General features: G+C 43.4%; 76 protein-coding genes, 2 tRNA genes and 2 pseudogenes (1 of these 80 running past the window's edge). 23 read left to right on the top strand and 57 right to left on the bottom strand.

Annotation, left to right across the window (positions count from 1 at the left end):
* Positions 1–112: the 3' portion of a DUF456 domain-containing protein gene (locus BWI44_RS17575; protein ID WP_044532497.1), read on the top strand. Its footprint begins 380 nt before the window's first position; the window shows 112 of its 492 coding nt (coding positions 381–492); the start codon falls outside the window, past its left edge; its stop codon occupies positions 110–112.
* Here BWI44_RS17575 and BWI44_RS17570 read toward each other — a convergent pair.
* The 12 genes and pseudogenes from BWI44_RS17570 to BWI44_RS17515 form a co-directional block, all read right to left on the bottom strand.
* The gene (locus BWI44_RS17570; RefSeq protein WP_195208798.1) at positions 96–3263 is read right to left on the bottom strand and encodes a DUF4450 domain-containing protein; all 3168 of its coding nucleotides are present in this window, start codon (positions 3261–3263) and stop codon (positions 96–98) included. The two genes, BWI44_RS17575 and BWI44_RS17570, sit on opposite strands and share 17 nt — an antisense overlap.
* 39 nt (positions 3264–3302) lie before the next feature.
* Positions 3303–5453, bottom strand: a complete 2151-nt coding sequence (locus BWI44_RS17565; protein WP_286815220.1) for a hypothetical protein — start codon at positions 5451–5453, stop codon at positions 3303–3305.
* A 46-nt stretch (positions 5454–5499) separates the two neighbouring features.
* A complete protein-coding gene (locus BWI44_RS17560) occupies positions 5500–8400 on the bottom strand; it encodes a glycoside hydrolase family 2 protein (protein ID WP_286815219.1) in 2901 nt (966 codons plus the stop codon).
* A gap of 627 nt (positions 8401–9027) precedes the next feature.
* Positions 9028–9954, bottom strand: coding sequence for a helix-turn-helix domain-containing protein (locus BWI44_RS17555; RefSeq protein WP_278707232.1), 927 nt, complete (start codon positions 9952–9954; stop codon positions 9028–9030).
* A gap of 127 nt (positions 9955–10081) precedes the next feature.
* The gene (locus BWI44_RS17550; RefSeq protein WP_007660389.1) at positions 10082–11380 is read right to left on the bottom strand and encodes a glycoside hydrolase family 88/105 protein; all 1299 of its coding nucleotides are present in this window, start codon (positions 11378–11380) and stop codon (positions 10082–10084) included.
* Between the two features lie 68 nt (positions 11381–11448).
* Entirely contained in the window at positions 11449–12258 is an 810-nt protein-coding gene (rhaD, locus tag BWI44_RS17545) for a rhamnulose-1-phosphate aldolase (protein WP_195208795.1), read from the bottom strand.
* A 92-nt stretch (positions 12259–12350) separates the two neighbouring features.
* Positions 12351–13382 carry an L-rhamnose/proton symporter RhaT gene (gene rhaT, locus BWI44_RS17540; RefSeq protein ID WP_195208794.1) on the bottom strand — a complete coding sequence of 344 codons (1032 nt, stop codon included), beginning with the start codon at positions 13380–13382 and terminating at the stop codon, positions 12351–12353.
* Between the two features lie 36 nt (positions 13383–13418).
* Positions 13419–14672 carry an L-rhamnose isomerase gene (locus BWI44_RS17535; RefSeq protein ID WP_007660398.1) on the bottom strand — a complete coding sequence of 418 codons (1254 nt, stop codon included), beginning with the start codon at positions 14670–14672 and terminating at the stop codon, positions 13419–13421.
* Positions 14673–14738: 66 nt separating this feature from the next.
* Positions 14739–16196 carry a rhamnulokinase gene (locus tag BWI44_RS17530; protein WP_117691844.1) on the bottom strand — a complete coding sequence of 486 codons (1458 nt, stop codon included), beginning with the start codon at positions 16194–16196 and terminating at the stop codon, positions 14739–14741.
* Between the two features lie 177 nt (positions 16197–16373).
* Entirely contained in the window at positions 16374–19202 is a 2829-nt protein-coding gene (locus tag BWI44_RS17525; RefSeq protein WP_195208793.1) for an alpha-L-rhamnosidase, read from the bottom strand.
* A gap of 31 nt (positions 19203–19233) precedes the next feature.
* A pseudogene (locus tag BWI44_RS17520) lies at positions 19234–20361 on the bottom strand (glycoside hydrolase family 88/105 protein); the annotation flags it as partial.
* A gap of 419 nt (positions 20362–20780) precedes the next feature.
* Positions 20781–21005: a hypothetical protein gene (locus BWI44_RS17515; protein WP_044535521.1), complete on the bottom strand. Its 225-nt coding sequence runs from the start codon at positions 21003–21005 to the stop codon at positions 20781–20783.
* A 737-nt stretch (positions 21006–21742) separates the two neighbouring features.
* On the opposite strand from BWI44_RS17515, the gene argR reads away from it, so the two are divergent.
* The 10 genes and pseudogenes from argR (at position 21743) to BWI44_RS17465 (ending at position 30001) form a co-directional block, all read left to right on the top strand.
* Positions 21743–22216 carry an arginine repressor gene (argR, locus tag BWI44_RS17510; RefSeq protein ID WP_044267614.1) on the top strand — a complete coding sequence of 158 codons (474 nt, stop codon included), beginning with the start codon at positions 21743–21745 and terminating at the stop codon, positions 22214–22216.
* Positions 22217–22238: 22 nt separating this feature from the next.
* Positions 22239–22796, top strand: coding sequence for a GNAT family N-acetyltransferase (locus BWI44_RS17505; protein WP_044533478.1), 558 nt, complete (start codon positions 22239–22241; stop codon positions 22794–22796).
* A 12-nt stretch (positions 22797–22808) separates the two neighbouring features.
* Positions 22809–24017 (top strand): annotated as a pseudogene (locus BWI44_RS17500) (argininosuccinate synthase).
* Positions 24018–24019: 2 nt separating this feature from the next.
* Complete coding sequence (locus BWI44_RS17495; RefSeq protein WP_007660424.1) at positions 24020–24232, top strand: PspC domain-containing protein; 213 nt, start codon at positions 24020–24022, stop codon at positions 24230–24232.
* A gap of 20 nt (positions 24233–24252) precedes the next feature.
* Positions 24253–25221, top strand: a complete 969-nt coding sequence (gene argC / locus BWI44_RS17490; RefSeq protein ID WP_044533480.1) for an N-acetyl-gamma-glutamyl-phosphate reductase — start codon at positions 24253–24255, stop codon at positions 25219–25221.
* 33 nt (positions 25222–25254) lie between these two features.
* Positions 25255–26376: an aspartate aminotransferase family protein gene (locus BWI44_RS17485; protein WP_115503111.1), complete on the top strand. Its 1122-nt coding sequence runs from the start codon at positions 25255–25257 to the stop codon at positions 26374–26376.
* Positions 26377–26549: 173 nt separating this feature from the next.
* Positions 26550–27326 (top strand): pyrroline-5-carboxylate reductase, encoded by a 777-nt coding sequence (gene proC / locus BWI44_RS17480; protein ID WP_007660432.1) that lies wholly within the window; start codon positions 26550–26552, stop codon positions 27324–27326.
* Between the two features lie 33 nt (positions 27327–27359).
* Positions 27360–27914, top strand: coding sequence for a helix-turn-helix domain-containing protein (locus BWI44_RS17475; protein ID WP_021968151.1), 555 nt, complete (start codon positions 27360–27362; stop codon positions 27912–27914).
* A 95-nt stretch (positions 27915–28009) separates the two neighbouring features.
* Entirely contained in the window at positions 28010–29665 is a 1656-nt protein-coding gene (locus BWI44_RS17470) for an AMP-binding protein (protein WP_044532233.1), read from the top strand.
* Between the two features lie 138 nt (positions 29666–29803).
* Complete coding sequence (locus BWI44_RS17465) at positions 29804–30001, top strand: DUF2007-related protein (RefSeq protein WP_025834708.1); 198 nt, start codon at positions 29804–29806, stop codon at positions 29999–30001.
* Positions 30002–30069: 68 nt separating this feature from the next.
* On the opposite strand, the gene BWI44_RS17460 is transcribed toward BWI44_RS17465, so the two are convergent.
* From BWI44_RS17460 to prmC, 11 genes are all read right to left on the bottom strand, one after another.
* Positions 30070–30519, bottom strand: coding sequence for a Riean_0653 family protein (locus tag BWI44_RS17460; protein ID WP_007660447.1), 450 nt, complete (start codon positions 30517–30519; stop codon positions 30070–30072).
* 5 nt (positions 30520–30524) lie between these two features.
* Positions 30525–31169, bottom strand: a complete 645-nt coding sequence (locus tag BWI44_RS17455) for a hypothetical protein (RefSeq protein ID WP_115503108.1) — start codon at positions 31167–31169, stop codon at positions 30525–30527.
* A 72-nt stretch (positions 31170–31241) separates the two neighbouring features.
* Entirely contained in the window at positions 31242–32921 is a 1680-nt protein-coding gene (locus BWI44_RS17450; RefSeq protein ID WP_195208791.1) for a beta-N-acetylhexosaminidase, read from the bottom strand.
* Positions 32922–33388: 467 nt separating this feature from the next.
* A tRNA-Leu gene (locus tag BWI44_RS17445) sits at positions 33389–33472 on the bottom strand.
* Positions 33473–33486: 14 nt separating this feature from the next.
* Positions 33487–33559: transfer RNA gene (locus BWI44_RS17440), tRNA-Gly, on the bottom strand.
* Positions 33560–33643: 84 nt separating this feature from the next.
* The gene (locus BWI44_RS17435; protein WP_044532227.1) at positions 33644–34093 is read right to left on the bottom strand and encodes a Rieske (2Fe-2S) protein; all 450 of its coding nucleotides are present in this window, start codon (positions 34091–34093) and stop codon (positions 33644–33646) included.
* A gap of 12 nt (positions 34094–34105) precedes the next feature.
* Positions 34106–35446 (bottom strand): argininosuccinate lyase, encoded by a 1341-nt coding sequence (gene argH, locus BWI44_RS17430; RefSeq protein WP_195208790.1) that lies wholly within the window; start codon positions 35444–35446, stop codon positions 34106–34108.
* 25 nt (positions 35447–35471) lie between these two features.
* On the bottom strand, positions 35472–35882 hold the full coding sequence (locus BWI44_RS17425; protein ID WP_044532225.1) for an SRPBCC family protein: 411 nt from the start codon (positions 35880–35882) through the stop codon (positions 35472–35474).
* Between the two features lie 97 nt (positions 35883–35979).
* Positions 35980–36618, bottom strand: coding sequence for an orotate phosphoribosyltransferase (pyrE, locus tag BWI44_RS17420; protein ID WP_007660454.1), 639 nt, complete (start codon positions 36616–36618; stop codon positions 35980–35982).
* Positions 36619–36699: 81 nt separating this feature from the next.
* Positions 36700–37179, bottom strand: coding sequence for a regulatory protein RecX (locus tag BWI44_RS17415; protein ID WP_007660456.1), 480 nt, complete (start codon positions 37177–37179; stop codon positions 36700–36702).
* Complete coding sequence (prmC, locus tag BWI44_RS17410) at positions 37176–38012, bottom strand: peptide chain release factor N(5)-glutamine methyltransferase (protein WP_044533799.1); 837 nt, start codon at positions 38010–38012, stop codon at positions 37176–37178. Before prmC ends, BWI44_RS17415 begins: the two co-directional genes overlap by 4 nt.
* 235 nt (positions 38013–38247) lie before the next feature.
* Between prmC and ribD the strand changes: the two genes are divergently transcribed.
* The 10 genes from ribD to proB all read left to right on the top strand — a co-directional run bounded on the left by ribD (position 38248) and on the right by proB (position 48702).
* Complete coding sequence (ribD, locus tag BWI44_RS17405; protein WP_044533798.1) at positions 38248–39285, top strand: bifunctional diaminohydroxyphosphoribosylaminopyrimidine deaminase/5-amino-6-(5-phosphoribosylamino)uracil reductase RibD; 1038 nt, start codon at positions 38248–38250, stop codon at positions 39283–39285.
* Positions 39286–39428: 143 nt separating this feature from the next.
* The gene (gene bamI, locus BWI44_RS17400) at positions 39429–40829 is read left to right on the top strand and encodes a BamI family beta-barrel-assembly machinery protein (protein WP_195208789.1); all 1401 of its coding nucleotides are present in this window, start codon (positions 39429–39431) and stop codon (positions 40827–40829) included.
* 54 nt (positions 40830–40883) lie between these two features.
* Positions 40884–41579 carry a type IX secretion system protein PorG gene (porG, locus tag BWI44_RS17395; protein WP_052574788.1) on the top strand — a complete coding sequence of 232 codons (696 nt, stop codon included), beginning with the start codon at positions 40884–40886 and terminating at the stop codon, positions 41577–41579.
* Between the two features lie 6 nt (positions 41580–41585).
* Entirely contained in the window at positions 41586–42320 is a 735-nt protein-coding gene (locus BWI44_RS17390; RefSeq protein WP_195208787.1) for an isoprenyl transferase, read from the top strand.
* 28 nt (positions 42321–42348) lie between these two features.
* Positions 42349–44991 carry an outer membrane protein assembly factor BamA gene (bamA, locus tag BWI44_RS17385; protein ID WP_195208786.1) on the top strand — a complete coding sequence of 881 codons (2643 nt, stop codon included), beginning with the start codon at positions 42349–42351 and terminating at the stop codon, positions 44989–44991.
* A 23-nt stretch (positions 44992–45014) separates the two neighbouring features.
* Positions 45015–45530 (top strand): OmpH/Skp family outer membrane protein, encoded by a 516-nt coding sequence (locus BWI44_RS17380; protein WP_044154681.1) that lies wholly within the window; start codon positions 45015–45017, stop codon positions 45528–45530.
* 133 nt (positions 45531–45663) lie between these two features.
* Positions 45664–46167 (top strand): OmpH/Skp family outer membrane protein, encoded by a 504-nt coding sequence (locus BWI44_RS17375; protein ID WP_115503092.1) that lies wholly within the window; start codon positions 45664–45666, stop codon positions 46165–46167.
* A gap of 169 nt (positions 46168–46336) precedes the next feature.
* Positions 46337–47176: a glutamate racemase gene (gene murI / locus BWI44_RS17370; protein WP_044535033.1), complete on the top strand. Its 840-nt coding sequence runs from the start codon at positions 46337–46339 to the stop codon at positions 47174–47176.
* 159 nt (positions 47177–47335) lie between these two features.
* A complete protein-coding gene (locus tag BWI44_RS17365; RefSeq protein ID WP_021968041.1) occupies positions 47336–47572 on the top strand; it encodes a DUF2007-related protein in 237 nt (78 codons plus the stop codon).
* A 47-nt stretch (positions 47573–47619) separates the two neighbouring features.
* A complete protein-coding gene (gene proB, locus BWI44_RS17360; protein WP_118216672.1) occupies positions 47620–48702 on the top strand; it encodes a glutamate 5-kinase in 1083 nt (360 codons plus the stop codon).
* A gap of 182 nt (positions 48703–48884) precedes the next feature.
* Here proB and BWI44_RS17355 read toward each other — a convergent pair whose 3' ends face one another.
* The 10 genes from BWI44_RS17355 to BWI44_RS17310 all read right to left on the bottom strand — a co-directional run bounded on the left by BWI44_RS17355 (position 48885) and on the right by BWI44_RS17310 (position 64573).
* On the bottom strand, positions 48885–49049 hold the full coding sequence (locus BWI44_RS17355) for a hypothetical protein (protein ID WP_171032066.1): 165 nt from the start codon (positions 49047–49049) through the stop codon (positions 48885–48887).
* 264 nt (positions 49050–49313) lie between these two features.
* Positions 49314–50789, bottom strand: coding sequence for a hypothetical protein (locus BWI44_RS17350; RefSeq protein WP_195208785.1), 1476 nt, complete (start codon positions 50787–50789; stop codon positions 49314–49316).
* Between the two features lie 93 nt (positions 50790–50882).
* A complete protein-coding gene (locus BWI44_RS17345) occupies positions 50883–52163 on the bottom strand; it encodes a hypothetical protein (RefSeq protein ID WP_118448747.1) in 1281 nt (426 codons plus the stop codon).
* An 88-nt stretch (positions 52164–52251) separates the two neighbouring features.
* Complete coding sequence (locus BWI44_RS17340; RefSeq protein WP_212746780.1) at positions 52252–53355, bottom strand: Gfo/Idh/MocA family protein; 1104 nt, start codon at positions 53353–53355, stop codon at positions 52252–52254.
* A gap of 230 nt (positions 53356–53585) precedes the next feature.
* Entirely contained in the window at positions 53586–56804 is a 3219-nt protein-coding gene (locus BWI44_RS17335) for an alpha-mannosidase (RefSeq protein WP_138291003.1), read from the bottom strand.
* Between the two features lie 168 nt (positions 56805–56972).
* Positions 56973–57845, bottom strand: coding sequence for a hypothetical protein (locus BWI44_RS17330; RefSeq protein WP_044533471.1), 873 nt, complete (start codon positions 57843–57845; stop codon positions 56973–56975).
* Between the two features lie 12 nt (positions 57846–57857).
* Complete coding sequence (locus tag BWI44_RS17325) at positions 57858–58217, bottom strand: SGBP N-terminal domain-containing protein (protein ID WP_224320780.1); 360 nt, start codon at positions 58215–58217, stop codon at positions 57858–57860.
* 17 nt (positions 58218–58234) lie between these two features.
* A complete protein-coding gene (locus BWI44_RS17320; protein WP_195208784.1) occupies positions 58235–60040 on the bottom strand; it encodes a RagB/SusD family nutrient uptake outer membrane protein in 1806 nt (601 codons plus the stop codon).
* A 12-nt stretch (positions 60041–60052) separates the two neighbouring features.
* Complete coding sequence (locus BWI44_RS17315; RefSeq protein ID WP_115503082.1) at positions 60053–63100, bottom strand: SusC/RagA family TonB-linked outer membrane protein; 3048 nt, start codon at positions 63098–63100, stop codon at positions 60053–60055.
* 3 nt (positions 63101–63103) lie between these two features.
* Positions 63104–64573 (bottom strand): carbohydrate-binding protein, encoded by a 1470-nt coding sequence (locus BWI44_RS17310; protein WP_195208783.1) that lies wholly within the window; start codon positions 64571–64573, stop codon positions 63104–63106.
* A gap of 743 nt (positions 64574–65316) precedes the next feature.
* Here BWI44_RS17310 and BWI44_RS17305 point away from each other — a divergent pair.
* Positions 65317–65535 carry a transposase gene (locus BWI44_RS17305; protein WP_225663110.1) on the top strand — a complete coding sequence of 73 codons (219 nt, stop codon included), beginning with the start codon at positions 65317–65319 and terminating at the stop codon, positions 65533–65535.
* A 467-nt stretch (positions 65536–66002) separates the two neighbouring features.
* On the opposite strand, the gene BWI44_RS17300 is transcribed toward BWI44_RS17305, so the two are convergent.
* The 22 genes from BWI44_RS17300 to BWI44_RS17195 form a co-directional block, all read right to left on the bottom strand.
* Positions 66003–66647, bottom strand: a complete 645-nt coding sequence (locus BWI44_RS17300) for a hypothetical protein (RefSeq protein WP_195208782.1) — start codon at positions 66645–66647, stop codon at positions 66003–66005.
* Positions 66648–66865: 218 nt separating this feature from the next.
* Positions 66866–68800 carry an SGNH/GDSL hydrolase family protein gene (locus BWI44_RS17295; protein ID WP_195208781.1) on the bottom strand — a complete coding sequence of 645 codons (1935 nt, stop codon included), beginning with the start codon at positions 68798–68800 and terminating at the stop codon, positions 66866–66868.
* Positions 68801–68846: 46 nt separating this feature from the next.
* Positions 68847–70259, bottom strand: coding sequence for a glycoside hydrolase family 30 protein (locus BWI44_RS17290; RefSeq protein ID WP_195208780.1), 1413 nt, complete (start codon positions 70257–70259; stop codon positions 68847–68849).
* An 8-nt stretch (positions 70260–70267) separates the two neighbouring features.
* A complete protein-coding gene (locus BWI44_RS17285; protein WP_195208779.1) occupies positions 70268–71254 on the bottom strand; it encodes a family 43 glycosylhydrolase in 987 nt (328 codons plus the stop codon).
* A gap of 40 nt (positions 71255–71294) precedes the next feature.
* Positions 71295–73667, bottom strand: coding sequence for a glycosyl hydrolase family 95 catalytic domain-containing protein (locus BWI44_RS17280; protein ID WP_286815218.1), 2373 nt, complete (start codon positions 73665–73667; stop codon positions 71295–71297).
* Between the two features lie 11 nt (positions 73668–73678).
* Positions 73679–76471: a glycoside hydrolase family 2 protein gene (locus BWI44_RS17275; protein ID WP_195208777.1), complete on the bottom strand. Its 2793-nt coding sequence runs from the start codon at positions 76469–76471 to the stop codon at positions 73679–73681.
* Positions 76472–76477: 6 nt separating this feature from the next.
* Entirely contained in the window at positions 76478–79072 is a 2595-nt protein-coding gene (locus BWI44_RS17270) for a beta-glucosidase (protein WP_195208776.1), read from the bottom strand.
* Positions 79073–79098: 26 nt separating this feature from the next.
* Positions 79099–81363, bottom strand: coding sequence for a GH92 family glycosyl hydrolase (locus BWI44_RS17265; RefSeq protein WP_117691878.1), 2265 nt, complete (start codon positions 81361–81363; stop codon positions 79099–79101).
* A 120-nt stretch (positions 81364–81483) separates the two neighbouring features.
* A complete protein-coding gene (locus BWI44_RS17260; protein WP_118423529.1) occupies positions 81484–82950 on the bottom strand; it encodes an alpha/beta fold hydrolase in 1467 nt (488 codons plus the stop codon).
* Between the two features lie 233 nt (positions 82951–83183).
* Positions 83184–84833 (bottom strand): family 43 glycosylhydrolase, encoded by a 1650-nt coding sequence (locus BWI44_RS17255; protein ID WP_195208775.1) that lies wholly within the window; start codon positions 84831–84833, stop codon positions 83184–83186.
* 6 nt (positions 84834–84839) lie between these two features.
* Positions 84840–85808: a family 43 glycosylhydrolase gene (locus BWI44_RS17250; protein WP_195208774.1), complete on the bottom strand. Its 969-nt coding sequence runs from the start codon at positions 85806–85808 to the stop codon at positions 84840–84842.
* Positions 85809–85911: 103 nt separating this feature from the next.
* On the bottom strand, positions 85912–87171 hold the full coding sequence (locus BWI44_RS17245; RefSeq protein WP_115503069.1) for a glycoside hydrolase family 99 protein: 1260 nt from the start codon (positions 87169–87171) through the stop codon (positions 85912–85914).
* A gap of 42 nt (positions 87172–87213) precedes the next feature.
* Positions 87214–88449 carry a hypothetical protein gene (locus BWI44_RS17240; protein ID WP_195208773.1) on the bottom strand — a complete coding sequence of 412 codons (1236 nt, stop codon included), beginning with the start codon at positions 88447–88449 and terminating at the stop codon, positions 87214–87216.
* Between the two features lie 18 nt (positions 88450–88467).
* Positions 88468–91689: an alpha-mannosidase gene (locus BWI44_RS17235; RefSeq protein WP_195208772.1), complete on the bottom strand. Its 3222-nt coding sequence runs from the start codon at positions 91687–91689 to the stop codon at positions 88468–88470.
* Positions 91690–91900: 211 nt separating this feature from the next.
* Positions 91901–93415, bottom strand: a complete 1515-nt coding sequence (locus BWI44_RS17230; protein ID WP_229036106.1) for a glycoside hydrolase family 99 protein — start codon at positions 93413–93415, stop codon at positions 91901–91903.
* Positions 93416–93507: 92 nt separating this feature from the next.
* On the bottom strand, positions 93508–94230 hold the full coding sequence (locus BWI44_RS17225) for a DUF3823 domain-containing protein (RefSeq protein WP_021968031.1): 723 nt from the start codon (positions 94228–94230) through the stop codon (positions 93508–93510).
* 27 nt (positions 94231–94257) lie between these two features.
* Entirely contained in the window at positions 94258–96273 is a 2016-nt protein-coding gene (locus BWI44_RS17220) for a RagB/SusD family nutrient uptake outer membrane protein (RefSeq protein WP_007660520.1), read from the bottom strand.
* An 18-nt stretch (positions 96274–96291) separates the two neighbouring features.
* The gene (locus BWI44_RS17215; protein ID WP_115503067.1) at positions 96292–99468 is read right to left on the bottom strand and encodes a SusC/RagA family TonB-linked outer membrane protein; all 3177 of its coding nucleotides are present in this window, start codon (positions 99466–99468) and stop codon (positions 96292–96294) included.
* Positions 99469–99509: 41 nt separating this feature from the next.
* Positions 99510–101213, bottom strand: a complete 1704-nt coding sequence (locus BWI44_RS17210) for a PL29 family lyase N-terminal domain-containing protein (protein WP_115503066.1) — start codon at positions 101211–101213, stop codon at positions 99510–99512.
* A gap of 432 nt (positions 101214–101645) precedes the next feature.
* Complete coding sequence (locus BWI44_RS17205; RefSeq protein WP_138290988.1) at positions 101646–103352, bottom strand: family 43 glycosylhydrolase; 1707 nt, start codon at positions 103350–103352, stop codon at positions 101646–101648.
* The gene (locus BWI44_RS17200) at positions 103349–105673 is read right to left on the bottom strand and encodes a glycoside hydrolase family 31 protein (RefSeq protein WP_195208771.1); all 2325 of its coding nucleotides are present in this window, start codon (positions 105671–105673) and stop codon (positions 103349–103351) included. Before BWI44_RS17200 ends, BWI44_RS17205 begins: the two co-directional genes overlap by 4 nt.
* 10 nt (positions 105674–105683) lie before the next feature.
* Positions 105684–108548, bottom strand: a complete 2865-nt coding sequence (locus BWI44_RS17195) for a glycoside hydrolase family 3 C-terminal domain-containing protein (protein WP_286815217.1) — start codon at positions 108546–108548, stop codon at positions 105684–105686.
* A gap of 212 nt (positions 108549–108760) precedes the next feature.
* Here BWI44_RS17195 and BWI44_RS17190 point away from each other — a divergent pair, with 212 nt between their 5' ends.
* A complete protein-coding gene (locus tag BWI44_RS17190) occupies positions 108761–111358 on the top strand; it encodes a hypothetical protein (RefSeq protein ID WP_195208769.1) in 2598 nt (865 codons plus the stop codon).
* Positions 111359–111448: 90 nt separating this feature from the next.
* Here the strand turns inward: BWI44_RS17190 and BWI44_RS17185 are convergent, their stop codons facing one another.
* Positions 111449–112684, bottom strand: a complete 1236-nt coding sequence (locus BWI44_RS17185) for a glycoside hydrolase family 99 protein (protein ID WP_021967942.1) — start codon at positions 112682–112684, stop codon at positions 111449–111451.
* A 24-nt stretch (positions 112685–112708) separates the two neighbouring features.
* The gene (locus BWI44_RS17180; RefSeq protein ID WP_195208768.1) at positions 112709–115138 is read right to left on the bottom strand and encodes a glycoside hydrolase family 95 protein; all 2430 of its coding nucleotides are present in this window, start codon (positions 115136–115138) and stop codon (positions 112709–112711) included.
* Between the last annotated feature and the right edge of the window lie 205 nt (positions 115139–115343).

Below are 115343 nucleotides of genomic sequence, written 5' to 3'. Positions count from 1 at the left end.
ATCGGGCATCGGGGCACTGATAGGTTTCTTGGTAGGAACAGTATTCAAAGTAGTGATATGCGGGTATTTCGTATGGTGCTTTGCCAAGGGATTACTTACCGTTGCAGCGTAATGCTCATCAACCCGATTACCACATCATTGGAAAGAGTTTCGAGAACAAGGTGAGAAAGCTTCTTACCGGGATCCAAAGGCATTTCAAGCAGTACGGCGGCTCCACCATCCAATTCACGGGAAGCACCGGGGAATCCCAACTCCTCACCGAAATTATTACTGATTTCGCCTGTTTTAAGTCGCAGGCGGTAGAGTGCCGACGTATGGCGATTGAACGCTAAACCATCTTCAAAGAAGATGTGCTCGATAGGAGGCCAGTTATCCGGATTGCGCAAGAACATAACATCACGGGTACCGTCTTTATAATAGATACGGATAACTCCATTATCGATATGACACTGCATATGATTCGTACTGCCCGCCATAAGCAAATAAGCACGGGAAGCTTTTCCTTTGAGAGGAATTTCCAGGCTATCCGGATAATTGTCCCAAAGAGAAGTAAAAGCCACATTATGACCTTCAGCAGGAGTACGGAAAGGTATGCCCAACTCAGTATTCAATATACCATTCTGAACAGAAGAACGAAGCCCGGCATCATTAATATCCACTGTATGTAAAGGATGACACCACTCCCCGATACCCTGTTTGGGTATTTGCAAAGTAGTATAAGGAGAACGGGGAGAAAGATATTCGTTACGGAAAATATCCGTCACAGATGAGTTGAAACGGGTATCCATCACTACCGGCTCACATTTTGCAGAATGAACTTGGGTGAAAGTACTGGGTTCTATCAAACTTTGATTAGCTTCAGAATGAGGTCTGCCAACAGGATACCACCATTTCATTTCATCCTGTTGCATAGGAACAAAGCAGACAGGAGCCTCAGCATATACAACGTTGGCAGGAACTGATGCAGGAGAAGAAAACTCTTCACCACCCCATTCAATACGTACATCTGTCTCTTCACCGGAAGAGGCAGGTACCACGACAGACAGCATTGGACGAGTAATAGATTTCTCAACCAATGTCCACGTGGCAGGTTTCCCATTGATTGTGAGTTTTGCCACCTTAGAACGTTGTGCCGGAAACTGAAGTTCCAGGGTACGGACAGCAGGCAAACGATGAGTTACGACATAAGAGGTAACTCCTTCCTTATCTCCCCGCTGAAAATCGAAATCAATATCCGGTGTATGCAGAGAGGCAGACGGCCATGCGGACGGCAAACCGGGTTTCACTAACAAACGTTCGTTCATTGCATCCGGCAGAATACCATAAAGACCTTGTATCAACACGCGGGAAGCAACACCGATAGGATCACCGAAATCGCGGTAACACTCTCCACGGGCAGCATCATAGAAGCTGATCTGCCCAAAGTTGGCAGGGCTTTCACCTAAATACATACCATCCAGAATGGAACTTTTCAACAATTTGAAACCGGCATCGGTACGACCTGCCTGGAAATAAGCAAGGGCGGTATGCATCACTTCGGCAAAAGCTACATTATTAATACTCCAGGAATAAGGTAGCCAATTGGTAGTGGAAATGGTAGCATATCCTTCATCTTTCAGACCTTCGCCACGAACAGGAATATGAGGAATTTCACGGTCTACATAACTGGTGGCAAGGTATGCCTGGAAAGGATCGGCAATATCGCTGTCGAGCGCATGATAGATGGTCCACACACCGGGAGCGGTATGCAGGCGTTTATGTCCCATGAAGTCCTGGAACTCAGCCCAATGTCCACGTTCGGGCATCCAAAGGCGGGCATTCAGTGCTTTCAATATATTATCAGCTTCCTCGCGGTAAGGTGTGGAATCTTCCCCTATTTTTTCAGCAATCAGAGCAGCAAGGCGATTGGCACGATAGTTATAAGCAGTACTGTGAGTTACGGCACCGCTGTTGTAGTAGAGGGCATCGCTTGCCCAGATACAGGCGTAGGCATCGTAAAGACCGTCATTATCGGGATCATAATTGAGCTTCTCCCAGGCAAGATGACGAGTAAATACAGGCCATATACGACGGGCATATTCCAGATCACCGGTCCAGTTAAGATGCCACAGGAGTTCATCTATATAACAAAGATTCATATCATAATGATGCATCTGATCGTTACGACGCGGATTACGACAAATATATCCGTTACTGTACTGCGGTGTACCCCATTGCTTTACGGAACGAGCCAGAGCAAGGGCAGAATCCTGTGCAGGATGTGGTATCGTATTGGGTACCTCAGTCACCTGGCTGGCAGCATAGGCATCGAAATGCGTACGGGCACGATCGTGCCACCCCAAAGCATCGCCTGTATAAGCTGCACGCCAACCGCTAAGGGGCATACGCCAACCAATGGCACCATGCAACCAGACTTCACCATCCCAAATACCATCGGCAGCTACGGCAAGGGCACCACCCAGGGTATTAAAAAATGGATCGGGAGTTGTAATCCGAATGCGGGAAGCCAGTTCGGCACGGGCTCGCTCTGATTTATCATAGAGAGCAACACCCTCTTCAAAGGAAGGAATCACCAGAGAATAATCACGGACAAGAATATAAATATTCTGTGGAGCAGTGTCCAAAGCTATATCCATAGTCTGCAATTGTTCGGGGTGCTCCGGCGCATCGAAGCAACCGGGGGGATCAGCTCCCATATCACCGTTACGGCTCAGTTTGTCAAGACGGATTTCACTCAGTAAAGAGCGTAAAGTAGCCCCCAGAGGCATATTGATGGGAGTTATCTTCCAGACAGCAGCATCTTCATCGGGTAAGGCGAGAGCGGAGATCTGCAGTTCTGCCTTTTCACCCCAGGCAGGATGCGTCAGGCGATACGAACGGCGACCGGGAGTGTAGCGTGATTCACACCAGGCAGTAGAATCAAGAGCTACAGAACTGCCATCACTCAGCAGAAGACGGAAACTGATATTCTTACTATTACGCTTCTCATAAACGGCAAAAACAGGGCGGTCGCTCGTCTCTAAACGGAAGGCTGTGTGGCTGCCATAGAGAGCGCGGGTATAGCGGTTCTTACCGTTGATGCTTACAAAGTCTTCTCCATCCGGACGATATTGCAAGGTACGGGAAGCACCACGTTTATGATCGTTGAAAGAGGTGGACTCTATGCGATCGCCAGCACCTTGCGGTTTATTGCCAGTGGTATACTGTGCATAAGCGATAGCAGGCAACAGAGAGATAGCGGCATAAAGAAATATTCGTTTCATATAGGGTGATGGATAAGATGTGATAAAGAGTGATAGCACTTACGGCATCGGACTCAGACCTTCCCAACGCACATCCCATGTTCCGTCCTGCGGGAAGCCCGGATTCTTCACCTGACACCCATCCCAACCGGCACACATCAATGCTACGGCAGTCAGCAAACCACCATTACCGGGCAGGTAACAGCGCAGACGGGCATCCTGATAATTATGTCCATTCAACAGGTAGGTATTAGTGCGTTTATCCATCAGTAAAGCGCCTACAGCCTTTTCGGGTTCGCCCAGACGAGTGGCGTTCATTGCAGTCATCGGATAGTCCCACCCCCAGGTTTTCCCCCAATTCCAGTTGTCCCACACCCAGTGCAGGGTATTCTTCATATAGTCGTCACGAATGAGCTTGTTCATCGGAAGGATACCTACGGAACCGAGCACGGCCATGTGGTCGCTGGTAAAACGAATATCTTTGTAAGTATCGACGGCATCTTCGGACGCCAAGTAAAGATGATCCTCATTATAAGCAAGCGGAGAGAGTTTGTCTATCATTTCGTCCCATTCCAGATTGCGCTTTCCACCGGCACGCTCGCGCCACTTCTGGGCTGTCTGCATAGCAAAGTGCCAGTAAGAGAGTTCGAAAGGTGGGTTGATGGTGGTAGCTGCACGCAATGTTTCCTGTGCAGGGATGGCACCTTTCAGGATGAAACGACCGTGGAATTCATCATAAGTTGCGAAAGCATACATGAACTCGGCAGTTTCCTGTACCAGTTTGTTGTACTTTTGAATCACTTCGTCTGAAGGATTGGAACGGTAAACAAGTTCGGCCAGATAAATGAAATGCGGTTGTTGCCAGATCAGGAAAGAACCTACATTGGAAGGCGCTTCCGTACCGCTAGGATCGGTCATCTTCATCCAGCGCACACCGGAAAACCCCTGGCGACGGGCTATTTCACGAGCAACGGGTTCTACGGTTTCATACCAACCCAACGTACGGTCCAGCAGATCAGTATGCCCCCAAAGCGGCTGCCAGGCTTGATGCCACCAAATCATTTCGAGATGGAACTTACCGAACCAGGAATTATAAGTCAGACCTGTCTCCTGCGGAGGTACACTACCGGCAGACTGGATAGCGAGAAGATACTGACTGAGTACCACACGACGTTCCAGCTCCTTTGCACGCGGATCGGTGCAATGTGAGAAATCGACAGCAGCGCCATTCGTCCAGAAGTTCGTCCAATGAGAGGCACTGGCAGCAGCAGTTTCTGCGAAAGAGGGCAATACCTGACCGTCAGCATAGACAGGAGGTTCACTTTCAAATACGGTTCCCTGAAAATTCGGTGTAAAGAGACAGGAGAATGCCAGCATATCTTCATCCGGAGTCAAGACGAAATAGTTCTTGGACTTCTCGGCCAGGTTGGCTTTACCTTCCCAACGCAGGGTTACATAATAAGTGGTTTCATCGAGCACACGCTTCAGCACGGCACTTTGGGCATCCTGACGGACAATGGTTGTAGAATGTTTATCGTTCGCATCCCAATTGCAGGCATCATCAGCATGTGCACCCGTGGGATACGGAAAGCGCAGATTGACACCGGCATGTGCACGGCTGGTGACACTGGCGGAAATCATATCCTGATCGGGATGGCAGACTGTCTGTACATCGAAAGCGTTACCATTCAGTGTGAAGTGGCTGGTGATTTCACCTTTCCACATATTCAGTGTTTGGCGGATATCGGTGATATCAGATGCTTTCACTCCGTCACCCAGTTCCAAGCCAACGATCCCCAAGTGCAAGCGGTGCGGATTGACGCGGAACCAGTCGGAAGCTTCTTTTTGCCGTCCCTCTTCCTTGAACTGGCAGGCGTAGAGTTCTTCGTGTCCACGACCGAAGTCAAAGGCTTTCAGGACTTCTTCAGACTTGTATCCCTGCGGATTGGCAAATGAATGCCAGCCCCACTGGCTCTGTGTCCCCAAAGGTACACCCTTACTATACATAGACGGGAATGTTTGTAAGCCAGTAGCATCTACCGTGAACGCAAATTCACCATTACCCACGCTAAGCGAAGCCAACGAATCGAACGAGGCTACTTGAGGATTGTTACGAGTCACCAATGCTTCACGGTCTATCGGAGCTTGTTTTTCCGAACCACAAGCCGTCAGCACGAAAGCAGCGAAAAGGGAATAAAATACTTTTTTCATGGTATTCTTGATAACAGATAATTAGATTAATAGTATTTGGGGGAAGCTAACGGAAGTCGAACATCAGATTCAGCCGTAGTCCTTCGTCTCCTTTCTTGATGCGGATAATTCCCGGCTGGCTCTGTGGACCATGTTGGCTGATGGGCTTGAAACAACGGATACCCGGAATATCGAGTAAGAAAGAAATATCTCCCGCGGGGAAGTCGGGCATGGTATTGATGCCATCCTGGCGGCCGTGGGGTTCTTCGGGCGTGAATACCCGCAGGAAGATGCCATCACTGGCGGCATACACAGTGAAAGGAACCGTAGGACTTTGCAGGGTAGCCCAATAGAAGTTGGCATGATAGCCCTTGAATTCGGGGTACACAAGGCGGTCGGTGCTTTCACCGGTGATGGTATTGTTATAATCTTTCTGCCAGATGCCATAGTTGGCACCGGGGATACGGTTCTTCCAGACACGGTACGGACCACGCCCCATCCAACGCATGCCGGAGCACTCGGATTCGGGATATGAGAAGGTGAGTCCGAGGTTCAGGACTTCGGTATCGGTAAAGGCATCGTCGAAGCCACCGCCACCGGAAGCACGGTTCAACAGCACGGCATCCATAGAGAGGAGACCAGCTGGGGTAAGACGCCAGACGATGGAATCGGCAGCACCCCGATAGCGTGCACAAAGAACAGCATCACCATTTTCCGTACGAGTGGAGAGATTGGACAGGATCATCTTCATACCCACGGCAACGGGACCATCTTTCAGAGGGATAACCCGACTGTCGGCATTCCTTATCACAGAAGTGATAGTAGCGTCACTCTTCCGGAAAGAGACGGTAACGGCAGGGGAATGCAAAGTAATCAGAGTATCGGTTTCTTCAACACGGCAATTACCCGTAGCCGAAGTTTGTGAAGCGGACGAATGAGCATTTGCCTGCAGTTCACCTTGCAGATAATCTTTCGCATAATGTATCGGGAAGGTACGTGTACAGATACTTTCGCCATCCACTCCATACGCTTCAAGTTCCAGAATGTCCCCCTCAAAAAGCTTGGGAGCAGTGATTCGGGCGAATCCTGTCTCACCGGGAACCAACGAAGGAAGTCGTACCATTCCGCTATCTACTACCTGACGCCAGGTTTGGGCACCTCCATCGGCTACAGATACCGGGTTGCCCACGGCTTCACCTTGCAAAGGCGATGCACAATGGAGTACGCGCCAACGCATGGAACACTTGTCCAGGTTCGTAAACAGGAATCGGTTCGACACCCGGAATTCACCACGGAACGAGGGGGTAATCATCAGAGGTTCCACATAGATAGGTGACCAGACTTCACGGACAGAATAGTAACTGCCCTCCTTTTCGCGATAGGGACCGAGGATACCATCCGGGGCATTGTAATCTTCACTATCCAGTGCTCCGCCACGGTCGGAACGGCGTACAGCTTCGTCGCTGTATGCCCACATGAAACCTCCGGCAAAGAGAGGATGGGCGGTGTAACGTGCCCAGAAATCCTCCAGTCCGGCACCATGTCCCTGGTCGTACTGGCCATGCATGAATTCGGCAGGCATGAAGACTTTATAGCCATTGGTAAAACGGGCCACTCCGGTGAGATAAGCAGGATAGTGGTGTGTATCGAGTTCGTCGAAATCCGCCCAGGGGTGGATGACATGACGTTTTTGCGGGTCGTAAGTACGGAACAGGCTATCAATTGCAGTATTCCATCCACCTTCGTTACCATTACTCCAGAGCACGATACAGGGATGATTCACGTCACGCGTCAACATTTCACGAACAAGACGAGTACCTGTAGGGGTATCATAAGCATCTTGCCAACCAGCCAACTCGTCGATGTAGAGTAAACCAAGGGAGTCGCAGGCATCCAGGAAGTGTTCATCAGGGGGATAGTGAGAACGGACGGCATTCATGTTCATCTCTTTTATGAGCTTGACATCCTGTATGCTGAGTTCTTTATTCGTAGTTCGTCCGCCATCGGGGTGGAAGGTGTGTCGATTGATGCCTTTCATAACAAGCTTGGTACCGTTCAGGTAGAGTCCGTCGCGAGGACGGAAATCAATGGTGCGGAAGCCGATGCGGGTATCCATGGAGTGAATGACATTTCCTTCCTTACCGAGCAGAGAAACTGTAAGCCGATAGAGTACAGGAGACTCAGGAGTCCACGGAGATATACCGTCGAAATGAGCAGTCAGTAACTGAACGGAATCTTTAGTAACTTTCACGGGACGGTGTTCGGCATCCTTGGCAGATATCGGTGCCACTTCCATGGAAAGACTTTCTTCTCCGGTGGTGCCTTGCAAATGTACTTCTACTTTTAGCTCTCCATCCGCACGAGCATCTACGGCGAGGCGTTCGATATGCGTAGCCGGCTTTGCTTCCAGCCATACGGGGCGATATATTCCACCAAAGAGCCACCAGTCAGCCTTGCGCTCGGCAGCGTTGATGGACTTGTTGTCAGAGTGCTTCTTTACACGAACTTCAATTTGATTGTTGCTTCCGAATTTCAGCAGATCGGTGACGTCATAAGAGAAGCGATAGAAGCCTCCCTGATGTACGGGGCCTGCGGATTGGCCATTGACGAAGACTTCGGTATCAGTCATTACGCCACCAAACCAGAGGCGTACATTCTGTCCCTGCCAGTTGCGGGGAACACGGAAAGAGCGCTTATAAGTACCTTCTTCCATCGAAGGATTCTTTACTCCGGGTTTCTTATACCAACGGCCATAGGTATATTCACCGAACCCTTGCAGTTCCCATTGTGAAGGAACTTCGATTTTACTCCAGCGCCCGCTGTTGTGTCCTTCGGATACACGAAACTGCCAGGTTACGGTGTTACCCAACCCTGTGCCGGAAAGATATTGACGTTCTGTTTCCTGAGCTTGTACAACCCAAGCTGTCAGTAAGAAAAGGATAGTACCCAAAAAGTGCTTTCTACTCATAGTATTTAGCTTTATTATTCGATTTTACAAAGAAAGACATTCTCTGGCAAACAATAAATAAGCAGAATGATTTTCTGGCTGTACAAAATGACGGAGAGATAATCTCCGCTTCTTCCCACTTAGATCTTTATATCACAAGAAGTCACTCATTCCGCTTCACTGCAAACAAAAAGCTATCAAAACGATCTTTTTCCCAACAGAACTTTTTCCACAAACAGCTCAAATAGAATCCGGTTGCATAATCCACGGAATATAAATGCAGTATTTTTGTATAAAGCAGGCCGTATATGCAATACTTATGCAAGAAACTATAGATCTTTCACAAACGAACTATGGATCTAACGCAAACAATCTATGGATGGAACGCATCTGATCTATAGATGAAGAACAAACGATCCATGGATCGAACATAAACGGTCCATGGATGGGAAGCAAACTATGTGTTTTCAGTGGACAGACCATCTGTTTTTCTTTTTTCAGAGTTGTACGTATTTCTGTATTCCACTCTCAATCAACAATATGCTGATTTCCGTTCGTTTCTTTTCGTTCTCCCCCTCCGTCGGACGGAAATATCGCATTCTCATTATGCATAAAAAGCAAAGTGTCAAAGTGCTTTCCGCTTTAACTTTACAATAAATCGTCCTCCTCTACATTCGTCTCACGCCCGAAAGACCTGTATTCTAATGGAGTAAATCCTGTACGTTTTTTGAAGAGAGAGAAAAAGTGTTCAGTAGATTTATAATCGAGCATAAACGAAATTTCCTTTACCGATTGGGAAGTGCCAACCAATAACTGTTTTGCCTTACGCAATTTAAGTTCCTGGAAATACTTAGCAGGCGCATATCCTGTATAATCCTTAAAAACCTTGCGAAACCAGGAATAACTGATATTCAATTTCATGGCCAACTCTTCCGGGTCAATATCCTTGAATATATTCTCATTCATAATAATTTTCGCCTGTTCAATCTTTTGATCAACATCACCCATCTCGAATATCTTGTTCTTGGATATGGAAAGAATCATTCCTATCATGTGCAATACAATACCTGAAAGATATTGCTGGGATGAAATCTTATCAGCTTCAGCTATCTCCAATGCACGTGAAAAAAGGGTAACCAGTTCCTCATTCAGACCTACTTCCAGTATTTGATTGTCTTTAGAGAGGAAGCCTCCTCTCAGCATATCATCGATGACCGGCCCCTCAAAACCGATATAATATTCATTCCAACCTGTTTGCTGATATGGATGATACGTATGCCATTGCCCAGGGAAAAGAACCATAAGTCTGCCTTTACAGACTTGTTTCTCCGGAGTAGTATCGGAAGCAAACAAACCTCGTCCTTTAGTTATATAAACCAACTGATATTCACGTAAAACACGCCCCTTCTGGGCATTGAAGAAATAGCCTGAAGGGTGATCCTTCAAGGGATAAGGAGAATTTGGCTGAATGGACTGGAAACCCACGGTATTTACCCACAGACCAAATTTCTGGTCCATATCATTCACTATCAAATATTTGAATTCAACCCCTAAATCATTATAGTTCTTAGTCATAACACGTGTTTTACATAATAGATATGTGGCAAAAATAGAAATTATTTATGAATAAAAAAATGTCCGTTCCGGCTTTATTCTAAAATATACCGGAGCGGACTAATAAAAACGAGTAATAGGGGAAAGATTATTTTTTTACAACAATTTTATCATATTGTTCTTCGGCCTTTATTTCTGTGTACTTGGGTGCATCTATCATTTCAACCAATGCACGGAGTACAGGGCCTTCGCCCATAGGATCATTTTCCTGTGTAGGACGGTTATAATAATATACCAACGAAGGCATGATACCTGTTCCTACACAAATAGAAGTAACATCTCCATTATCAGAAATCTTTTTCATCATACCTTTCAATCCCTGCTCAGCTACGTAAATGAAATCAGGATGTAGCCATCCTTCTTTCACACCACGGGCAATACCAAAAACAAACATTGCTGTTCCTGTGATTTCTTCATAAGAATCTTCTTTATCCAACAACTGATGCCAAAGTCCATTCTTACCTTGATAACGGGCTACACCACTTGCTTGTTGGCGGAAATTTTCGATAACAGCTTCACGCATCGGATGATCTTTCGGCATCATACTAAGCAGATCAGCCTGTGCCATAAATACCCATCCGTTAGCACGGCTCCAGTGAGCTACTCCATGCTCCTTGTTGTCCGTATGATAACAATGATAATAAATCTGTTTTTCAGGACACCAAAGATAACGGGTATAGTTTAGCACCTGATTGGCAGCATCATTAAAATACTTCTCATCACCGGTCATCTTACCCATGCGTGCCAGAAAAGAAATTGCCATAAAGGCATCATCTGCCCAAATCGTATTGACATGCGGCCATATACGGGCAATAGTTCCATCCACCAAACGAGGTTCACCGTAATTCAGGTGTTCGGCTGTTTCGTTAACATAATCCAGAAAAGATTGATTAGGATATCTCATCTGCAGTTCAATCAGACTGGCTCCCATCGGACCATTATCATCCAGACGCTTGCCACGGAAGATCATGTGCCAACTCAATTTTCGTACGGCATTCCAACCATCTTGTTTAAAGGCCTCATCGTACTGTTTGCGAAAGAATTCAAGATTACCTTCATTGAACACAAAATTCATGTTCTTCAAAACATATTTCTCATACTTCTTGTCAGCAAGTTTATCCCCCAGTTCCATGAGAGCCATATTGGTTACACCATTCGTATAATGCCAGTTATTGTACTTGCATGCTACCTTCACATTCATGTCAAGAGGTAATTTCTTGACGGACTTATAAGTTTCACCAGTCTTCGTATTCTTAAACTCGTATGTGGTACTGGCAAGAATGCGGTCTGCAATCTTTACAGCAGCTTCTCTTGCCGTCATATTGGTCTGGGCGGCGAGAGTTGTTACTGCCAGCAGCAGAGCGAGAGAAAAGAATATTCGCTTCATATTATACTTTTAAAGAATTAGTAAAGTAGATAGCAGTCAATAAGAAATGCCTGCCATCTACTTAAGAATCATTTAGGCAGATTAAATGCACGAGTCATTTCCTGCATTTGTTCTTGGCTCATACCGTCAGGTTCAAAGCCCATATTTTTGGCTGCAATATAAATCAGGGCAGACTTATTCAGTACATCCACCTGATCGAAAGCCGACATGATATCCACATCCACTGCAAATACACCATGCTTTTCCCACATAGCCACATCATAATCTTCCAATTGTTCGATGGTAGCCTCTGCCAATTTTACGGAGCTTGGCAATTCATAAGGAATAATACCCAAACCACGCGGACAGAAAGCCTTAGTTTCGGGAATCATACTCCAAAGCAAATTGGTAGCAACATCTTTTTCAAGGAATTTCTTACAATGAGTCATAGCAATCAATTCAATGGGATGAGTATGCAACGAAGCTTTATAAGGCGAACCTTTCTCAATCAGACGATTGTGTACACTGAGATGGGCAGGTAATTCAGAAGTAGGCATCACAGGATGATCCGCAATAATCACATAACTGGCACAGTCATCCAGGATACGAATTACAGAACCATGTTCCATCGGCCAACGAGCCAAATCGCGCATACGCTTATTAGTTCCTTTGCAATAGAAATAGCAACCTTTCAGATAAGGTAAAGTAGCACCGATCTGCTTTACATCGCTAATAGCAGGCAACGACTTTATCTCATCGTCTACAAATTCAGTAATATTCAGTGTGATGTTGCCGCCATTACGTTCAGCCCATCCCTTTTGCCAGAGATATCCGGCAACTTCTGCCACTTGATTGACTGCATAAGTCAATGCCTGGCGATTTTCGAGAATTGATTTCATTATAATAAATTAAGTTACGAGTTATAAGCTACGAGTTGCTGCGCTATCATACCGAAAAGTACTTGTAGCTCGTAACTCGTAGCTATACACTATTATACCTGTGCCATTGCCACTACTATGATGGAAGAGATCAGAACCACCAAGCCTAAAATAAGAACGGCAATCGTAGTATTGCTGACACCTTTCCACTCTTTCAGCAAAATACCCCAAACATTACTGAACGTAACATTCAGTGACATCAGGATACTCCAAGAGAAAGCAAGAAGTATAGGACTGTCTGTCAGGAAACTCTTACCCATTTCAAGACCAAAGAACTGTGAATACCACAGTACACCGGCAAGAGCACAAAATAAGAGATTATTCGTCAATGTCGTACCTTTTACAGAGAAATATTCCTTACCGGTTTTATTCTTGATATTCTGCCAAATACAATAAACAGCATTTGTACAGAAACCACCGAGAGTAACTAGGAAAATTACAGGTAAACCAGCATAAAGAGCTTCTACTCCACCTGCCAAAGCAGCTCCTTTGATAGGTGTTCCGGCATCCAACCCAAGAGCAAAACACGCACTCATCACACCTGCCAGCAATGCCACGAGCAAACCTTTCGTCAGGGCAAAGTCCTTAACAGCTGCCCATTTTTCTTCTTCCGTCATATTCTTGGAGCGAAGACTACCGGCATATCCGATGATAGCAATACCAGCCAGCGTTATGCAGACGCCAATAAGTAGCATCAGTCCTTCACCATGCAGCAAATCTTTTCCGGCAAACAAAGCAGGGAAGAGTGTTCCGAATCCGGCGCATGTACCGAGGGCTATACTTTGTCCAAGTGCTACACCCAGATAACGCATACTTAACCCAAAGGTCAATCCACCTACGCCCCACAGAACACCATAAACCATAGCAGGCAAAGCACCGCCTGCCCCCCAAAGTTCAATCAGCGAACTTCCCGCCGGAATGGCAAGCAATGCCCCCAACAACGGGAAAACAAGCCATGCAAAGATTCCCTGTACAAGCCAGAAACTCTCCCACGACCAGTTTTTCACCTTGTTAATGGGTACATACGAACTACTCTGCCCGAAGCTCCCGATAGCTATAATCAACAATCCTATCAGTGTATTCATGATAATAACGTTTAGTAATCACTAACCATTAATCACTTAATTACGTTTCGACGTAACGTCTGCTTCGTATTTCTGTATCTCAGTAATGAATTCTTCACCTACAGGTACACCGTTCTTTAAGCAGAACATATCCCAAACTGCATTCCAAGGTAAAGATTTTCCTTCTTCGAGCAAAGCAAGACGCTCAAATAGCTGATCATTTGCTTCATACTTGCGCAAAGTATCCAGCGGTTCCAACAGAGCTTGCAACACACATTTCTGTGTAGCACGGCTACCTATAACATACGCACCGATACGGTTAATAGAAGCATCAAAATAATCCAGACCGATATGTACACGATCCAAAGCATTACAACGTACAATTTCTTTGCAGAGATCCATTGTTTCATCATTCATAATCGTCACGTGGTCAGAATCCCAACGTACCGGACGGCTCACATGCAACATGATTTCCGGAATGAATAACAATAAAGAAGACAGTTTGTCCGCAACGCTTTCAGTCGGATGGAAGTGTCCTGTATCCAGGGTAACAATCTTATTACGGCTCACACCATAACCAATATAGAAGTCATTGGAACCTACCGTATAACTTTCCAGACCGATACCAAATACTTTAGACTCTACACAGTCTTTCATATTCTTGTATTCCACTTCGAAAATGCGATCCAGAGAATCCTTCAGTAATTCACGATACAACATACGGTTCACAGTGATATCCTTGCTGCCATCATGTACCCACAGATTCATGATACAAGGATCACCCTGGCGCTTACCCATCTCTTCTGCAATAGCACGGCAACGCTTTGTATGCTCTACCCAGAAGTCACGAATACCTTTATCAGGATTAGAAAGGGAAAGATTACCACTCTTCGGATGAGAGAAAGAAGTGGAATTGAAATCCAACTTCATATTATTTTCAGCTGCCCACTGTATCCAACTTTCGAAGTGAGCCGGTTCTACTTGGTCACGGTCAACAAATTTGCCACCGAAGTCACCATAGATTTCATGAAGATTCAAGCGGTGAGTTCCAGGAATATAGCTGGCTGCTTTCAATACGTCTTGTCTCAGTTCTTCCATATTACGAGCCTTGCCAGGATAGTTTCCGGTAGCCTGAATGCCTCCGGTCAATGCACCCTGTGCTTCAAATCCGGCTACATCATCTGCCTGCCAGCAATGCAGGGAGAGGGAAATCTTTTGCAAGGTGTCCATTGCTTTCTCTACATCTACGCCGATAGCTGCGTAACGTTCTTTTGCCACTTCATAGGCTTTTTGAATCAATTCTTCTTTCATGATGGTACTAGTTTTTTAGTTATTAGTTATAATTTATTAGTTATACGTTATCACTGACAAGTAATATTAGGCTAACTGCAAGAAATGCAGATAAGCGGTATTCCAAACTTCAACGTTCTCCGGAGTAAAAGTCTTCAATGGAATAGAACGATTGATAAGTTGGCGCATGGAAACAATGTCACTTGCTGCACCTGCTGTGAGAGCTTGTATCATTACGTTGCCGATAGCGGTCGCCTCCGACGGTCCGGCAACAACAGGAATACCTACCGCATTGGCAGTCCACTGATTCAGCAAATCATTACGGCTTCCTCCTCCAATAACGTGCAGTACTTCTACAGGACGGGGAGAAAGGCTGCACAGGTTCTCCAAAACTTGGCGATAGCGCAGTGACAGGCTTTCAAAAATACAACGTACAATTTGTCCACGTGTCTCCGGTATCGGTTGATGATGGTCAGCGCAATAAGTACGAATAGCCTGTTCCATATTCATCGGGTTGGCAAACAGAACATCATCCGGATTTATCAGACTACGGAAAGGTTCGCATGCCTCTGCTTCAGCAATCAGCTCAGGATAAGATATTTCTTCCCAATCGCAACGGCAGCGTTCCAACAACCACATGCCACAAATATTCTTCAGTAAACGAATCGTCCCCGCAACACCTCCTTCATTTGTGAAGTTCAGTGCTTCTGTTTCTTCATTAATAACCGGTGCATCTGTCTCCACTCCCATCAATGACCATGTGCCACTGCTCAGATAAGCAAAGTTACGGTCCAATGCTGGTACGGCAGCCACAGCGGAAGCCGTGTCATGTCCGGCAACTGCAATCACAGGTATTGCTCCCAGTCCGGTAATCGTTTGTATTTCTTTGGTCAATACGCCTATTTTCTCACCCGGATATACAAAACGCCCGAAGTTATCTTCCGTTAATCCAAGCTCTTTCAGCAATGCCGGTTCCAGACGACGCGTTTCAGCATTTACCAATTGAGCCGTACTGGCAATGGTATATTCAGTCACCATCTCTCCGGTCAGTAAATAACTAAGTGCATCCGGCATGAAAAGGATCTTATCAGCCATTTCCAGTGCACTATCCTTATTCCGGCGTAAAGTATCCAACTGGAAAAGCGAATTGAAATTCATGATCTGAATACCTGTCCATCCATATACCTGCTTGCGGGGAACGCGGGCAAAAAAAGCCTCAGGAGCTCCCATCGTATGCGGATCACGATAAGAATAGGGCTGACGAAGCAAACCACCATCTTTACCCACACATACAAAATCGACTCCCCAGGTATCAATTCCAATAGAGGTTATCTGCACATCATCCATCCGGGCAGCCAGTTTCAAACCTTCCAGAATATGACGGTACAATTCGTAGATATCCCAGTAGTAATGTCCTCCAACTTCAATCAGATGGTTAGGGAAGCGGTTCACATCTTGTAGTTCTAATCCTTGCGGAGTGAATGTTCCCAGTATGGTACGGCCGCTGGTAGCACCCAAATCAACCGCAAAAAAGCAATGTTTCATGATATTAAATAGATTTTTGACGATACAAAAATAGGGGATTACTCCCCTATACTCTGTATTAGTTTTGATTGAAAAGATGTTATTTCTGATATTCTTACCACAAAGGATACTGTATATGCAAACGCTCAAAAGATAATATGGTACATAAATGATAATTTAGCGCAGAACGCTAAATTATCATTTTATACTCTGCATCGGAATCAAGCGCACAGGCCCCAACAAACCACTTGGCACCGATTCCCACTTTCCATAATTATCCTTCTTATAATGGATATTCACAATATTGGCATCTTTATAGATACGCCAAGGCACATTACGACGATCCATATCCGCAATACGGTTGGCAGGCAGATTCGTTACTTCCACTTCAAGTGTATTCACACCCGGACGAAGATATTTACCCACTAAACAACGGTAAGGAACAGCTATAAGCGTAGCTACCTCTTGTCCATTAATGCGTACACGTGCGCTCTCGCGAACATCGCCAAGATCAAGCATCCATTCTCCAGCCTCAGCAGGAGTTTTCAAAGTGAATGTGGTGGTATAACAAGCTGTCCCCATTGTATTTTTCACACCTTCGGCAGCTATTTCCGTCCACGAACCAAGAGAAACACTATCCGGTACATTACTTACCACAGGCATTGCTTCTACGAAACTAAATCCCCATTTACCGGCAAAAGAACAAGCACCCGGAAGTATCTTTGCCGCTTCATCCTGGGGCATAGATGTCCAATACCCATATTCCGGTACGGCAACATCGTGATCTGTAAATGTTTTCAGAATAATAGACTCACCGGATGCCAATTGCAGGAAGACTTCTGTCCTGCCATTATTCTGACGCAACCGCGCCTTACCGGATGTACCATTCATCGGATTATAAAGCATTGCAGAACGTGCCTGTACAGCCAATGGTATCCAACTTTCAGTGTCTTCTGTCTTTAAAGCTGAGATAAAATAGTGGTATCCTTCGGAATGTGAGCGGCGGATGCTACTCAATCCAAAAGCAGTCTTCATTTCTTCGGGAACGGTGGCAGTGGCAGCCAGTGTGCGGGCATAATCTGTTCCGAAAAGGACATGCCCTTTTCCTTCCCGTTCCTTTATTTGTGCCAAAGCTTTATTAAACTCTGCACGACGTTGACCCAAATCATTCAATCCCGGTACATCTTCCGGATACTGTTCCAGGAAAACAATCGTAGCTCCCTCATCCGCCAGGCGAAGTAATTTCTCCATCACATCAGCAGGCATCAAGCGCGCACCGGGAACTACCAATGCTTTATAAGAAGCTCCACCGGAAGTCAATATCTTACCGTCCTGACACATAGCGTTACGGATAAAGTTATCGGAAATATAATCCATATCATATCCTGCACCATAAATGCGATGCACTGCCTCTATAAACCGAGGAGCACGTTTCGCCATCTTATGAATATCGAAAAGCAGCAGACGACCGTCCTGATCGTCCCACATATCATAAACAGGCAGATAAACCAGGAAGTCATTATCCGGTTGTCCCATTTGCAGGAAACTCTGGCAACGGGTGACATAATCAAAGAATGCCGGAGCATCCCGCCAGATATTATTTGTAGGGCTCATATCAATAGAAGCATAAAACTTCCATCCCGGCCATGCGGCCTCAACCGGCGAGTAAGTCGTTCCATGGAAATACATGTGATTCACACCGGAAACGAACATCAAATCCATATCGGGCTTACACTGCGATAGTGAAGTACGGAAATGCTCTGTCAACCAAGTGAATGTCTCCGAAGTCGTATAAGGCTTTCCTGCGATATGTGCCGCCGAAGAAGCATATTTCAGCATGGAGAGATCAGAGTCGTTAGGACGAGTCAACGAGTCTTTACGTAGTCCGCGGATACCGAAGTCCGACAGTCCAAAGCCCTCACATTCGGGAACATCGACCGTTGCATAAAGATCTATAAGATTACCGGGTGAGCCGTGTGCCTGATTACGGGTACGTGAACCATGTTTGTGCGCCCAGTCCGTCCACTGACGGGTAAAGTTCTCCTGAAGCAGTTCTGCAAGAGTCTCACGATAATCGGAAATAACACGGCGGGTAGTCTCTGTACGCTCTTCTGAAAGGAAATCGGGCAAGAACTCCTCCAATTTATATCCACGACGAAGAGCAAATTGCTCGAACAGGTCACCTGTCCAGTCAGCACCGTAAACCTCATAAGAATCATTAAAGAAATTATGCGGATACTCAGTTGGAGTCCCGGCTGTTCCATTAGCTGTCTTTCCTGAGAAAGCCTGTTCAAAACGATTCAAGTAATTGGACACAGCTTTTGCCGAGAAGTGATTCATCACATATCCTTCACCGCCGGGTGCAGCACGTTTTACCTTCTGAAATGTTTTTCCTATGAAAGCGGCAATCAAACGCCACTCTCCTTTCGGAGCTTTCCATACCAGCTTTCCGTTTTCTATCTTCGATGTCAGGTCATAGCAGCGCACAGCTTTTTGTTCTTTCGGAGTAGAAGTGTCTGTCAGAACCCTAAAAGCCATCAGCCGACACAATTTGGCATACGGACGTTGTTTTTCATCCGTCACTTCTATGGTTGTATTCAAGCGTTCGCCGCCTTTCAATGTATATTCTTCAATCAATAATTTACAGGCAGCATCTTCTATACCTACTTCCGGACCACCAAAAGGCCATCCCGTACCCGTATTCATATCAATCTTCATGCCCAGACGCGCAGCCTCACTTTCCGTATGGCGCAACATCCGCATCCACTCGGGCGTAAGGAACTGAATTTCGTTTGCGTCATTGCCCTGCACTCCATAAATAGGAGTAACTTCCATCGTCCCCATTCCGGCTTTGGAGTATGCTTCCAGATTACGAGTCAGATTAGCCGCATCTACTGCACTCCCCATCCACCACCAACGGGCACCGGGTTTAGCTTCCGTGGTTACCTCAGGCCACGAGATGTTCTGTGCAGAAATGGTTCCGGCACAGAAAGAAGCAAAAATTATTGCTAATAAATTCTTTTTCATGATATATATTATTTATAAAAGCGACAGTTTGTCACTTTCCCAGCTCAATGCACCCCATAATAAACGGTCCTGTTGCTTTCGCATCATTATCCCGCATCTTTTCACCTATATAATATTCAAAGCTGCCATCGCGATACGGATGTCCACCCAAGCCGCCTACCTGACAGCAGCGTGTCAATGTCAATGTACCATCCTGGCACTCTACTATCAATTTGCTCTTCAAACCATTGAAAGCCTTCTCCGCCACAGCACGATACTTTTCATCAATATATCCCTTGTTCACAGCCTTTGCATAAGCATACATGAATTGCGTCGTCACAGATGCCTCCGGGAAGTTTCCTTTCCGTTTCGGCTGATCAAGCACCTGATACCACAAACCATTCTTATCCTGATATGCAGGTAACACCTCAGCCAACCCTTGTATCCACCCGATCATCCGGGCACGGCCTTCATGGTCTTCCGGAATATAATCCAATGCATCCACCATCGCCATAAACCACCAGCCGATACTGCGTCCCCAGAAATTAGGGGAATGCCCGGTTTCCGGATCAGCCCAACGCTGGCTCTTACTTTCATCCCAAGCATGATGATAAAGCCCGGTCTTGGCATCATAGGTATGTTTCTGACAAAGCGTGAATTGTTTCACTGCCTCATCAATCCATTCGGGTTTATTGAATTCTGCACCATACTGGGCAAGGAAAGGGGAAGCCATATACAAGCCGTCCAGCCAGATCTGGTGTTGATAAACCAACTTATGCCAGTAAGCACCTTCCAATGTACGCGGATGATTTTTCAACTGTCTGACAAGGGCATCCATTGCCGTCTTATATTTCTCCTTACCAGTTTCACGATACAAGTCGAACAGAACCTTACCTGAATTTATATAGTCAAGATTGTATGTTTCCACACGATACAGATGGATTTCCCCTTTGTCATCGATCAATGAGTCTGCCCACTGCTCCACATAGTCAAAGTAACGGCGTTCTCCCGTCTTCTTCCACATTTGCAACATCGCACAGCAGCCTACCCCTTGTGCATATCCAAAGAAAAGACGCTTTCCATGATCCAGCTGGTACGCCTGCGGAAAACGTACCATCTCCGAATCAGCAAACCAACGGGCATACGAATCCGGTTGCCATGTATCTGTACGGAAAGGATTGGTCATTGCATCCGGGTTTTTCAGTTTTAATGTCCATTTACCGTTGGCAGCTGCTTTTGCTGTTACTACTTTGTCTGCCCACGATGCTTTAACAGTTACTTTTTCTCCGGGCGTAGCCTTGCCCCACACATTCACTTGTGCATTTTGTCGCAATACCATGTTATCTGAGAAAATGGCAGGGAGCGTCACCTTTGCTTCTGTGGTGAGAGAAGCAAATAAACCTAATACAAGGAATATTGAAAATCTAAGAAGCTCTTTCATGTGCCTTTAATAGTTTATAGATTCACATAGATTATTTTATAGAACATGCCAATACCTGACGGCACAAAAATAGGGGTTTCCACCGAAACCCCTTCTTTATATTTTGATAGTTTTCTTATTGCTTTTGTTGTTTCCATAAATAATAGAATCAACATTATCTATTCCTTTATCTTCAGCCAGCCCCAAATCATTTTCTTTCGGGAAATGGCAATTAAAGCAGTCCCCATTAGACAGCAGGCACAGCGTAGTTCCTTATTGGAAAGTTTATTCAGATTATCAACAATACCGGGTAAGGGGTAATTCTCTTTAAAAAAGGAAAATACATCGGCTGAGTTTTCTAAGTCGGTTTTCATTTGGCAGGAGCAAGTAAAGGGTTCATCCATCGTGTTATAAGTTTTAAAGGTTGATGTTGTCCCTATGCCCTTCTAATAAAATGGCATGGGAACTATTGACATATTATCAACTCCAAGGCTCTGGTAAACCCGCAAACAATAATAAGCAATAGCCCCACGCCAGAGTATATATAACAAAGTTATATGTAATCCAGACGTGGAGACTTTCACCTATTATTCGCGTTTTTAAAAATTTACCAGACTTTTAGAGTTACGAATAATAAAATGATCTCCAAATCACAAAACACATCTCTTCACTATTGAAGAAATATGCAACAAAGATACACAAAAAATTGAAATAGATATCATAAGATAGGATTTTAAGAAAAAGGTACAACCTTATGGCAAATAACATTATTAGTTTTGATGTAGAAGACCGTTCGTTTTCCGTAAAAACATTATATGTTTAAGACCAGAAAAAACATCAAACTGAATAATTCCTCATATCCGCTTCGGACTTGAGCCACACCTGAAGCATACTTGCACCATACATTCTCCGTCCAGAGGTACTTCTGACCAAAGAAATCCCGGATTTGGTACGGAGCAGGTGTGTCTCAGATACGGGTCAATCAGTTCCCCATCTTCTTTTTCGATTGCATATATTCACCGATTTATGCATAAAACATAGCATTCATAGTATAAAAAGTATAAAAATTCTCTCTTTAATGCATATTCTTTCCAAAATTATCCCTACTTTTGCGCCATTCTTAGAATAATTATACAGAAAAATGAAGAAAAAAGCCAATCGGTTAGACGCCATCAAGATGATTATCTCAAGCAAAGATGTCAGTTCTCAGGAAGAACTGCTGCAAGCTTTGAGTAAGGAAGGCTTTGAACTGACACAAGCCACGCTCTCCCGCGACTTGAAACAACTGAAAGTTGCCAAGGCAGCAAACATGAATGGGAAATATGTATATGTATTGCCCAATAACATCATGTATAAGCGTTCCAACGACCAGAGTGCCAGCGAAATGCTGATGACCAGCGGTTTTGTTTCCCTGCAATTCTCCGGTAACATTGCCGTTATTCGCACACGACCCGGCTACGCCAGCAGTATGGCCTATGACATCGACAACCGCGAATGTCCCGCCATCTTGGGCACCATCGCCGGTGACGACACCATCATGCTGGTAGTGCATGAAGCTGCTTCGCACAGCGAGGTACGCGAATTCCTGTCACAAATCATTCCGAACATTAAATAAATAAAGAACGAATTAATAAGAAATGGATACCAAAAAAGTGGACGTGATGGTGGCTGACGCCTCTCACGAAATTTATGTGGATAAGATTTTGGATACCATCAGAGAAGCGGCCAAAGTACGTGGAACGGGCATCGCAGAACGCACACACGAGTATGTGGCGACAAAAATGAAAGAAGGAAAAGCCATCATCGCCTTATACGGAGACGTGTTTGCAGGTTTCAGCTACATCGAAAGCTGGGGAAACAAACAATACGTCGCTACTTCCGGTTTGATTGTACATCCCGACTTTCGCGGCATAGGATTGGCTAAGCGTATCAAAATGGCATCTTTCCGCCTGGCACGCTTGCGATGGCCCAACGCCAAAGTATTCAGCCTCACCAGCGGAGCTGCCGTCATGAAAATGAATACGGAACTGGGATATGTCCCTGTTACTTTCAATGAACTGACAGACGATGAATCCTTCTGGAAAGGCTGCGAAGGTTGCATCAACCACGATATATTAGTAGCCAAGAACCGCAAGTTCTGCATCTGCACCGCAATGCTCTACGACCCGGAACTGCATGAAGATGATAAAATTTAAAAAACAAAGGATATGGAAGATAAGAAAAAAGTAGTAGTCGCATTCAGCGGCGGTCTTGATACTTCATTTACGGTAATGTACCTTGCCAAAGAAAAGGGGTACGAAGTGTATGCAGCTTGTGCAAACACCGGTGGCTTCAGTCCTGAACAACTGAAAACGAACGAAGAAAACGCCTATAAACTGGGCGCAAAAGAATATGTTACGATCGACGTAACTCAGGAATATTACGAAAAGAGCTTGAAATACATGGTGTTCGGCAATGTGCTGCGTAATGGCACCTATCCTATTTCCGTAAGTTCCGAGCGTATCTTCCAGGCACTTGCCATTGCACGTTATGCCAACGAGATTGGAGCAGACGCTATCGCTCACGGTTCTACAGGGGCAGGTAACGACCAGATTCGTTTCGACATGACTTTCCTCGTACATGGCTCCGGGCGTGGAAATCATCACGCTGACACGCGACATGGCACTGAGCCGTCAGGAAGAGATTGATTATCTGAACAAACACGGCTTTGCTCAGCCGACTTCACCAAACTAAAATATTCCTATAACGTAGGTTTGTGGGGCACTTCCATTTGTGGTGGCGAGATTCTGGATTCCGCGCAAGGGTTGCCCGAAAGCGCCTATCTGAAACACTGTGTAAAGGAAGGCAGCGAACAACTGCGTCTTACTTTTGAGAAAGGTGAGTTGAAAGCAGTAAACGACGAAAAATTCGACGATCCCATCAAAGCCATCCAGAAAGTGGAAGAAATTGGTGCTGCTTACGGCATTGGTCGTGATATGCACGTGGGTGATACCATTATCGGCATCAAAGGCCGTGTAGGTTTCGAAGCTGCTGCCCCGATGTTGATTATCGGTGCACATAAATTCCTGGAAAAATATACGCTGAGTAAATGGCAACAATACTGGAAAGACCAGGTTGCTAATTGGTACGGTATGTTCCTGCACGAAAGTCAGTACCTGGAACCGGTAATGCGTGACATCGAAGCAATGTTGCAGGAGAGCCAGCGCAACGTAAACGGTACAGCTATATTGGAACTCCGCCCGTTGTCATTCTCTACAGTAGGTGTAGAGTCGGAAGACGACCTTGTAAAAACCAAGTTCGGTGAATACGGCGAAATGCAAAAGGGTTGGACAGCAGAAGATGCAAAAGGCTTTATCAAGGTTACTTCTACTCCGCTGAGAGTATATTATAACAACCATAAAGACGAGGAAATCTAAGCATGGATACTAATAACAAGAAACTCACTCGCTCACGTAGTGACAGAATGCTTGCCGGAGTTTGCGGAGGTTTAGCCGCCTATTTCGGACTCGATCCATCACTCGTACGTATCGGTTATGCATTATTGACGTTTTTCACCGTATTTGCTGGTATACCTGTATACCTTATAATGTGGCTTATCGTTCCCGAAGAAAGAAACTTATATAACAGATAAAGAACATAGTATAAACTAACATGATTAAAGTAGGAATCATCGGCGGAGCCGGATATACGGCAGGTGAGTTAATTCGTTTGCTGGTCAATCATCCGGAAGCGGAAATCGTATTCATCAACAGCTCAAGTAACGCCGGAAACAAAATTACCGACGTACACGAAGGATTGTACGGCGAAACGGATCTTGTCTTCACCGACGAGTTACCTTTGGATGAAATTGATGTATTATTCTTCTGTACCGCTCACGGCGATACGAAGAAATTCATAGAGAGTCACAACATTCCTGAGGAGTTGAAAATCATCGACCTCTCTATGGACTACCGCATTGCTTCTCCGGAACATGACTTTATTTACGGTCTGCCGGAGTTGAACCGTCGCGCTACCTGCAAAGCAAAGCACGTGGCCAATCCGGGCTGTTTTGCCACTTGTATCCAATTGGGCTTGCTGCCCCTTGCCAAGCACCTGATGCTGAACAACGACATCATGGTGAATGCTATCACCGGTTCTACCGGAGCTGGCGTGAAACCGGGATCAACCAGTCACTTCAGCTGGCGAAATAATAACCTGAGTGTTTATAAAGCATTCGATCACCAGCATGTACCCGAAATCAAGCAATCCCTAAAGCAATTGCAGAACAGTTTTGATGCGGATATTGACTTTATCCCTTACCGCGGTGATTTCGCACGTGGTATTTTTGCTACCATCGTAGTAAAAACCAAAGTTGCATTGGATGAAATCGTCCGCATGTACGAAGAATATTATGCAAAAGACTCTTTCGTACACATTGTAGAGAAGAACATCGACCTGAAGCAAGTGGTAAACACCAATAAGTGTCTGCTACATCTGGAGAAGCATGGTGATAAGTTGCTTATCATCTCCTGCATCGACAACTTGCTGAAAGGTGCCAGTGGACAGGCAGTACATAACATGAACTTGATGTTCAATTTAGAAGAAACCGTCGGCTTGCGACTGAAGCCCAGCGCCTTCTAAGTAATTTGTATCTCGTAATTTATAATTAAAGAAATGAATTTATTCGACGTATATCCTCTTTTTGACATCAATATTGTCAAGGGAAAAGGCTGCCACGTATGGGACGAAAAGGGTACTGAGTACCTCGATCTCTACGGCGGACACGCTGTTATCTCCATCGGTCATGCGCATCCGCACTACGTGGAGATGATAAGCAAGCAAGTTGCCACGTTGGGATTTTATTCCAACTCTGTCATCAACAAGTTGCAGGAACAGGTTGCTGAACGCTTAGGAAAAGTTTGTGGTTATGATGACTACTCCTTATTCCTGATTAACAGCGGTGCAGAAGCCAACGAGAATGCCTTGAAACTCGCTTCGTTCTACAATGGACGTACACGTGTGGTTTCTTTTAACAAAGCATTTCACGGACGCACTTCACTGGCTGTAGAAGTAACCAACAACCCGAAAATCATAGCTCCCATCAACGATTGCGGACATGTCACTTATCTCCCGCTGAACGATATCGAAGTTATGAAAGCCGAACTGGCGAAGGGGGATGTTTGCGCAGTAATTATTGAAGGTATTCAGGGTGTAGGTGGTATCCAACTGCCGACAGATGAATTCATGCAAGCTCTGCGCGAAGTTTGTACCGCTCATAACACTGTACTGGTTTTAGATGAAATCCAAAGTGGTTATGGCCGCAGCGGTAAATTCTTTGCTCACCAACACAACGGTATCAAGGCAGATATTATCACTGTAGCCAAAGGCATCGGCAATGGTTTCCCGATGGCTGGTGTAATCATCAGTCCGATGTTTACTCCGGTTTACGGACAGCTGGGTACTACCTTTGGTGGTAATCATCTGGCATGTAGCGCAGCGTTGGCAGTACTGGATGTCATAAGTCAGGAAAATCTGGTTGAAAATGCAGCTAAAGTAGGTGAATACTTAATGACGGAACTGAAGAAATTCCCACAGATCAAGGAAGTTCGTGGACGTGGTCTAATGATCGGTCTTGAATTTGAAGAGCCAATAAAGGAACTTCGCCTGAAACTTCTGAAAGAGCAACATGTATTTACAGGTGTCAGTGGTACAAACGTACTCCGTTTGCTTCCGCCCCTCTGTCTCAGCATGGAAGAAGCCGATCTCTTCCTCGAACGTTTCAGAAAAGTACTTTAAAGTATATTTGACTATATAATCAGCAATAGACAGGCAGCCTTTCGGACGTTTCAACGTATCTTAAGGCTGTTTTTTGTTCTAGTACACAAGTACTTTTTTACATCAATTTGCTTATAAAGGTGGAAAAAATATCTACCTTTGCCCATCGACAACCCTTTTAATAACAGAATGATATGAAAACAGCAATTATCGGAGCAGGAAACATGGGCGGTTCTATAGCCCGTGGATTGGCAAAGGGAAGCATTATCCCCGCCTCGGATATCATAGTCTCTAATCCCTCGCAAGGAAAGTTGGATGAACTGAAAGTAGAGTTTCCCGCTTTACAGATTACGCATGACAATCAGGAAGCCATCATCGGTGCCGAATTTATCATACTTGCTGTGAAACCGTGGCTTATCAAAAGCGTACTGCGTGAATTGAAACTGAAAAGCAAGCAAATCATTATTTCTGTCGCCGCAGGCATCAACTTCGAAGAACTGGCTCACTACGTACCGGAACCGGAAATGACCATGTTCCGCATCATTCCCAATACTGCCATCAGCGAAATGGAAAGTATGACTTTGATTGCCAGCCGCAATGCTACCAAAGAACAGGAGCAACTGATGCTGGATATCTTCAACCAAATGGGACTCGCCATGCTTATCCCTGAAGAAAAATTCGCAGCTTGCACTTCCATGGCTTCCTGCGGCATTGCCTATGTACTGAAATATATTCAAGCTGCCATGCAAGCCGGCATAGAAATGGGAGTTTACCCCAAGGATGCCATGAGGATGGTGGCCCAATCCGTAAAAGGAGCAGCCGAACTGATACTGAACAATGACACACACCCCAGTGTAGAAATAGACAAAGTATGTACCCCTGGCGGTATCACCATCAAAGGCATTAATGAGTTGGAACATGACGGTTACTCTTCTGCCATCATCAATGCCATTAAAGCCAGCAAACAATAAGACGAACAATTAATTCATTAAATAAACAACCACATGGACGAACAAATTAAGCAAATAGCAGAACGCCTCCGCGGGCTTCGCGATGTACTGGAGCTGACAGCCGAAGACATTGCACGCGAATGTGATATTTCTGCCGAAGAATACCGTCTCGCAGAGTCGGGAGAATTTGATATTTCCGTCAGCATGCTGCAAAAGATAGCACGCAGATACGGAGTTTCGTTGGATGCACTGATGTTTGGCGAAGAGCCGAAAATGAGTTCCTATTTCCTGACTCGTGCCGGTAAAGGAACCAGCATTGAACGTACTAAAGCCTACAAATACCAATCGCTTGCCGCAGGCTTCATGAATCGTAGCGCCGATCCGTTCGTCGTGACTGTAGAACCGAAACCGGATAGCGAACCGATACATTACAACAGTCATGCCGGACAAGAATTCACCCTTGTACTCGAAGGGCGCATGATGATAAGCATCGATGGCAAAGAGCTTATACTAAACGAAGGAGACAGCCTGTACTTCAATTCCAAATTGCCGCATGGCATGAAAGCACTGGACGGAAAAACGGTACGATTCCTGGCAATAATAATGTAATCATTAAATGAAGAATGAAAAATAAAGAATGAAGAATTGCCATGCGGTATACTTGCACGGCGCAGCAAAATTCTTCATTCTTAATTCCTAAAATCATGGTAGAAAGATTTTTATCGCAAACCTCTTTCACTACACAAGAGGATTTTATCAAAAATTTCAAAATAAACGTACCGGAAAACTTCAACTTCGGATACGATGTAGTAGACGCCTGGGCTACCGAACAACCTGACAAACCTGCATTGTTATGGACTAATGATAAGGGTGAACACCACCAGTTTACGTTTGCCGACATGAAACGCTATACGGACATGACAGCTTCGTATTTCCAAAGCCTCGGCATCGGTCATGGTGACATGGTAATGTTGATATTGAAACGTCGTTTTGAATTCTGGTTCAGCATTATAGCTTTGCATAAACTCGGTGCTGTCGTTATTCCTGCCACTCACTTGCTGACCAAAAAAGATATTGTATATCGCTGCAATGCCGCGGATATCAAAATGATTGTTTGTGCCGGCGAATCGGTTATCACGGAGCATATCACAGCTGCCATGCCAGATTCACCCAGCGTGAAGAAACTCGTCAGCGTAGGACCTGAAGTAGCTGAAGGATTCGATGATTTCCACAAAGGCATCGAGAATGCTGCACCTTTCGTGAAACCGGAACATCCGAATACGAATGAAGACATTTCGTTGATGTACTTCACCAGCGGAACCACAGGTGAGCCGAAAATGGTTGCCCATGACTTCACTTATCCACTGGGACACATTGTCACCGGTAGTTTCTGGCACAATCTGACGGAAAATAGCCTGCACCTTACCATTGCCGATACCGGCTGGGGAAAGGCTGTATGGGGCAAACTTTACGGACAATGGATTGCCGGAGCAAATATATTCGTATATGATCACGAAAAGTTTACTCCTGCCGCCATTCTGGAGAAGATACAAGATTATCATGTAACCTCTCTTTGTGCCCCTCCCACCATCTTCCGTTTCCTCATTCACGAAGACCTGACGAAGTACAACCTCTCGTCCCTGCAATATTGTACAATTGCCGGTGAAGCACTGAACCCTGCTGTATTCGAAACCTTCAAGAAACTGACTGGTATCAAACTGATGGAAGGATTCGGACAAACAGAAACCACCCTGACCATCGCCACTATGCCTTGGATGGAACCGAAACCAGGTAGCATGGGATTGCCCAATCCGCAATATGATGTAGACCTGATAGACAACGACGGTCGTTCTGTGGAAGCCGGCGAACAGGGACAAATCGTAATTCGTACGGATAAAGGCAAGCCGTTGGGATTGTTTAAAGAGTACTACCGTGATCCGGAACGTACACACGAAGCTTGGAATAATGGTATCTACTATACGGGAGACGTTGCCTGGAAAGATGAAGACGGTTATCTTTGGTTTGTAGGCCGTGCAGACGATGTGATCAAGAGCTCCGGTTATCGTATCGGCCCATTCGAAGTGGAAAGTGCCTTGATGACGCATCCCGCTGTAATAGAATGTGCCATCACAGGCGTACCCGATGAAATCCGCGGTCAGGTAGTGAAAGCTACCATCGTACTGGCTAAAGAATATAAAGGGAAAGAGGGTGAAGAGCTTATCAAGGAATTGCAAAATCATGTAAAAAAAGTGACGGCTCCTTACAAGTACCCACGTGTGATTGAATTTGTAGACGAACTACCGAAAACCATCAGTGGAAAGATCCGTCGTGTGGAAATCCGGAAGAACGATACAAAATAAAGGAAAAAATAGAAGGAATAGGCTACTTCTAAATCGTTTGCACCTTTTATGTTACTTTTTGATCAATTTGAGTTATTCTGTTTCCCGCAAACCGCTTACATTTGCGACCGGAAAGTACAACTAAAAGATTTAAAGCACATGATTACAAGTAGAAAGATTTCTCAGATTAACGTTTTCGCAGGTAGTCCCTGGGAAGTGGAAAGCGTGAAGCAGCTGTTAAAGTCAGCTTACATCAACGCTTCAACTGAAGACAAAGGCAACGGCATTCATGTGTCTGTTCCCTGTCAACAGTACACCGCTGCTGTACGGGTTATCAGCAACCGAAAGGCTTTATAAGACTTGAGAGAAGACGAAGTGAAAAAGACTGCCCCTTGGAAGAAATTCCTTCAGGGGCAGTTTTTATATCAATATACCGCTTCTCCACCTTCGGGTTTCTCACGATATTTTATATCAAAACGCCCCTCTTTGATACTCCCACCACTAAATGTGCCACTGATAATGGTTCCATCCATACGAGTAATATAGGCTTCACCATCTTCCAAATCTTCTCTATCAAAAACAGCATCTATGTAAGTACAACTAGCTCCTTGTCGGGGATTCACAATCACCAGATGCAAACCACTAAAGATACCGACTTCCGCATCAATTGCAACATAATGATTTTCCTCATCATCATAAAAACGAGCAGATGGTATTCCATACCGCCCACTGGTATATACCCAACCGTCTATCAGACAACCCAATGTATTTTCACCTGTAGTTGTAGCTTCCGGCATCAATGTCGGGTCTACACTTCTATCTTCTTCACAGGCACAGCAACAAATCAGCAGGAACAGAAATAACAACTTTTTCATAGCGCTCAAAAATGATAGTTTAAACCGAAGACTAAAGATAACTGACCGAAATAACCGGTACCGGTTTTCGGATTTTCCACATTCCACTTCTCATCGTGATACTTCACCGAATAAGTTTCTGTGCTGGATGCCAGCCAGTTCAGGCGAGCCGAAGCTCCCCAGTGGCTCGTCAGGAAATACTCGCCCGAGAGGGTCAGGTTACCTGCAAGTTTATCCATCGAAACATCCCGCGGCTTGCCATACACCTTACTTTTATCCTTATAGAACTGATAGCCTATTCCACCTGCCAACTGAAGTTGATAATGTTTCTTCACCATCGTCAAAGATACCTGCGGCGCCATGTAGTGCATCAGAATCTTATCCGCCCCGGTGTCGTGCGTATTTTTATAGGAACTTCCCTGATACAGCACTCCCACCCCGAACTTCAACTTCCGACCGGCAACTTGTGCCAGATAGCTGACATCCCAAGCCACTCCTTTTCGTAAATCACTGCGATAGGCATCCGATCTGTCGGTGATTCCCATCAATTGTCCCAAATACCATGACGGTCCGGCATGAACAGAAAAAGAGGACCTTTTATCACCTGCACTTTGGGCGTACAGAGAGGTAGTTAATAACACCCCTACAAGGAAACAAAGCAAGTACTTCATAATGATTTGTATAGCGTTTTTTCTATTAAATGCAAAAAAAAGAAAAGTACTGCATACCGACAGCTTTTTCTGTTATCTTTTTCGTTCCACGTCTTGCGTACGGAAGAATGCTTCGGAATAGCGCGCCCCCCAAAGTTCATAACGTTCATACTGCGTCTCTACTTTACGGGAGAAGTTCTCCCAGTTCTTCTTCTCCAAAGGCGACCAGACATTTTCCGCCAGTGCCGACATACGTGGGAAAACGGCAAACTCTGCTTTCCAGGTAGTAGGGATGTATTCAGTCCACAAGCACCCCTGTGCTCCCCAGACAAGTTTTTGTTGTTGCGCAGTCAGCGAATCGGGCACAATCTGAAAACCATATACTTTCTCCAGAGGCAACGGACCACGCGGACCGATTTCCGCTTGGGTACGGCTCTCTTTCAGATTGAAGTACGACCAGGCAGAGCAAGTGAATATTGTGCGGTGATTCGTCTTCAACGCCTTCTTTCCAAATTCCGGACGGCGCCAGTTCATCACGATGCAATCTTCCGAAATACCTCCTTCAAGGATTTCATCCCAACCGATAAGCGTCTTTCCTTTACCGTTCACCACATCTTGCACATAATGAACGAAGTAACTTTGCAATGTCTTCTCATCTTTCAGTCCATGTTCACGCATGAATTGCTGTGTTTCTTCCGACTCCTGCCACCAACGCTTGGCACATTCGTCCCCGCCCACATGGATATATTGGCCGGGGAACAAGTCACACAATTCAGAAAACACATCTTTCAGAAAGTCGAAAACTTCCGGTTTGGGCGCCAGCACGTTATTGAATTTATTAAAGATACCCCACGTCAGTGCCGCTTTCTTCGGCTCATCCGGCGTAGTACTGAATTGCGGATAGGTGGCAAGGACAGCCATGCAGTGACCGGGAATATCTATTTCGGGTATCACCGTGATATGACGTTCGGCAGCATAGCGCACTATCTCGCGCACATCTTCATGGGTATAATATCCGCCATAAGGCAACGGTTGGTATTTTCCCGGATAAAGTCCGAGGATTTCCCCTTCACGGACGGAACCTTTCTCTGTCAGTTCCGGTCGGCATTTCATTTCAACACGCCAGGCTTGGTCGTCTGTCAGATGCCAGTGGAAATAGTTGAGTTTATGCAATGCAAGATAATCGATATACTTCTTAATGAATGATACCGGAAAGAAATGGCGCACCACATCGAGATGCATGCCCCGATAGGTAAAGCGGGGATAGTCATTCACCTTCACAGCCGGAAGGATAGGCAACACTCCGGCACGGGTAGGCAGCAATTGTATCAGTGTCTGCACACCATAGAAAACACCTGCTTCGTCATTTCCTTCAATGCGTATGCCCTCCGCCGGAATAATCTCCAACTGATAACCACCGGAAACCTCTCCGTTCTTCCGGTTAATTAGAACGATACAAGCTGGTTCACCAGGTTTCAGAGTGATTGCTTCTACCGCAGGATTCCCTTTCCTCCGGGATTTACCCGTCTTAGGAATTTCCGTTTGCAGCGGTATGCCGAGATAACGGTCCATATAATCCGCCAGATACATAGCCGAGGATGCCAATGCAGGCTCCGACACACGAATCATCGTATTACGTTGGATTTGAAACTCTCCCTGTCCGGTCACGGTAATTTCCACCGGTTCGGGAATGATGTTGAAAGGTTTCTCCTGTGCCTGCCCGGCAAGCGCAGTAAGGGCAAGGGTTGCAGCCATAATTTTCTTTAAGTACATAGATGATGATGATTTATACTGCAAATATAAGGCTTTTACGGAAAGCTGCTTAATCATTCGCCCAGAATAAAGGGAAAAATGAAGTAATGCCCAAGGCAAAACATGCTTTGGCCTGATGCATTTTCCCATTTTGGTACCGACAAATCTTTGTCCTTCAATTGCAGGCCCGACAGTTTCCATGTGGGGGCCCGGCAGCCCGCAGTTGGAAAACGGACAGCCCGCAATTGGAAAATAAAGTTTTGAACCGGGCATCCGGGCATTTTCCTTTAAGCAAATCAACAAAAAGAATAGGGTAAATGCAAGTTTATCTGCCTTCTACGCCTCGCATTGCTGCCCATACCACCCGGAAGTACCTATCAATAAAGAGTTTAAAGCATAGCGGTGTGGAATGTAAAGAGTAGAGAAACAAGAAGATGCCTAAAAAAATAAAACTCCATAAATCAATGATTCATGGAGCTCTAATCAAGTACTCGAAGCGGGACTTGAACCCGCACAGCCGCAATGGCCAAAGGATTTTAAGTCCTTCGTGTCTACCATTCCACCATTCGAGCATCCTATAAAGGAGAGCGGAAAACGAGACTCGAACTCGCGACCCTAACCTTGGCAAGGTTATGCTCTACCAACTGAGCTATTTCCGCAGGTCTTTTTTGTAGAACGGGTGCAAAGATAAGGAGTTTCCCCGTTACAGCCAAATTTTTTACATAGAAAAAGTTGCTATTTTATCAGTTACGGACTTGCAAAGTAGTACCGGATACAGAGACTTTATAATGTTTCAGGTATTCCGTACCTTCTCCTGTGGGGAATCCACCACTGCTTAAATTATATCTAGTGTGGCATTTAGGACATTCAGCAGTGCCCAATCCATCTTCTACCAACTCGACTGAAACGCTACGATTGGCCTCCACCGGACAGGCGGCATCATAAGCGACATAGGTATTGCCATCCGAATATACGCTTTGTCCTATTATTAATCCTGCATAGCCTACAGGTAAGCCATTCACATTCTTATCTACCTTCAAGAATTGGCCGGGGGTCGTAATCTTATAATAAGGAGACTGTGAAAGGCTGCATGAGAAATTAAAACTAATAGAAGGAATGCTTGACTCGTATGAATCACCGCAACCGACAACACACAGCCAAAGCATCCCTATAATTATACAGAATTTCCGCATACAATGTTATACTTATCGTCCAAGCAAGACTTTTTCAGCCACTTCCATCCCATGAAAATTAAAACCATCTACCACTTCTTGCATCAGTGCAGAGATTTCATCGTTACAGAGATTACCAATACTTCCTTCATGCGTATGATGCACTCGCTTGCAATGCGAGAAGTTCCCGGCTTCAATATCCAGTCCCACTTTCTTATAAGCATCCCGGAAAGGCATACCTTCACGTGCCAGACGATTTACCTCCTCCACACTGAAAATAAGCAGATACTTGTCATCATCAAGAATATGTTCATTCACTTTGATTTCATTCATGATATAAGTCGTCATCTGCAAACAATCTTTCAGTTCCTGGAAAGCAGGCAAGAATACCTCTTTAATAATCTGCAAATCACGGAAATATCCGGAAGGCAGATTATTAGCAATCATCATGATCTGTTGTGGCAATGACTGCAACTTATTACATTTAGCACGTGTCAGTTCAAAAACATCAGGATTCTTCTTATGAGGCATAATGCTGGAACCGGTCGTGCAATCATCAGGCAACTTCACGAAACCAAAATTCTGGCTATTGAACATACAAGCATCAAAAGCCAGTTTAGAAATAGTACTGGCAATGCTTGCCAAGGCAAAAGCTACATTACGTTCCATCTTGCCACGCCCCATCTGTGCATAAACAACATTATAGTTTAAGGAGTCAAATCCCAATAAACTTGTTGTCATTGTACGGTTCAGTGGGAATGAAGAACCATATCCGGCAGCTGATCCCAAAGGATTCCGATTACACATTTTAAATGCTGCCTGCAGGAAAAGCATATCATCTACCAGACTTTCAGCATAAGCACCAAACCACAAACCGAAAGAAGATGGCATTGCTATTTGCAGATGAGTATAGCCAGGCATAAGCACATCCTTGAAACGCTCGCTCTGGCATATCAGCACATGGAATAGTTGCTCCACCGCCTCGGCAATATCCTTGATCTGTTCACGCGTGAAAAGTTTCAGGTCGAGCAGTACCTGGTCATTCCGAGAACGGCCACTGTGTATCTTCTTACCGACATCCCCTAATTTACGCGTCAGCATTAACTCCACTTGCGAGTGTACATCCTCTACTCCCTCTTCTATCACAAACTCGCCTTTTTCAGCAGCTGCATAGATATTCTTCAATTCATCAAGCAGGAGACCCAATTCTTCGTTTGTCAACAGACCGATACTTTCGAGCATTGTAATATGGGCCATAGAGCCTATCACATCATGCTTTGCCAAGTAAAGATCCATTTCACGGTCACGCCCCACTGTAAAACGTTCTATATCCTTATTTACCTGAACGGATTTCTCCCAAAGTTTCTGAGCCATTTATTTAGTGATTAATGATTAGTGATTAATACGGTATAATCGAAAGCATATCCGCCATTTTCTCTAATCCTTCCTGCAAAGGTTTCTGAACCATACCTTTCATAAAAGGATTCAATTCCATGCCGATGGTTAGCTTCATTTTACATTCAGTCTCTGTTACCGGCACAATCTGTATCCACAGATTAAACGGCAACGGTGAAGTGGTCGTGGCAAACTTGATACATTTACACGGGTCTTTCTCTACTATACTTAACGCGATCTTACCCACAGGAGCAACTTCTATCATCATACTCTCCGAATCAAAGCTCAAGTTCTTCACTTTATCCTCCGGCAAGCTGTCTTTAAACTTTTCCAGATTATTCAAATCAGATAATTTCTCATAAACAGCTTCCTGCGAGGCAGGTATTATCTTCACACCACTTTCAAATTTTGTCATATTTTGAATCTCTTTAAAAGACAAAAAGAACTATCCGGACAGAATCTATCCGAATGGCCCTTTCGTCATATTATTTATTTTATAGAATAAACTGCTGTTACTTTCCAGCATCCCAATGTGCAGGGTCCTTACGCCATTCGTTCAGCGTTGCTATATCTTCTTCTTCTATATAACCCGTACGAAGTGCAACATCCAACACAGCCTCATAATTTGTCAGCGTTACCAAAGGAACTTTGGCATCTTTGAATGCTTTTTCCGCAATAGGAAAACCGTAAGTATATGCAGCTACCATACCGATAACTTCACATCCATCACGGCGTATAGCCTCTACAGCCTTCAGACTGCTTCCACCTGTAGAAATCAAATCTTCGACCACAACAACCTTCATACCCGGACGAAGTTCTCCTTCAATCAGGTTTTCCAGACCATGGTCTTTCGGGGTAGAACGTACGTACACAAACGGCAAGTTCAGCGCATCGGCAACCAAAGCTCCTTGAGGAATGGCACCTGTTGCTACACCGGCAATTGCATCCACCTGCCCGAAACGTTCCAATATCAAACGGGTAATTTCAATCTTTACAAAATTACGCAAGGAAGGATAGGAAAGAGTTTTGCGGTTATCACAGTAAAAAGGAGATTTCCATCCGGAAGCCCAAGTAAAGGGATTAGCCGGTTGTAGTTTAATCGCTTTTATCTTCAGCAACTTCTCTGCGAATAGTTTTTCTAAAGTTCTCATAACCAAATTAGCTATTTATAGTAAATATGGCACAAAAATACGGAAACTGAATGAGAATAAAAAAAAGAATAAAGAGATTTTTCACTCAAAGTCATCATTTTCATCAGAAAGCTGTATACAATGACGAATATCTTTCATTTCGAACCCACGGCTCAGCGCAAAACGCATTAACTTTCCATTCAACTCATATTCATTCTCCGCATGTACACTTTTACGTTTTGCAGCCAACAGGCCATCTAAAACAGATAGGTATTCTTCCTCATCTATCTCATTCAAAAAACGCCGGCATACATTATAAGAAACCTTTTTCATCTGGAGTGCCTGGGCTATTTTCACTTTTCCCCATTTCGCAAAGCGATACTTGTCATTGACAAAAGCCCGGCAAAATCGTTCTTCATCAATATACTTCTCATCTTCCAGCCGTTTAAGGATACGATCAATGGCATCGTACGGCAATCCCCAACGTTGTAGTTTCTCGGAAATCTCGGCACGGCAATGCTCTGCTGTAGAGCAATAGCCTGCAACTTTACTTAAAGCCTCTGTTTCAGTAATATTTGTCATTTTTGCGCTATTACAAATCGATCATTATGGGAAATATCCTTTTGAAGACGAACAAAGCGATATCCTAATTCACGCATCATAAGCACGATATCTTCTCCAAAAGTACGGTTAATTTCAAAATAAAGTTTTCCGTCAGGTTCAAGCATTTCAAGCCCAAGCACGGATATGCGACGATAGAAACGCAAAGGATCTGCATCAGGCACAAACAGCGCCAAAGAGGGTTCCCAATCCAGCACATTCCGTTCCATATCTTGTTTCTCTGCTTCAGTAACATAAGGCGGATTGCTCACTATCACATCATAACGTTCTGTTACACCGGGAATATAAGTCAGTACATCACGCTGTTCAAAACAGACAGGCACTTGTAAAGCCAGACTGTTAGCAGCAGCAATAGCCAAAGCTTCTTCAGACACATCCCAGGCAGTAACCTGTGCTCCGGGCAATTCCTTTGCCAACGTGGCAGCAATACAACCACTGCCTGTTCCAATATCTAAAACACGAGAAGTAGAAGAAATCTCTTTCAACATTATTTCCACCAGTTCTTCCGTTTCAGGACGTGGAATAAGGACACCGGAAGCTACCTGAAATGTTCTCCCCAGAAAACGTGCTTCTCCTAAAATATATTGTATTGGTTCAAAATTCCGTAAACGCCTGAGAAGGCTTTGCAATTCCTGTTCTGCTTTTGCAGATAAAGTTATATCTTTGCCCAAATAATAATCCACAACCGGCTGCCCCAGAATCTCGCAACAGATAAGTCTGGACAAATTTCCGGCTTCCTGCGGTGTATAATAATCCTGCAGTTCACGGCGGATATAAGAGGCGGTAATATTCATAAATGGATATTTTGGGGATTCTTCGTCAGTTCTATTACCGGACCAAGATGAGACCAAGTCCGTGTCAAGTCCGTACCAACTCCGTACCAAGTCCAAGCGTATAGATACGGAGATGGTACGGACTTGGTAAGTACCGGACAGATATCGGGTATATCACCGAAAAACCTGTATTCCGAACGACGAAGAATCTATTTCGGAGTGCAAAAGTAAGAATTATCATAGAAAGATAACACACATGGAAGAAGAAAAATACATGCGTCGCTGTATACAACTGGCACAGAACGGATTTTGCAATGCCGCCCCTAACCCAATGGTAGGAGCAGTCATCGTATGCGATGGGAAAATTATCGGAGAAGGATATCATGTACGCTGCGGAGAAGCGCATGCTGAAGTGAATGCCATTCGTTCCGTAAAAGACACTTCATTATTGAAACGCTCAACAATTTACGTCAGTCTTGAGCCTTGTTCTCATCATGGAAAAACGCCGCCTTGCGCCGATTTGATTATTGAAAAACAAATTCCCCGCATTGTTATCGGTTGCCAGGACCCTTTTTCCAAAGTTGCCGGACGAGGTATACAAAAGCTGAAAGATGCCGGACGAGAAGTAACCGTAGGAGTATTGGAAAATGAATGCCGACACCTCATCAGACGTTTCATCACTTTCCATACCTTACGCCGCCCGTATATCACCCTGAAATGGGCAGAATCTGCGGATGGTTTCATTGATTTACACAGGAACGGAGGCAGCCCTGTCATCCTATCCACTCCGTTGACTTCCATGATGGTACATAAAAAGCGTGCAGAGCATGCTGCCATACTTGTAGGTACACGTACCGCCGAACTGGACAATCCTTCCCTTAATGTACGCAACTGGTATGGGCGTTCTCCCGTACGCCTTGTCATCGACCGGAGACTGAGCCTGTCACCGACGCTCCACTTGTTTGATGGCAACGTGCCTACACTCGTATTTACCGAACATCCCCATAATTCCCTTCCCGGCGTAGAATATCTTCCGATAAACTTCGGACAAGATATATTGCCCCAGATCATGCAAGTTCTGTACGAACGCAATCTCCAATCCCTTTTAGTAGAAGGCGGGAGTACCTTACTGCAATCTTTCATTGATGCCAGCCTCTGGGATGAAGCATTTGTCGAAGAGAGTCCCATTCATCTGACATCCGGTGTTAATGCACCTAAAATGAACGATAAAAATAGTTATGTCAACGAACAATATTTCGGTAGAAGTATACGGCATTACACTGCGACAAAATAGTGCGAATCACCTCATTTTGATGCTTTTTTATCGAGAAAAACGGGCATATTATCTATAATTTTATATAAAACTTGCCTGTTATGCTGTTTATCGAGAAAAATGTTCCTATTTTTGCAACTTGTAAATAAACACTATCTTTAGAAATGAGAATAAAGTTTTTATCCGTAATCATGAGTTTTCTTCTTATGTCGATTGCCATAAGTTCGTGCCTTAACTCAGATGATAATTATGAATACAGTTCCGACGCAACGATACGTGCCTTTGGTCTTGACACCATAAAAAAAGGTATATATTATAAGTTTACGATTGATCAACTGAAAAGAGAAATTTATAATGTTGACTCACTTCCTGTTGGATCAGACACTATCATAGACAAGATATTGATTGACACACTCAATGTTACAGGCTGGGTTACATCCGGTTTACAAGATACACTATTCAACAACCTTACTGACTCCGTTGACCTGAGAGAACCGATCACGCTGAAAGTACATGCAGCCGACGGAGTTACTACCCGTGAATATAAAATCACAGTAAATGTCCACAAGCAAGATCCAGATTCGCTAATCTGGAGAGAAATGTCATCATTGCCAACTTCCCCTGCCGCCAACAAGCAGAAATCAGTAATTCTTAAAAATGATGCCGAAGAAGAAAATCTATTTGTCTATACTTCTACAACATCAGCATACCGCAGTTCATTAGGAAACCCAGCCTATTTATCTTGGAATGCCATCGAAGTTACGGGCATGCCGGCCAATGTCGACTTGGGATCTATTGTAAGCTTCAAAAACCAACTTTTTGTAGCAGCCCCAAATGGAGATATATTCTGCTCCAATAATGGAAGCACATGGGTAAATGTCGGTATACAGGAAGTGAAGGAGAACAAGGAAGTACAAAACATGCAAATGAGCACACTGGTTGCTACACTTGAAGCTGATGCACTAACAGGCATATCAGAGGAAACCTTAATCGGTATTCTTCTGGATGGAGGCCAGAAATATTTCTGCATAAGTACTGATGGTAAAAACTGGACCAGAAGCAAAGAAACAGTATCCAATGATTTCCCAGTAAAAGACATATATGCTACTGTATTTACGAATGCAAGCGGCATCAAGCAAACAGTAGTAGTGGGTAAAACAGAAACATCAGCCAAAGCAGTAGTTCCTTGGTTCACAATGGATGGGCTGACATGGGCTGACATGAGTACTCCAAGCGATTTCTACTGTCCGGCTATGGAGAACCCGGCTATCATGTATTATGGAGGCCTGTTTCACATGATGGGTGGAAAATTTGAAACCATCTATTCTTCACGAGTAGGTATTGCCTGGAATGAATCTGCTGAGAAGTTCAAGTATCCAATGAAAAAGATAGTAACTCCGGGAGAAGATGAAGACGATGAAGAAGAAGTTACATACGAAAGCCTCTTCAAGGACAAAGGAGATTATTCTTTGACTATCGATAAGAATCATTATATTTGGATTGTATGGAACGACGGTAGTATATGGCGAGGTCGTCTAAACAAACTGGGTTTCAAGATACAATAATAAAATAGTCTATTTTCCGTTTCCCTAATAAATAAGGAACATAAAGAGAACGGTATGACTATTGCAAGGAATATAAAGATAGTGTTTTTTCTGCTCATGTTTCCCTTCTGTTGCGCCATTGCGCAAGAGGAATATACTTGGGAACTGGGAGGAGCCATTGGAGGAAGTTTTTATATGGGAGATGCGAATAGCAGTACCCTGTTTAAGAACACAGAAATAGCGGGAGGTTTCATTGCCCGATACTTACTGAATCCACACATGGCTATAAAAGGTAACCTGACAGCCGGCAGGATTTCCGGCGACACGAGAGATTTCAAAAATGCGTATCCCAATGAAGAGTATGCCACCTTCAAACGGACTATATTCGATTTAGGAGCGCAATTTGAATATAACTTTTTGGGATATGGTATCGGTAACACGTACCGGGGAGACCGTCGGTTTACACCTTATATATTAGGTGGATTAGGTTTTACGTTTGCACCAAAACCTGTAAAGACGATCTTTACAATGAACATTCCTATTGGAGTGGGAGTAAAATACAAAGCAACCCCGCGCATCAATATAGGATGTGAGTTTACGATGCGGTTCAGTCTTAGCGATCAGTTGGATGTTACCCAACGGGAAGGCTTGCAACTGGAAGACCCGTACCAGATAAAAGGAAAAGGCTGGAAGAATAAAGATAGTTACGCATTTACTGTCTTTTTCATCACTTACGACCTCTTTCCAAGATGTAAGGAATGTAACAACTAAAAAGAGATGCAATATAAAGAACAAATTGATTTGAGCCGGATACCCCAGCATGTGGCGATTATCATGGACGGCAACGGACGATGGGCGAAGCAGCGTGGACACGAACGCAGCTACGGACATCAGGTCGGTGCAGAAACCGTTCATGTGATAGCCGAAGAAGCCGCCAGGCTGGGCATCAGATATCTGACCCTATATACGTTCTCAACCGAAAACTGGAACCGTCCTACAGACGAAGTTGCTGCTCTGATGAGTCTTCTTTTCGATTCCATCGAAGAAGATACGTTCATGAAGAACAACATTAGCTTCCGGATTATTGGAGATATAGAAAAGTTACCCGCAAATGTACAAACCCGTTTATACAATTGCGTAGAAAATACATCTAAGAATACAGGCATGTGCCTGATACTTGCCCTTAGTTACTCTTCACGTTGGGAAATAACAGAAGCCAGCCGGCAAATAGCTGTCTTGGTACAGAAAGGAGAATTGACACCCGAACAAATCAACTGCGATTTAATGTCAAGACACCTGACAACCGGCTTCATGCCTGACCCCGACTTGCTGATACGCACCGGTGGAGAAATCCGCCTGAGCAATTACCTACTTTGGCAATGCGCGTATTCGGAACTTTACTTTTGCGAAACCTATTGGCCCGATTTTCGGGAAGAAGAACTTCGTAAAGCCATTTGCGACTACCAGAGACGGGAACGCAGATTCGGCAAAATCAGTGAACAAATCAGTTAAACTCAAACATATTTAATCCAAAACATAAATGCACTATCGTATTTTCTCTATACTCACAGCGTTTATCTGCCTCTTTGGTTGTGTATTGACAAGCGCGGCTCAAGATGCCAATGGCACCGATGACGATGCAGCAAAACCGGTTATTCTCTACTCGGGAGCACCCAAAAAGTATGAAATTGCAGAAATTAAAGTAGAAGGAGTAAAGAACTATGAGGACTATGTACTCATCGGACTATCCGGTTTGTCTGTAGGACAAACGATTACAATACCGGGTGAAGAAGTCACTCAGGCTTGTAAGCGTTACTGGAAGCATGGTTTATTCTCCAACGTCCAAATCACCGCAGACAAGATAGAAGGTGACAAGATTTGGTTAACAATCCATCTGACTCAACGCCCTCGTGTCTCTGAAATTCGTTACCACGGAGTGAAGAAATCAGAGCGTGAAGATATCGAGAGTCGGATCGGTATGATCAAGGGCGGACAGGTGACACCCAATGTCATCGACCGTGCCAAGACTCTTATCAAACGTTATTTTGACGATAAGGGTTTTAAGAACGCAGAAGTTATCATCTCACAGAAAGACGATGTATCCAACGAAAACCAAGTAATCGTGGATATTAACATCGACAAAAAAGAGAAGGTAAAAGTGCATGAAATCACCATCGTTGGTAATGAAGCGATCGCAACCAAGAAGTTGAAACGCATCATGAAGAAAACCAACGAAAAGAATAAATTGCTCAATCTGTTCCGTACCAAGAAGTTCGTAGAAGAAAACTTCGAGGCAGACAAACAGTTGATCATCGACAAGTACAACGAGTTGGGTTATCGCGATGCTATGATCGTAGAAGACAGTATCAAGCCGTATGATGACCGCACCGTGGATATCTTCATGAAGATTGATGAAGGAGAGAAATATTATCTGCGTAATGTAACATGGGTAGGTAATACTCTGTATCCTTCCGAACAGTTGAACTTTATGCTTCGTATGAAGAAAGGTGACGTATACAACCAGAAGTTGCTAGAAGAACGTACCATGTCAGACGAAGACGCTATCGGTAATCTCTACTATAACAACGGTTATTTGTTCTACAGCCTCGAACCCGTAGAAGTGAATATCGTAGGAGACTCTATCGACCTCGAAATGCGTATTTTCGAAGGTCGTCAGGCTACCATCAATAAGGTCAGCATCAATGGTAACGACCGTTTGTACGAAAACGTTGTTCGTCGTGAACTCCGTACCCGTCCGGGCGACCTTTTCAGCCGTGAAGACTTGATGCGTTCTATGCGTGAAATCCAGCAGATGGGACATTTCGACCCGGAACAAATCAAACCGGATATCCAACCAAGACCGGAAGACGGAACAGTGGATATAGGTTACGATCTGGTATCCAAAGCTAACGACCAGGTAGAATTCTCTGCCGGTTGGGGACAAACCGGTATCATCGGTAAGCTGAGTTTGAAGTTCACCAACTTCTCACTTGCCAACTTACTGCATCCGGGTGAAAATTATCGTGGTATCCTGCCACAGGGTGATGGTCAGACTTTGACCGTCAGCGGACAAACCAATGCCAAGTATTATCAATCCTATAGCATTTCATTCTACGATCCATGGTTTGGAGGCAAACGTCCGAATGCATTCTCTCTGTCAGCATTCTATTCTGTACAGACAGACATCAGTAGCCGTTACTACAACTCAGCATACATGAACAGCTACTACAACAGTATGTATAGTGGTATGTATGGTTACGGTATGTACAACTACGGCAACTACAATAGTTATGAAAACTATTATGACCCTGATAAGTCTATCAAGATGTTCGGTGTAGCCGCTATGTTCGGTAAGCGTTTGAAATGGCCGGATGACTACTTCCAGTTCACTGCTGAGTTATCCTACCAACGCTATATCCTGAGCGACTGGCAATACTTCCCTGTTACAAATGGTAAGTGTAATAACCTCAGCATTAACCTGACTTTGTCTCGTAGTTCTATTGATAACCCGATTTATCCTCGTTCAGGTTCTGAATTCTCATTGTCTGTACAGTTGACTCCGCCGTACTCACTGTTCGATGGAACTGACTACAGCAAATACAGTACCAGCAATCAGGATGATATGAACAAGATGCACAAATGGATTGAATACCACAAATGGAAATTCAAATCCAAAGTGTACATCCCGTTGATGGATCCGATAGCAGTTAAACGTACTCCGGTATTGATGGGGCGTGTTGAATTCGGTTTGTTAGGACATTACAACAAGTATAAGAAGTCTCCGTTCGAAACATTCGACGTGGGTGGTGACGGCATGACCGGCTACTCCAGCTACGCTACGGAAAGTATCGCTCTTCGTGGTTATGAAAACAGTTCATTAACCCCTTACGGCTACGAAGGTTATGCTTATACCCGTCTCGGACTTGAGTTAAGATATCCGCTGATGCTGGAAACAAGTACCAGTATTTATGCGTTAGGTTTTGTAGAAGCCGGTAATGCATGGCACGATGTAAAGAACTTCAATCCGTTCGATTTGAAACGTTCTGCAGGTGTTGGTGTCCGTATCTTCCTGCCGATGATCGGTATGATGGGTATTGACTGGGCTTATGGTTTCGATAAAATACGTGGTTCGAAAGATTACGGTGGCAGTCAGTTCCACTTTATCTTAGGACAGGAATTCTAATTGTATCACAAAAACCAAACGTTATGAGAAAGTCTGTTTTATTAATGATCTTGCTGTTTGCCGTAGGCATGACAGCCAGTGCACAAAAGTTTGCCTTGATTGACATGGAGTATATTCTGAAAAATATTCCGGCATACGAACGTGCTAACGAACAGTTGAACCAAGCTTCCAAGAAGTGGCAAAGTGAAGTAGAGAAAGTTGCCGAGGAAGCCAAAACGTTGTACAAGAACTATCAATCGGAAGCCGTCTTCCTTTCTGAAGAACAAAAGGGAAAGAAAGAGGAAGCGATTGTCGCTAAGGAGAAAGAAGCCGCTGAACTTCGCCGCACTTATTTCGGACCTGAAGGGGAATTATTCAAGAAACGGGAAAGTCTGATGCAACCCATTCAAGATGAGATTTATAATGCGGTTAAAGAAATATCGGAGCAGAAAGGATATTCGGTAGTTGTAGATCGGGCATCCGCAACAAGCATTATTTTTGCTTCTCCGCGTATTGACATCAGTAATGAAGTGCTTGAGAAGTTAGGATATTCAAATTAATTTCATACATTTGCTAGTCGAATATAGGCGGTATCTCAATATTAAAAATAAGCTGACTTATTTTGTTTTACATTTGCTTTGCACTATATTTGCACCAAACAATGACTAATTATTAAAATAAACAATAAACATTATGCTTAAAAAAATCGCACTACTCGTAGTACTATTCGCTCTTCCGTTAGGAGCGATGGCACAAAAATTTGCTCACATGAACTCTCAGGAGGTTATTATTGCTATGCCGGAATATACTAAAGCACAAGCTGACCTTGAAGCTATGTCAAAACAGTATCAGGAAGAAATGCAGCGCTCTCAGGCTGAATTCAACAAGAAAGTTCAGGAATTCCAGCAACAAGCAGACTCTCTGCCGAAGAATATTGCAGAAAGACGCCAAAAAGAATTGCAGGACATGGCTCAAAGACAAGAAGAGTTCCAGCAAGAGGCTTATCAAAATATGCAGAAAGCAAATCAAGATGCTTTAGTGCCTATTTACAAAAAATTGGATGAAGCTATTCAAGCTGTAGGTAAAGCAGAAGGCGTAATCTATATCTTCGACCTGGCTCGTACACCGATACCTTATGTAAGTTCAGAAAGTGTAGATGTTACAGCTAAAGTAAAAACCCAGTTGGGCATCAAATAAGAAAGACTAATCGTTTAAAGATAGAAAAAGGCGTGGACTGTATACAGTTTACGCCTTTTTCTATCTTTAAAGAAGATAAGCTGCATCTCAGCAGAACTTTTTCATGCAAGCATGAAAGTTCTGCATCCGATTTGCATTATCTTTGCAATGTGTACAAAACTTTTCCAGTATGAAACAAAATTTACCGACTATTCCCGGCCCTATCGGTGTATTCGATTCCGGATACGGCGGACTCACCATTCTGAGTAAGATACGTGAAGCCTTACCCCAATATGACTATATCTATTTAGGAGATAATGCACGTACTCCCTATGGCACACGGTCTTTCGAAATCGTATATGAATTCACCCTACAGGCAGTCACTAAACTGTTTGAAATGGGATGTCATCTTGTTATTCTAGCTTGCAATACGGCATCTGCCAAAGCATTACGCAGCATACAGATAAATGATTTGCCCCAAATGGATCCGGCACGTCGTGTATTGGGTGTCATCCGTCCTACCGTTGAGTGTATAGGTAATATTACACAGAGCCGCCATGTCGGTGTTCTTGCCACAGCAGGAACCATTAAATCAGAATCCTATCCATTAGAAATCCATAAGCTTTTTCCGGATATTCAGGTAGCAGGTGAAGCCTGTCCACTATGGGTATCTCTCGTAGAAAACAACGAAGCGGAAGGAGACGGTACAGATTATTTTGTTCGTAAATATATCAACGAACTTCTGGCGAAAGATACACAAATTGATACTGTGATTCTTGGTTGTACTCATTACCCCTTACTTCTACCTAAAATTAAGAAATACATGCCGAACAGAATTACCACCGTGGCACAAGGCGAACTGGTAGCTGACAGCTTGAAAGACTACTTCAGTCGACATCCGGAAATGGACGCCAAATGTACAAAAGGTGGAAACTGCACTTACTACACCACAGAAGCAGAAGAGAAGTTCATTGAATCGGCATCCACCTTCCTGAAAGAGGCGGTAACCGTACAACGAATAGAACTATAATCATCAATATTTACCGAAAAACAAACCTTTTCTCCGAAATACTTGTTATATTTGAAGAAGATAAGCTGCATCTCAGCATAACTTTTTCATGTAAACATGGAAGTTATGCATTCGATTTGCATTATCTTTGTAATATTAAACCTATTAATACTTACCATTATGAAATCAACAGACTATAGCCGCACAGTTGAAGTGTTCAAAGGATCACCGTGGGAAGCAGAACTTGTAAAAGGTCTACTCGAAAACAATGGTATAGCAACTATTATCAAGGACGGGCTTATGAGCACCATCGCTCCTTATATAGCACCGGATGTAACCATTCTCGTCAGTGAGGAAAGATACGAAGATGCCATGGAGATAATCCGTGAGCGCGACAAAGGAAAAGATGAAGAATAACCCTTTCACCCTCCTACCCAAAACCACATAAGAACGATATACAACACATGGTACAACAATTTTCGAGAATAGCTGTAAAAGTAGGCAGCAATGTCCTGACGCGCCGTGACGGTACTCTGGACGTAACACGTATGTCTGCCTTAGTCGATCAGATAGCCGAACTGCATAAAACAGGAGTAGAAATTATACTTGTGTCATCCGGAGCCGTAGCTTCCGGACGTAGTGAAGTGCATTCTGCCAAGAAATTGGACAGTGTAGATCAGCGTCAGCTTTTCTCTGCCGTCGGGCAAGCTAAACTTATCAACCGTTATTACGAACTCTTTCGGGAGCATGGCATTGCTGTAGGACAAGTGCTGACTATGAAAGAGAATTTTGCAACACGCAGGCATTACCTCAATCAAAAGAACTGTATGACGGTAATGCTGGAAAATGGGGTCATACCTATTGTCAACGAAAACGATACAATCTCTGTAAGTGAACTGATGTTTACGGACAATGATGAGTTGTCCGGCTTGATAGCATCCATGATGGGTGCGCAGGCATTGATTATTCTCAGTAACATCGACGGTATTTATAACGGTTCTCCTGCCGATCCCACTTCTGAGGTCATCCGGGAAATCGGCCAGGGGAAAGATCTCTCTTCTTATATACAGACTTCCAAATCCAGCTTCGGCCGTGGCGGAATGCTTACCAAAACCAATATCGCCCGTAAAGTAGCCGACGAAGGTATTACTGTTATCATCGCCAATGGTAAACGGGATAATATTCTTGTCGATTTGATTCAACACCCTGAAAGTACTCTCTGCACTCGCTTTATACCTTCGGCCGAGCCTGTATCAAGTGTCAAGAAATGGATTGCCCACAGCGAGGGTTTTGCCAAAGGCGAGTTGCACATCAATTATTGTGCTACGGAACTGCTTTTTTCGGATAAGGCAGTCAGCATTCTGCCTGTAGGCATTACCGACGTCATCGGCGAATTTGAGAAGGATGATATTGTGCGGATTGTTGACTTCGGAGGTAAACCCATTGGTGTGGGCAAAGCAAACTGCGACTCCACACAGGCCAGAGAAGCAATGGGAAAGCATGGCAAGAAACCGGTAGTACATTACGATTATCTATATATAGAATAGAAGAAAGGCACTATACACAATATTTTGTATAGTGCCCTGCCACTGTAAAGGAAAACATAATAAAACAAATCATCCTTTGCCTTTTGTACACTTCTATTTTCTAATCACATCATTTTCAATGACATAAAAATAAAAAGTGTACAATTTACGTATTCGTATTTTTTAACTATTCATTCTATTTCTTACAATCCATATTTCTTTTTTTCCCTTTCTCTTTTTCTTCTTTCTTCCCCTTCCATGTAATCCAAGAGAAGCTTGGTGAGAGTCTTCAGAATACGTCTTACTATTCTGGCCCCTTCCTCGCTTAATAACTTTTTTTTCGCCAGAACAGCACAGAAAGTATCCATACTCCTCAGCTCTTTTAACTCAGCAATATTAATTTTAAGTCGCTCTTCCAAAACTTAATCAGTCTATCCTGTTGCTACATTTTATTTCAGTTTGCATCAGGTTAAGCTCGGGATATCCACAAAGGATAGACAGGGGAAAGACCTGTAGTATACACAATGGCTACTTATGCACAGAGAAAATTATATATTATCAATTACAGCAATTCTTATGATTTTGTATGAATTACTATAGTTAAAATAATTAATTTGCAAAAGTAATAAAATTTAGTTTCCTAACACACTTATTTGCTTACTCTCTGCAGGCAATTTATAATAAAAGCCTACACTAAAGTTATATAACGGATATTTCTTTCCATAAATCACTTTTCCTTTTCGGTCTTTCGGCTCATAATCAGGACGAAGTCTTGTCTCAAAGCTATCGCGTGGATGTATAAAAGTACCATTTTTCTGCACCCCATCCAAATCTTCATATTTAAAGAAAGCCTTGTACGGATCACTATCACGTAAATTCCCATGTCCTTGCAGTCCATCTTTCCCCTTCGGGCGGTCTTCTATAAATGAACGGGTACCGGCATACACCACAATGACATCTCCAACTAAGGGTTGCTCACAGGTCAATACCACATCATCACCGTCTATCTCTACCTGCTTTATGATTTGTCTGTTTTCCTGACGGTAATCACGCAAGTATATTTCAAAACCGTAATCCTTGATTTGGGGTACCAAATTAACATCGAATACCAACGGACGAACCGGTACATGATACTTGATACGTATTTGGGTAGGCAGTGTTTCTCTCGCAATTACCGTCGGTTGCAACGGCTGGAATGGCTTGCCCTGTACTTGAGATTGATAATACACTTTTCCCAGCATCTCACCAAACCAGCGATATCCATTACTGTCAAGATGTCCGCCTCGATCGGTCATCGGGTAAATGGGACCCGCACAGATAATGTCATCATATTCGTTGGCCGCTTCCAGTTGAGCCATTGAGATTGATAATGTATCCCGCATATATTGCGCACCCGTCTGATAAGTGATAAACACCGGTTTATCGGTCTGACCATACTGTCGCTGTATGTCTTTCTGCATATTATTCTTTATATTCACAAGCAGCTTCTTATACTCCCGTTTTTCAGTTGTATTGGGCACATTAGCGCGTAGTCCCTTTTCCGGATTCGGATCATAGTTGAACTCTCCTTGCATCCAGAAAATTGCAGGGCAAATAATTTTCGCATCCGTTTGTGCGGCTATTCGGGCTACCGATTGCAATGAGTTTACAAACTCTTTATATGCCGTACGCGTCTCCGATTCTTTGGAAAGTTCTTCTACGCTTGCTCCGCTCACTCCTACCGAAGTGGCTAGAATACGGGGCATCTTGGGTTGTTTTAACCGGAGGTGATTGACGGCACCCAGTAAAGGACATTCGGCTATAGTGCCAGCTCGCCTGCTCTTGAAATGCTTCTCATGGGCAAAAGCCTCGGAAACAGTTCCCACCAATGGTTCAAACTTAAGTTCTCCTGTATTTCCATAATTTATCCACACTTGGTTGCCCAGCATATAATTACCTTTGAAATGTTCCGTTGAGATAACCGGATAGGACTGATGTCCCGTTGACAGGCTCTGCCCATTCATAATGAAGTGTATGAAAGTTCTATCTTTATCTTTCTCAGAAGCAACCAAAGAGGTGCAGCAAAATAAGATACTGCACAACTCAATTACAAATATTGTAGTTCTCATTTCTTATATATACCATAATATGGTAAGAATAGATAATCTGTAGAGTATCTATTCTTACCAATCATCTATTTTCTTTATTTCATTATACCTACTTTATTTAAGGTGTATACTCGCACGCTGATCATTGAGTATATACAAACTCTCTAAATGCTTGTTGATGATGGCTTCGCCACCTCCTACTTGTATACGGTTGCCACCTTCGGCACCAAAACCTCCCAATGCCGCTGAGCGTACATCGGCTACATAGCCGGGTGAGCGTCCCTTCACATACGTATAGCCAAAGAAGAGAGGAGTCACATCGGCCAGTCTGGCTTTTGCCTTCCATTCCAATTGAAGTTGTACGAACATTTCACCAGGGCAAACGGCTATTGCAAAGTCATTAATGAGGAATGTAGCGATATGGACATTTACCTTACGGTTTTTGTCCGCGCGAGTAGAGAATTGCAACGAGTCTGTACGCATTTTGAAAGAGGTGTTATCACCGGAAGCATGTAATGCATTGGCAAGTTTAATTACCTCGATTCCGAGCAATTCTCCTGTGCGCTGAATGGGCTTGTAGTCTGTTTTGATAGGATCATTGGGACCTGAGCGTCGCCGGCTAATCATCAGCCCTTCCACATTACCACCGCCACCTGCTACAAAGAGGCAGATAGCTTTGTTATCGAACGCTTCTTCCACCTTCCTACAAGCATATCCGGGATAGTCGGCCGAAATTTCATAGCTGAAACAGCCAAGGTCTGCATGCATGGCATAACTCATAACGATGGCACGTGCATTACCTTGCATATCTTCTACCTTAATTACGCCTACTTCGGGGTCAACCGGGCCGAAAGGTATCCGTTCAGGGTTTTCTACATTGTAGTGTTCATCGCCTATCCACGATTCGCGAGCCTTACCGTCTTTACGGATAATGAGGCGATTGAAACCCAATTGCGGAAACGTACGCGTGCCGGCCGAAATACGTGCGGGGAACATATTGCCGATTGCTTCGCCCACTACCTTAACGATGCACTCTTCAAAGAACGGAGTGTGGTCAGGTTTCTTTTCACGAGGTCTGGCATCAGCCATGTTGGGATCTTCGTGAGTATGCGAAGCACAGATCAACAACTGCGTGATGCCGTATTTTTCTTTGCAGACATCAGCCACGCGGTCGCTATAAAAATTAACCAAGTCGACAGACACCTGTGCTACACGCATATCGCCTACCTCCATCACCAAAGCACGTGCATACACAGAGTCGTGTAGGGGGATGTTTTGTTTGGGAGTAATGTTTATTTTAGCCGTTCCGGCCATTAGCTGTCCTTCGGCAGCCTTGAGTGTGCCCGATAGAGCCAGACATCCACAGAGCAGGATGAAAAGGAATACTTTTTTCATGATTAAAATGTTATTATTCAGTTAATACTTTGATATGACCTTGCAGATTGAGCATCTATCATGCCCCCCCAAAGTCTCATAATTCGGCTTAAAATCTGACGGGTTTACCGCTTTTAGCACTTTTGATTGCAGATTCTAATATTTCTACAACGATCAGGTTATTTTCCAATGAAGACAAATCATAAGGCTGTACCTGAATTTCCTTCCTAACAGCAGCTTTCAGGTAATAGAAAGAATCATTATAAGGCTCTTTAAGCTTGGGAGGCAATGTCGTTTTTTCTTTTCGATGGGTATAAACACGCATAGAACCCGGAGTATCCTGATAGATATATCCTTCGCTACCATAAATATGCATATCTTTCCGTCCCTTCGGCCAATTCCATGAACCCATAATTTGTACGGTTGCAGAGGGGTACTCGACTAAAATTGTAGCATCGTCATCCACTTTCGGATATTTGTCCGGCTTAAGTTGTTTCAGAATGGCGTATACACTTTTAGGTCTTTCACCGTTCATCAGCCAGGTTACCAAGTTTGCGCCATAGCAGCCAAAGTCTATTACGGCTCCACCTCCATTCAACTTCGGATCGGTCAGCCAGTCGGTAAACTCTTTTCCGCAACCTATTTCAATAGGACCTTCATGCCCGTCGTACACTTCAATACGATTTATCTTGCCTATTGCGTTTTCATTCTTTATTAACCGATAGGCTTCATGATTCGTATCATACCAAGTCGTTTCGTAGTTTGTCAGTAGCAGCGTATTGTTTTCACGTGCCAACCGAGCCATTCGATTCGCATGATTCATGTTGACTGCCAGAGGCTTTTCCACCATTACATGTATACCGCGCGGTGCGCAGGCTTCTACAATAGCCAGATGATCGTAGATAGATCCGTAAGCGACAACCGCCTCCGGTTTAGTCTTATCCAGCATTTCCTCCAAATCGGCATAGAAAAGAGAACTATCCACCTTTTTGCACAACGGGTTATTGACTCTTAACTGTTCATCGGGTTCTGCCACTCCTACAATTTCGAAATCACCTCTTTCCAGCCGAATCAGCACTTCATGGAGATGTCCGTGTGACACTCCCGCTACACCCAGACGGAGTGGTGTCAATTCTTGAGCATTCAGTGTAAAAGACAGACTAATAACAGACAAGCATAAGAAAAATGTCTTAAAGATGTTTTTTGTATTCATACCACATTATAAAGATAAAAGGTTTTTATTTACAGCAACAATAATACGTGAGGAGTATTAATAAAATCATTAATTTCCTATTAACTCAAAAAGAAATTATCATTTTTTGTATGAACTAACCATCTACGGCAGACATTATATTGAACGTACATTAAAAACACAAGCCGCTCATAACAAGATGTTACCAGCAGCTTGCAAATATCTCAGATTCCGACATTCCCTCAGTCCTCTCAACGGCGACGGGAAGCAGCCACAGGTTCAGTCGTATATTCCACTTTTACAGTTTCATGAGGCAAGGCACGCATCTCTGTTGCAGGCTTTGTATCATCGTTCGAATTATCGGAAAGAGTTACTGCAAAAAGGGCTACTCCCGCATCCTTCGGCAAAGTCAGAGCCTTGGCATCCGGAGCAATATCAAGGCAGATTTTATACAAATAAGTATAAATATAGGACTCATTACCCCCCACCCGGCTACTGTGGCGATGCGTTCCGATATAAGCTATCGAAGCATCCTTCATATAGCCTTCACTTTCACCCGTCCATCCCCACTGACCTATAAATCCTGAGTAAAAGGGTACATTGACACTATAATCTTTCCCATCTACCTGGAACGAAGCTTTGCGGTCACCGTGTGACGAAGTCACCAGCAGGTAACATTTCGTATATCCGTGCTTCTCAGGAAGGGGTATTGTTTGCCCGTCGCAACGGATATAGTTATAGTCGGCAGGATTGTTTTCCATCCGGAACGTTACCCCCTCGGCTTCTACTACATCCGGCATCAGTTCGGCAGCAAAAGAATTGTCTTCTCCATCAAAATTCCCCGACATACTGAATTCGTCCACTGTAAGAGCAGTCGCGTTACATTCAATATCTATAGAATGATTTTCTGGAATCGCGAGGCATGCATTTTCCTTAAGTCTCACACTGAAAGTGCGTGGTTGGAAAGCTGTCCCGCTAAAAACAATTTTGTCACCCTCATATTTTGTCTCGCCGACATACTCCTCGATACCGTTCACCTCACAAGCGCTCTCCACTGCACTTGCAAAAATGATTTCTGCATTTTCAAAATCTTTTCCATAAATTTCGTTCACCCTTACGATGTAGCTCTTACCGTCTTCCGCTTTCTTAACAGCCTTTATCGCTATGCCGGGCAAATTGGTCTTGACGAACGATAACTTGCGTCCCAACGTTCCGGCATGTTTCGGAGTAGTGAAAGAAAGTAAGGGCTGATTGAATGCTTCAGCTTTCCATGCAGTCCCCGCTTCTGCAATATCGGACTTATGACCATATATGGAATAGCTAAAAGCATGATGCCCCATGTCCAGATGTTCCTGATGAGCCATATTGGGATCCTTGCCTACCGCCGGAGTATTCAAGAGAGTAAGCCTCAACGTATGGTTGTCCGGTTTATCCCATCCGTATTTGCTGTCGTTCATCACAGAAATGCCGTAACCACCATCAGCAGACGTAATGTCGGCCCATTGCTGGGCTACCACCTCATACTTGTTATCAGTATTGCTGCCGCGTTCGATATAACCTATACCAAGATCGTATGTAGCTATTTCATTCGACACATTCATTGGAAACTCGGCTTTAAGGAGGGTATTCCTTTCGTTCCAGTCTATCTCGTTACGAATATCTATCCGGTCATCTTGTCCTCCTTCCGTAAGAGTTATATACTGTACGAAGTTGGAAGTGCCGTAAGTACGTTTCACTTTGAGTGAAGCACGTACCGGTCCGTTTTCCACCACGGAAATCTCAACATTACCATTTACCGGCAACGGTGTCTGGTCAATCGTTTTCTTGAACAGCTCCCATGCCGGCCATGTGCGTGACTCGCTAGGGGTGAAAAGCGCAAGGCGAAAAGCCTTACCTGGTTCCACCAACTCACGTCCGTTGCGTTTATCAGTTATCGAAGCGATGTCTCCGTTCTTGTCCAGTACAACTTTATAAATCGAATTCTCCAAAATATTACTTTCAGCTTTCAACTGCTTAGTACCGGATATTTTTCCGCTACGCACGTCGTAAACCGAAAAACTTACCGGATCCATATCCACCGGAAAAAGTACGGTAGCCTTACCGTTCTGCCATGAAAGAAGTTGCCCGGAAACCTTTTTCCCATTGGGGGCAACGGCTACTATGTCTTTCGGTTGCGAAGTCATATCCACTGTGGCTGTAACTATATCGCAACGGCTTTGGGCAACAGGATTATAAACCACAACCGAAATTCCTCTTGTCCGCGTATCAAGTGCCCTACTTACCGCACCGACCGCACCTGTAGTGATTTCTGCAAATTCCGACTGGGCAATAAGTTCATCATTCCATGAGAAAGTATAAACTGCCGGAATGCTTGTACCCGTCAGGTCATCGTGGAATTGATGCCACAAAAACCTTTGCCACGATTCACGCAACGGCTCTTCGGGGTATGCCGCCCCTCCCAGCCATTCAGCCACCACTGAAGCTCTCTCAGCAGCATCGGCCAACAGTTCGTTGCGACGGTTGAAAAGTTTCATGGCTGCTTGAGATGTATAACAGCCTGTCGCATGTACATCCATAAGTAATTCCCCTTTGAAAACAGGCAGTTCCGGATGCTTTTCAAAAGGATAATAATCATCAAACAACTGCCCCGAACGTGCACTTATTATCTGCACCGGTCCCTCACCCTTCATTCCTGTTTCAACCGATCTTACGGAAGCAATTGTAGGCGAACCTCCACGGTCTCCGGCTCCATAATAATGGTAGACGGTATTATTAAGACCGTTTTTAGCTAAATCCACCAGTTTACCATTGTTACTCAACTCTTGTCCATCAAATCTAGAAACGTAGTCTTGGGCATGCGGCACCGCCATAATGCGCGCCCCGTCTATACCTTCCCACAACCCGAACATGAACGGTAGTTTGTGGTCACCATAAAACGGCAACTTGCGATGCTGGAGCTTCTGTGTGGAAAAACCAATGATACCAGAATGGGCAGCTATCGTGGGCAGGGTGTATCCGAAACCAAAACAGTCCGGAAGAAAAATATCATTTGATTTTTTACCAAATTCTTTCTTAAAGAATTCCTGTCCGTAAAGAAGATTACGGAAAAATGATTCCGGTGAAGGTATATTGGGATCAGTAGAATCCCATGAGCTCCCTGAAATATTCCAACGACCTGCCTTTATATAATTTTTCAGCCGTTCATACTCGGTTGGATAATACTCTTTGGCCCATTGGTAACGAACCGCTCCTTCGAAATTGAAGATATAACCGGGATAATGGTCGATCAGCCAGAAATTCTGAGTGAGTGTACGGTATAAATAATGGTCAATGGTTGTCTGTACAGTCCACAGCCACTGTGTATCAAGATGGGTATTGGAAACCATGTATGCTTTATATGGTTTCTGCGCATCAACATGGGTACTTATACCCAACACAAACAACAGGGGAAAAATCAGTTTTTTCATCATATCAAATTTAATAGTACATGGCAGTTGAACTCTCCTTGCATATCTTCTGCTTTTTAGTGTTCATCGGTCACATCTGATTTCTGTTGATATAAACGAGCCCAGCCATAAGCCGAGTGTTAATCGGACTTATGGCAGGGCAACTATTAGTGACCTATGTTCTGTCGCATTTTATCTCATCATTTTAATGGTCAATGTAACATCTCCACCCATCCCTGTCGTTAATGATTCAACAAACATCATACCTCGTACAGAATTATCTTCATTCTTAAACAGGTAGGCCATGCCTTCATTCACCGTAGCCGTACTAAAAGTAGCGTATTCAATCATATTGAGATTGCGCATCAATGCATCATTCGTCATATTATCAAACACACTTTTAGTGATGGGTTTTCCCTTTACAGCTGACACACTTACAAAACTGGTAATGTAGTCTGCTTTGTAATCGGGCAAAATATTCTGCAGAATCAAGTCCGACGGAGAAACGAATAGAATCTCTTTTTTACCTATGTTATAGCCGAAACAGAATCCTTTTGGGTTCTTCATTGCTTTCATCTCAGACACAGTATACACTTTTTTGTCCTCGAATGAGAAGAAAAAGCCCAAATAAGGATTATATTGCGCACCCAAAGTCACAGTATAAGTATCAATAGGTTTAGCTATAAAATAGTGAAACGGAGTAGACACTGTATTACCTGCCTGATCGGTTACCATAAAAGGAACGTCAAAATCCTCCGTCTTACCTTTGAGCGGCACAGCTAACTTGAATATCCGAGAGATACTATCTCCTAAAATATCAGATGTCATCACAGAATCTCCCATGGTAAAGGACCGGAATTTTTGCTGGGCATATATTCTACCAACAATGGTATCCACCTTCGCTTCCGGATCATCGGTCAGAGAGAAATCACTCGGATCTATCACATACGTATTTACATCATTATTGAAAAAAATGTATGGAGGCATCGGTGGAAGCGGACCTTCTTCTTCGCATGCAATCAATAACAACGGCAAAAAGAATAGTGCTATAAAATATTTTTTCATATTGCTTACTCTTTAATAATTTACTGTAACTGTATAGACGTTGGTTGTCTCACCATTTGGAGACACAACTGTATATTCAACCGGATTGGTAAAATCTTGCATTGCGCCCGATGCCGGTGTTACTACCGCTCCTTCCGACACAATAATCTCGGGGCGAATAGTCGTTTTATCAATTCCTTCCGGAATGGTAAGTGACACTGTGTGAGCTTCCTGATCGATAGTCGCATCAAAATAAATATTCTGATTCTGATACACTCGGAAGCGGGTTAAATTGGCATTTATGCTTGGTGGAATTACCAATCCGTCTTCGGGTCTTGTGCAACTGCTCATTATGCATACAAGCATAATAAACAGATAGATATATTTTTTCATATTTCTCATTCTATTTATTAATTAGCTGCTGTTGATAACTTAGGCCAGTTCGGATTTTGTTGAAGTGCAGGGTTCATCAAAATTTCTGATGTACCAAGCGGGAATAGATAATCTTTCTTCTGGAAGATCAACGGCCTTTTTACATTCACAATATTATAAAAACCTCCGTCTTGCGGTTTGGGGACATCATATCCTTGGATGTATTTACCATTCATCACTTCTTCTGCTATTCTCCAACGACGGATGTCGAAGAATCGGAAATCTTCAAAAGCCAACTCTACACGACGCTCATGCCAAATCTTTTTGCGCATCTCATCTTGAGTCAGTCCAGTAGGCAAATCAGGCATACCTACGCGGTTGCGAATCTGGTTGACTGCATCATAAACGGCTTGAGAAGGAGTAGCATCAAGTTCATTCTGTGCTTCCGCAAAATTCAACAATAGTTCATTCAAAGCGAAAATACGGGTAAAATTTCTGCGGCAGTTACCACGACCGCCATTGTTTGGATCTGAATCCGAGAACATAGGATCGATGTACTTCTGTAAACAAATTCCAGTGAGAACAGCTTCCGCCCAACCGTGATTATTCGAATCCGAACCGCCAGCCCATGGCTGATAAGTATATTTATCATACTTGGCACCAGGGAATGCGAGAGTAGCCTTGAAACGAGGATCACGATCTTCACCCTGCTTGGCGTTAGTAAAGTCGTAACCACTTTCCGGATCTGAAGGCATCAATCCGCTGGGATACATCTCAAATTCCATAGCCAACTGATAACTACCGTTCATCCAGTGGAAACCATTTTCTGTACGATTTCTCCACTGTGCATTGACTCCTTCCCAACGGCCGTCAATAGTAGGATGAGAAAGCCAAATGATTTCCGGCGTATATTTAAACTGCCTATCAACAAATTTGCGATAATAATATTCCCAAGTACCTGGTTCCAACTCCGGATCGTCAGGTTCAGACTGTGGAGACTCCAAAGAATAGGTGGGATCATCCATAACCTTTTTACAAGCCTCAACAACTTTTCTCCATCTTGATTTGTCATAATTCATATAACACTGGATATCAGTATACTCGGATGATACAGGAGAATCTGTATTAAACAACGGACTGGCAGCCTGAAGACGTAAACGGGCTATACAAGCATAACAAGCTGCACTGGTAGCCATACCCACCTTATTAGGAGTGGCCGCAACATTCGAAGGAAGATCCCTGGCTGCTGTTTCCAATTCGTTACATACCCATTCCACTGACTCTTCAAACGTGTTACGAGGCTGATTGGTCAGCTCTGTATAGTTGTTAGGATCCACAGAATGATCTAAGATAATAACTCCTCCAAAACGTCTGATAAGTTCCTCATAGAAGAATGCGCGTAAAAATCTGACTTGCGCTTTCATCAGAACTTTATCCTCTTCTGATCCCTGCGCTCTATCTATGTTTTCCAAGAACAAATTAGCCTTACGAACTCTCGCATAGGTATTTTTCCAGAAACCGATAGTAGGGATGGAGCCTTCCTCACCATCGCCACCACCGTCATCCGGCGTCCACATACCAAACTGGACTTTGTCCGTCCACAAGGGGGCGTAACCACCGATTCCATCATCTGCAGCACAGTCATATATCACTCCGCGAGCAGTCACATTATAGGCGTTACCATACATTTCAGAGTAGATATCATTCATCACTTTTTTCGCCTCTATCACTGTTGCAAAGGCTTTATCGATATCCATATCATTACTTGCAGGTTTATCCAGATAATCCTGACATGAACATAAGAGCATTGTAAGCCCTAACAATAAATAATTTTTCTTTTTCATTTCATCACTTTTTTAGAATGACACTTTAACTCCGACATTGATCACTTTCATCAAAGGATAGCTGGCATTTGTGTTTTCCGGGTCATATACCGGAACTTTATCCCAAGTCACCAAGTTTATTCCATTGACATAAAGACGAGCATCAGTTCCTCTAATGGCTTTCATCCAACTATCAGGAAGTGTATAACCGATCTCTATATTCTTCAAACGGATGTAGTTACCGTTTTTCAACCAGAAGGTACTGCTTCTATTTCCATCGTTACCTGTCGATCCTATCGCAGGGATAAGACGAGGCAAGCTCGCGTCACGATTCTCCGGTGTCCAGCGATCTAACCATTCAACGATAGGTGTACTGTTTTCGTTATTGAACGGCATATTGGCACCGGTTCTGAAATCATAGTTCACATTGGCTGCTCCCTGGAATAGACAGCTAAAGTCAAAGTTCTTGTACTTGAAGCCCATTTTCACACTGTACATTATTTCAGGAACATTGGTAAATCCTATCGGATGCTGGTCATTATCGTCTATGACACCATCACCGTTGATATCCGCATACTTGATATTACCCGGATAAAGAGGTCCGAACTGAGCGGGACTTCTCAAAATTTCTTCTTCCGACTGGAACAATCCTTCAGCGATAAACCCTCTAGCCTGACCTACGCGGTATCCTACCTGCTGCAAGTATGGATAAGCTCTCGGAGTTTCCGGTCTTTCGAGTATTTTATTGCGGGCAAAAGAGAACATACCACCTACAAAATAATCAAAGTTTTTGTTTAACCTTTCGTGCCATGTTCCGTCCAGCTCAATACCTTTATTTTCTACCTTTCCTGCATTGGCTGTAATCGCAGGTCCTCCATAGGTGGCCGGAACAATATCTATATTGGTAAGGATATTGGTTCTTTTTTCATAGAACACATCAGTGGTCCACTCGAAGCGATTATTAAACCAACGGGAGTCAAAGCCGAAATTGAACTTATGAGCGGTTTCCCACGTCAAGCCAGGATTTCCGTTACGGACTTCTTTCAATCCACCGCCGTTTCCTGTTCCGCCTTTATTGATACCGAATTTAGCATCGCCACCGCCACCCCAACGACTTTCGTAGAAGAAGCGTTCGCCACCAATATTATCATTACCTACCATACCATAACTGGCTCTCAGTTTCATGTAATCCAGCACCTTGTTTGATTTGAACCAATCTTCTTCCGTAAATACCCATCCAACGGAAGCGGAAGGAAAGAAACCGAATCTGTTACCCGGAGCAAAGTTCTCGGAACCATTGTAACCGGCGTTCACTTCAGCCAAATATTTGTCTCTGTAACCATAAGTCACACGCCCTACTATTCCTAAACGGCGATAAGCAACTTCCTGATCGCGTACGGTATTCTCTTGTGCATTCATCAATATCAAACCGGAAACGGCATGCTGTTTGTCACTACCAAACGTATTGTTATAGCGGATAGAGGGCTCAATTACGTATCTGGTATTGTAGGAATTAATATTTCCTCCAAATCCTAACGGGCTGCCGATTACCATATGAGGATAGGTTTCAACATTAGGACCAAAAGTAAACATATCATCATTCTTATTATGATTATATGTATATAAATTGTCGAAGTCGAAAGAGAAGTCAACATTTACGCTCAATCCCTTTACCCATTCCGACAAGTCGGCGGAAGCACCCAATGTAGCAGTAATAGCCGATTCTGCTTCCTTAGAATATCCATGAGATACCAAATGGGCAAGCACATTGTGATTAGTTGTAGGAGGAGCTCCCCATGTACCATCAGGATTACGAATAGGTGTCACATTGGGACTGGCTACACGGGCACGTTCAAAAATGGCATTCACGCCAGATGATGGACGACGCTTGTCGCCAATTACACCTGCCAAAGTCAATTTGGCTGAGATGACATTATTCAACTGGAAGTCAAGGTTACTTCTGAAGTTATACTTGGTATAGCTTACATTGGTACTATAATTATCATTGTAAGCACCACGACGGAATATACCTTCCTGCCTCAACACATTAGCAGCCACAAAATATTGCATTTTCTCCGATCCGCCTGTAATGCTGGCATTATACTGTTGCATATAAGCATTTTTCTTCAGCACTTCATCATACCAATTGACATCAGGATACAAGAAAGGATTTCCTCCACCATTCTTATATATATTCAACTGATCCTGCGAATATTTAGGAGATTGACCATTGTTCACCAAAGCTTCATTTGTCAACACGGCCATATCATACGCACCTACCAATTCGGGCATGGAAGAGGGCGATTGCAAACCAAAGTCAACTGAGAAGGAGATGACAGGTTTACCCACCGTACCACGCCTGGTGGTAACAAGTACCACACCATTCGCACCACGTACACCATACACAGCTGTAGCCGAGGCATCTTTCAAGATACTGATATTTTCAATTTCCGAAGATTCCATCATAGCAAGTCCTTCCTTACCACGGTCAATACCATCAATCAAAATGAGTGGGTCTTGCCCAGAACCGAATGTACTGATACCGCGAATATATAAGGTCGCCTGATCTGCACCCGGTTCACCGGAACGTTGTACGGTAATCAAGCCCGGTAATCGTCCGGCTAAGGCATTGGACACATTGGACACCGGACTTTGTTTAAGTTCCTTTACTGAAACCGTTGCAATAGCACCTACCACAGAAGCTTTCTTCTGTTGTCCATATCCTACTACCACTACTTCTTCCAGTTGTGTCTCATCCGGAGACAAGGAAATACGGAAGAAATTATCGCTTGCTTTAACTACCTGCAGATAATCTTGATAACCTATATAAGATACTCTTAATGTATCTCCCGTTCGTACATTATCCAACTTAAATAATCCATCCACATCAGTGATTCCACCATTCATCGTACTGGTAGTTACTCGGACTGTGGCACCAATTAATGGCTGATTACTTTCATCCAACACCAAGCCCTGGATTGATTTGGTCTGCTGTGCATGAACAACGCCAGCTATAAGCAGTAATGCGCTTATGCCCACAAATCGTCCAATTTTTCTTTTTATATTTGTTAGTGCTCCCATAGCTTATTTCTTCTTAAAAATAATTTTCTGACAATTCCAACCACCGGGGGTGATATCCACACGTAATTCATGTTGTCCCTTTGTAAGAGAGAGAGTGACAGGGGTTGACGGTCCATAAGAGTCCCAGTTACCAGTACCTACTCCTCCTATTCCGGTTTTGCCCTCTACTTTTTCACCTCCATCTACCGAAAGCCAGAAGGGTTTGTTTGCCTCGTTAGAATAGAACATAAATGCATCATAATCGCCATCTTCAAGCACATTGATAGTATATGTACACCATACTTCGGGACCATCGTTATTACCGAGTAAACTGGTATAAAGATTCCCATCATTGTTACGTTTGATAGCTCCACCATTGCCGCGGTTTTCATTATTGATAAAGTCCGCAGTCGTTAACTGTAACGTACCAGGTACATTGTTGTAAGTCAAATAATCATATCTGGAGATTTCTTTACCACCGGACATGATTCCAATCTGCACAGGGACAAGCCAATAACCATCTGTTTTAGCATCGTTGTTTACCCAAAGGCGTTTCCCTTGTTGCATAGGCATCGCCAACGTTTCCACTTCAGCCGGCACTTCACTGGTAGTTTTGGTCACTTCAGCTCCATCGTAATATAGTACATAACCGTCGATGCCTGTAATAACCGGATCTTTGTGAATTCGAATATATTCAGTAGTTTTATCCGGAATATTATTACTGTTGATCGGTGGATTCAATCCTACAAAGTCTGCTCCATCATCATATCCGTCAATAGTTACTATAGGTGCATTAGCCAATGTTTCTGCTGCTGCAGAAAAATTTCCGGAATAGTCTATAGCATACACTCTCAATGGTTGAGTTATATCACCCATAATAGAAGCAGAAGTCGTTTCTGCATCTACAGTTGTGGATGAAGTACCCAATTCAATCCTAAACTCTTTCACATCATTATCTTCAGGACTTTTCCATACAGCAAAAGCTGTTTCGTCTCCCATTTTATAGCCAGTCAAATCAATTACCGTACCGGGACTCACATTATCATGCACCCATGGTTTGGCGCTAATGGTAACACCATAAGCAAGTTGGCCATTCTTATTCTCCGTTTTAACCATAAATGTGTACTTCTCATAGTTAGTCAATCCGATAAAGACAACTTCTGTATCAGTACCTCCTACTACTTGTTCTTGACCTGTGTTCTGGTTAGTCACATGGATTGCTTTCAACGAGTCTGATAAGGCTACATTCCATGTCAATTTGATTTGTCCGTCAGCTCCCTCAGCAGCCAACTTGTCTACATCACTGGGCGGAATAAATTCAAACTGCCCCGGCACATCGGTCACTGGAAACTTGTACTCCTCACAGGCACAGAGCCCGAATACAAAACATACCAGTGTCGCCACTATCCGATAGCGGCACTGTAGCTTCTGAACACACGGAAAACTCCGAACTCGTTCTTTCTCGCATTTGTTTTTTAAAAGGTGTTTTTTCATAATACACTTTTCGTTTTTTTGTGATTTAATAAACGATTTCTCTTGCTATTAATTAATAACTAGGGGCAAAATTAGAGACAACTCATTAATGAATGATATAAAAATCACATAAAAGAACAATTAATATTACATTAATTTGGGATATTCTAATGTATTTAGTATGAACTTCTACAGCCTTAAAGTAATCAATTCACAAAATTGCAAAGATGGCTTATTTAACGCTTGTATTGTTATCAATGTGATAACATCGGATTCTGAAAGTGGAATACTTAATCCATAAAGATATTGTATCAGGAAGCCATTAATAAACACTCTGAAGTAGCCTACATATAAATCATTCTCAACAATGCGCACTATTACTCTAGACAAGGGACTAAGTAAGTGTATAAAAAGAAGAGTAAAATTAAATCCTGATTTCTGCCATCTTATTTACTAAATCTCAATTAGGTTGAAAGATTCCGGAAGTTTTTTTAAGAAATAATTCATTAATATGAAACCTTACAGAACAAAGGAATAATTTCGAAGGGCAATAAAATCCCCTTCATATTTAACCCTGCATTCTTTTATTGAACAACATAGCATTAATAAAAGAAATACAGGGCTAAAAGACTCTTTATATATTAATTATCACTAGTGAGCACTTTAAATTAAACATCGTTCTTTGAAGTCTTCGATAATCATACAGTTATGCATTTTTCGAGCGTAACGATTTGAATTGATTCATTGTATAATGTAAGACTTCCATGCTGACAATCGTACTGGTAACCAATACTAAAGTACATGACATAAACATGCTGAACGAATTGAGCTATGAAAAGAGAAGCTTCTATATCATGGATAAAGGATACGTTGACTTCACCCGTTTGGATAAGCTTCACGCCAGCGATGCTTACTTCGTTACACGCACAAAGAGTAATATGAGATTTCGCAGGACGTATTCGCCGATAAAACAACCGGAATAAAATGTGGTCAGATTGAAATGCTTGAAATGTATAAATCGATCAAAGCATATCCAGACAAACTCAGGCAAATTAAATTCTATAATAAAGAACTGGAGAGAATTTGTCTTCATCACTAACAATATGGAATCCTCAGCAGAGAAAATTGCTTGGTTATACAAGAACCGTTGACGGGTGCAACTATTTTTCAAATGGACAAAGCAACATCTGAGAATATTTTTTTGAGAGGTACCACAATGAATGCAGTCAAAACGCAAGTGTATTGTGAGATCACAACACACTGTCTGGTTGCCATTGTCATTTACAAATTGAAAGCCAGCCGCCTTTCTTTACGATATTGTACAAATACAAAAACCGTCTTCCAAATGAAACATTTGTAATATAAGCACTTAGCCGCCATAATTACAAAGCACCAAAAAGTTAAATTATAAACAATTAAAAGTCAGCTGGGACTAAGTGCCCAGCAATGACTAATTATATATTTGAGGTTCTTTTGAAGACTTAACCAAATAATCTTCTATATTAATATTAAGATATGCTGTTCTTTCACCGGGAGCAGGATTCGACGGGTGGACATCATCTTTATGAGGATATGCTACAATATCAATCTTTTTCACGTTTTCTCCCAATTTTGGAAACAATAGGCTGACATAGATAGCCTTTCCATTACAATTTTGAATGATCATAAGTTTATCTAGTTTTCCTCCCCCATCATATCCGCGTACCTTATACTTATCTCCTGTTAGCCTATCTACAATAGTGTAACCTTTGCCATAGTTGAGCCATTGCCAATCCCAGTATATGGGTTGCAAAAAAGTAACTTTTGTATCGTTTTCTCTTATTTCTATCGAATGCAAGGAAATATTTGTACCAACAGTCCGGTTATATGGCCATTCGGCTATTTTCAGGCTATCCGTAGGAGCTATATAGGCTACTTTATACAATTTTTGATTTACACTATCTTTACGGAATAAAATTTCTTCAGATAGCGTCTTATTCACGCTGTCTCTCATGGCTTCCAATTCATACAAACTCATAGTTCTCAATGCAGAATTTTGACCAAAAACAATCAATGGGAACATAACAATACATAGGGCAAGTGTGTATTTTTTCATGATATAATTTATTTAGGGTACTTCTAAAAAACATTTCATTCTTTCTTTATTGATCCTTTGCACCAATCCGAAGTGCATTAAAACTCAATGAAGAATCATATTAAAGTTCAAAATATTACTCAGATAAATAATTTTTCTATCTGAAATACAGATCTATCTATTTTATTATTTCAATATATCGAATTAAAGTTGAGCTCTTAACAGATCACATAAAATTCTTATTTATTAACCACAAAGTTCCTTATCTGACATTCCGTACCCAATGAACGGGGATTCTTGTCGGACGAGATACGCAGGCGCAAGGTATGCTCAGTATCCTCCAACTCTGTCTCTAACATGTATACCCATGGAATATACAAGGCTGAGCTCCATGCCGTATAAGTATCCAGTTTCTTGAACGGAGCATTATCCACACTATATTCCAGTATGCCTGCCGACGGTCCGCAGACACAAAAAATCCCGATAGCCCTTCCTTTGAAAGAGAGTGTCAACCGATCACCCGGACGTGCAGCTTCCAACATAGGAACATGCACAAATCCTTTCCGCTTTTCATATTTGTTATCCGGATTCCAATCGTCTGTAATCTTCCATCCACGACCGATACGCGCACGACTGAGAAGGATGAAATGCCCTTTGGTATAACTGTATGGATCGAGTTGCGTAGCAGGAATCTCATGCGGTCGGCGTGTACTTTCAGCATTTATTTCTCGCTGCATCTCATCCAGCAGATTACTAATGGCAGCAGTATAAACAGATTGCCCATAAGGATGGGGATGTGCGTATCCAAACTCTTTCCAAGTAAACTGTCCGTCCTGCAACCGTTCTGAAATCTCTTGTGCCAGGTTGACTGACGACACCCGATAATGATTGGCTACCCGCTCGTGATTTAGAATAGCATCCGGCATCTGCCGTCTGGCGATGATAGGCAGGAAACCGTCCGTTGCAAAATGAGTCAGCACAATATCGGTTTCCGGATTAACTTCCAAAGCATGACGGATTTCCCCCTCCACTCCCCGTACCTGCTCCTCGGGCGTAAAACCATTTGTCATATCGTTTGCAGATCCATCAATGAACAGCAAATCTATTTTACCTTTCGACAATACATCGTTATCCAACCGGAAAGCTCCGGGTGTACTTCCTGTAGAACTGATACCGGCTTCTACAAACTCAAAAGTTGTAAAAGGGAAACGCTGTTGCAACTGTTGTTCCATCATGTCTTTCCACCCCACCATCTCTGTGATGGATCCACCGATAAAAGCTACCCTTCCCCGACGTTCCCGTTCAAACTTAATGAACGAATTGTTCAGACTGCCACGAATGGTGTAGTGCTGAAACTTCTTATGTTCAGGCTGTTGGCGCATAATAAAATCGACCACAGGTTGAGGATCTTCAAGACTATGCGGATGGTGATCGCATCCCGGTTTTATTATCAATTCCACATTTCCACCCAATGCCAGGTAACGTTTACGCATCACCATCATGTTCTCCTCAATCGGTACACTCCGGTCGCTGTCTCCACAAACACTGATAATGGGCACACCCGCTTTGGCCAAAGGCTCCAAATTATCTATGGGATTGCCGTCAAAACGATCAATGGTTTCTTCTGTCAGGTTCCATTCTTTCAACAAAGTTTTCCATGCTGCCTTATGCAATCTCTTCAGGCAAGTGAACACATCACTAAGTGGTGCATCAAGATAAAGGCAAGCAACGTTATCCGGGTTTCGGGAAGCCCAGATGACCGAATAGAGTCCTCCGCGGCTAAACCCTTCCATTACTACTTTAGAAGAAAGCCCGTAATTCTCCACCATTTCCTTGTAGAAACGGTTACCCAATTCAATAGCCCACGGACTGGCATAATCATTTGTAACATCCAGATAAGCCACGTGGAAACCTCTTTCCAACAGGGCTTTATCCACAGCAGGAAACGCATCGAAGAAAGCCGGACGCCATATCCACGGATTACCGGCAGCAGCTTTTTGAGGCACAACAACAATAGCGTCCCGTCCCTGGAATTTAAATTCATAACGGTCTCCTTCATGCCATTTGCTTTTAGAAATACCGTTTTCAATTTTCCCTTGAACGGGAGTTGAGTTAAAGGATATTGCCAGCACCCAAAGCAGGCAAAAGAAATAAGGAAAACTTTTTATGTTCATAGCATTCTCATATACAGGTTATTAAAGAGAAAGCCGGAGGAAGAGATTATTTCTTCCAGCTTACTGTATGGAAAGAGTGAGGTGGCAGAGTCAATGTAACTTTCTGTCCCCCTATTTCAATACTCATCGTCTCTTCTGTATCAGTCACATTGGCAACAATCACACTGACCGTACCATCCGGATTTACGAAAGCCAACATATTTTTATCTGACGGTGTTTCCAGTCTATAAGCACCTGTCTGCACAAAATGCCCTAAATGCTTCATCAGATAAAATTCCGGATTGTACTTCACGGTTTGTTGCTTCTTGTCAATAGATACCATAGAATTCTGATTCCATCCCCAAGGACTGATGCCCGGAGTAGGAAGAATCATATTCCAATAGTGATAAGAATTGATACCATTACTGAAATAGTGCTTCATCAGGTTCCATGTATATTCGGCATAATCCCATGAATTTGCTCCGTTACCACATTCAGTCTCGGTTTGCATCAAGTTCAAATTAGGATATTCACGATGGATAGTCGGAATAGCCTTCTTACCATCCCACTGGAAACCAACGCCTTTAATGTACTTAGCTGCCTGTTCATCCCGCAAAGCAGTGCGCACATAATCCGGATTGGACGTATTGATAGTTCCAAAATAAATATCAGTTTTGATATTTTCCCGCTCGAAAGTCGGTCCCAGATAATGCCCCAAGAAAAAAGTCAGATCTTCCGTGCGCCATTTGCAACTGGGAAAGACCTGGTTGGAACAAGGCTCATTCTGAACATGGATACATTCCAGCGGCAATCCTTCGGCTTCATAAGCTTTGATAAAACGTGCAAAGTAATCGGCATACGTTTTCAAATAACCCTCTTCCATCCGGAAACCAGTACTGAATTCTGCTATAGCTTCACGTGGTAGCAATCCATTCACGTCTTTCTCTCCGGACGGATGAACCGCAGAAGCATAATGATTATTCGTCTTCATCCAAGCCGGAGGACACCAGGGAGAAGCCCAAACACGCAAGTCAGGATTTATCTGACGGGCAGCTTTAATATAAGGAATCAGAATATACCTGTCACGGTCGATATTGAAATTCACCAGGTTAAAGTCTCCTGCAATATCCGCAAAAGAGTAGAAACTCATGGCAAAGTCATTGGCCCCCATCGGAAGACGGCAATAGTCGAAGCAAGCTCCATCTTTGCCAAAGATTGCTTGAAGAACAGCTTCACGATCTTCAGCCGACAAAGCATTCAGCGCATCCCACCCTATTTCATTGAAGCAGCCACCTATACCCGTAATCAACTGTAAGCGTTGAGTCGGGTCAAGCACGATCTCTGCTCTGGTAGTTGCACGTTCCGGCTTTACCTTCTGTTTCACCCACGGAGAAGTCTGAGTGGTAGTATACCACTCGACTTTCTGTGCTGAAACAGTTCCACTCAACAGGAACAATAAAATCAGACTTATTAACCTCATAATCTATCTTATTTTCTTTGTTTCACCATCTGGATAGTTCCATCTTCATTGTAATAAAGTTTATCCACACAAATAGAACGTAGCCAATCATGATTGGATAAAGCACTGTTGTGGTAAAATGCAAACCACTGGCCTTTATATTCTACGATAGAGCCATGATTGGTATAGCTATCCGTAGGTTCCATATAGATACCCATAGATTTCCAGGGACCGAGCGGGTTATCACTGATAGCATAACGCATACGGTTGTCGCCTTTCACGCCGTCGTTCCAGTTTTCATCGTGGTTATCGGAATAAGAGAGATAGTATTTTCCATTATATTTATGAACCCATGTAGCTTCGTGGAAGTCTTCCAGACCTTCCATTTCCTTCATTTCTCCATCCAGTTCCACCATATTATCTTTCAGTTTGCCACCTTTGCAAATCTGACCGCCACCGTTATAGATATAAGCCTGACCGTCATCATCCACAAATACACAAGGGTCGATCAACGGGTCCATTCCTTCGATATATCCCTGCACAGTAAAGTTAGCAGCAGGTTCTTTGCTAGTAGCTACGCCAATCTTCCAACTATTATTCCATTTCGTGTCACTGGGATGCGGGAAATAGAAATAGTACGTACCATCTTTGTAAGCACAGTCGGGAGCCCACATAAATCCGCCTTCTTTGCGCCCCCAGGGAACTTGTGATGAATTCAAAATTTCACCATGATCTGTCCAATTCACCATATCATCTGTAGAGAATACATGGTAACGGTCCATCAAATCGCAACCACGCGGAGGATCGATATCATGCGAAGCATATACATACAAACGTCCATCCGCCCATACATGTGCCGAAGGATCGGCTGTGTACATGTGCGTGATAAATGGATTGGGAGCCATACTGTCAATACCGGCTACTGCTTCTTTAGCCGAATTGCTTTTAGGTGACTGACAAGAGAACATAGTTCCTACCAGGAATAATGCAAAAATAGAATAAAAATGTTTTTTCATAAGTAATGTGTTTTATATTAGTAATTAATAGCAACCGTTGCTATTGATAATCGATTGTAGCTTTATAAGTTTTCCCTTTCTTCAACTGAATAGTACGATCATACGTCTGACCGGCTTTCATTCTTATTTTCCGGTCTTTCGCTGAATATAAATGTACAGACACCTTATTCTGCGAAAGATCCCACGAAAGATGTTCGATGGTAACTCCGCAACGAGTCTTTATTCCGCTGATACAACCTTGCCGGATACCATCTACCAAAGCTGGCAATAAATCAATACCTTCTTCATTGGAGCCAACCAGCATTTCTATCAGTACCCCGGGTACGGAATGACAAACATCAGTACAGAAAGTACCATGGTTCGGATAATGTGCGGTAGACAAACTGTTATAATAGAAATCCTTCTGAGTAAGCGTCATCATTTTCTTCTTTAGCGAAGAGGCATCATGCAGTCCGGCAGCAATCAAGGCAGCGTGAAGATAGCCGTGACCGGCATTCTCGTAATTGTATTGATCACGCATTTGCAGCGCCCTGTGAGCAGCCTTGTAAAGTTCCGGTGTCTCATCTTCCGAGAATTCCCGATAGGGCCATACCATCATCAAATGACTGGAATGACGATGATTATAGCTCTCTTCAAGTCCCGGCCAGCCCCACTCTTTGATGGCGCCATCCTTATTAATCCGATAGGGAGGCAATTCATTCAACAAGCGTCGCCAACGGACTTTACCACCATTTATACCCTGTTCTTCACCCAATAAATCGCATACCTTAACCAATGTAGACAGCAGGAAACGGGCTCCGGAAAGATCAAAAGCGGAATTATTAAGCAAAGATACCCGCAAATTGGACGGTTGGTTTTCCGGTGAAACAGATCCTGCAATAATGTAGTGTCCTTCCTCATCTTTGTACTTCAGGAAGTCTTCATAAAAATCTCCCATACACTTCAGCAAAGGGAACAAACGATTTTTCAGGAAGCCTTGATCTTCCGTTATCAAATAGTGTTCCCAGAAAGGATAAAGTAACCAGGCTTCTTCACCTGTCGCATAATGGTAAGGGTAGAAATCATTGATAGAGGCCATCAGTCCTGAAGAAAGTCCGGGTGTGTTTCCACAGGCCAACATACCCCGACAACCCAATAGTTTGGCAGCATTGGTTTCAAAGTCTTTCCGCCAAACCTCATTCAGATGGAAATAGCCTTCCATCACTTCAGGCATGGCACCCGTATTGCCACCACTGACTTGCAGATTCAAATTGGCATCCAAATGATAGTAACCACCCCATCCGGCATTACAGTCACCAGTCCAGATTCCTAACAAATCAGGAGGAGTCAGTTCGTTTCCGGAAGATAGGAAATGATACCTTCCGGCATCAAAGATACGCTCCCACAAAGCCAGTACAGGCTGGTTGGTATTCTTTTGCTTCTCCAACAGCTCTTCGTTAGATAGTGAGCGTTCCTGAGAAGCCGCGCCCAAATCAATCCACACCCGGTTATAAATAGAGGTGTGGAGAGCTTTATGAGCTTTCAATAATCCATTATAATTGGCACGAACCGCATCAAGCTCTTTTTTCAGAAGTCCTTTATTCCATTCAGCCTCGCAATTCTCCGGATACTTTTGAGTTCGGGACAGCAGAAGGATTTCCGAGGCATCCTTTATGTATAAGGTATCGTTACGCAAAAAAGAAGAGCCCCCTTTCTGTTTCACGCGAATACCTCCTTCATAGCCTATAGTATCCATAGGTGCGGCATAGTTCACACGGATATTCAGATAGTCTTTCGTATGCAGACATTTTGTTTTCAGTCCTTTCGGGAAATTCATCTCTGCGGGCATTTGCAAACTGATGGCACAATTCAGTTTACCAGCAGAAGGTGCCTGTAGTTCGAAGACTGCAACATCGGCATCTCTTGAAACAAACGCCCGACGCTTCCATGCTCCACGTTCATCACTCCACCGGACAGTAATTTCACCGGTTTCATAATTACAAATACGGCGATAATCTCTTACCGCTCCGGAAGCATCCATATCTATTTTAAGTGCAAAGCCCGGATGTCTTCCACCCTCTCCCCCGTCTTGCCAATGCGAGGTACGGACAGCCAAATCATTCGCTTCTTTAAACTTCCCGGTTGCGCAGTATTTCTTTATCAAATCGAGCGTATCACGGGGAACCTCCGCAAACGTACGTGGGTTCTGCCGTGGAAAGTTGAAAGAGCGATCATTGAATACCACCGTTTCATGCAAAGGATTTCCAAAAACCATGATACCCATCTTACCGTTACCTGCCAGCAGAGCTTCCTGCCACTTCGCATAAGTTTCAGGAAAATGAATGGAATATCCTTGACGGACAGCCGGCTGAGCGCATACTCCCAGCGATGCTATACCGATTAATATGGAGTATAGTATCTTTTTGTTCCACATAATGACCTTATTTATTTCAGTGTGAGTAATCTGCTACGCTTTAAATTATACCCTTCAGCAGAAATGGCGACTTTTCCCCGAGATACATATTCCACCGTTACCGTTCTCTTCTCTCCCGGTAACAGGTTAAAATAGCCGTCGGAAGCATAAGCCGGCAAAATACGCTTATCTGTATCCACCTCACGGACATTGAGTTTCAGAGCGAGGGCAGGCATTGCTCCGGTGTTCTGTAATTCTATTTGTATCTGACTCTCCTTTTGCCGGATTAGTTTACAGTTTATGGAGGCTTCTTCCAAAGCATTGAATCCCTGGAAATTACCCTCACCGTTATCTTGCCAATAATCATTGATCGAAATAACCTTGCCACGCTTATCCTGAAGTATCAAACGTTCCATATATACTCCGGATGCAGAAATTGGTTTATCTTGTACGAAGCACTCGGTCAATCCATTAGCCAATACATTCAACTTGGAAGTGCGTTTAAACAATGACTTACCTTCAAGGGAATAAACTTCATATATAACTTTAGCCCCCTTTATCTCTTTCAAAGAAGTATTGACAACCACTACTTTCTGATCATCCAGATTCTTCTGGATATGAATCGGCTCACACGCCTTACGGCATCCATAGAAAGAACCGAAAGTTTCATAATCCCAGGAATAAATCTGCCAAACCATACTGGGCCAAGCCGGGTGACTCATCCACAACAACAGCCCACTTGTGCTATTCCACATTTTACTGTTCCAAGCTTCCATCATGGCACGGTGACTGTCGTAATTGACAATCTGTGCTTTCCGGCTAAAATCTTTCAGGTCCGTCGGCTTTCCATATTTCTGGTCTATCGCCTCCATAAATTCTCTTTGCCCACCATGTAAATCATGGTAATACCACACATCACTGATGGGCCAGGCATCTTTCACATCCATCATAGCCAGGATGGATTCTTCCGTAGGAATGGAAGTTGAACCTTGTTCTGTATTGAACCCATGTGCCCGATCGCGATAGTAATCCACCGGATTCTTATGATAGTTCCATGGTCCGCTTGGTCTCAGGTTGCAATGGGTAGAATTCGGACTGTAATAACGGGTACCGTCTTTCTCGGCAATCATCTTTGCCAGATGTTCTTCGATATAAGCAGGCGCAAAGCCCTCATTCCGGGGATTCCAAACAGCAATGGAAGGATGGTTACGGAAACGTACCACTACATCTTCTGCATTCCGCAAGAATAGGTTATCATCATTTACCGGCATATTGTAGCCTTGCGTACTCAGCCAGAAGTCATTGAAAACCAGCATACCATATTCATCACACAATTCATAGAAGCTCTCTTCCGTACTCTCGCCCGTCCAGTTGCGGATCATATTAAAGTTCGCTTCCTTGTGCAACCGGAAATAAGGTTCAAGATGTTCACGCGAAACGCGCTTCATGGCATCATCCATTCCCCAGTTTCCTCCTTTACAGAAGATACGCTTGCCGTTGACTTTTATCACCATATAATGCTGCATGGCTTTGTCGGGTGCCGGCACAAGAATATCAGAAGAAACATTCTTTTTCAGACGAGGCATACACATGCCTCCTTCTATATACTTGCGGTTTATATTATCAAAGATAGGTTCGCCCTGCTCCATAACCGTCGGACGATATTCCACCCGGCGGATAGAGTCATCGGGGAAACAAACTGCCAATTCATAAGAAATCTCACGGACTCCGAAACGAACTTTCTTAGAATCAGAGGATACGCCTTTTTCCGCTACAACCACATCCATCGTATAAAGCTCCTGACGACCGTAATTATTTGGCCACCACAAACGAGGAGATTTCAGTTCCAATGCCTTGTGAGTATCCGGAGTAAAGACAACCGTTTTCCGCTCCTTCGGTGCAAGGTTTACTTCCTGAGTCACCTTTTTTCCTTCAAGATTCAGGTCAACGGATACTTGTCTGGCTATCGGTTGCAGGTTCTCCACTTCCGTACGTACGGTAACTTCAGCGACCGTAGTATCCGGTAATGCCAGATGAGTAACTACCTGCGTATCATGCAAACGGATACCGTTCGTGAAACGTAAATGTACATCCTGCCAGATTCCTATATTCCGGTCACGGATACCCGGCACCCAGTCCCAACCCTCTGAAGAAATAAAGGTAGGCCCGTCCAGGCACAATTGTCCGCCATTCATACCGTTTCCGGCGGATGGAGATTGTTCGTGAGGAATTCCCGGGTTAGGCGGTGGAAGAATACGAACAACCAACGTATTCTTGCCATCCACCAAATGATCCGTTGCGTTAAACTCACCCCGGATAAAAGCACCTTTCATTGTACCCAGGCATACATCGTTCAGCCATATCTCGGCTTGATAATTGATACCTTTGAAAACCAGCCAGGCTTCCCGGCCTTCTGTAGGAACAGGTGAATTGAATTCCAAACGATACCACCAATCCATCCTGCACAGAGTGTCGGGAATTGCCAGATTATTCAGTCCATAATAAGGATCGGGATACACCCCCTGATCCACTAAAGTAGTCAATACAGTACCCGGGACGGTTGCATTATACCATCCATTTTTGCCATCTGTCAGTTTCCAGCCCCGGTTCAACAGGTAATCACTCTCACCAACCTTCTCTACCACCGCTTCCACCGGTGTCTGCGCTTTCGGGGTGGGCATCATGATTTGCGCTTTCGACTTCGGTAACGTCTCTTTCGGCTGAGGATGAGTCAATCCCCAATTCGCCACATTCTGCGCTACTAATGAAGTAGCACAACCCAATAAGAGACAAAATATCCACTGAAATTTGGCATTCCGTTCCATACTTATTTATTTTTCCGGGTGAGACATTGGATAATTATCTTTCTGTAATACCGAAACCACTTTCTGCAAACGAATATCAGCAGAAGAAGCACCTACCATGATCGTATAATCACCGGAAGGATAGACAAACTTACCTTTCGCTTCGTCCCAATAACGTAGCAGGTCTTTACGTAATTTCAAAGTCACTTTCTTGTTTTCACCACTCTTCAATGCGACACGCTCAAAACCTTTCAGCTCTTTGATAGGCATTACTTCATCCCGCTCAGGTAATTTCACGTATACTTGAGCAACCTCATCACCTGCATATTTACCTGCATTCTTCAGTTGGAAGGAAACATTTATTTCCTCTTCACCATCTGCCACTTGCAGGTTGGAATACTTGAATGTGGTATAACTTAAACCATAACCGAAAGGATACAGGACATCCCCTTTGAAGTATTTATAAGTACGTCCCTTAGTTATATCATAATCATCGAACGGAGGGAGTTCATCCAGACTTCTGTAATAGGTCAAGGGCAGACGGCCACCCGGATTATAATCACCGAACAGGACTTCCGCTACAGCTTTACCTCCGCTTTCACCGGGATACCAAGCATTTACAATAGCTGGAACATGTTCATCCATCCAGTTGACAGCCAACGAACTGCCGGCAACCAATACAACAACGATATTCGGATTTACTTTGTAAATTTCCTGCAAGAACTCCATCTGGTCTGCCGGAAGCTGAATATCATATCTATCTTGTCCTTCACGTTCTATCGACTTATTGATTCCTAATACGGCAACTACCGTCTCACACTCGCGCACCGCTTTTCCTGCTTCACCATACAAATCCAAGCGAGTGACTTTGCCAACCTGGGGAACCCGCCATTGCAGTCTCGCTACAGCATAATCACGATTGTCATAGTACTCTGCTTTCAACTGGTAATCTTTTCCGGCTTCCAGATAAATAGTAGCGGTATCAGTCCGGACGGCATGTCCCCGCCATGCATCAATCAGCATTTTTCCATCAATGCTCAAGCGACAACCATCATCCGATGTGAAACTAAGTGTATATTGTCCGGTAACCGTAGGACGAAATTTTCCCGTCCAGCGAACTGACAAAGGAGATTTAGGTAAGAAAGGATCGGGTGCCTGGTTGGCTGGCTCAAAGTTAATCCATTCTTCTTTGCGCACTTTAGGAGTCCCCTGTAACTTGGTATTGTCAAAATACTCGGCCTTCAATCCTTCCGGGAAATTGACTCCCTGTATGAGTTCCATACCGTCTACAGCTGATTTCCAAGGAGCATATACCACTTTCACACCATCGCCTACTCTATCTTTGATACCCTGCAACACTGAGATCGGAGCAATCACTGGCGAACCACTATAATCTCCAAACTCACAATTACCGGCATTGATGCCTACCACAGCTATTGATTTCACCTTTTTGGCATTAAGCGGCAACATTTTCTTCTGATTCTTAAGCAATACAATACATTCACGTGCTGCATTCAAAGCTACTTCCTGATGCTTTGCCGACCCTATCACAGCCGGAGATATTTTCGTATAAGGATTCTTTTCTCCGCTATCGAAAAACCCCAACTGCATACGTGCCCGTAACACACGATAGGCAGCCGAATCTATATCAGCATTCGTAACCATATATTGACGGTAAGCACTCAACAAAGGCTCATCAAATACATCATCACCACATTCCAAGTCTAAGCCTGCTTTTATGGAAAGGGTAGCCGCAGCCTCTTTAGTCTTCACATATTTATGTGCATTCACCAACAAGGAAGGTCCACCGCAATCGGAAACCACATATCCTTTGAATCCCCAGTCCTCACGAAGTACTTTCGTCAATAACCAGGCGTTCAAGGTACAAGGCACATCATTCAGCGCATTATACGCTGACATGATGGAAGCTGATTTACCATCCTTCACGCACGCTTCAAAAGCCGGAAGGTAATATTCACGTAACTGTTTTTCTGAAATCTGCGGATTACATACAAAACGATTATGTTCTTCATTATTGGCTGCGAAATGCTTAGGAGTCGACACAATCTTCAGATAACGGTCATCATCGCCTTGCAGGCCTTTCACAAAAGCAGTACCCATGACACCACTTAAATAGGGGTCTTCTCCGTAAGTTTCCGGAGTACGTCCCCAGCGTGGGTCACGCGCCATATTCACTGTAGGAGACCAGAAGGTCAACAAGTCACTAAACTGATTTTTTTGTTCCCGTCCTTGCTCCAGCTCATTCCAACGGGCACGGGCCTCATCAGAAATAACCGTAGCTACCTGCAATTGCAATTCCGGGTTCCAGGTTGCCGCCAGTCCGATAGCCTGCGGGAAAACGGTAAAGCGTCCCGGACGAACCACTCCGTGAAGCGCTTCGTTACCGTGGTAATATTTGGGAATATCCAAACGGGGAATACCCGGAGAGGTTGCACGCAACAGGCTGATTTTTTCTTCAACCGTCAAGCGTGATAATAGATCCATGATACGCTCATGCATCGGCGCTTTCTCATCTTTATATAGCTCTTGAGCCTGTGCCACTCCGGCACAGGCAATTAGAGCGAATAATCCTGTAAATACAATCTTTTTTAGTGTTCTCATGGTTTTTCCTATTGACTTATTATACCTTATTGTTTTTCTGCAGATGGAGGTACTGCATCGCCTGCGCTACCCCATGTTTTATTAGGCCTGCTGCCCATCACCAATACCAATTTTCCACCTTCTTTTATGTCGTCATGACTAAACCAGGGTTTATTCCATTCTTTTCCGTTCAATGTTGCAGACTGAATGTATTTGTTTTCATCCGATGCACCTTGTGCCTCTATCTCAAATACCTTTCCATTGCTCAACATTACCTTAGCCTTAGTAAACAAAGGGCTGCCGATGTTATAAGACGGAGAACCCGGAGTTACCGGATAGAAACCTAAAGAAGAGAAAACTACAAATGCTGACATACCGCCACCGTCTTCATCACCCGGTAATCCCATCAAGTCATTACGGAACCAAGTCTTCAGCAACTGACGAATACGTTTCTGTGTCTTCCAAGGCTGACCCGCATAATTATACAGATAAGGAATATGCAGAGAGGGTTCATTGGCCATTGAGAATTGTCCCACATTTCCGGTATGGTCCGGTATCTGTGCATAGAAAGCATATTTACCACGTCCCAACGGTTCACGGAAGGTCTGATCCAAGTTCGCAATAAACTGTTGGTTACCTCCCATCAGATCAATCAGATCAGCTACATTGTGAGGAACATCCCAACGATAAACCCAACCATTATTCTCACCATAATATTCACGGGCACCCATACCTCCGGAGAAACGATAATCGAATGGTTCGATCCATTTACCATTCTTATCCTTCGGATGGAAGAAAGCTGTTTCTGCATTATACACATTACGGTAATTATGAGCACATTGTAGATAATGAGCAGCATCTTCTTTTTTTCCCAACATATCGGCTATGCGCGACAAACACCACTGGTCATAGGAAGTTCCCAACGTTACTGCAATTGGCTGACGCTTTTCGAAATGATGTACATTCGGGTCTGTTTCTTTTTCTCCTTCCTGAAGTGCAGGGATATATCCGTTCTTCTTATAGAAATCATCAATCCAACCGGCAGCAGCACCCGACCACGGAGCCAATGTTTTTTCTTCAATACCTTTACGGCAAGCTTCATAGGCTTTAGCCAAATCGAATTGTAAGCCTTTAGCAGCCGCATCCGCTACGGTTGCCACAGCATGATTAGAGTTCATACGACGAGAGTCACCTGTAATCTCAGGAAAAGTAGGCATCCACATATCTCCCATCTGTTCCGCCATGCGCAAATAAGAGTCAATCACATTCTTTTCTGTTCCTTCATCAATCAAAAGACGCAAAGGATGGGCAGCACGGTAAGTATCCCAAATCCAATCGTCTGTGTAGAACGGCTCACCATTATCTTCGTGTATCTTTCCGTCGAATGCACTGAAATAACGACCGCCTTCGCTGATACAAACCGGACGTTCGAATACACGGTAAAGCGATGTATAAAGAACCTGTTTATCTGTCTCACTGCCACCTTCTACCTGAATATCGCTCAATGCTTTATCCCAGATCTGACGTCCCTTTTCTGCTAAAGCCTGCAGATTATAATCAGGCAATTCACGTTGCAGGTTTTTCTTGGCTTGTTCTTCACTTATAAATGAAATTCCATAGCGCAAGTTGACTGTTTTTGTTCCGTCTGCAAAGTGCATTACAGCACAGGCATTACGCCCTTCTGCTTCTTTCTTGTCTGCATCTATTTTACCATCAGCCAGAATACCTGTTTCTATAGGGGTAACGTCCGATTCTATATACAGGTAAACCCGCGTATTATTCTCCAGTTGTTGATAACCGCTCACAAAACCGTCACCTGCCTTGATAGCACCGTTACGCGAATTGATCATCATGTATACAGGCTTATCCTGCTGACTATAATCTATCTGATAAAGAGCCGACTGATGAGAAGGTGCATACTTCACTTTAATTTCCTCGTCATCGAGAACCACCTCATAATAATAAGGTTTCAACTTCTCATCATCATAGCTATAAGCTATAACCGGACGAAGTTTATCTCCCTGATACGGACTCAGATTGAAAGCAGAACTACCACGATGACTAGTCACAATCAAAGGAAGACCTTTCAACTGATCTGTTGTATAATCCGCCCGTTCGGGATAGACACGAAGCATACTATTCGGCAGGTGAATAGTCGGGAAAGTAGGCACCAGCAAGTGACTGATATTTCCCATGTAAGGATTCACATAGTCCACCGGGCCTTTCACGGCGGCTACTTGGTTTTGTACTCCACTACAAGCGCCCAACATGGAAACTAAAGCTACAGAAGCCAGGCAATGTGTAATTTTCATAATATAACAGTTTTAGTTTATATTTATTCTCGAAAGCAAATGTAAGGCTCAGCACTTTCCCTTTCAATTAAAAAAGACTTAATCGCTAATTAAATTTGAATAAAGTGGCTAATTTGTCTACTATTTAATCATCTTTTCAATCAATTCTACTAATTTCTTCGGGTTTTCAGGAGTAATCGGATAATGCCCACGTCCTGTATCAATGATTACTGTCATCTTGCCTGCATAGCGTTTTTTAGCTTCACCAGTCTGAGTCTTCAAATTAGGATCAAGACTTCCGCAAGCGTGCAGAATAGGAACCTTCGCCTCGGCAAGCGGTTTCAGATTATCCAATGGCTGAATCTTCGCTAAAGAAGAACGCAAAATAGGATTTTCCCCATAGATTCCGGCTATCTTATCAGGGTTCTCAATAGCCCAAGCATAAACTTCCCCTGTCGCACCTCCACGACCAGCTACAACCGGATGTGCTGCAAATCCCTTACTCACAAGATAATTGTATGCAATGCTCCACTGGTCAAATAAAGGACCATCAGCATTATAAGCAATGGGAGCAACCACTATGTGAAAACCACGTGCAAGCAATCCCAAATCTACAGCAGAATTACCATCCGGCTGATCGCAACGGAAAATCCAAGGATTTCCGGCAGCAGGTTTCTCAGGAGCGATAACCGTAACCAGTCCTTCCACACCTTCCAATGAGAACATATATTTATTATAATTACCTGTAAAATAAGGTCCCCATGAGGTAATCCAGAGTTTATCATATTCAGCATACGAATAAATAGGATCTGTACTGTAGAAATTACTTTTTTTGTATTTATCGGGCAGAAATGCAGGCTTCTCAGCCGGTTTTTCCTTATAAGCCTGTTCGACAAAATCCGCAATAATATTCGGATCCTGCAAGCTGTGCGGATGATGTGCCGTACCGTCTTTGATCAAAACCGACATACGCCCACCATTACCTTGATAAACACCTTGAATGGCATAAGTATTATTGAGTATAGGGTCGATGCTACCACAGATATTCAAGATAGGGACATCCTGTCTGGCAAGTTTATCCATTCCCATCAAACTTTTTTGTGAAAGTCCGGGATTATCGGCACAAATAGCCAAAACTTTATCAGGATGTTCTGTCCCCCAAGTAAAAGAATTGGCTCCGCCGCGACTCATACCAATAAACGCAGGTTTAGGAAAAAAGCCGTGCTCATTCACCAGAAAATTATACCATACTTCCCATGTCTGATCAGGATCGGTAGTGATGTAAACAATATGAAAGCCACGCTTCAATAACTCAATTTCCGCTTGTGGCTGATGATCCCAATAGCAACCACGCCATGACCATGGATTACCTTCAGCAGCCTGTTTCGGAACAACTACAATGCATCTACGCATTCCTTTTTCCGGCCCCGCAACACCTGCTCCTTCACGTTGTGTTGCCTTGATAGGTTTAATTTGGAATGTTGTTTCACTCATTACAAAATCGTAGCGGTCGAAGCCGTGCCAATCCGTCTTCTCACCGGTAAAAGACTGAGCCCTTACGGACATCGCTACAAGAGAAAAAAGGAAGAGAAAAAATAAGTTCTTCATCGTATTATTCTTTAAATTCAAGTTAATCAATTAAGTCTGACAGACTTTCATTGTATGAGGTTGTGTCGAAACTCTGATAAGCGTATCATTTCGTCATCCTGAGCTTGTCGAAGGATCTCTTCTCTGCGCTTCAGGGGAGTAGATCCTTCACTATGTTCAGGATGACAGAGCAAAATGATAGTAATTCTTACTTTTGACACAACCTCACATTTTTTATCCTGCCAATCTAACTTCTATTTGTTTCCGCGGGTCTGCTTTACGACCTGTATGGTTCCATCCGAATTATAGAACAACTTATCTACACAAACCGAACGTAGATTTCCCTGTCCTGAAAAATCAGAAGTGTGATAGAAGGCATACCATTGACCTTTATACTTTACAATAGAACCATGACTTGTGTCACAAGTGGTCGGTTCCAGATAAATCCCCTCATACTTCCATGGACCTAACGGAGAATCGCTTGTTGCATACCTCAAACGATTGGCACCCGGGTTATTATCCGCATACGATAGATAGTACTTACCATTGTATTTATGTATCCAGGTCGCTTCATGGAAATCACTCAAGCCAGTCATCGGTTTAACCTCTCCGTCCAGTTTCGTCCAGTCATCTTTCCGTAACTTACCACCATAGCATTTACCTCCACCTCCATTATAAATGTAAGGTTGCCCATCCTCATCTATAAATACGCAAGGGTCAATTTCCGGAGGCATACCCTCGATATAACCTCTTACACGGAATTCCTTATTCGGATACTTACTGGTAGCTACTCCCACCCGCCAGGTACTATTCCAATTAGCAGCATTGGCCGGGTGCGGAAAGTAGAAATAATAGGTTTGATTCTCCGGATTATAAGCACAATCGGGAGCCCACATGAAGCCATCACACCCCCAACCATTATGTTTTCGCACTGTGGCTGCATTCATTATCTCCCCATGATCGGTCCAATTCACCATATCTTCCGTAGAAAAAACATGATAGCGATCCATGCGGTCGCATCCAAGTGCAGGCTCCATATCATGCGAAGCATACACATAAAGTACTTCTTTCCCATCAATGTTCCATACATGCGCAGAAGCATCAGCTGTGTAAAGGAGTCCCTTTATCCAACTATTGTACATCGGTGACTCCCACTCTACAAACAGGGGATTACTCATTGCTTTCGTAACAGGGTAAGTGAAAGAATTAGAAATATCTTCCAACTTACCTGTACGCGTTAAAACGAACTTATCGATGTTTCCCGGTGTATTGGCACAATACTTCAGTACATGTTTCCCTTTAGTCAGCTGGATTCCATTAGCTTTCACTTTATGGCTAAAATCCGTCCATCCCCCAAGAGGCATATCTATACTGCGGCTTGCACCCCGACCATCTACCTCAAAGTAAAAACTTCCCTCCGATCCGTCCCCTTTCACACAGAATGTTTCAATGGCATAGGCACCATCCTCATCTACCTCAATCGTATAACACATCCATTCACCTGGCTGTACATCACCGATATAATAACCTCCGGAAGCCTTACTTTCTGCACGAACATCAACGGCGTGGGAACCTCTGTACCCCACATCAGCCAGTTTAGAGTCGCTCTCATGATAGACCACATTCTGTGCTCCTTCATCAAAGTCTTCCGCTTCTACAGTGCCGGGCACGCGGTGCGGACCTTTATAGGCCGTTCCTTTATAAGCTTTCAGATATTCTTCCGAATCATAGTCCATATCATAATCGTACTCATACGGCCCATCAGGAACCGGAGGATCTACCTCTGGCACTTCAGGGGGAACTTCTGGAGGTATTTCCCCCGGCGTATCTTTATCGCTGCAAGCTGTAAGAGCAAGTGCAGCAATAAAGAAACCCAACTTCAACAGATGAATAAATAGACGCATACAAATTTATTTTGTTTGTTCTACTACTTTGATAGTTCCATCCGGATTATAGTATAGCTTGTCTACACAAATAGAGCGAAGGTTTCCCCTTCCGGAAATAGAACAGTTATGATAGAAAGCATACCATTCACCGTTATATTCAGCTATAGATCCATGACTTGTATCGCAACCTGTCGGTTCCAGATAAACACCCTGATATGTCCACGGTCCTAGCGGTGAATTACTAGTTGCATAATTTAAACGATTAGCCCCTTTGCCATTCTCCGCATGGTTATCAGCATAGGACAAATAGTACACACCGTCTTTTTTATGTACCCAAGCAGCCTCATGAAAATCTTTCAGCCCCTCCATAGCACGCAGCGGTTCTGCCAGTTCCATCATATTATCCTTCATTTTGGCACCCACACAACGACCTCCACCGCCATAGTAGAAGTAAGCCTGATCATCATCATCCACAAAAGCGCAGGGATCTATCATGGCAAAGCAATCGTCTTCCATTCCTATCATGTCAATATACTTGTCCTGTACAGTGAAGTCTTTGGCAGGATGTTTACTGGTAGCTATACCCACTCTCCAGGTATTGTTCCAGTCATCACCACTCGGGTGCGGAAAGTAAAAATAATAAGTACCATTCCTATATGCACAATCGGGTGCCCACATGAAGCCACCATCTTTACGTCCCCAAGACACTTGCGAAGAGTTCAATATTTCACCATGATCCGTCCAGTTCACCATGTCATTCGTAGAGAATACATGATAGCGGTCCATTAAATCGCATCCACGCGGAGGATCAATATCATGAGAAGCATAAACATACAGACGTCCGTCTTCCCATACATGGGCAGAAGGATCAGCTGTATACATGTGAGTAATGAAAGGATTCGGACCTAAAGTAACCGTTTTAGCTTGCTTTTGGTTGTTGCAACTCATCAATGTCAACGACAAAGCAGCCAAGGTAATCAAATAATTTTTCATACGCTTTTTTTATAATTTTTATAGTTAATATGAGCAAAATTAGAGTTGCATGATTAACAAAGCTCTTAATTTCAACTTAATAATTCGCAGTTTTTTCAATTTTCTATTTTGTATCCCTCCGGGGCATCTCAAAGCTCAGCGGTTTCTCACGACGAAGCATCTTTGCCGCCTCACCCGTCAGCCACAGGTAATGATCGGACGGCATCCCATCCATACCCACAAACTTGACTTCTTTTCCCACCGGAGGATTATCTGTACACTTGAAAATGGCAGTACCTTCATTCACTTCATCGAACATAGCTACATACAGCATCGTAGCCCCTGCATTGATTGCCGTAGAAATCTGTTGCCAATAGAAGCGTCCGCCCTGACGGGGAATAGAACCGGAAGGTTTCACATCATCCTTGAATGCATGGCGACTTAGATTGTGCCAACTGAATCCAGGAGTCACACAAGGCACATAACCGATATTATTCTCTTTGCACCAAGCTATATCATCGAGAATAACATCCCGATAACGATCCATATCATTGTGGAGCAACGGAGTAAAGCGCTGCACCATCCATGGCAGAACAATATCCGCCTGTCTGATAAGCTCGTGCAAGTAAGGATCATGTACGCAATCGGCATTCAGGTCTCTCCAGAAAGTAGGTACTCCCAACATTACGCTACAGCCTCCGTATTCCGGATCATTTTTGAGGAAATCGATAAAACGTTCCAAACCGATATTACGAATATCATACGGACGATCAGGAAAACCGACACCCCAGATAGTAACCAACGGTTTGCCGTTATAAAAGACATAAGTCTGTTCACCTGTCTGATTAGTTACACGCAGCGAATCAACCAGATATTTCCAGTCGTCAATCAACATGGAGCAATCTTCACCTTTAGCTGCCAGGCCGGACAAATCATACATAACCCCAATAGCACGTCCATATTTTGAAGCCGCCTTCATGGCATGCTCCAGCACTGTGCTCCGCCTGCGTGCTTCCGGACGGGCAGCCCCGAAGAAACGTTGCATGAATACACCATCCAACCCATACTCCTTCATCCACTTGAAATGCAGATCTACCGTGCTCTCATCTGTAGAACAGAAAAAGCGGGCAGTAGAGCCATCTGCCAATTTCTGTCCCGTCGGATATGTTTTCTCATACTCACTCACATCCGGCCACATATCTATGCGGACACTGTTCTCATCCGGGTACATTACCCCTTTCCTCGGTTGGTGAAACCAACCTTGATACCCAGCCATAACCAAACCTTTGTAAGATGGATATTTAGTATTCTTAGAATGTTTGGGTGCTGCATTCAGACTCCCGAACAAGAAAAAAACGAGCAATAGTAAAAAGCATTTCTTCATGGTAGCAATAATTTAATTAGGTATTTAATATTTCAGTTGTTATTATTTGTTCCAAAGTTCTTTGATTGTTTCTTCCTGAGAGTATCCAAAGGGACATGCTTCACTTCTCATATTGGCACGATAGTTACCTTCGGTTTGATTCGGACAGGTTATCATCCGGCAACCGGGCATTTCCAGATGCCCATTCGGGTCGGTACGATGTATCCAATGATACGCATACGTCAACCACTCATTCCGGTAATCTTCCGGTTGCAGGGACAGCCAGGAAATTTCGTCCCATCCCCATACAAAATGGGAGTTCAGATCCGCCACATTCGCTTCTTTCCCCCTGCCATAATTATCAAACTCCACGAGATATGGCAGATGCTCGCATTTCCATCCGCTAGGGGAAATGCACCCTTTGCTCTTTTTATAAAGAGCATCCAGATGATTCACAGCAAGTTCAGCTTTATAGGGTTCAGAAGGAATTTCCTTGATGCGAAGCGGGAAAGAATTGAAGTCGAGCAAGCTCACCCCATTCCTTACCATTCCTCCATAAGGAGTATGGGCATCCAGCAACACCCAGTGACGGCGGGCATGAGTACGCGCATACTCACGTATTTTAGTAATGACACGAGCCCAGGAATCCCGTTCCGGATCATTCATTCCAATCAACTCAATCTGCCCAAGATGAAAAGCCTCGCAACCGACATTGATGTAAGAACAAGCAAGATAATAGAACCAAAGCTGAGTTTCCTGTCGACTAATATCCGGTACACTACTGCCTTTACGCCAATGATCGACCAGAAGCCCTTCTTTATTCAGCATATCAACATAAGAAAAGTTACGTGATTCAACCGGCAATCCATACCCCTTAAACACCCAATCGGGTATCTTCACCTGATTCACCTCCTCTGTAACGATCTCAAACAGGCACCCCTGAAGGATTATATCAGGGTCATAGGCGTGCAATTCACCAGCAAATGCTTTCGCTTTACTCCAGAATTCAGGTTTGTTCAACAAGCTTTCGCCTCCCCACCGGTAAATGGAACGACCGATAAACTTTGCTCCGATATCCTTGACCATACGCATATCATCGGCATGATAAGAATACACTCTACGTCCTTCCGGTTTATCTGGCATCAACAGATAGACCATTGTAATGGAACGGTCCAGATAATTTTCCAACACCTGCCGAGAAATGCCTCTCTCATCGAAACTGTACTCCTTCCCCTGTCCCCACATGGAACAAGGGCAAAAGAGAATCAATATAATAAAACTATATATAATATTTTTCATAATAGCCAGTTAATAGGTTTACCAAGCACTCCGTTCCCGATAGAAGGGTACCGGTTCGGATGTATACTCTATTTGTTTGGTCAGGTAAGGCAACACACGCATTTCCGTAATCGGTTCGGTATCATAGTTCTGATTACCGGTCAGCGTTGCAGCGAATAAAGCGATACCTGCATCTTTGGGCAGAACCAGCATTCGGGCATTTGCCGGAATATCTAAACATACCTTGTACAGATAAGCAAAGTTATAAGAGTCATTTCCTTTGTGTGCACTATGTTTATGATTGGCAATATAACCGATAGAAGCATCTTTGATATATCCCTCACTTTCGCCTTTCCATCCCCACTGTCCATAGAAACCGGAATAATAAGGCACATTTACCTGATAAGGCTTATCATCCACCAGGAAAGTAGCCCGACGGTCATCCTTTACAGAAGTCACCAGAAGAAATAGTTTATCCATGCCATGATGCTCAGGCAAAAGAATGGTATCCCCATTCGCCCGGACGTAATTGAAAATAGCAGGATCATTCTGTATACTGAATTCAACCCCATCCGAAAGGATCTTTTCGGGCATCAGTTCGGCTGCCAGTGAATTACCTTGCCGGTCGAAATTACCAGCACGATTAAACTCATCAGTTGTTAAGGCTACCGCATTATAGGGCAGTTCCAATGGTTGGCATTCAGGAACCGTCAGCAAAGGCTTTTGTTTGAATGTAACCCTAAATGTGCGGGGTTGAAAAGCTTTACCACTGACGATCAGCCTATTACCAGAGAAAGTAACTTCACCTTTTCCTTCCTCTATTCCGTTTACTTCTTTGGCATTTTCAATATCAGATGCAAACTCTATATAAGCTTGGTCGTAAGAACTGCCATAGATCTCATTGATACGAACAATATATCCGCGTCCATCTTCCGCTTTTTTAATAGCTTTCACAGCAACCTGAGGACGGTCTGTACGGGCAAATGAATAAGAACGCCCCAATTTACCCGCATGCTTAGTAGTGGTAAAAGCCAACAGGGGCTGATTGAAATTCTCCGCCTTCCAGGCAATGCCTGCTTGAGCAGCATCCTCTTTATGTCCCACAATGGCATAACGGAAAGCATGATGTCCATGATCCTGATGATCCTGATATGTATAATGCTTACCGGGTTGAGGAGTATGAAGCAATGTCAGACGGATGGTATTATTATCAGGCTTATCCCATCCATATTTAGATTCATTCAAAATGGATATGCCATAAGACGCATCATCGGCAGTCAAGTCGGCCCACTGATGTCCCAGTACCTCAAAAGAGTTCTCGATATTGTTGCCGCGCTTCACATAACCTAAACCCAAGTCATAAGTAGCTTTTTCATTGGAGATTGTGGTTGGAAACTCTGCTTTCAGCAAAGCTTTCTTTCCTTGCCAGTCAAATTCGTTACTGATCTCAATTCTATCATCCTCGGCTCCATCCGTTAACGTGATATATTGTACAAACCTAGAGTCTTCATGAGTACGTTCCACACGTAAAGATGCTCTCAACGGTCCATTCTCTGCCACGGTAATTTTAACATTGTCCGTGATGGAAATACTCGGCCCATCCAGAACTTTCTTGTAAATTTCCCAAGCCGGATAATCAGTAGAAAGATTTTCCGTAAACATCATCAGACGGAACGGCTTACCGGTTTGCACCAGTTCACGATTATTCTTTTTATCAAAAATGGAAGCTATGTCACCCTGTTCATTCAATGCTATCTTATAAATAGTGTTTTCAAGAGTTCCGTTCTTTGCCAGCAGTTTTCCGGAAGATGAAGTTCTTCCCGGTTGAATGCTATATACTGAGAAGCTAAGTGGATCTACTTGCGCTACAAACAAAACCTCGGCTATTCCATTCTCCCAAGAAATCAACTGTGCAGGCATATTTTCCCCTTTCTGAGAGGTTACTTTAATTCCTGACGGTCGTTTATCCATCTTAACCGTAGCCTTCACCACATCTCTCCGACTGGAAGCTACAGGATTATAAACCACAACCGGCATCCCTTTTACTTTGGTATCCAAAGCACGACTCACTGCCCCCACTGCTGTAGTAATGGTTTCTGCAAAACGTGTCTGAGCTATCAGTTCATCATTCCAGGAGAAAGTGTATGATTGCGGAATACTGGTTCCCGTCAGGTCATCGTGAAATTGATGCCACAGGAAACGCTGCCAGTTTTCACGCAAAGCATCGGAAGGATATTCCAAACCTCCCAATGTTTCCGCCACTACAGATGCTCTTTCGGCTGCATCCGCCAAGTGTTCGTTCCGTCGGTTGAAATGTTTCATTGCAGCCTGCGAAGTGTAGCACCCCACTCCATGCACATCCATCAGCAGTTCTCCGTCATAAACGGGTAGTTCGGGATGCTTTTCAAAAGGATAATAATCTTCATATATTTGTCCGGCTTTGGCACTGATAATTTCTAACGGGCCATCTGCCTTCAAACTTTTTTCTAATGAATAGACGGAAGGAAGCGTTGGCGATCCGCCACGGTCTCCTACACCATAATAACTATAAGCCGTATTATCAGGTCCTAGTTTAGCTCTTTCCAGAATGCGGCGATTGATACTGATATCATCGTAGTAATACGATGTACCGTATCCTCCGGCATCCAGTACTGCCATGATCCGCGCACCATCCAGACCTTGCCAAAGCCCTATCTTGAACGGCATTTTTTCTTTTTCTCCAAAATATGGATTTTTCCGCCACTGGAGTTTTTGGGTAGAGAATCCTATCAATCCGCAGTGTGCGGCGATGGTAGGCAATGTGTAACCGAAACCGAAACAGTCCGGCAGATAAATATCGTTTGATTTTACACCAAACTCTTTTTTATAGAATTCCTGCCCTAACAGGACATTCCTGAAAAAGGATTCGGAGGAAGGAATATTAGGGTCTGTCGCTTCCCATACACTTCCCACTACATTCCAGCGTCCTGCCTTGATGTACTTCTTTACAAGCTCATACTCGTGCGGATAATACTCCTTCATCCACGCATATTTCTGAGCACTCTCAAAGTTAAAGATATAATTGGGGAAACGCTCGAAGAGCCAAAAGTTCTGTACCATTGTACGGTGCAGATAATCATCAATAGATTCGCGTACATCCCAGTTCCACTGCGTATCAAAATGGGCTGTTGCTACCAGATACGCCTTATACTCTTTTTGCTGGCTGTACAATATCTGTACGAAGCAAAACAGTGACAGAATGCAACATAGTATTTTTTTCATCTTTCACTTTTTTAGTTAGAGAAAGTTTTCGTAATAGATTATGGTATCTTTTAGAAATAAGAAGAGTATACCCGAACCGTATCTGAGCCCTACCTGAGCCCTACTTGCTCCGTACATTCTCCAGCCAGAAGTACCTCTGAGTGGAGAATCCCCGGAGATGGTACGGAGCAAGTAAGGCTCAGGTACGGTTCGGATATATAATTATCTACTTTTATCTGGCAGGCCAGGCATTCTTCAAAGGCACTTCGCCACGAAGCATCTTACGAGCCTGCCCCGTAAGCCACAAGTAGTGGTCGGTGGGCAGATCATCTTCAACCCCTTGAAACACGATGTTCAGTTCACTGGCCTTCTTGCACCAGCCACCTTCAAGCTGACTTTCGTCCTTAGGCGAGGAACCATGCCCATAACTGCCTTTCGCCTTATTATACCACACATAGTAATCCGTTTCAGGCACATTGCTCGGTACATCGCTTTTATTAAGGCATTTGAAGATGGCAGTGCCCTCGTCTATTTCATCAAACATTGCGACGTAAATCATTTCTGCTCCCAACTTGATGCCACCGTAGATCTGCTCCCAGAAGAATCTTCCACCCAGACGCTCCATCACACTATTATTCGGATGCATATTCAGGTCAGCTCCACCAGGGAAACAGTGGGGAGCATAGTGTACGCCATTTTTCTTGCACCATTGAATGTCCGCATCAATGATAGGCTTGCGATGGTTATTATAAACCTCTATCGAACCATAACGACCTACAAACCAAGGGAAGATGACATTGGCACTCTTCACAATATCAGTATATTTGGCACGCGGCCATTTAGATGAGCTATGCGTACGCCAATCATCGTTCACACCCAGCATGATGCTCCAACCCTGCTCTTTCAATGCAGCTATAAGGCTGGCTATCTGGTCTGCATCGAAAGGCTTTTCATCAAACCCCACACCCCAAAGAGCAAGCAACGGTTTGCCATCCTCATAGAGATAGTATTTCTGTTGGTTGCGGTCTAACAATTGATACGTATCCATAATGGCCTTCGCATCGGCAAGCAACGCACTTTCATCACGGTTTCCTTCCATAAACCCACCTAAATCATACATCACGCTGATGGCTCGCTGAAATTGGTTACTTCCTTTCATCGCGTGCTTCAACACCATATCGAAATGATCTTTTCCATCAGGATTATTGATTACCTCACCTACAAAGCGTTGCATAAAGACACCATCAATGCCATATTCCTTCATCCATTTGAAATGAAGCAACACACTCGACTCATCGTAAGCACTGTACACCTGAGCTGCTTCACCATTGGGCAATATAAATTTAGAAGAACGACCTTTAGGTCCATCTACACCCGGAGTGTATCTCTTTTCATATTCAGACATATCGGGCCACATATCAATAGAGTTCTGCAAAACTCCCGGCTTGAACACTTCACTTTCACGATAGTGATACCAAGCCGTGTTATCAGAATTGCTATGCCTGCATCCGTCACCCGGCGCACCAAACCATCCTTGATAGCCTGCCATCACCAAGCCACGATAGGTATCGAACGGTTTGCCGTCTTCATGGAGTTCAAAATCCGGCTTATTATAAACATCTTCTGCAGGAGGTGTTTCTGGCTCTTCTATTGCCGGTGGAATATAGTCACCTTTGTCATCACCACAGGCTACTAATCCCAGGAAAAGGGTACCCAACAGCCAATAATTTATCTTATTTTGTTTCATTATTTCCATTTTTTCAGTTAAAATAAAGGCCGGAAGAACAAACATACGTCTCCCTTCCGGCCATTGTCACAATCTTACTACCTCTGCTCCAACTACTCGTTGGGAACTTCTATCTTTACAATTTCTGTATAATTGTACTTTTCAAATTTATCCTTTACTTTGGCACCCATACGGACAAAGTAAATGTATCCGGGCTTTACCTGCAAAGACACTTCATACGCTATACTCTTGCCATCGTCCTCTTTAGGAATCTTATCCCAAGTTTTCATAACGTTAATCTTGCCGGGCTTATCGTAATAACCAATATGATTGGAAGCACCGCAGAAATGATTCAAACTGAGAAACGGACAAACATCCATAACTTGTGGGAGCCCTTCAGTAATCGGAGCATCCAAACGGCAGGACATGGTGAGTGTGGTTCCCTCAAGTTTCGTTTTGAAGTCAAACAACTTCAAATAAGGCGTCACCTCAAAATTTTGAGTAGTCTTGCTACCGATACCCATACGGATAGTATCAGAAGGCCACCAAGACCCTTCCGGTACCATATCATACGTTCCGGCAAAGAGTTTGGTATTATTGAACGTACCGTCTTCTTTGATGGCAAGATCCTGACTTCCGGGATTAACTTTATAACTCACCTCCCAGATGCGAATATGGCAATCTCCTCGATCAGAAACAATGCCTTCTCCGGTAGTGGAATCTATAATCTTCCCATAGAAATGGCAATCGGGAGCATCGAAGTTATCTACCCCCATGCAGGATACCACCAGCAATGCTGAAGCAGCACATATTAAACTATATATTAACTTTTTCATATCAATACTTTTCTATATAATTATTCATTAATGGCCATCATTACGAACCAGTAACGGATTCTTATTGATTTCACCACCCGGTATTTGATCGTAATAATCTTTCTTATTAAAATTCACCCTACGGCCTTCACGTTCCACTTCAGGCAAGAATATCCACATATATTTTTTATCAGGATCATCTCCCTCCTTCCAATCGGGATTGATTTCATCCAAAACCTGATAAGCCAGCAGTCCATGAGTATACACACCATCCATGAACATAATGTCGGCCACTCTCCAGCGACGAATATCGAACACACGGTGATTTTCAAAGACAAGCTCACGGGCACGTTCATCACGGATATATTGCAGGTTCTCGTCAATCGGGAAACCATAGATTTCGGAACCTATATCAGCCGGATTGGTAACCATTGCATGAGGATGGGCACCTGCACGATCACGGATTTCATTGATATGCTCAAAAGCTTCTGCCTTCAAATCATCACTACCGGTAATCAATCCCAGTTCGTAAGCTGCTTCCGCCCAGTTCAGTAAAATTTCACCATAACGGAATACTTTCCAAGGTTGAGAATTGGTAAAGAACACACGGGCATTAGTACCTTCAGCCTGTACATACTTACGAATACAAGCACCCATACGAGAATAGCCTTCATCGCCCGTACCTTCCGCCAAACCATGAATACCGTTAATCTTCACATTGGCATGACCACCGACATCTTTGCGTGTACCGGGCTGAGCAGCTCTCACACGGAACTGAGCAGTATAGTCATTTACACTTCCTTGAGTTTCGGCAGTACCATCAGCTACAGTACCCGGATAGCTAGTATAGACACCAGCCTGAAAATCAAGTTCCGTACCGGACATGCTTTCTTTCATTCCGGTAAAGTAGTAATTGGCACGACATCTAGGTTCCATTTCACCGTTGTTCCAGAGTTCAGTCACACTTTTGAAACGAATGGGGTTCCCAGTTTCCGGATCGATAATGGCAGGCATCTCATACAACCCCATGATTTCCCATGCAGGCTGAAGCGCAACGCCTACGTCACCGGAGAGTCCTACACCCTTAGGCAATACCATACAGTCCCAGCAGTGGAACAAGTTGGTATCGAACGGCGTGCTGGTGTTGGGACCATACTGTTTTACCATGATATCTTCTACCGTATTCGGATTAAGGAATACTTCCGTATAAGCTTTCTCCTTATCAGCACCTGTATGAAGTCTGAATCCAGCATCTTTCAGGAACTTACAGGCATCGTATGCATATTGGAAGAATTCCTGTGCGTGATCTGCAGTCATGCACATCAGACCAGCATTTACAGCTGGACCGGTGACAGCCAAATACTGATTGTATTTGGCAACAGACCCAGCATATAACATGGCACGTGACATCAAAGCCGCAGCTGCATAACGATTGGCACGCCCCACCTCGTCTTTGGAGGCAGTAGCATTCTCCATAGCAAACTTCAAATCTTCATAGATGAACTTCCAGCAATCATACTCAGTATTACGCGGTTGCTGAAGTTCCTCCAATGGAGCCTTTGGGTCAAGTACCTTCTCTACAATAGGCACACCGCCATAGCGTTTCACCATTCCAAAATAGTAGAATGCACGCAAGAAACGCGCCTCACCTAAATAAGAATTATAAACATCTTCCGTAAAATTGCTTTGATACTCAGGCAATTTTTCCAACATATTGTTAAGTTCACGGATACGATCATAAGGCCAATAGTCAAAGCCGCCATAAGAAGTTGCACGACCTGCCGCCTCAGCAGCACAGGATGCTGCACTAGATTTCTGAGCCTGCCACTGATTTCCACCTTTGCTTGAAGTAGCATAACCTTTCTGGTCTCCATTCTGACCATAGTTAAAATCCTCAATGGGCAGATCATGATACGCCGAAGCAAGATACTTCTTGATGCCATTGTCTGATTGAAACAGCACATTCTCGTAAACAAGCCCTTTCGGCTCCAAATCCAAATCATAACAGGAAGTTGCCGTAAGTCCCAATGCAGCTGCTACAAATATATATTTTAATGTTTTCATATTCTATTCTTTTTATCTTTAGAATTTGATGGTTGCACCAATATTAAACGTACGGTTCACAGGGTAGTTATAGAACAAAATTCCAGAATCAGCATTATTGTTCGCACCGCCCTGACGTCCCGGACGTTCCGGGTCTATATTATCCAGACCTGTAAATGTCAAGAGGTTATAGGCATTGAAATAGATACGAAGATTCTGAATTCCTGCTTTGGCTATCCAAGTTTTAGGCAATGTATAGCCAACTTCCAGCGTTTTCAAGCGCAGATAAGATGTATTCTTGATACCCGTTCCGGCATTGCTAAAACTATGACCTGTGGCCGGATAGAGACCGGATACCCACTTCGTGTTCGGATTGAATGGGTCATCACTCGGATTAACCGTATGCCAGCGATCTAGATAAATATCCAATACCGCACCACCATTGAACGGACCTACCTCTGTGAAGACCTCATCGTATGAATTGTAAACACCTGCTGCGCCTTGCCAGTTCATAGATACATCAATGCCTTTCCAATCGGCTCCCATTACAAAACCATAGTTGAATACCGGCAAGTTGTAAGATGCCATCGGATGATTGTCCTCACCATTTATGATACCATCACCGTTCCAGTCCTTGTAATAATAGTCACCAGGTAAAGTTCCCTGCCCATATCCACCACCAGTAAGGTCGTGATAGCGAATTTGTTCATAGCTGCTGAAACGTCCTCCTTCTTCATAAGAGAACCAGATATCTTTGTTACGTCCAGATACATCGCGACGCCTCCATGCATCCATAGAGTTGCTGGCCTGACTATCCAAACGATAATCCCAACGATTCTTTGTGGCAGAAATTTGTCCGCCTACCCAATAGTTCACATCACCCACACGATTCCGGTGATTCAAACTGATCTCCCAACCGAAAGTCTGGTCAGCATTTAAGTTCTCTTGAGGTAAATTTGCACCAACTGTACCCGGAACAACCGTTGAAGCTGTAGCAAGCAAACCTTCACGCTTACGCTTAAAGAATTCGACCGTACCACTCAATTTTTGATTCCAAAGGTCGAAATCTAAACCCAAATTCACCGTTTTTGAAGTATACCAAGTCTTATCTGGATTCGGAATGGCAGTTGGCTCTACACCAGTCATCAAAATGCCGTTATAAAACCAAGCGATCCTGTCTTTATTAATATTATAAGCCACCGCTGTTTCAGGATAAGTACCTGCAGCACCATCATCACCCATCTTTCCCCAAGAACCGCGAAGTTTCAAGTTGGTAAGGAAAGGGACTAACTCTTTCACAAATGGTTCTTCACTAATACGCCAACCGGCAGATACACCCGGGAAAAATCCCCATCGGCCATCTTTCGGATAGCGAGACGAACCATCTTCACGGAAAGAGAAATCTACCATATAGCGACCTTTGTAGTCATAGGTCAGTTTACCGACATAGGCCTGTCGGGTTACGTCACCTGCACCACCCATAGAACCAATCTGGCCTTCTTCTTCACCATAAATCAAGTATTCACCTACCAACTGCATGACACGTTGTGCATAGAAACTATCCCAATTGTTATACTGCTCTTCAAACAATACCATGGCACTCACATTATGATCACCGAACTTACGGGCATAATTCAAAGAGAGTTGCATTGTTGTTGCGTATCCCGGATCAGTGCTACGGCGCAAATTGCTGTCAGGATTACGTTCAAAGCTTTCCAAAGTACCATCTTCTCTCCTGTTATACAATTTATACGGACGTTTGTATTGTGTATTATTGGTAGAAGAATAATCATAGCTATAAAAAGCTTTTGCATTCAAACCCTTTACGCCTGGAATGTCGTAAGTCAATGTCAAGGAACCATTAAAGTTAACACGTTTCTCACGGCGATAACCGGTGAGATCACTATTGATAGCAGCTACAGGGTTTTCAGGTTCGCCCATTTCACTATCCCAGGCAGGATAGTTATGATCACCGTCTACATAAGCTTCTGAAGTCGGACGGTAAGTCCAAGCTTTCTTATATACGCTCCAAATATCGGTAAACGGTTGGTTCTTTTCATCCATATAACCACTAGCCTGTACAGAAGCCTTCAAACGGTTAGTAATTTTTGCATCAATATTGCTACGGAAATTCCAACGATCGTAATTCAAAGAACCACTTTTATAAGAACCTTCCTGTTTCAAATAACCGAGATTAAAGAAGTAGTTCACTTTTTCCGAACCACCGTTCACACTGATATTGTACTGTTGCTGCGGAACATTATCATCGAATAATTCTTTTGTCCAGTTCGTACTTTTCTTCTTTCCGGTACTATACTCCATCATTTGTTCCCAAGTATATTTAGCAGGAGTACGGTTAGGATAAGTATTGTCGCCGAAAGCATTATAGTATTTTTCATTGATAAGCAGCATGTGGTCTGCGGCACTTGCAGTCTGTGGCACATAAAGGAACTGTTGCCAACCATAATTAGCAGAGAACGTAATGTCGAACTTACCATTAGAAGCTTCACCACGTTTAGTAGTAACCAAAATGACACCATTAGCAGCACGCACACCATAGATAGCTGCAGAAGCATCTTTCAATACAGATACATTATCAATTTCATTGGCATCCATACGAGAGAAATAAGCCTTGTCACGAGGAACGCCATCAACCACAATCAGCGGTTCACCCATACCACGAATATCAAGGGCATTGTCAAATTCACCAGGCTGCGAACTCTTTTGGAAAATACGCACACCAGGAATCTTACCTGAAAGCATATTTACCACATTCTCATTCTTGGTAATAGCAATTTCCTTATTATTAATGGCAGAAACCGCACCTGTCAATGTAGCTTTCTTCTGTGTACCATAACCTACAACCACGACTTCGTCCAAAGCTTGACTATCTTCTTGTAGTGTAATCTTCAAAGTGGTCTTATTTGCCGTAACCACAGCATCCACATAGCCGATAAAAGATACTGTCAATTTTTCATTAGCATCGGCAGCTATCTCAAATTCACCATTAATATCGGTTATGACACCTCGAGTGGTCCCATTGACCCGAACATTAGCTCCAATGACAGTCTCACCCGTCTGATCGACCACAGTACCGCGAACGATGCGGTTCTGTGCCGACATAGGTAATGCTGTCAAGAGACATAAAAGTGCAACCATCATCGCTTTCCATGAAAGGGATGCACTTTTCTCTATATTAGATATTTGATGTTTCATATTTAGATTTTCTATTTATTAAAGAAATCCTCATTTACAGTTTATTCCGGTATTGTTGTACCTTCCGGCATCACACGACGGTTAAAGAAGAAGAAACCAAACTGATCGGCTTTGTGAAGTTTCTTCCAGCCATAAGCATACTCATAAACTGCAGCAATGGCAAAACGGAAGCCATAACCTGTATAAGTATCATTGAGCGTAATCTTACCAGTCTTTTGATCCATTGTCACGCCACCATATTTTGCAAATCCAGCTTCGTATACTTCAGGATCCTCTCTATGTGCATCATTAAAGCCACCTACAATTTCATCTCCTCCATTAACTTCCTTACCTGTAGCCGGATTCATCCATTTGCCATATGCTTCCGGTACCAAAATAGAGATACCACGGAAATACCAGTATATACCACGAGAGAATTGTGCATACTTCTTTGCAATATCATCCATTACCAGTGTGTTTCCATCGCAGAAAAGAACAGTTTCACCATCAGCTGTTTGCACCTGATAATTAGCATTAGCCCAATTCTCCAAGAAACTCTTTCCCCGGTGAGTGATTTCAGCATAGTCTTCTTCCCAATTTGTAAATGTGTTCTGAATATCAATCACCTGAGCACCTAAAGCCAAGCTCTTTGTACGTCCACCCCACTCGCCTTCATACTCTTCGTTAAATGTACTGGCAAAATCAACGTCAGCCAATTCATCGTTTATGCAAACATAAATTTTAGCCTTCACTACATCGTCAGCCAAAACATTAATCAAGAAGCCTTTACGGTCTGCATTCTCATTAAAACTGGTTCCCGGTCTTTCACTAAATGCCCATGTACCATCTTTTTTCAAACTCTTACTAAGAAGTTCCTGTTTTTCCTGCGCTTGTCCTCCTGGTTGTTTGCCACTACTTGCAACTACAAATTCTGCATTAGCTGGAAGCTCACTGAACAAATCTTTGAAATTAAGAGCAACCAAAAGATCAGAACCTTTAATTGTCATTTCCTTAAAACCATCCGCAAGATCTTGGGGACTATAATCCGCTTTAATCGTAACACCTCCTAAATCTTCGGCTATGGAAGAAAAGTCATCAGACACTTTCACAGTAAAGTAATTAGAGCCAATAATCGTTCCTTTTAAATTCAACTGAAGAGATACAGCATAAGTTTTTCCAGCTTCCGCTTCACCAAGAGCCTTAATAGGTACTTTTATGAAATCACCTTCCAATGTCACATCTCCGCTCACTTTAAACTGTTCACCATCAGCTGCACGAGTAAGCACATGAGATTCAGCAATTGTAAATTCGGCACCATCCAAGCTTTTGAGAGCCGGTCTTGCCAAGAAATTCACTGTGGTAGCAGTATTACCGATCTCTACAATACCATCTATTGTCTCCGGACTATAAATCAAAGAATTTACCAAAGAACCTAATGGAAGGATATATTCTTCACCTTCTATTGTAATGATAGCCTCCGTATCAGTAACTACTATAGAGATATTTCCTCCACCCGGCTTAATTACAATCTTTTGCCCATCACTCAACGTTAATGTATACGTACCATTACTTTCATCTACCTTCGTAATGCTCGCACCAGTCATCAAAGCTTTACTTAATTGAGTTTTGATGTCATCAATTGCTACTTCAATTACTGACACTCTTGACTTCAGATCATCAACATCATCATTGTCACATGAAACAAAAGTTCCTGTTGAAAGAACCACTGCTCCCAAAAGGAGCGCATTAAAAAATCGTTTGTTCATAATAATTAAATTAAAAGTTGGTAAATATATAAGTTAGGTCACTAAAAACCTTTATCTTTCTATTGTCATAAGGTAGATTATCCACAGGTGGATGCTTTACGTATACTTGTGCATTTTTCATATTTATTAATTTAGTGTTTTAAAATTCTATGAGGGCAAAAGTATGGTACGAACGTTAAAATAGTCCTTAAAAAGACATTAATCGAAGTAGTTTTTTCAAAGAAAAACAAGGGTTTCAGAGCATTTTAACTCTTTCACATTAAAGAATCATATATAAATGGATTAATCGAAGAAAAATAGACCTCAGATAAAGGTTATTCTTGGATTATGTATTATAATTAAGCCTTTCATAAAAACGAAACTTGTGGCTATATAACCCATAAATCAGTTATATAACCACAAGCTTTAATTAAAGATTTCTGTATTGATCAGTTATTTGCCTACACCATTCTCATTAAAAGCACTCATTGAGAAGTAATATTCAGAATCCCTATTGAAATAACGAGCCTCATATTGATTTTCGTAAACCACCATAGAGTGAGTCAATTTCTCTTTTTGTGTTCCCCAACGTAAAATATACCCTGTTACATTTTCCTGCGGATTCCATGTAAAACGGTAGATACGTTTATCATTATTATCACGTGAAGCCTGGAATCCTGTAACTTCGGCAGGCACCTTACCACCACCTTGACCAAAGACGCGCAAATCGAACAGAGAAAAACTACCTTCCATATCTTTAGTGTTACAGATTTTCAGATATTGCACTTTCGCAGGAACATTCAAAGTATGCAGTTTATGAGGAGCATCCTGCAGATTCTTTTCTTCATCCACCAGCCGAGTCCAGTCTTTGCCATTTGTAGAACCTTCTATATAATATTGATAAACCACAGGATCATGGGGCGCATGTACATTGAAATTATAATCTGCGAAATTCACCTGAATAGCATTCACTTCCATTGTTTTTCCAAGATCAATTTGCAGCCATTCACCGGCATTGCCTGTTTGAGCAGCCCACCAGGTTTCCACTTGTTCATCATTAGCCAATTCCGGTTCATAGCCTTCAAGGTATGAAGACGAGGATATTTTTTTCTTATATGAAAGCAAGTTCCATCCCATACTAATATCTTCCTTTTCAAAATCGACCTTCCGATCAGGAATCCAGAAAGGATAATCCGCAAAAGTTGTCAACGCATACATGCCATATTTCTCAGAAACAACAACCGGGAATAAACCTAAACGGCGTTCAAACCAATGACGAACAGAAAGAGTCATAGATGCCACATGCCAGTAATTACCATATTTATCTTTGAATGTATGTCCATGACCAGCACCACCGATGAAACCTCCGGGCTTAAAAGAGAATGGATTGTCTTCCACATATTCAAACGGACCTAACGGATTATCACCAACATAATTTCCATCACCATAAATACGGTATTGAGTACCAGGAGCCGCATATTGCAAATAATAGCGACCATTATGTTTCAGTACACACGGACCTTCATTCCAACCTTGACGTGGTTCTTCATTGTTCTTACCAGGAACTTCCCAACCATATTTATCACAATTATGTTGAATCAAAGCTTTAGGCTCCCCAATAGCTCGGAAGCCATCTTTTGGATCCACCTCTACTCCCATTATCGGATCCACATCCGAACATCCCCAATAAAAATACACCCTTTCATCATCATCTTTAAAGAATGCCGGATCATGTTGAGGATACTCAAACTTTGTATCTACTTCTTCCCAAGTGTCCTTTTCAGGATGAGCGTTTTTATAAATACGGGTGTTTCCACTAGATGCCGTAAAATAAAGAGTATCACCATAAACAAGGATGGTCGGAGCATAATCTTCCATTGTTGGAATGGTTGTACAAGGGATATATTCCCATTTTGCCAAGTCTTCAGAGCGCCAGTATCCACCGGATTTAGAGGCAAACATATAATAGTATCCTTTAAAATATTCCAGTACAGGATCAGCCGCTTCACGCCGTGACTCATCATTAGGTTGGAAACGATAGTTCAGATCAATAGGATTGGTTACAATTCTATCATTCTTAACCGAAACTTGCTCGGAAGTACAACTACTTATCAGTCCTGAGACTAAAGCTATACTCACTAATTTCGCTAATTTTTTCATGGCAGTTTTATATTTATTTTTTTCCCTTGGTATTCCACATTTACAGTATATGACTCATTATCCAACCCTAATCCGTCTTGTCCATTTACAAGAACAATATGAAATTTACGTTCTTGTAACATACCATTATAGCTACCTTGACGAGGATGGATAGTCAGTTTTCGCTCCTTATCATTCCACGTCATACGGATAGTGGAGTATTTACCTTTTTCATAATTATAATTATCATCCTCATCTTCATACAAAGTAAATTCTCCATCAGCTCCCGGATAAATACGAAGCTGTAAATCGTCCCATGGTTTCTCTGTTGCAAACTGAACAGCAGGACCAACAGGAATGATAGCACCAGCTTTCACATACAATGGAATAATATCAACAGGTGTTTCACGGGTGATTTTACGTCCACCATTTTGAACTTCTCCAGTCCAGAAATCAATCCACTGGGTTCCTGCCGGCAAATATAAAGAGCGACTTCTGGTCTCGCTGGTAACCGGAGCTACTAATATAGATTTTCCGAAAAGATATTCATCACCCAAATCCAGCACATTCTTATCTTCAGGGAAATCTGAGAATAAAGCACGCATCAAGCTTCCACCTTCAGAAGTAATCTTCCATGAAGTTGAATAAATATAAGGCAACAGGCGATAACGGAGATTGATCATTTTCTCTTGTGCATCGAAAGCCCAATATCCACGTTCACCAAACATGAAGATTTCACGAGGCGTGTTTGTACCATGCGAACGCATCATTCCAGTAAAAGTAGCAAATTGCATCCAGCGTACATACAATTCATGGAATGCCGGATCCTTTACACCTTCCGGAAATTTGTTGGCAGAGAAGAAACCACCAATATCCGAGTTCCAATAAGGAATACCTGTCAAAGAGATATTTAGTGCTGCAGGTATCTGATTACGTAGCACTCCCCAATCAGAAACCACATCACCCGACCACGCTTGTGCAGCATAACGTTGTTGACCGGCAAAAGCAGAACGAGTCAGAATGAAAACACGCTTATCAGAAGTTTCCTGTCTTTGATGATCATATACACCTCCCACGCTCACAATCGGAAAAGCATTACGAACTTTGCGGAAAGAACCCAGATAAGTCTGAAAGTCCAAATCACCCTCTTTTATCGGACCATGTTCCGGTTCGGTTGCATCCAGCCACCAGCCATCCATTCCGATGCTGAACATATTCTTATTCATATATTTCCAGTAGATATCTCTTGCTACCGGATCATAGGTATCATATACTTTCACTCCATTATTCTGTGGAAAAGTCTCATGCACCATCAACTTATTCTGTGATTTCAATTCTGCATAAATCCCGGTTTCCGGACCAAAAGAAGGCCATACTGAAATAATAGCATGAGCATTCAAACAATGTACTTCTTCCATCATCTTTTTAGGATCAGAGAACTTCGGATTACGGAACTCAACTACATTCCAGTCTTTATGATCCTCACCCCAGTAACGCCAGTCCTGAATGATACCATCCAAGGGAATTTTTAAATCACGATACTTCCTGACCACGCCTACCAACTCATCCTGACTAACATAGCGTTCTCTTGATTGCCAAAAGCCATAAGTCCAAAGTGGGAACATAGGAGCTTGTCCGGTTAGTTCACGCAATCCAGCCACAACTCCATCCGCTCCACCACCATAAACAAAGTAATAATCACACAAATCACCCACTGCCGAATCAAAGGTCATACCCTCTGCATTATCAGTGAAAGTTGTGGGAGAATAATTATCCCAGAATAAAGCATAACCTTTGATAGAATGAACCAAAGGAATACAGATTTCCGTATTGGCTTGCTGCAAAAATAAAGTTTGGTTACGCTGGTTCATCCGCCCCTGCTGGTGTTGTCCCAAACCATAAATAGCCTCATCACTATCCAACACGAAAGTCTGGCGAACCTGATAGGTAGAATTTCCCGCATCATTGAATGGAGTAAAACCAATAGAAGAAGGCTTCTCAGCTAACAAGACCTTACCATCTTTATCAGTAAAACGAACTTGTTTTTGGGCAATATCCATAATTGCTACTAATTCGGAAGTAGCAAGAATCACTTCACCTTTTGTCTCTTGCAATTTGTATTTTACCTTTTCTGGTTGCATAGTGACAGACAATGATTGCTTATCAGGTGTCTTTCCGACTGGATATTTCTTCACGCGGATGATAGAAGAAGAGAAACATTCCAACTCCATACAAGTCGTTCCGGTCTCTACTTTTACCCCATTTGGAGTACGCAGAACAGATTGCCCCCATGACGGGACAATCTGTACACAGATACATAAGAATACTAATAGTTTTCTCATAGTATCAAAATTATATAGATAACACTTTATATTTGGTAGTAAATATAACTGGATCCGTATTCTCCTTATCTACACTGAAAGGTATCAGTTTCTCTTCTCCCGGAGCTAACTCATAATGAACGTTATTGCCTACTTTCTTACCTCCGACATACATTTCAATTTTTCCTGTATCCATCAAAGTTCCATTGTTTTTGACAGACACCCAAATAGTTTTCTGATTCTTTACCAAGTTTTCTTCCACTTTGAATAAAGTCAAACCGAAATCTGCAGCAAATTCATGAGTATATTCAAGCATACCGGACAAACCTTTTTTGGAATCTGCATAACCCACACTATCCTTAATACGGTCTTTGGCCACATACTGAGGACTTACACCTCCAACTAAGATTTTGAAAGCACCTTTCTCTACAACCCGGTCCATATGATCGTTCAACAGTGATAGTTCATAAGGTGTCAGTTCAAAAGAAACTGTTTTCGCTTCACCTGGTTTCAGATGAATACGGGTAAAGTCTTTCAATTCTGTAATACGTGTCTTCACACTGGCATACATATCCGTTACATACAGTTGTACCACCTCATCACCGGCCCGTTGACCTATGTTCTTCACAGTAGCCTGCACTGTAATATTACCATTTTCTTTTTCCTGTATTTTCAGACCAGAATATTCAAATGAAGTATAACTCAAACCATATCCGAAATAGTAAAGAGGATAATATTCCATATCCGAATATTCATAACGACGACCAGAAGTTTTAAAGTTATAATAAAGAGGGAGCTGACCTACGTGACGTGGAAAAGTCATCGGTAAACGACCGGCAGGATTATAATCACCAAACAGCACATCTGCTGTTGCCGGGCCACCTTCTTGTCCCGGCAACCAATTCACAAGGATAGCCTTACACAACTCTGACGCCTTAGACAGATTATAAGGGCGCCCCGCCTGAAGAATCAATATAACAGGTTTTCCAGTTGCACAAACAGCTTCCAATAATTCCTGTTGTTTACCTGGCAAAATCAAGGTTGCATAATCATGGTTCTCACCGGATGTTTTATATACATCTGTCGTAGCCTCACTGGTTGAACAATCTCCCAAAACCAATAGCACCACATCTGATTGTGAAGCTACTTTTACCGCCTTTGCAATATTGTTTTCACCCAAGCTTGTAAAATCACAACCTTGCTCATAAATCACTTTTGTCTGTTTTCCTACCGCTTGTTTGATACCAGTCAACACAGATTTCAACTGACCAGGCTGAAGTTTAGGAGTGTAATCACCAGGCTGAAGATCATCTGCACCGGGACCTAACACAGCAATCGTACGCATGTCTTTAGACAGAGGTAAAATATTATCCTTATTTTCTAACAGTACAATAGATTCACGAGCAGCCTGACGTGCCATTTCTTTATGACTATCCGAATTCCACCCCGGATAAATCTTATTCCAGTCCAACGGCTTGTTTGGTGCTTTTTCAAACAGTTCATTGCAGAACATCATACGCAACATTGTGCGGCACACCTCATCAAGATTCTCCATATTGATACGTCCATCCTTTGCGGCCTGTATCACCTCCTTATCATTATAAGTATCACCACAGTTTGTAGCAATACCGGCAGCCAAAGCCTGGTTAGCAGCTTCTATTTTATCTTTAGCCGTATAATGCTTACGGGCAGTCAAGTTACCTATAGCACCACAGTCGCTAACGATAAAGCCGCTGAATCCCCATTCCTCACGCAAAATATTATGTAGTAATTCTCTACTTTTAGCTACCGGAACACCAAGGAAATCCGAATAAGCCATCATCAAAGATTGGCAATCATAGTTACGAATCACATGACGGAACGGAACCAAATGTACTTCGCGCATTTCACGTTCAGACAATCCTATATCATGAGAATCGCGTCCTCCCAACGGAGCACCATGACCACCAAAATGTTTCGGAGTAGTATACAACCCCATAGACTGGTAGCCTTTAATCCAAGCTCCACCAATTTGCGATACCAAAACCGGATCCTCTCCAAATGTTTCCTCACAACGTCCCCAACGGGCATCCTGAGCTACATCCAGTACCGGAGACCATGCCTGCATAGTACCTGCCGAAAGAGTTTCATCGCCAACTGCCATTGCCACTTCTTCTGTCAACTTCTTATTCCAAGTTGCCCCCATTGCAAGAGCCTGGGGAAAGATAGTAGCTCCACTACCATATGAGAAGCCATGTACAGCTTCCACCTTTGTAATGGGCGGTACATACAAATGAGGAATACCGGGAATGCCCCAGCCCTCACGTATCAGTTCCATTTTATCTTCCGGCGTCATCACAGACAACAGGCTTTCTACACGTTCTTCCACCGGAAGCGTAGGGTCCATATAGCGTAGCGAAGTCTTTTCTCCTTTCCGATCTTTCAATTCCTTATCAGCCAGAAGAACAGATACCTCCTTTACCATAAAAGGTTTAACACGATCACCTCCCTTAAAAGCCAACCGGACATGTGCCCCATATTTAGGTGAAAACTTCAACCGCATCTCTTTAGCGCTACCCTGTACCTGATAATCGACAGGCACTCCCAGATTCATAGGATCATATGTAACAAAGATATTCATCAGTTGCTTTAAATCCTCTTTAGAAACACCTTGCATCTGAACCCCAAGCTCACATACATCACCAGGAGTCTGGATAGTAAACATCAACCATTGGTCTGCTTTCAAGTCCTGACCACTAACTTCCCACATTGTCTTTTGATCCTTATCAAAAGCTAACGAAGCTTTTTCTACATTAGTTGATGCTGAAACGGACAAAATATCACTTGGCTGCTGAGCCATTAGAAAAGAGCAGGATAATATTCCTGCAAATAAGAATAAATGCCTTTTTAAGTTCATATTATCAGATTTTAATCTATTTTTATGCAAAGTAAACAGCAACCGCTTAATAAAATGATAAAACAATAATTAATGAAACATTAAAATCCACTTAATGAATCACTTTTGCAGGAAAAGCGAAGCCTGCTGTAATAATTGCATAAATAAGTAATCGGTTTTCACCAAAAAACACTACTTTTGTACGAGCTAATACTTCATTAAGGACATACAAAATGAAAAAGACACAATCTATTATCTTTCTTCTGTTGATGTGTATGCGTTCAGTCGCTCAGCTTCCTGAATATGGTTTGCATATCCAATCCTACCCGCTTCAGAATTCTGAGTTTACCAGTATGGTATTAGAAGATGGAAAGCCCATAGAGACTAAAGGAGACAAAATTACCCTGAGTTTTAACCTCTGGGTGAGACCCGATAATGTATTCGGAACCGTATTCCGCATCATTACTGAAAACAATAAGAATATCGATCTGATGTACAGTGTCAGCGAAAACGACAGACGCTTCCCAATTCTGGTCACTGGAGATGCAGTACACCCCATTCAAAAAGAAGTGAGGCGTGAAACTTGGACTTCAGCCAGCCTGACCCTCGATGTTAAAGAGGGAAATATTACCGTATTATATGATAGTACGGAAATCAATGTGAATTATACCGACCTGAAGGGTACGCAGAAACTACGCTTTGCTTTCGGCTATTGTCCCTATGAGGGCTTCTCTTTAGCCGATGTGGCTTCCGTTAATTTAAGAGATATCAGTATCAAGCGCGGATTACAGGAGATACGTTTGTGGAAAATGGCGCGCCATAATAAGGAAGTCTGTTATGACGAGATTTCCCACAGTCCGGCTTCCGGCAAGAATACCCGTTGGATTATAGACCAGTATATCACCTGGAAGAAGATTCATTCACAGCAATTCAAATCTTCTCCCTCTGTAGCATTCGATCCTACTGTCGGAACTTTCTACATAGCTAACAATAAACAAAAGCTGTATGTTTTCCATACGGATGAAAGGATAACTGACACCATTCAGGTAAAAGGCGGTGAGTTTGTAGCCAACTATCCCAACCAGTTGATATATCTACCAGAGCAACATCAGTTGTTATCCTACAACCTGAATGAGAATCTATATTCATTCTTTGATCCTGCTTCACAAAGTTGGAAAGGAACACAGGCAGCCGTACAGGAACATGACTATTGGAATAATACACTCGTTTATAATCCGGCCAATTCTTCATTGATCAGCTTCGGTGGATATGGACATTATCATTATAATAACAAGCTATTAATCTGCTATCCTTATGAGGATACCCCGCAGCGTCACCTCAATCTGACGAATATTCATCCCAGATACTCTTCCAGTTCTGTCATAGTTGACAGCACACTTTATATCTTTGGAGGACGCGGTTGCCCATCCGGACGGCAAGAATTATCTCCCCGCAACTATTATGATTTGTATGCTGTCAACCTTTTGACCCAGCAAGCCAATAAGCTATGGGAATTCACTCAGATTCCGGACGGAGGAGATTTTCAACCCAGTGAAAACATGGTTTATGATACTGAAAAAAAATGTTTTTACTTCTTCAGTACCCAGCAAGGTGGTACGTTGATGAAAATTGATACTCAAACACCACATTTTGAGCTCATGTCATTGCCTATAGGACTGAAATTAGAGGCTCAGTATATGTATACCAACATATACTATTCACCAAAACAAAAGAAGTTATATACAGTGATTCACCAAGCTGAAGTAAGCGGAAAAGCTGATATAGGCATCTATGAACTGAATTTCCCTCCGATTCCCATTTCATCCTTTAAGCAGCCTGATGTGGTTGCAGACAATACCAGTCAAAACGATCAGCCATCTATATGGCTGTACATTATAGTCGGAATACTGGTTATTGCCGGAATGGGAGTCTTCTATTATAGAAAGAAAAAGGCTGAAATAAACCGGGTCAAGACCACCGCCGAGAACAACAAGAAAACGGAAACAAACAGCCTCCAATCAGAAACAGCGAATGGCTCTCTAATCAATGATATATCTGAGATAAAAATAGAAATGCCTATACACACAGAGACAACGACATTCCACAATTATGATTTCTCCAAGGGATGTGTTTGTTTCTTTGGTGGCTTCCATGTTGTGGACAAAGAAGGCAATGACATTACAGCCTTATTTACTCCAACCCTTAAGGCTTTATTGATATTGCTTATACTCTATACCGGAAGAGACTCCAAAGGAATCATTGGTCATAAACTAATCCAGCTATTATGGTATGACAAGACGGATGAATCTGCCAAGAATAACCGTAATGTATATATGAGTAAACTACGCGGTTTATTGGAAAAAGTAGGCGATATCAAAATATTGAATCAAAATGGCTTCTGGAGCATACAGTTTGAAGAAGGGACTATTTGCGACTATCTGGAAGCACTTCATTTATATAAAGAGAATAATAGTCAGAACTTAGAGAAGCTGCTTGAGTTATTGCTACGTGGTATGATGTTACCTAATATGGAAACCGATTGGATCGATACGTTCAAAAACGATTTTTCAAATAGCACTATCGATCTGCTTTGCAGATTACTGAAACGGGAAGACCTCTCGGAGACGTTAAAGCTAAAAATTGCAGATACACTATTCCAACATGACTACATCAACGAGGAAGCTCTTTGTGTAAAATGCCGCATTCTTTGTCAGCAAGGCAAGAAAGGGCTTGCCAAGACTGTCTATGATGCTTTTTGCAAAGAATATGCTGCTTCGCTGGGAACAGAATACAAGTTCTCCTTAATGGAAATTATCGACGAGCAAAACTGAAACAAATAGATACTCCAAAAGAAAAACGTCTGACCTGGATACTCCCAAGTCAGACGTTTCTTATGTTATATATCCAGATTCTACTTTGACTTATTTACGTTCCGGTTGTTTCATTTCCAACGGTTTTTCTTTACGCAACATTTTACCGGCCTGACCTACCAACCATAAATAATGGTCACTTCCGATCCCTTCTTCAATGGGCACAAATGTACTGGCACCAACAGGAACTTTTTTAGCACACTTAAAGATAGCTGTACCTTCGTCTATTTCATCAAACATGGCTACATAAATCATTTCGGCCCCTTCCTTGATAGCACCGGATAACTGTTTCCAAAGGAACGAACCTTTATTGCGCGGTATTTGCACACTATTCTCATGACCTTTCATATTACGCCAGGAGAAGCCCGGAAAAGCCAGAGGAGCATAGTCTACTTTATTTTTCTTAGCCCAGGCAATATCATCTTTAATCAGTTTCTGATAACGGGGATATGAATTCTCATTATAACGTCCCACGAACCACGGCATCACAACATCACACCGTTTTATCAATTCATGCAAGCGAGGGTCCGACTCGGTATCACCATTCAGTTCACGCCAATGCGTGGGTACTCCCAACATTACACTAAACCCCTGTGATTTCAAACCATTAATAATCTTTTCTGCTTCGTTCAGACCATAACGGCGACGGTCATTGAACCCTACACCCCAGATTGTAACCAGTGGTTTCCCGTTATGATACAGATAGGACGGGTTCTTAGCATGATCCTTTAAAGCATGGCGCTGAGCTATGTCGACAATATCCTTTAGCAGGACCTCTTCATCGCCAGGGCGCATACCACTCAAATCATACATCACGCAAATGGCGCGTTCATACTTATTAGCAGCCTTCATTGCTGAGTTCAGTACTACGTTGAAGTGATTCAATCCGCTCTTATTGCGAATCTCGCCTACAAAGCGTTGCATGAAAACTCCATCCAGCCCGTACTCTTTCATCCATCTGAAGTGAGTATCCACCGTAGATTCATCATGCGAAGAGAAAGTATAGGCCGGAGTTCCATCGGCAAACTTGAACTCCGTCTTATACAGTTTTTTATATTCCGATACTTCGGGCCAAAAATCAATCGTACAAGAACCGGGGCGAAAACCGTCGTGCCCGGTATAGTGATACCAACCACGGCCGGCACCGTCGTCAGGGGCATTGAACCACCCCTGATAACCGGCCATCACCAATCCTTTATACGAATTATACTGCTTGCCAGCAGCTTGTGCTGTAACACCTATTGAAAACAGCATACATACAATAAACCAATTTATTCTTTTTACCATAACCTATTTTATCTAATCACTTTTTTAAAACGCTCTTTGCAATGTGTACTTTTCTCCCGGTCGGGTCTGTATATCATACTCGTATATCCTGTACAGGATGGGGTACTGTGCCTTTAGGCCCTCTGCCACCAGGGGCTCCTTGATATCTCCACGTTTCATCAACGGGTTCGGGTTCTCACCTTTAGCTTCTTTCAAGCCGGCACCTTCCAGCGGTACATACGAACGTATACGCAGGTTTCCACCGATGCGTGAAGTTACAGTAGCCATCGTCAGTTCACCGCCATCCCAGTCTATATCAACTTCGAAAGCACCACGTGCCATCAGACCTTTCACACTGCCTTTGCTCCATGCCGTGGGCAGGGCAGGCAACAGGTGAAGAGCTTCATCATGGCTTTGAAGCAACATTTCGGCCACGCCCGCCGTGAAACCGAAGTTTCCGTCAATCTGGAAAGGCGGATGTGCATCGAACATATTCGGATAAGTGCGTCCGTCAGGATTACCCTTCTCCACCAGCTTCAGCATATTTTTGATAATTGTATACGCATGATCTCCATCGAGTAGGCGTGCCCAAAGATTAATTTTCCAACCGATAGACCATCCCGTAGCCATATCACCCCGATAGAGGAGCGAACGCTTAGCGGCTTGGAAAAGCTGCGGATGGGCATAAGGAGAAATCTGATTACTTGGGTAAAGCCCGTACAGATGAGAGACGTGACGGTGATCATTATTCGGATCATCGACATCGGCAAGCCATTCCTGCAACTGATTATGTTTACCTATCTGCATAGGAGGCAAGCGCTTGATCATGCCTTGCAGGCTATCGCAATACGATGTATGATCGGGATATAACAACTTCGTGGCGGACAGTACGGAAGTCAAAGCATCCAATACTATCTGAGTATCCATGGTACATCCAGCGGTCAACATGGTTCCTGTTCCCGGAGGACCTTGCTCGGGAGACATAGACGGTGCACAAACCATCCAACCGTACTTAGGATGCTCTACCAGGAAATCGAGGAAGAAATCAGCTGCCCCTTTCAAAGCCGGATAGGCAGTCTGTAGGAAAGCCTGATCTCCTGTATAGAGATAATGTTGCCACAAGTGCTGACTGAGCCACGCACCGCCCAAAGGCCAAACATACGAAGCACCATCCACCGGACCGGCCATGCGCCACAGGTCCGTATTATGATGCACCGTCCAACCCCGGCAATCATACAAAGTACGCGCAGTGCCTTGTGCCGACTCGGACAGTTCTTTCACCATCTGGAAAAGAGGTTGATGCATTTCGGGCAGATTAGTTACTTCTGCCGGCCAGTAGTTCATTTCCGTATTGATATTGATAGTATATTTTCCATCCCACGGAGCCAGCAATTCATGATTCCAAATGCCTTGCAAACCTGCAGGCTGCCCACCGGGTTGTGAAGAAGAGATAAGCAAATAACGTCCGAACTGGAACATCAGGGCTACCAATCCCAGGTCTTTTCCCTCGTTAAAGTGCTTAATGCGGTAGGAAGTTTCTTCTTTGCTGGAAGCACCTACATTCAGCGAGACACGTCCGAACAGCTTTTGATAAGCTTCCTCATGAGCTGCAAGGGCTTGTGCATAGGGGCGTTTCATGGCCTGCGACAAGAACTCTGTTGCACGGCGGGTTTCATTGGCACTTACGTCTTTATAATTGACAAAGTTAGTAGCAGCTGTTACATAGATCACTGCTGCGTCTGCTCCTTTCACTTCGATACAGTCGTTGGTGACGTTGACTTTGCCTTTCTCGGCCTTTATCTGCGTACGGGTTTCAAAGCGGATGGCACCCGGAATGCCTTCGTGTGCAGAGCCATGTCCGGACAGCAGCAAGCTTTTACCGTTCTTTTTTATTTCGTATTCTTTGTACGGAGTGCTATATCGAGTGATAAAATTGACTGCTCCCGGTTTGTCGGCTTCGATACGCACAATCAGAGCATTATCTGCCAAGGATGTAAACACGGTACGAGTATAGTTTACTTCACCTATTTTATAACGTACAGAGGCTATCGCTTTCTCCAAATCCAGTTCCCTGCGATAATCGGAATAGTCAGCATGTCCTTCAAATTCCAGCATTAAACTGCCAATGGTTTGGAACGGCATACCATGTTGTCCGGTAAAAAAGTTATCGGCAATCACTTTTTCAGCTTCCTTCTCACGTCCGGAAAAAAGCAACTCCCTGACCGTAGGCAATACGCCGAGTGCCTTCGGACTATCGTTCCGGTGCGGACTACCACCCCAGACGGTCTCTTCATTCAGCTGTATTTGCTCGTTAACTACTCCGCCATAGACCATGGCGCCTAAACGCGAATTACCCAGAGGTAATGCTTCAGTCCATACTTTAGCCGGTTGCTTATACCACAGTTTCAGATCGTCAGCTTTGACCATCATGCAACAAGCACACAGCAGGCACAGACTTATTAAACGGTTTTTCATGATTCTTAAAATTTACATTTTCCAAATGCAAAGAAAAGCGTATCTCATTAATAAATTCGATGAAAATGCATTAATATCGACTTAAAATTATATTAATGCATATCGGATGATGGAATTTACTCAAAATCGTACAAAAATGAACTAAATGCAATAGCTAACTCCGTTCTTAGGCATTCCTATGCTTTTTCCCTTCCAACGGTTAGCC

Origin of the sequence: Bacteroides sp. Phil13, assembly GCF_001940965.1 — a bacterium.
GTDB lineage: Bacteria > Bacteroidota > Bacteroidia > Bacteroidales > Bacteroidaceae > Bacteroides > Bacteroides intestinalis.
Note: the sequence above shows the minus strand (reverse complement) of the source record. Positions and strands in the feature narration are given on the sequence as shown.

Excerpts from the sequence above, each read along its gene's own strand:
- BWI44_RS17570 (WP_195208798.1), bottom strand. The coding sequence starts at position 3,263 with ATGAAACGAATATTTCTTTATGCCGCTATCTCTCTGTTGCCTGCTATC.
- BWI44_RS17565 (WP_286815220.1), bottom strand. The coding sequence starts at position 5,453 with ATGAAAAAAGTATTTTATTCCCTTTTCGCTGCTTTCGTGCTGACGGCT.
- BWI44_RS17560 (WP_286815219.1), bottom strand. The coding sequence starts at position 8,400 with ATGAGTAGAAAGCACTTTTTGGGTACTATCCTTTTCTTACTGACAGCT.
- BWI44_RS17555 (WP_278707232.1), bottom strand. The coding sequence starts at position 9,954 with ATGACTAAGAACTATAATGATTTAGGGGTTGAATTCAAATATTTGATA.
- BWI44_RS17550 (WP_007660389.1), bottom strand. The coding sequence starts at position 11,380 with ATGAAGCGAATATTCTTTTCTCTCGCTCTGCTGCTGGCAGTAACAACT.
- rhaD (WP_195208795.1), bottom strand. The coding sequence starts at position 12,258 with ATGAAATCAATTCTCGAAAATCGCCAGGCATTGACTTATGCAGTCAAT.
- rhaT (WP_195208794.1), bottom strand. The coding sequence starts at position 13,382 with ATGAATACACTGATAGGATTGTTGATTATAGCTATCGGGAGCTTCGGG.
- BWI44_RS17535 (WP_007660398.1), bottom strand. The coding sequence starts at position 14,672 with ATGAAAGAAGAATTGATTCAAAAAGCCTATGAAGTGGCAAAAGAACGT.
- BWI44_RS17530 (WP_117691844.1), bottom strand. The coding sequence starts at position 16,196 with ATGAAACATTGCTTTTTTGCGGTTGATTTGGGTGCTACCAGCGGCCGT.
- BWI44_RS17525 (WP_195208793.1), bottom strand. The coding sequence starts at position 19,202 with ATGAAAAAGAATTTATTAGCAATAATTTTTGCTTCTTTCTGTGCCGGA.
- BWI44_RS17515 (WP_044535521.1), bottom strand. The coding sequence starts at position 21,005 with ATGGATGAACCCTTTACTTGCTCCTGCCAAATGAAAACCGACTTAGAA.
- argR (WP_044267614.1), top strand. The coding sequence starts at position 21,743 with ATGAAGAAAAAAGCCAATCGGTTAGACGCCATCAAGATGATTATCTCA.
- BWI44_RS17505 (WP_044533478.1), top strand. The coding sequence starts at position 22,239 with ATGGATACCAAAAAAGTGGACGTGATGGTGGCTGACGCCTCTCACGAA.
- BWI44_RS17495 (WP_007660424.1), top strand. The coding sequence starts at position 24,020 with ATGGATACTAATAACAAGAAACTCACTCGCTCACGTAGTGACAGAATG.
- argC (WP_044533480.1), top strand. The coding sequence starts at position 24,253 with ATGATTAAAGTAGGAATCATCGGCGGAGCCGGATATACGGCAGGTGAG.
- BWI44_RS17485 (WP_115503111.1), top strand. The coding sequence starts at position 25,255 with ATGAATTTATTCGACGTATATCCTCTTTTTGACATCAATATTGTCAAG.
- proC (WP_007660432.1), top strand. The coding sequence starts at position 26,550 with ATGAAAACAGCAATTATCGGAGCAGGAAACATGGGCGGTTCTATAGCC.
- BWI44_RS17475 (WP_021968151.1), top strand. The coding sequence starts at position 27,360 with ATGGACGAACAAATTAAGCAAATAGCAGAACGCCTCCGCGGGCTTCGC.
- BWI44_RS17470 (WP_044532233.1), top strand. The coding sequence starts at position 28,010 with ATGGTAGAAAGATTTTTATCGCAAACCTCTTTCACTACACAAGAGGAT.
- BWI44_RS17465 (WP_025834708.1), top strand. The coding sequence starts at position 29,804 with ATGATTACAAGTAGAAAGATTTCTCAGATTAACGTTTTCGCAGGTAGT.
- BWI44_RS17460 (WP_007660447.1), bottom strand. The coding sequence starts at position 30,519 with ATGAAAAAGTTGTTATTTCTGTTCCTGCTGATTTGTTGCTGTGCCTGT.
- BWI44_RS17455 (WP_115503108.1), bottom strand. The coding sequence starts at position 31,169 with ATGAAGTACTTGCTTTGTTTCCTTGTAGGGGTGTTATTAACTACCTCT.
- BWI44_RS17450 (WP_195208791.1), bottom strand. The coding sequence starts at position 32,921 with ATGTACTTAAAGAAAATTATGGCTGCAACCCTTGCCCTTACTGCGCTT.
- BWI44_RS17435 (WP_044532227.1), bottom strand. The coding sequence starts at position 34,093 with ATGCGGAAATTCTGTATAATTATAGGGATGCTTTGGCTGTGTGTTGTC.
- argH (WP_195208790.1), bottom strand. The coding sequence starts at position 35,446 with ATGGCTCAGAAACTTTGGGAGAAATCCGTTCAGGTAAATAAGGATATA.
- BWI44_RS17425 (WP_044532225.1), bottom strand. The coding sequence starts at position 35,882 with ATGACAAAATTTGAAAGTGGTGTGAAGATAATACCTGCCTCGCAGGAA.
- pyrE (WP_007660454.1), bottom strand. The coding sequence starts at position 36,618 with ATGAGAACTTTAGAAAAACTATTCGCAGAGAAGTTGCTGAAGATAAAA.
- BWI44_RS17415 (WP_007660456.1), bottom strand. The coding sequence starts at position 37,179 with ATGACAAATATTACTGAAACAGAGGCTTTAAGTAAAGTTGCAGGCTAT.
- prmC (WP_044533799.1), bottom strand. The coding sequence starts at position 38,012 with ATGAATATTACCGCCTCTTATATCCGCCGTGAACTGCAGGATTATTAT.
- ribD (WP_044533798.1), top strand. The coding sequence starts at position 38,248 with ATGGAAGAAGAAAAATACATGCGTCGCTGTATACAACTGGCACAGAAC.
- bamI (WP_195208789.1), top strand. The coding sequence starts at position 39,429 with ATGAGAATAAAGTTTTTATCCGTAATCATGAGTTTTCTTCTTATGTCG.
- porG (WP_052574788.1), top strand. The coding sequence starts at position 40,884 with ATGACTATTGCAAGGAATATAAAGATAGTGTTTTTTCTGCTCATGTTT.
- BWI44_RS17390 (WP_195208787.1), top strand. The coding sequence starts at position 41,586 with ATGCAATATAAAGAACAAATTGATTTGAGCCGGATACCCCAGCATGTG.
- bamA (WP_195208786.1), top strand. The coding sequence starts at position 42,349 with ATGCACTATCGTATTTTCTCTATACTCACAGCGTTTATCTGCCTCTTT.
- BWI44_RS17380 (WP_044154681.1), top strand. The coding sequence starts at position 45,015 with ATGAGAAAGTCTGTTTTATTAATGATCTTGCTGTTTGCCGTAGGCATG.
- BWI44_RS17375 (WP_115503092.1), top strand. The coding sequence starts at position 45,664 with ATGCTTAAAAAAATCGCACTACTCGTAGTACTATTCGCTCTTCCGTTA.
- murI (WP_044535033.1), top strand. The coding sequence starts at position 46,337 with ATGAAACAAAATTTACCGACTATTCCCGGCCCTATCGGTGTATTCGAT.
- BWI44_RS17365 (WP_021968041.1), top strand. The coding sequence starts at position 47,336 with ATGAAATCAACAGACTATAGCCGCACAGTTGAAGTGTTCAAAGGATCA.
- proB (WP_118216672.1), top strand. The coding sequence starts at position 47,620 with ATGGTACAACAATTTTCGAGAATAGCTGTAAAAGTAGGCAGCAATGTC.
- BWI44_RS17355 (WP_171032066.1), bottom strand. The coding sequence starts at position 49,049 with ATGGATACTTTCTGTGCTGTTCTGGCGAAAAAAAAGTTATTAAGCGAG.
- BWI44_RS17350 (WP_195208785.1), bottom strand. The coding sequence starts at position 50,789 with ATGAGAACTACAATATTTGTAATTGAGTTGTGCAGTATCTTATTTTGC.
- BWI44_RS17345 (WP_118448747.1), bottom strand. The coding sequence starts at position 52,163 with ATGAAAAAAGTATTCCTTTTCATCCTGCTCTGTGGATGTCTGGCTCTA.
- BWI44_RS17340 (WP_212746780.1), bottom strand. The coding sequence starts at position 53,355 with ATGAATACAAAAAACATCTTTAAGACATTTTTCTTATGCTTGTCTGTT.
- BWI44_RS17335 (WP_138291003.1), bottom strand. The coding sequence starts at position 56,804 with ATGATGAAAAAACTGATTTTTCCCCTGTTGTTTGTGTTGGGTATAAGT.
- BWI44_RS17330 (WP_044533471.1), bottom strand. The coding sequence starts at position 57,845 with ATGAAAAAATATTTTATAGCACTATTCTTTTTGCCGTTGTTATTGATT.
- BWI44_RS17325 (WP_224320780.1), bottom strand. The coding sequence starts at position 58,217 with ATGAAAAAATATATCTATCTGTTTATTATGCTTGTATGCATAATGAGC.
- BWI44_RS17320 (WP_195208784.1), bottom strand. The coding sequence starts at position 60,040 with ATGAAAAAGAAAAATTATTTATTGTTAGGGCTTACAATGCTCTTATGT.
- BWI44_RS17315 (WP_115503082.1), bottom strand. The coding sequence starts at position 63,100 with ATGGGAGCACTAACAAATATAAAAAGAAAAATTGGACGATTTGTGGGC.
- BWI44_RS17310 (WP_195208783.1), bottom strand. The coding sequence starts at position 64,573 with ATGAAAAAACACCTTTTAAAAAACAAATGCGAGAAAGAACGAGTTCGG.
- BWI44_RS17305 (WP_225663110.1), top strand. The coding sequence starts at position 65,317 with ATGCTGACAATCGTACTGGTAACCAATACTAAAGTACATGACATAAAC.
- BWI44_RS17300 (WP_195208782.1), bottom strand. The coding sequence starts at position 66,647 with ATGAAAAAATACACACTTGCCCTATGTATTGTTATGTTCCCATTGATT.
- BWI44_RS17295 (WP_195208781.1), bottom strand. The coding sequence starts at position 68,800 with ATGAACATAAAAAGTTTTCCTTATTTCTTTTGCCTGCTTTGGGTGCTG.
- BWI44_RS17290 (WP_195208780.1), bottom strand. The coding sequence starts at position 70,259 with ATGAGGTTAATAAGTCTGATTTTATTGTTCCTGTTGAGTGGAACTGTT.
- BWI44_RS17285 (WP_195208779.1), bottom strand. The coding sequence starts at position 71,254 with ATGAAAAAACATTTTTATTCTATTTTTGCATTATTCCTGGTAGGAACT.
- BWI44_RS17280 (WP_286815218.1), bottom strand. The coding sequence starts at position 73,667 with ATGTGGAACAAAAAGATACTATACTCCATATTAATCGGTATAGCATCG.
- BWI44_RS17275 (WP_195208777.1), bottom strand. The coding sequence starts at position 76,471 with ATGGAACGGAATGCCAAATTTCAGTGGATATTTTGTCTCTTATTGGGT.
- BWI44_RS17270 (WP_195208776.1), bottom strand. The coding sequence starts at position 79,072 with ATGAGAACACTAAAAAAGATTGTATTTACAGGATTATTCGCTCTAATT.
- BWI44_RS17265 (WP_117691878.1), bottom strand. The coding sequence starts at position 81,363 with ATGAAAATTACACATTGCCTGGCTTCTGTAGCTTTAGTTTCCATGTTG.
- BWI44_RS17260 (WP_118423529.1), bottom strand. The coding sequence starts at position 82,950 with ATGAAGAACTTATTTTTTCTCTTCCTTTTTTCTCTTGTAGCGATGTCC.
- BWI44_RS17255 (WP_195208775.1), bottom strand. The coding sequence starts at position 84,833 with ATGCGTCTATTTATTCATCTGTTGAAGTTGGGTTTCTTTATTGCTGCA.
- BWI44_RS17250 (WP_195208774.1), bottom strand. The coding sequence starts at position 85,808 with ATGAAAAATTATTTGATTACCTTGGCTGCTTTGTCGTTGACATTGATG.
- BWI44_RS17245 (WP_115503069.1), bottom strand. The coding sequence starts at position 87,171 with ATGAAGAAATGCTTTTTACTATTGCTCGTTTTTTTCTTGTTCGGGAGT.
- BWI44_RS17240 (WP_195208773.1), bottom strand. The coding sequence starts at position 88,449 with ATGAAAAATATTATATATAGTTTTATTATATTGATTCTCTTTTGCCCT.
- BWI44_RS17235 (WP_195208772.1), bottom strand. The coding sequence starts at position 91,689 with ATGAAAAAAATACTATGTTGCATTCTGTCACTGTTTTGCTTCGTACAG.
- BWI44_RS17230 (WP_229036106.1), bottom strand. The coding sequence starts at position 93,415 with ATGAAACAAAATAAGATAAATTATTGGCTGTTGGGTACCCTTTTCCTG.
- BWI44_RS17225 (WP_021968031.1), bottom strand. The coding sequence starts at position 94,230 with ATGAAAAAGTTAATATATAGTTTAATATGTGCTGCTTCAGCATTGCTG.
- BWI44_RS17220 (WP_007660520.1), bottom strand. The coding sequence starts at position 96,273 with ATGAAAACATTAAAATATATATTTGTAGCAGCTGCATTGGGACTTACG.
- BWI44_RS17215 (WP_115503067.1), bottom strand. The coding sequence starts at position 99,468 with ATGAAACATCAAATATCTAATATAGAGAAAAGTGCATCCCTTTCATGG.
- BWI44_RS17210 (WP_115503066.1), bottom strand. The coding sequence starts at position 101,213 with ATGAACAAACGATTTTTTAATGCGCTCCTTTTGGGAGCAGTGGTTCTT.
- BWI44_RS17205 (WP_138290988.1), bottom strand. The coding sequence starts at position 103,352 with ATGAAAAAATTAGCGAAATTAGTGAGTATAGCTTTAGTCTCAGGACTG.
- BWI44_RS17200 (WP_195208771.1), bottom strand. The coding sequence starts at position 105,673 with ATGAGAAAACTATTAGTATTCTTATGTATCTGTGTACAGATTGTCCCG.
- BWI44_RS17195 (WP_286815217.1), bottom strand. The coding sequence starts at position 108,548 with ATGAACTTAAAAAGGCATTTATTCTTATTTGCAGGAATATTATCCTGC.
- BWI44_RS17190 (WP_195208769.1), top strand. The coding sequence starts at position 108,761 with ATGAAAAAGACACAATCTATTATCTTTCTTCTGTTGATGTGTATGCGT.
- BWI44_RS17185 (WP_021967942.1), bottom strand. The coding sequence starts at position 112,684 with ATGGTAAAAAGAATAAATTGGTTTATTGTATGTATGCTGTTTTCAATA.
- BWI44_RS17180 (WP_195208768.1), bottom strand. The coding sequence starts at position 115,138 with ATGAAAAACCGTTTAATAAGTCTGTGCCTGCTGTGTGCTTGTTGCATG.